Annotated in this window: 104 protein-coding genes, 1 pseudogene and 1 riboswitch (1 of these 106 running past the window's edge); of the genes and pseudogenes, 57 read left to right on the top strand and 48 right to left on the bottom strand. The window is 76.4% G+C overall.

The window, feature by feature from the left end:
* From ACI798_RS08700 to ACI798_RS08685, 4 genes are all read left to right on the top strand, one after another.
* On the top strand, positions 1–288 hold the 3' portion of the coding sequence (locus ACI798_RS08700) for a hypothetical protein (protein ID WP_456939265.1). It extends 543 nt beyond the left edge of the window; 288 of the gene's 831 nt are visible here — the last part of the coding sequence; the start codon falls outside the window, past its left edge; it ends in the stop codon at positions 286–288.
* Entirely contained in the window at positions 288–2,084 is a 1,797-nt protein-coding gene (locus ACI798_RS08695; protein WP_457047710.1) for a fumarate reductase/succinate dehydrogenase flavoprotein subunit, read from the top strand. Before ACI798_RS08700 ends, ACI798_RS08695 begins: the two co-directional genes overlap by 1 nt.
* Positions 2,081–2,911, top strand: coding sequence for a succinate dehydrogenase/fumarate reductase iron-sulfur subunit (locus ACI798_RS08690; RefSeq protein ID WP_456939267.1), 831 nt, complete (start codon positions 2,081–2,083; stop codon positions 2,909–2,911). The genes ACI798_RS08695 and ACI798_RS08690 overlap by 4 nt, the downstream gene beginning before the upstream one ends.
* A 109-nt stretch (positions 2,912–3,020) precedes the next feature.
* On the top strand, positions 3,021–3,641 hold the full coding sequence (locus tag ACI798_RS08685; protein ID WP_456939268.1) for a hypothetical protein: 621 nt from the start codon (positions 3,021–3,023) through the stop codon (positions 3,639–3,641).
* Positions 3,642–3,689: 48 nt separating this feature from the next.
* Here the strand turns inward: ACI798_RS08685 and ACI798_RS08680 are convergent, their stop codons facing one another.
* From ACI798_RS08680 to ACI798_RS08660, 5 genes are all read right to left on the bottom strand, one after another.
* Complete coding sequence (locus ACI798_RS08680) at positions 3,690–5,198, bottom strand: peptide ligase PGM1-related protein (RefSeq protein ID WP_456939269.1); 1,509 nt, start codon at positions 5,196–5,198, stop codon at positions 3,690–3,692.
* A 46-nt stretch (positions 5,199–5,244) separates the two neighbouring features.
* On the bottom strand, positions 5,245–5,712 hold the full coding sequence (locus ACI798_RS08675) for a hypothetical protein (RefSeq protein ID WP_456939270.1): 468 nt from the start codon (positions 5,710–5,712) through the stop codon (positions 5,245–5,247).
* A gap of 111 nt (positions 5,713–5,823) precedes the next feature.
* On the bottom strand, positions 5,824–7,092 hold the full coding sequence (locus ACI798_RS08670; protein ID WP_457047709.1) for an epoxide hydrolase family protein: 1,269 nt from the start codon (positions 7,090–7,092) through the stop codon (positions 5,824–5,826).
* A 29-nt stretch (positions 7,093–7,121) separates the two neighbouring features.
* A complete protein-coding gene (locus tag ACI798_RS08665) occupies positions 7,122–8,108 on the bottom strand; it encodes a thioredoxin (protein WP_457047708.1) in 987 nt (328 codons plus the stop codon).
* Positions 8,109–8,126: 18 nt separating this feature from the next.
* Positions 8,127–8,471: a DUF6510 family protein gene (locus ACI798_RS08660; RefSeq protein ID WP_456939273.1), complete on the bottom strand. Its 345-nt coding sequence runs from the start codon at positions 8,469–8,471 to the stop codon at positions 8,127–8,129.
* Positions 8,472–8,711: 240 nt separating this feature from the next.
* Between ACI798_RS08660 and ACI798_RS08655 the strand changes: the two genes are divergently transcribed.
* From ACI798_RS08655 to ACI798_RS08640, 4 genes are all read left to right on the top strand, one after another.
* Positions 8,712–11,537, top strand: a complete 2,826-nt coding sequence (locus ACI798_RS08655) for an AAA family ATPase (RefSeq protein WP_457047707.1) — start codon at positions 8,712–8,714, stop codon at positions 11,535–11,537.
* A gap of 79 nt (positions 11,538–11,616) precedes the next feature.
* Positions 11,617–12,225 carry a molybdopterin-dependent oxidoreductase gene (locus tag ACI798_RS08650; protein ID WP_456939275.1) on the top strand — a complete coding sequence of 203 codons (609 nt, stop codon included), beginning with the start codon at positions 11,617–11,619 and terminating at the stop codon, positions 12,223–12,225.
* Entirely contained in the window at positions 12,195–12,947 is a 753-nt protein-coding gene (locus ACI798_RS08645) for a ferredoxin reductase (protein ID WP_457047706.1), read from the top strand. The genes ACI798_RS08650 and ACI798_RS08645 overlap by 31 nt, the downstream gene beginning before the upstream one ends.
* 32 nt (positions 12,948–12,979) lie before the next feature.
* The gene (locus ACI798_RS08640; protein WP_456939277.1) at positions 12,980–13,456 is read left to right on the top strand and encodes a CBS domain-containing protein; all 477 of its coding nucleotides are present in this window, start codon (positions 12,980–12,982) and stop codon (positions 13,454–13,456) included.
* 30 nt (positions 13,457–13,486) lie between these two features.
* Here ACI798_RS08640 and ACI798_RS08635 read toward each other — a convergent pair whose 3' ends face one another.
* Genes ACI798_RS08635 through ACI798_RS08625 form a run of 3 tightly spaced genes read right to left on the bottom strand, consistent with a single transcriptional unit; the run spans position 13,487 to position 16,481 of the window.
* On the bottom strand, positions 13,487–14,569 hold the full coding sequence (locus ACI798_RS08635) for a lysophospholipid acyltransferase family protein (protein ID WP_457047705.1): 1,083 nt from the start codon (positions 14,567–14,569) through the stop codon (positions 13,487–13,489).
* 1 nt (position 14,570) lies between these two features.
* Positions 14,571–15,422, bottom strand: coding sequence for a patatin-like phospholipase family protein (locus ACI798_RS08630; RefSeq protein WP_457047704.1), 852 nt, complete (start codon positions 15,420–15,422; stop codon positions 14,571–14,573).
* Positions 15,423–15,458: 36 nt separating this feature from the next.
* Positions 15,459–16,481, bottom strand: coding sequence for an LLM class F420-dependent oxidoreductase (locus tag ACI798_RS08625; protein ID WP_457047703.1), 1,023 nt, complete (start codon positions 16,479–16,481; stop codon positions 15,459–15,461).
* 119 nt (positions 16,482–16,600) lie between these two features.
* Between ACI798_RS08625 and ACI798_RS08620 the strand changes: the two genes are divergently transcribed.
* Genes ACI798_RS08620 through ACI798_RS08590 form a run of 7 tightly spaced genes read left to right on the top strand, consistent with a single transcriptional unit; the run spans position 16,601 to position 26,291 of the window.
* Positions 16,601–17,746, top strand: coding sequence for an acyl-CoA dehydrogenase family protein (locus ACI798_RS08620; RefSeq protein ID WP_457047702.1), 1,146 nt, complete (start codon positions 16,601–16,603; stop codon positions 17,744–17,746).
* Complete coding sequence (locus ACI798_RS08615) at positions 17,743–18,549, top strand: TIGR03084 family metal-binding protein (protein WP_457047701.1); 807 nt, start codon at positions 17,743–17,745, stop codon at positions 18,547–18,549. The genes ACI798_RS08620 and ACI798_RS08615 overlap by 4 nt, the downstream gene beginning before the upstream one ends.
* Complete coding sequence (locus ACI798_RS08610; protein WP_457047700.1) at positions 18,546–20,330, top strand: acyclic terpene utilization AtuA family protein; 1,785 nt, start codon at positions 18,546–18,548, stop codon at positions 20,328–20,330. Before ACI798_RS08615 ends, ACI798_RS08610 begins: the two co-directional genes overlap by 4 nt.
* A complete protein-coding gene (locus ACI798_RS08605; RefSeq protein WP_456939284.1) occupies positions 20,327–21,907 on the top strand; it encodes an acyl-CoA carboxylase subunit beta in 1,581 nt (526 codons plus the stop codon). Before ACI798_RS08610 ends, ACI798_RS08605 begins: the two co-directional genes overlap by 4 nt.
* The gene (locus ACI798_RS08600; RefSeq protein WP_457047699.1) at positions 21,904–23,943 is read left to right on the top strand and encodes an ATP-binding protein; all 2,040 of its coding nucleotides are present in this window, start codon (positions 21,904–21,906) and stop codon (positions 23,941–23,943) included. The genes ACI798_RS08605 and ACI798_RS08600 overlap by 4 nt, the downstream gene beginning before the upstream one ends.
* Entirely contained in the window at positions 23,933–25,531 is a 1,599-nt protein-coding gene (locus tag ACI798_RS08595; RefSeq protein ID WP_457047698.1) for an AMP-binding protein, read from the top strand. The genes ACI798_RS08600 and ACI798_RS08595 overlap by 11 nt, the downstream gene beginning before the upstream one ends.
* On the top strand, positions 25,524–26,291 hold the full coding sequence (locus ACI798_RS08590; protein ID WP_457047697.1) for an enoyl-CoA hydratase-related protein: 768 nt from the start codon (positions 25,524–25,526) through the stop codon (positions 26,289–26,291). Before ACI798_RS08595 ends, ACI798_RS08590 begins: the two co-directional genes overlap by 8 nt.
* Here ACI798_RS08590 and ACI798_RS08585 read toward each other — a convergent pair.
* Positions 26,281–26,952: a TetR/AcrR family transcriptional regulator gene (locus tag ACI798_RS08585; RefSeq protein ID WP_456939288.1), complete on the bottom strand. Its 672-nt coding sequence runs from the start codon at positions 26,950–26,952 to the stop codon at positions 26,281–26,283. The two genes, ACI798_RS08590 and ACI798_RS08585, sit on opposite strands and share 11 nt — an antisense overlap.
* 121 nt (positions 26,953–27,073) lie before the next feature.
* Here ACI798_RS08585 and ACI798_RS08580 point away from each other — a divergent pair, with 121 nt between their 5' ends.
* Together ACI798_RS08580 and ACI798_RS08575 are read left to right on the top strand one after the other, a co-directional pair.
* Positions 27,074–28,621 (top strand): acyl-CoA synthetase, encoded by a 1,548-nt coding sequence (locus ACI798_RS08580; protein ID WP_456939289.1) that lies wholly within the window; start codon positions 27,074–27,076, stop codon positions 28,619–28,621.
* On the top strand, positions 28,618–29,778 hold the full coding sequence (locus ACI798_RS08575) for an acyl-CoA dehydrogenase family protein (protein ID WP_457047696.1): 1,161 nt from the start codon (positions 28,618–28,620) through the stop codon (positions 29,776–29,778). The genes ACI798_RS08580 and ACI798_RS08575 overlap by 4 nt, the downstream gene beginning before the upstream one ends.
* A gap of 9 nt (positions 29,779–29,787) precedes the next feature.
* Here the strand turns inward: ACI798_RS08575 and ACI798_RS08570 are convergent, their stop codons facing one another.
* From ACI798_RS08570 to ACI798_RS08530, 9 genes and pseudogenes are all read right to left on the bottom strand, one after another.
* Positions 29,788–30,342, bottom strand: coding sequence for a hypothetical protein (locus ACI798_RS08570; protein ID WP_457047695.1), 555 nt, complete (start codon positions 30,340–30,342; stop codon positions 29,788–29,790).
* A pseudogene (locus ACI798_RS08565) lies at positions 30,343–30,429 on the bottom strand (alpha/beta fold hydrolase); the annotation flags it as partial.
* A gap of 417 nt (positions 30,430–30,846) precedes the next feature.
* Entirely contained in the window at positions 30,847–32,076 is a 1,230-nt protein-coding gene (locus tag ACI798_RS08560) for an ABC transporter substrate-binding protein (protein ID WP_456939292.1), read from the bottom strand.
* Between the two features lie 8 nt (positions 32,077–32,084).
* The gene (locus ACI798_RS08555) at positions 32,085–33,320 is read right to left on the bottom strand and encodes a branched-chain amino acid ABC transporter permease (protein WP_456939293.1); all 1,236 of its coding nucleotides are present in this window, start codon (positions 33,318–33,320) and stop codon (positions 32,085–32,087) included.
* Positions 33,313–34,203, bottom strand: a complete 891-nt coding sequence (locus tag ACI798_RS08550; RefSeq protein WP_456939294.1) for a branched-chain amino acid ABC transporter permease — start codon at positions 34,201–34,203, stop codon at positions 33,313–33,315. Before ACI798_RS08550 ends, ACI798_RS08555 begins: the two co-directional genes overlap by 8 nt.
* A complete protein-coding gene (locus tag ACI798_RS08545; RefSeq protein ID WP_456939295.1) occupies positions 34,200–35,093 on the bottom strand; it encodes an ABC transporter ATP-binding protein in 894 nt (297 codons plus the stop codon). Before ACI798_RS08545 ends, ACI798_RS08550 begins: the two co-directional genes overlap by 4 nt.
* The gene (locus tag ACI798_RS08540; protein WP_456939296.1) at positions 35,081–35,872 is read right to left on the bottom strand and encodes an ABC transporter ATP-binding protein; all 792 of its coding nucleotides are present in this window, start codon (positions 35,870–35,872) and stop codon (positions 35,081–35,083) included. Before ACI798_RS08540 ends, ACI798_RS08545 begins: the two co-directional genes overlap by 13 nt.
* 158 nt (positions 35,873–36,030) lie before the next feature.
* Positions 36,031–37,215: a YVTN family beta-propeller repeat protein gene (locus ACI798_RS08535; protein ID WP_457047694.1), complete on the bottom strand. Its 1,185-nt coding sequence runs from the start codon at positions 37,213–37,215 to the stop codon at positions 36,031–36,033.
* A gap of 160 nt (positions 37,216–37,375) precedes the next feature.
* Complete coding sequence (locus tag ACI798_RS08530) at positions 37,376–38,305, bottom strand: sugar phosphate isomerase/epimerase family protein (protein ID WP_457047693.1); 930 nt, start codon at positions 38,303–38,305, stop codon at positions 37,376–37,378.
* Between the two features lie 356 nt (positions 38,306–38,661).
* On the opposite strand from ACI798_RS08530, the gene ACI798_RS08525 reads away from it, so the two are divergent.
* Complete coding sequence (locus ACI798_RS08525; protein WP_457047692.1) at positions 38,662–40,932, top strand: immune inhibitor A domain-containing protein; 2,271 nt, start codon at positions 38,662–38,664, stop codon at positions 40,930–40,932.
* Positions 40,933–41,015: 83 nt separating this feature from the next.
* Here ACI798_RS08525 and serA read toward each other — a convergent pair whose 3' ends face one another.
* Both serA and ACI798_RS08515 read right to left on the bottom strand, forming a co-directional pair.
* Positions 41,016–42,224 (bottom strand): phosphoglycerate dehydrogenase, encoded by a 1,209-nt coding sequence (gene serA / locus ACI798_RS08520; protein WP_457047691.1) that lies wholly within the window; start codon positions 42,222–42,224, stop codon positions 41,016–41,018.
* Between the two features lie 79 nt (positions 42,225–42,303).
* Entirely contained in the window at positions 42,304–43,044 is a 741-nt protein-coding gene (locus ACI798_RS08515) for an HpcH/HpaI aldolase family protein (protein ID WP_457047690.1), read from the bottom strand.
* Positions 43,045–43,318: 274 nt separating this feature from the next.
* Between ACI798_RS08515 and ACI798_RS08510 the strand changes: the two genes are divergently transcribed.
* Positions 43,319–44,698: a diacylglycerol/lipid kinase family protein gene (locus ACI798_RS08510; protein WP_457047689.1), complete on the top strand. Its 1,380-nt coding sequence runs from the start codon at positions 43,319–43,321 to the stop codon at positions 44,696–44,698.
* Here ACI798_RS08510 and ACI798_RS08505 read toward each other — a convergent pair.
* From ACI798_RS08505 to ACI798_RS08490, 4 genes are all read right to left on the bottom strand, one after another.
* Entirely contained in the window at positions 44,674–46,539 is a 1,866-nt protein-coding gene (locus tag ACI798_RS08505; RefSeq protein ID WP_457047688.1) for a SulP family inorganic anion transporter, read from the bottom strand. The genes ACI798_RS08510 and ACI798_RS08505 overlap by 25 nt on opposite strands.
* Complete coding sequence (locus ACI798_RS08500) at positions 46,505–46,744, bottom strand: three-helix bundle dimerization domain-containing protein (RefSeq protein WP_456939304.1); 240 nt, start codon at positions 46,742–46,744, stop codon at positions 46,505–46,507. Before ACI798_RS08500 ends, ACI798_RS08505 begins: the two co-directional genes overlap by 35 nt.
* Before the next feature lie 73 nt (positions 46,745–46,817).
* A complete protein-coding gene (locus ACI798_RS08495; RefSeq protein ID WP_457047687.1) occupies positions 46,818–47,528 on the bottom strand; it encodes a CPBP family intramembrane glutamic endopeptidase in 711 nt (236 codons plus the stop codon).
* A gap of 18 nt (positions 47,529–47,546) precedes the next feature.
* Positions 47,547–49,277, bottom strand: a complete 1,731-nt coding sequence (locus ACI798_RS08490; protein ID WP_457047686.1) for an alpha/beta hydrolase — start codon at positions 49,275–49,277, stop codon at positions 47,547–47,549.
* Positions 49,278–49,388: 111 nt separating this feature from the next.
* On the opposite strand from ACI798_RS08490, the gene ACI798_RS08485 reads away from it, so the two are divergent.
* The gene (locus ACI798_RS08485; RefSeq protein ID WP_456939307.1) at positions 49,389–49,880 is read left to right on the top strand and encodes a hypothetical protein; all 492 of its coding nucleotides are present in this window, start codon (positions 49,389–49,391) and stop codon (positions 49,878–49,880) included.
* A 101-nt stretch (positions 49,881–49,981) separates the two neighbouring features.
* Here ACI798_RS08485 and ACI798_RS08480 read toward each other — a convergent pair whose 3' ends face one another.
* The 3 genes from ACI798_RS08480 to ACI798_RS08470 form a co-directional block, all read right to left on the bottom strand.
* Positions 49,982–50,497 (bottom strand): DUF1269 domain-containing protein, encoded by a 516-nt coding sequence (locus ACI798_RS08480; RefSeq protein ID WP_456939308.1) that lies wholly within the window; start codon positions 50,495–50,497, stop codon positions 49,982–49,984.
* 46 nt (positions 50,498–50,543) lie between these two features.
* A complete protein-coding gene (locus tag ACI798_RS08475) occupies positions 50,544–50,855 on the bottom strand; it encodes an SHOCT domain-containing protein (protein ID WP_456939309.1) in 312 nt (103 codons plus the stop codon).
* Between the two features lie 65 nt (positions 50,856–50,920).
* The gene (locus ACI798_RS08470) at positions 50,921–51,481 is read right to left on the bottom strand and encodes an HdeD family acid-resistance protein (RefSeq protein WP_457047685.1); all 561 of its coding nucleotides are present in this window, start codon (positions 51,479–51,481) and stop codon (positions 50,921–50,923) included.
* Between the two features lie 196 nt (positions 51,482–51,677).
* On the opposite strand from ACI798_RS08470, the gene ACI798_RS08465 reads away from it, so the two are divergent.
* Positions 51,678–53,144: a DUF2252 domain-containing protein gene (locus ACI798_RS08465; RefSeq protein WP_456939311.1), complete on the top strand. Its 1,467-nt coding sequence runs from the start codon at positions 51,678–51,680 to the stop codon at positions 53,142–53,144.
* Positions 53,145–53,202: 58 nt separating this feature from the next.
* Positions 53,203–53,799: a potassium channel family protein gene (locus ACI798_RS08460; RefSeq protein WP_457047684.1), complete on the top strand. Its 597-nt coding sequence runs from the start codon at positions 53,203–53,205 to the stop codon at positions 53,797–53,799.
* A 10-nt stretch (positions 53,800–53,809) separates the two neighbouring features.
* Here the strand turns inward: ACI798_RS08460 and ACI798_RS08455 are convergent, their stop codons facing one another.
* The gene (locus tag ACI798_RS08455) at positions 53,810–55,405 is read right to left on the bottom strand and encodes a hypothetical protein (protein ID WP_457047683.1); all 1,596 of its coding nucleotides are present in this window, start codon (positions 55,403–55,405) and stop codon (positions 53,810–53,812) included.
* 133 nt (positions 55,406–55,538) lie between these two features.
* On the opposite strand from ACI798_RS08455, the gene ACI798_RS08450 reads away from it, so the two are divergent.
* The 4 genes from ACI798_RS08450 to ACI798_RS08435 all read left to right on the top strand — a co-directional run bounded on the left by ACI798_RS08450 (position 55,539) and on the right by ACI798_RS08435 (position 59,961).
* Entirely contained in the window at positions 55,539–57,416 is a 1,878-nt protein-coding gene (locus ACI798_RS08450) for a glycoside hydrolase family 15 protein (protein WP_456939314.1), read from the top strand.
* Between the two features lie 107 nt (positions 57,417–57,523).
* Positions 57,524–57,886 carry a carboxymuconolactone decarboxylase family protein gene (locus ACI798_RS08445; RefSeq protein WP_456939315.1) on the top strand — a complete coding sequence of 121 codons (363 nt, stop codon included), beginning with the start codon at positions 57,524–57,526 and terminating at the stop codon, positions 57,884–57,886.
* A 45-nt stretch (positions 57,887–57,931) separates the two neighbouring features.
* On the top strand, positions 57,932–59,350 hold the full coding sequence (locus tag ACI798_RS08440) for an MFS transporter (protein WP_457047682.1): 1,419 nt from the start codon (positions 57,932–57,934) through the stop codon (positions 59,348–59,350).
* Positions 59,351–59,364: 14 nt separating this feature from the next.
* Complete coding sequence (locus tag ACI798_RS08435; RefSeq protein WP_457047681.1) at positions 59,365–59,961, top strand: Rv1733c family protein; 597 nt, start codon at positions 59,365–59,367, stop codon at positions 59,959–59,961.
* A 24-nt stretch (positions 59,962–59,985) separates the two neighbouring features.
* Here ACI798_RS08435 and ACI798_RS08430 read toward each other — a convergent pair whose 3' ends face one another.
* The 3 genes from ACI798_RS08430 to ACI798_RS08420 form a co-directional block, all read right to left on the bottom strand.
* Positions 59,986–60,483 carry a DUF6325 family protein gene (locus tag ACI798_RS08430; protein ID WP_456939318.1) on the bottom strand — a complete coding sequence of 166 codons (498 nt, stop codon included), beginning with the start codon at positions 60,481–60,483 and terminating at the stop codon, positions 59,986–59,988.
* A gap of 144 nt (positions 60,484–60,627) precedes the next feature.
* Positions 60,628–61,104 (bottom strand): DUF7144 family membrane protein, encoded by a 477-nt coding sequence (locus tag ACI798_RS08425; protein ID WP_456939319.1) that lies wholly within the window; start codon positions 61,102–61,104, stop codon positions 60,628–60,630.
* Between the two features lie 163 nt (positions 61,105–61,267).
* Positions 61,268–63,955 (bottom strand): LuxR C-terminal-related transcriptional regulator, encoded by a 2,688-nt coding sequence (locus tag ACI798_RS08420; protein ID WP_457047680.1) that lies wholly within the window; start codon positions 63,953–63,955, stop codon positions 61,268–61,270.
* Between the two features lie 315 nt (positions 63,956–64,270).
* Between ACI798_RS08420 and ACI798_RS08415 the strand changes: the two genes are divergently transcribed.
* The 6 genes from ACI798_RS08415 (at position 64,271) to ACI798_RS08390 (ending at position 69,143) form a co-directional block, all read left to right on the top strand.
* The gene (locus tag ACI798_RS08415; protein WP_456939321.1) at positions 64,271–65,344 is read left to right on the top strand and encodes a hypothetical protein; all 1,074 of its coding nucleotides are present in this window, start codon (positions 64,271–64,273) and stop codon (positions 65,342–65,344) included.
* Entirely contained in the window at positions 65,341–65,886 is a 546-nt protein-coding gene (locus ACI798_RS08410) for an RDD family protein (RefSeq protein ID WP_457047679.1), read from the top strand. The genes ACI798_RS08415 and ACI798_RS08410 overlap by 4 nt, the downstream gene beginning before the upstream one ends.
* Positions 65,887–65,989: 103 nt before the next feature.
* The gene (locus ACI798_RS08405) at positions 65,990–66,193 is read left to right on the top strand and encodes a hypothetical protein (RefSeq protein ID WP_456939323.1); all 204 of its coding nucleotides are present in this window, start codon (positions 65,990–65,992) and stop codon (positions 66,191–66,193) included.
* An 83-nt stretch (positions 66,194–66,276) separates the two neighbouring features.
* On the top strand, positions 66,277–66,996 hold the full coding sequence (locus tag ACI798_RS08400; RefSeq protein WP_456939324.1) for an HDIG domain-containing metalloprotein: 720 nt from the start codon (positions 66,277–66,279) through the stop codon (positions 66,994–66,996).
* Positions 66,993–67,589: a hypothetical protein gene (locus ACI798_RS08395; protein ID WP_456939325.1), complete on the top strand. Its 597-nt coding sequence runs from the start codon at positions 66,993–66,995 to the stop codon at positions 67,587–67,589. The genes ACI798_RS08400 and ACI798_RS08395 overlap by 4 nt, the downstream gene beginning before the upstream one ends.
* A gap of 147 nt (positions 67,590–67,736) precedes the next feature.
* The gene (locus ACI798_RS08390; protein WP_456939326.1) at positions 67,737–69,143 is read left to right on the top strand and encodes an ATP-binding protein; all 1,407 of its coding nucleotides are present in this window, start codon (positions 67,737–67,739) and stop codon (positions 69,141–69,143) included.
* A 9-nt stretch (positions 69,144–69,152) separates the two neighbouring features.
* Here the strand turns inward: ACI798_RS08390 and ACI798_RS08385 are convergent, their stop codons facing one another.
* Positions 69,153–70,355 carry a cation:proton antiporter gene (locus ACI798_RS08385; RefSeq protein WP_456939327.1) on the bottom strand — a complete coding sequence of 401 codons (1,203 nt, stop codon included), beginning with the start codon at positions 70,353–70,355 and terminating at the stop codon, positions 69,153–69,155.
* A 221-nt stretch (positions 70,356–70,576) separates the two neighbouring features.
* Here ACI798_RS08385 and ACI798_RS08380 point away from each other — a divergent pair, with 221 nt between their 5' ends.
* The 5 genes from ACI798_RS08380 (at position 70,577) to ACI798_RS08360 (ending at position 74,965) form a co-directional block, all read left to right on the top strand.
* On the top strand, positions 70,577–71,086 hold the full coding sequence (locus ACI798_RS08380) for a sigma-70 family RNA polymerase sigma factor (RefSeq protein WP_456939328.1): 510 nt from the start codon (positions 70,577–70,579) through the stop codon (positions 71,084–71,086).
* On the top strand, positions 71,070–72,152 hold the full coding sequence (locus ACI798_RS08375) for a hypothetical protein (RefSeq protein ID WP_456939329.1): 1,083 nt from the start codon (positions 71,070–71,072) through the stop codon (positions 72,150–72,152). Before ACI798_RS08380 ends, ACI798_RS08375 begins: the two co-directional genes overlap by 17 nt.
* Positions 72,149–73,105: an ABC transporter ATP-binding protein gene (locus ACI798_RS08370; protein WP_456939330.1), complete on the top strand. Its 957-nt coding sequence runs from the start codon at positions 72,149–72,151 to the stop codon at positions 73,103–73,105. Before ACI798_RS08375 ends, ACI798_RS08370 begins: the two co-directional genes overlap by 4 nt.
* Positions 73,102–73,950: an ABC transporter permease gene (locus tag ACI798_RS08365; RefSeq protein WP_456939331.1), complete on the top strand. Its 849-nt coding sequence runs from the start codon at positions 73,102–73,104 to the stop codon at positions 73,948–73,950. Before ACI798_RS08370 ends, ACI798_RS08365 begins: the two co-directional genes overlap by 4 nt.
* Before the next feature lie 79 nt (positions 73,951–74,029).
* Positions 74,030–74,965 (top strand): alpha/beta hydrolase, encoded by a 936-nt coding sequence (locus ACI798_RS08360; protein ID WP_456939332.1) that lies wholly within the window; start codon positions 74,030–74,032, stop codon positions 74,963–74,965.
* Between the two features lie 38 nt (positions 74,966–75,003).
* Here ACI798_RS08360 and ACI798_RS08355 read toward each other — a convergent pair whose 3' ends face one another.
* A complete protein-coding gene (locus ACI798_RS08355) occupies positions 75,004–75,489 on the bottom strand; it encodes a cupin domain-containing protein (RefSeq protein WP_456939333.1) in 486 nt (161 codons plus the stop codon).
* 61 nt (positions 75,490–75,550) lie between these two features.
* Here ACI798_RS08355 and ACI798_RS08350 point away from each other — a divergent pair, with 61 nt between their 5' ends.
* Positions 75,551–76,723: an MFS transporter gene (locus tag ACI798_RS08350; RefSeq protein ID WP_457047678.1), complete on the top strand. Its 1,173-nt coding sequence runs from the start codon at positions 75,551–75,553 to the stop codon at positions 76,721–76,723.
* A gap of 7 nt (positions 76,724–76,730) precedes the next feature.
* Here the strand turns inward: ACI798_RS08350 and ACI798_RS08345 are convergent, their stop codons facing one another.
* Positions 76,731–77,378 (bottom strand): formylglycine-generating enzyme family protein, encoded by a 648-nt coding sequence (locus ACI798_RS08345; RefSeq protein WP_457047677.1) that lies wholly within the window; start codon positions 77,376–77,378, stop codon positions 76,731–76,733.
* 151 nt (positions 77,379–77,529) lie between these two features.
* Between ACI798_RS08345 and ACI798_RS08340 the strand changes: the two genes are divergently transcribed.
* Positions 77,530–78,705, top strand: a complete 1,176-nt coding sequence (locus tag ACI798_RS08340) for a DUF222 domain-containing protein (RefSeq protein WP_457047676.1) — start codon at positions 77,530–77,532, stop codon at positions 78,703–78,705.
* Positions 78,706–78,723: 18 nt separating this feature from the next.
* Here ACI798_RS08340 and ACI798_RS08335 read toward each other — a convergent pair whose 3' ends face one another.
* A complete protein-coding gene (locus ACI798_RS08335) occupies positions 78,724–79,749 on the bottom strand; it encodes an aldo/keto reductase (protein ID WP_456939337.1) in 1,026 nt (341 codons plus the stop codon).
* A 37-nt stretch (positions 79,750–79,786) separates the two neighbouring features.
* Complete coding sequence (locus ACI798_RS08330) at positions 79,787–80,176, bottom strand: DUF4326 domain-containing protein (protein ID WP_456939338.1); 390 nt, start codon at positions 80,174–80,176, stop codon at positions 79,787–79,789.
* Between the two features lie 205 nt (positions 80,177–80,381).
* Here ACI798_RS08330 and ACI798_RS08325 point away from each other — a divergent pair, with 205 nt between their 5' ends.
* Positions 80,382–81,710 (top strand): cytochrome P450, encoded by a 1,329-nt coding sequence (locus ACI798_RS08325; RefSeq protein WP_457047675.1) that lies wholly within the window; start codon positions 80,382–80,384, stop codon positions 81,708–81,710.
* 1 nt (position 81,711) lies between these two features.
* Here ACI798_RS08325 and ACI798_RS08320 read toward each other — a convergent pair whose 3' ends face one another.
* The gene (locus tag ACI798_RS08320; RefSeq protein WP_456939340.1) at positions 81,712–82,323 is read right to left on the bottom strand and encodes a TetR family transcriptional regulator; all 612 of its coding nucleotides are present in this window, start codon (positions 82,321–82,323) and stop codon (positions 81,712–81,714) included.
* Between the two features lie 63 nt (positions 82,324–82,386).
* Between ACI798_RS08320 and ACI798_RS08315 the strand changes: the two genes are divergently transcribed.
* Positions 82,387–84,690, top strand: coding sequence for an MFS transporter (locus ACI798_RS08315; RefSeq protein WP_457047674.1), 2,304 nt, complete (start codon positions 82,387–82,389; stop codon positions 84,688–84,690).
* Between the two features lie 78 nt (positions 84,691–84,768).
* Complete coding sequence (locus tag ACI798_RS08310) at positions 84,769–84,972, top strand: hypothetical protein (RefSeq protein WP_457047673.1); 204 nt, start codon at positions 84,769–84,771, stop codon at positions 84,970–84,972.
* Between the two features lie 2 nt (positions 84,973–84,974).
* Here the strand turns inward: ACI798_RS08310 and ACI798_RS08305 are convergent, their stop codons facing one another.
* The gene (locus ACI798_RS08305) at positions 84,975–85,799 is read right to left on the bottom strand and encodes an alpha/beta hydrolase (RefSeq protein ID WP_457047672.1); all 825 of its coding nucleotides are present in this window, start codon (positions 85,797–85,799) and stop codon (positions 84,975–84,977) included.
* A gap of 544 nt (positions 85,800–86,343) precedes the next feature.
* Between ACI798_RS08305 and ACI798_RS08300 the strand changes: the two genes are divergently transcribed.
* The 5 genes from ACI798_RS08300 (at position 86,344) to ACI798_RS08280 (ending at position 90,179) form a co-directional block, all read left to right on the top strand.
* Positions 86,344–86,547 carry a cold-shock protein gene (locus ACI798_RS08300; protein ID WP_012948522.1) on the top strand — a complete coding sequence of 68 codons (204 nt, stop codon included), beginning with the start codon at positions 86,344–86,346 and terminating at the stop codon, positions 86,545–86,547.
* Between the two features lie 157 nt (positions 86,548–86,704).
* Positions 86,705–86,986 (top strand): YciI-like protein, encoded by a 282-nt coding sequence (locus tag ACI798_RS08295; protein WP_457047671.1) that lies wholly within the window; start codon positions 86,705–86,707, stop codon positions 86,984–86,986.
* Positions 86,983–87,450 (top strand): heme-degrading domain-containing protein, encoded by a 468-nt coding sequence (locus tag ACI798_RS08290; protein WP_456939345.1) that lies wholly within the window; start codon positions 86,983–86,985, stop codon positions 87,448–87,450. The genes ACI798_RS08295 and ACI798_RS08290 overlap by 4 nt, the downstream gene beginning before the upstream one ends.
* A gap of 96 nt (positions 87,451–87,546) precedes the next feature.
* Entirely contained in the window at positions 87,547–88,893 is a 1,347-nt protein-coding gene (locus ACI798_RS08285; protein ID WP_457047670.1) for a cytochrome P450, read from the top strand.
* Between the two features lie 23 nt (positions 88,894–88,916).
* Positions 88,917–90,179 (top strand): D-arabinono-1,4-lactone oxidase, encoded by a 1,263-nt coding sequence (locus tag ACI798_RS08280; RefSeq protein ID WP_456939347.1) that lies wholly within the window; start codon positions 88,917–88,919, stop codon positions 90,177–90,179.
* Between the two features lie 4 nt (positions 90,180–90,183).
* On the opposite strand, the gene ACI798_RS08275 is transcribed toward ACI798_RS08280, so the two are convergent.
* Positions 90,184–91,455, bottom strand: a complete 1,272-nt coding sequence (locus ACI798_RS08275) for an RNA polymerase sigma factor (RefSeq protein WP_456939348.1) — start codon at positions 91,453–91,455, stop codon at positions 90,184–90,186.
* A 3-nt stretch (positions 91,456–91,458) separates the two neighbouring features.
* Positions 91,459–91,800, bottom strand: coding sequence for a YciI family protein (locus ACI798_RS08270; RefSeq protein ID WP_456939349.1), 342 nt, complete (start codon positions 91,798–91,800; stop codon positions 91,459–91,461).
* 264 nt (positions 91,801–92,064) lie between these two features.
* On the opposite strand from ACI798_RS08270, the gene ACI798_RS08265 reads away from it, so the two are divergent.
* The 3 genes from ACI798_RS08265 to ACI798_RS08255 all read left to right on the top strand — a co-directional run bounded on the left by ACI798_RS08265 (position 92,065) and on the right by ACI798_RS08255 (position 93,460).
* Positions 92,065–92,391, top strand: a complete 327-nt coding sequence (locus tag ACI798_RS08265; protein ID WP_456939350.1) for a WhiB family transcriptional regulator — start codon at positions 92,065–92,067, stop codon at positions 92,389–92,391.
* 83 nt (positions 92,392–92,474) lie between these two features.
* The gene (locus tag ACI798_RS08260) at positions 92,475–93,047 is read left to right on the top strand and encodes a dienelactone hydrolase family protein (RefSeq protein WP_456939351.1); all 573 of its coding nucleotides are present in this window, start codon (positions 92,475–92,477) and stop codon (positions 93,045–93,047) included.
* Positions 93,044–93,460 (top strand): PaaI family thioesterase, encoded by a 417-nt coding sequence (locus tag ACI798_RS08255; RefSeq protein WP_456939352.1) that lies wholly within the window; start codon positions 93,044–93,046, stop codon positions 93,458–93,460. The genes ACI798_RS08260 and ACI798_RS08255 overlap by 4 nt, the downstream gene beginning before the upstream one ends.
* A 19-nt stretch (positions 93,461–93,479) precedes the next feature.
* Here the strand turns inward: ACI798_RS08255 and ACI798_RS08250 are convergent, their stop codons facing one another.
* Positions 93,480–94,751, bottom strand: coding sequence for a hydroxyacid-oxoacid transhydrogenase (locus ACI798_RS08250; protein WP_456939353.1), 1,272 nt, complete (start codon positions 94,749–94,751; stop codon positions 93,480–93,482).
* Between the two features lie 118 nt (positions 94,752–94,869).
* Here ACI798_RS08250 and ACI798_RS08245 point away from each other — a divergent pair, with 118 nt between their 5' ends.
* The gene (locus tag ACI798_RS08245) at positions 94,870–95,841 is read left to right on the top strand and encodes a cyclase family protein (protein ID WP_456939354.1); all 972 of its coding nucleotides are present in this window, start codon (positions 94,870–94,872) and stop codon (positions 95,839–95,841) included.
* 7 nt (positions 95,842–95,848) lie between these two features.
* Positions 95,849–97,498 (top strand): AMP-binding protein, encoded by a 1,650-nt coding sequence (locus ACI798_RS08240; protein WP_457047669.1) that lies wholly within the window; start codon positions 95,849–95,851, stop codon positions 97,496–97,498.
* 40 nt (positions 97,499–97,538) lie between these two features.
* Here ACI798_RS08240 and ACI798_RS08235 read toward each other — a convergent pair whose 3' ends face one another.
* Entirely contained in the window at positions 97,539–98,450 is a 912-nt protein-coding gene (locus tag ACI798_RS08235; RefSeq protein WP_456939356.1) for a hypothetical protein, read from the bottom strand.
* A gap of 133 nt (positions 98,451–98,583) precedes the next feature.
* Positions 98,584–99,393, bottom strand: coding sequence for a sulfite exporter TauE/SafE family protein (locus ACI798_RS08230; RefSeq protein WP_457047668.1), 810 nt, complete (start codon positions 99,391–99,393; stop codon positions 98,584–98,586).
* Positions 99,394–99,507: 114 nt separating this feature from the next.
* Here ACI798_RS08230 and ACI798_RS08225 point away from each other — a divergent pair, with 114 nt between their 5' ends.
* Positions 99,508–100,494, top strand: a complete 987-nt coding sequence (locus tag ACI798_RS08225) for a YihY/virulence factor BrkB family protein (RefSeq protein WP_456939358.1) — start codon at positions 99,508–99,510, stop codon at positions 100,492–100,494.
* A 6-nt stretch (positions 100,495–100,500) separates the two neighbouring features.
* Here the strand turns inward: ACI798_RS08225 and ACI798_RS08220 are convergent, their stop codons facing one another.
* From ACI798_RS08220 to ACI798_RS08210, 3 genes are all read right to left on the bottom strand, one after another.
* The gene (locus ACI798_RS08220; protein ID WP_457047667.1) at positions 100,501–101,409 is read right to left on the bottom strand and encodes a hypothetical protein; all 909 of its coding nucleotides are present in this window, start codon (positions 101,407–101,409) and stop codon (positions 100,501–100,503) included.
* Between the two features lie 6 nt (positions 101,410–101,415).
* Positions 101,416–101,566, bottom strand: a riboswitch (cyclic di-AMP (ydaO/yuaA leader).
* 105 nt (positions 101,567–101,671) lie between these two features.
* A complete protein-coding gene (locus ACI798_RS08215; protein ID WP_456939360.1) occupies positions 101,672–102,256 on the bottom strand; it encodes a DNA-directed RNA polymerase subunit alpha C-terminal domain-containing protein in 585 nt (194 codons plus the stop codon).
* 23 nt (positions 102,257–102,279) lie between these two features.
* The gene (locus tag ACI798_RS08210) at positions 102,280–104,094 is read right to left on the bottom strand and encodes a protein kinase domain-containing protein (protein WP_457047666.1); all 1,815 of its coding nucleotides are present in this window, start codon (positions 104,092–104,094) and stop codon (positions 102,280–102,282) included.
* Between the two features lie 248 nt (positions 104,095–104,342).
* On the opposite strand from ACI798_RS08210, the gene ACI798_RS08205 reads away from it, so the two are divergent.
* On the top strand, positions 104,343–105,227 hold the full coding sequence (locus ACI798_RS08205) for a bile acid:sodium symporter family protein (RefSeq protein ID WP_456939362.1): 885 nt from the start codon (positions 104,343–104,345) through the stop codon (positions 105,225–105,227).
* On the opposite strand, the gene ACI798_RS08200 is transcribed toward ACI798_RS08205, so the two are convergent.
* Positions 105,134–109,750, bottom strand: a complete 4,617-nt coding sequence (locus ACI798_RS08200) for an HAD-IC family P-type ATPase (RefSeq protein WP_457047665.1) — start codon at positions 109,748–109,750, stop codon at positions 105,134–105,136. The two genes, ACI798_RS08205 and ACI798_RS08200, sit on opposite strands and share 94 nt — an antisense overlap.
* A gap of 111 nt (positions 109,751–109,861) precedes the next feature.
* A complete protein-coding gene (locus ACI798_RS08195; RefSeq protein WP_457047664.1) occupies positions 109,862–111,109 on the bottom strand; it encodes a PucR family transcriptional regulator in 1,248 nt (415 codons plus the stop codon).
* Between the two features lie 102 nt (positions 111,110–111,211).
* On the opposite strand from ACI798_RS08195, the gene ACI798_RS08190 reads away from it, so the two are divergent.
* From ACI798_RS08190 to ACI798_RS08180, 3 genes are read left to right on the top strand one after another with little or no spacing between them, the layout of a single operon-like run.
* Positions 111,212–112,723, top strand: a complete 1,512-nt coding sequence (locus ACI798_RS08190; protein ID WP_456939365.1) for a flavin-containing monooxygenase — start codon at positions 111,212–111,214, stop codon at positions 112,721–112,723.
* Positions 112,720–113,679 carry an alpha/beta fold hydrolase gene (locus ACI798_RS08185; protein ID WP_456939366.1) on the top strand — a complete coding sequence of 320 codons (960 nt, stop codon included), beginning with the start codon at positions 112,720–112,722 and terminating at the stop codon, positions 113,677–113,679. Before ACI798_RS08190 ends, ACI798_RS08185 begins: the two co-directional genes overlap by 4 nt.
* Positions 113,676–114,530, top strand: coding sequence for an SDR family NAD(P)-dependent oxidoreductase (locus tag ACI798_RS08180; protein WP_456939367.1), 855 nt, complete (start codon positions 113,676–113,678; stop codon positions 114,528–114,530). Before ACI798_RS08185 ends, ACI798_RS08180 begins: the two co-directional genes overlap by 4 nt.
* The last annotated feature ends 33 nt before the right edge of the window (positions 114,531–114,563 follow it).

Here is a 114,563-nt window from a genome sequence, read left to right as displayed (position 1 = left end):
GAGACCGGCGAGTGGGGCCACATGGGGCTGGGCACGCTGGTGCTGCTGGTCAACGCGACGCTGCTGGCCCTCTACTCGCTGTCCTGCCACTCGTGCCGGCACGTCGTCGGCGGGCGGCTGAACCACTTCTCCCGGCACCCGATCCGCTACCGCGCCTGGACGCTGGTGTCCCGGCTCAACGCCCGCCACATGCAGTGGGCGTGGGCGTCGATGGTCAGCGTGGCGCTGGCCGACCTCTACGTCCTCCTGCTCGCCACCGACACGATCCGGGACGTGAGGTTCTTCTGATGGAGCTCGAGCGGCACGCCTACGACGTCGTGGTGGTGGGGGCCGGCGGCGCCGGGCTGCGGGCGGCGATCGCGGCGCACGAGGCCGGCGCGCGCACCGCCGTCGTCTGCAAGTCCCTGCTCGGCAAGGCGCACACGGTCATGGCCGAGGGCGGCATCGCCGCGGCGATGGGTAACGCCTGGCCGGAGGACGGCTGGCGGGTGCACTTCCGGGACACCATGCGCGGCGGGAAGATGCTCAACCACTGGCGCATGGCGCAGATCCACGCGCAGGAGGCGCCCGACCGGGTGCGCGAGCTCGAGGACTGGGGCGCGCTGTTCGACCGCACCCCCGACGGGCTGATCAGCCAGCGCGACTTCGGCGGCCACCGCTACGCCCGGCTCGCGCACGTCGGCGACCGCACCGGCCTGGAGCTCATCCGCACCCTGCAGCAGCGCACCGTCGCCCTCGGCGTCGACGTGTTCATGGAGTGCACGGTCACCCGGCTGGTCACCGACGACGAGGGCGTCACCGGGGCGTTCGGCTACTGGCGGGAGTCGGGCCGGTTCGTCGCCTGGGAGGCCCCCTCGGTGGTGCTGGCCACCGGAGGCATCGGCAAGGCCTACAAGGTCACCTCGAACTCGTGGGAGTACACCGGCGACGGGCACTCGCTGGCGCTGCAGGCCGGCGCCGGGCTGGTGAACATGGAGTTCGTCCAGTTCCACCCGACCGGCATGGTCTGGCCGCCGTCGGTGCGCGGGATCCTGGTCACGGAGAGCGTCCGCGGCGACGGCGGCGTGCTGCGCAACTCGGCCGGCAACCGGTTCATGTTCGACTACATCCCGGACTACTTCCGCAAGGAGACGGCGGAGACCGAGGACGAGGCCGACCGCTGGTACGAGGACAAGAAGAACAACCGCCGCCCGCCCGAGCTGCTCCCCCGCGACGAGGTCGCCCGCGCCATCAACAGCGAGGTCAAGGCCGGCCGCGGCTCCCCGCACGGCGGCGTGTTCCTCGACATCGCCACCCGCCGCCCGGCCGAGTACGTCCGCCGCCGGCTGCCGTCGATGTACCACCAGTTCAAGGAGCTGGCCGACGTCGACATCACCGCCGAGGCGATGGAGGTCGGCCCCACCTGCCACTACGTGATGGGCGGCGTCGAGGTCGACCCGGACACCGCCGCGGCGTCCGTGCCGGGGCTGTTCGCCGCGGGCGAGGTCGCCGGCGGCATGCACGGGTCCAACCGGCTCGGCGGCAACTCGCTGTCGGACCTGCTGGTGTTCGGCCGCCGCGCCGGCGCGGCCGCCGCGGAGCACGCGGCCAAGCGGGCCGGCGTGGTGGCGCTCGCCGAGGAGGCGCTGGCCGACGCCGCGCGGGCGGCGCTGGCGCCGTTCGAGCGGGAGGGCGGCGAGAACCCCTACACCGTGCAGCAGGAGCTGCAGCAGACGATGCACGACCTGGTCGGGATCATCCGCACCGCGCCGGAGGTGGAACAGGCGCTGGACCGGATCGCCGGCCTGCGGGAGCGGGTCGCGGCGCTGTCGGTCGAGGGGCACCGGCAGTACAACCCCGGCTGGCACCTGGCGCTGGACCTGCCGCACCTGCTGCTGGTCAGCGAGTGCATCGCCCGCGCCGCGCTGGCCCGCGAGGAGAGCCGCGGCGGGCACACCCGCGACGACTTCCCCGCGACCGACCCGGAGTGGGGCCGCACCAACCTGGTCTGCACGCGGACGGCGGACGGCGGGGTGACCGTGGCCCGGCAGCCGCTGCCACAGATGCCGCCGGAGCTCGCCGAGGTCTTCGAGGAGGGGACGTGACCGAGCCGGGGGAACCGAGCATCGGCGGGACGGACGACGGCGCCGGGCGCGGCGCCGGCGATGGCGGGGACGGCGGCTACGACGCCACCTTCCGGGTCTGGCGGGGCGACGCGTCCGGCGGGGAGCTGCAGACCTTCACCGTCCCGGTGCACGAGGGCGAGGTCGTCCTCGACGTCATCCACCGCATCCAGGCGACCCAGGCCGGCGACCTCGCCGTCCGGTGGAACTGCAAGGCCGGCAAGTGCGGCTCGTGCAGCGCGGAGGTCAACGGCCGGCCGCGGCTGATGTGCCTGACCCGCATGAGCACCTTCGCCGAGGACGAGCCGGTCACCGTCACCCCGCTGCGCACGTTCCCGGTGATCCGCGACCTGGTCACCGACGTCTCCTACAACTACGAGAAGGCCGCGCAGGTCCCGGCGTTCACCCCGCGCCCGCGTGATCCCGACGGCAACCACCGGATGCAGCAGGTCGACGTCGAGCGGCCGCAGGAGTTCCGCAAGTGCATCGAGTGCTGGCTGTGCCAGGACACCTGCCACGTCATCCGCGACCACGAGGAGAACAAGGCCGCCTTCGCCGGACCGCGCTTCCTCATCCGGCTGGCCGAGCTGGACATGCACCCGCTCGACGTCGCCGACCGGCGGGACGCCGCCCGCGAGGAGTTCGGCGTCGGCTACTGCAACATCACCAAGTGCTGCTCCGAGGTCTGCCCCGAGGGCATCCACCTCACCGACAACGGCATCATCCCGCTCAAGGAGCGGGTGGTGGACCGCCGGTACGACCCGCTGACCTGGCTGGGGTCGAGGATCGGGCGGCGCCCGCGGCGGTGACGCCCGGGGACGTGCACGGGCCCGTTGCCACGCGCGGGGACCGCGAGAACGCTCCCTCGTGCGGCGGTGCCGCACCGGGCGTCGCCGCGCGCACGAGAGGAGCGGTGACGTGTACGCACGGACGACCACCATCCACGGCACGACCCAGGCGATCGACGACGCGGTCACCTACATGCGCGACGAGGTGATGCCGGTGGTCCAGGAGATGGACGGCTTCGTCGGCCTGTCCTTCCTCGCCGACCGCGGGAGCGGACGCTGCATCGTCGCGACCGCCTGGCAGACCGAGGAGGCGATGAACGCCACGGCGGACCGGGTGCGGCCGATGCGCGACCGGGTCGCGGAGGTCCTCGGCGGTGGAGCGGAGGTGCGGACCTGGGAGATCGCCTCACTGCACCGGCTGCACGAGGCCCCGGCCGGGGCCTGTGCCCGGGTCACCTGGCTGCGCGCGGACCCCGACCGGGTCGAGCAGCTCCTGGACACCTTCCGGATGGGCGTGCTGCCGAGCCTCGAGGAACTGGACGGCTTCTGCAGCGCCAGCCTGCTGGTCGACCGCCGGGAGGGGGCGGCCGCCGCCACCGTGACGTACGCGGACCGCGCGACCCTGGAGCGCACCCGGGAGGCCGGCACGGCCATCCGGGAGCGGGCGAGCCGGGAGAGCGGCGCCGACATCGTCGACGTCGCCGAGTTCGAGCTGGTCCTGGCCCACCTCCGGGTGCCCGAGACCGTCTGAGCGCCACCCCGCGGTGGGGCGGTCCGCGCCCCACCGCGGGCCCGTCGGTCAGGACCCGGCGGCCACCGGCCGGCGGGCCAGCCGGTCGACGCACGCGTGGGTGCGCTCGAGCAGCTCGTGCGCCGCGGCGGGGGTCGGCGCGATCGCGGTCAGCCCGAACCGGCCGTCGACCGCCAGCCCCGACAGCATGTGCAGGACGACGCCGCTGCGGGTGCGCCGGTCGAAGCGCAGCCCCTCGCGGTCGACCGCGTCGACGACCTCCCGCGGCGGCAGCCCGGTCCAGGCGGGGTCGACGAGGTTGTCGGTGGCGCAGTAGCAGTGGACGGTGCCGTCGTCGGCGGTCCACCGGCCGAGGTCGGGGTCGTAGCGGCCGGGCACGAGGTTGCGCAGCACCGTGTAGGGGTGCGTCGTGCCGCCCTTGCGGAGGTTGATCTCCAGCCCCTGCAGCGTCTCCCCGCCCGGGCCGGACGTGGCGACGAAGTCGACGCCGTACCGGCCGCGGGCGCCGCACCGGGACAGCGCCTCCCCCGCCGCCCGCCCGTACCGGCCGAGCTCCGCGGCGTAGCGCGGCTCGGCCGGGAAGCGGCACCCGAGGTACACCTGGCCGCTGTCGCCCCCGAGCACCTGCTCGTGGGTGGACAGCACGGTCACGCGCCCGTCCGGGGTGATCTCGCCCTGCACGCTGGGGCTGGCGAACCGCTCCCCGGTCACGAACTCCTCGACCACCCCGCCCAGGGTCAGCGCGGTGAGGTACCAGTCGGGCAGCCGGCGGACGGCGTCACGCAGGTGGCCCGCCGAGCCGGGCAGGCCCTGGCGGCGCAGCACCACGTTGCCGTCGCCGGCGCCGCTGTCGTCGAGCTTGAGCACCACGCCCGCCGCGTCCGGCCGGCGCCGCAGCACGTCGTCGACGGCGCGGTCGACGTCCTCGACGGTGTGCACGTCCTCGCACCCGGCCGGCACCGGGACCCCGGCGCCGGCGAGCAGCCGCCGGCCCGCGCTCTTGAACCCCAGCGGCCACAGCTCCGGCGCGGTGCCGTCGACCGGCACGTCGAGCCGCCGGGCGATCTCGACCTCGTCGGCGGTGACGTTCCACGGCTCGAGGAACGCCGGCCGGCCGCCGATGTGCCGGCGCAGGTCCTCGACCAGGTCCGGCCGGTCGCGCAGCTTCGCGGCGACCGGGCGGTAGGAGGTGTCGGGGACGACGAGCACCCGCAGCCGCCGGCGCACCGAGGCCCGGGCGGCGGGCGGCACCAGGGAGAGGTAGTGGTCGACCAGCGCCTGCGGCGGCGGGGCGCTGCTGACGAAGACCATCTCGCAGCCGGGGACGCGGGGCAGCAGGAGGACGGTCACCAGGTACCGGTGCTCCAGGGCCGGCAGGCGGTCGGCGTAGTGCGACAGCAGCGACTCGCCGATGCTGAACGAGGGCAGGGTGACCAGCACGTGCGGGGTCGAGGAGCCCGGCGCGTTCGCCGCGCAGGCCGGTGCCAGGTCCCGCTGCAGATCGGTGAACTCCCGCACGGCGCCCCCCGGCGCGCTCGTCCCCCGCGCGGGGAGCATCCTCCCGCAGGATCGGCGGCCGGAGGAGCCCGTCGGGCGCGCGGCGTCAGGAGCGGCCGGTCAGCCAGAGCAGGAGGCCGATGACCAGCCCGACCGTCGCGTGGCCGACCACGCCGCGCGCGTGGCTGACCAGCGGGTAGGCGGTCATCGTCGGCAGCGCCGTGCCCTCGTCGACCAGCAGGAAGGCGGCGGCGCCGACGGCCGGCCCGGCGGCCAGCGGGGGCACGCCGCGGCGGACCAGCGTCGCGGCGAGCACCCCGTAGGTCACGCCGAAGGTCCGGTGCACGGCGAGCCCGACCCGGCCCGCCGCCGCGTCGTCGAGGTCGCGGCCCGCGACGGCGCCGAGCTGCTTACCCAGCTGCACGAGCGCGCCGCCCGGCGCGATCTCCTCCTCCCGCCGCCGGGACTCCGCGCTCTGCCGGCCGTGGAACCAGCCGGTGGCGGCGTCCATGGTGCGGCTGGCCGCGTACCCGGCCAGCGCCCCGGTCCAGAGCGAGCTGCGGCTACCCGTCATGGCGCCACCGTGGCGGTCCGGCGGCGCGCCGGGCAGGGGGTGCGGGCCGCCGCGGGGCCGCCGCCGTCCGGAGCGGGCGCGTCCGGACGGTCGGTGCCCGCGGACCCACGGTCAGGCGGGGGTCCGCGGCGCCGCGGCGTCGGCGGCCGAGGCGCGCGGGCCGGGCACCGGGGGCCGGCGCAGCGGCCGGAACGCGGTCCGCAGCTCGTCGACGAGCAGGTGCGGCTCCTCCCACGCGGCGAAGTGACCGCCCCGCGGCAGCCGGTTGTAGTGGAGGAGGCGGGGATAGGCGCGCTCGGTCCAGCTGCGCGGCGCCTCGTACTGCTCGCCGGGGAACACGCTGACGGCGACCGGGACCTGCACGCCCTTGGCGTCGAAGAAGCCGCCGCGGTACTCCCAGTACAGCCGGGAGGCGGAGACGCCGGTGCCGGTGAGCCAGTAGAGCGTGACGTTGTCGAGGACCTCGTCGCGCGTGAGCTCCCCCGTGCTGCTCGCCGTCCGGTCGAGGGCGGCCATGACGGCGGCGGCGGGCTGGCCGTCGGCGTCGTTGTGGTCCAGCAGCCAGGCGGCCAGGCCGACGGGCGAGTCGGCGATGCCGTAGAGGGTCTGCGGCCGGGCGGCCATGTAGCGGGCGTATTCCACCTGCCCGAACGTCCGGATCAGCTGCCCGTAGGCGCGGCGCTCCTCGTCGGAGAGGCCGGGGGGCGGCGGCTCGCCGGCCAGGGCGGCCGCGTTGACGTCGGCCGGGACGGTGGCCGGCATGTTGGTGTGGAGCGCGAGCAGCCCCGGCGGCGCCTGCAGGCCCATCTGGTCGACGACGAACGCGCCCCAGTCGCCGCCCTGCGCGACGTAGCGCTCGTAGCCCAGGCGCTCCATGAGCGTGGCCCAGGCGCGGGCCATGCGCTCGGGCCCCCAGCCGGTGCCCGTCGGCTTGCCGGAGAAGCCGTAGCCGGGCATCGAGGGGACCACCACGTCGAAGGCGTCGGCGGCGTCCCCGCCGTGCGCCGTCGGGTCCACCAGCGGGCCGATGATCTTCAGCTGCTCGACCACGGAGCCGGGCCAGCCGTGGTTGACCACCAGCGGCAGGGCGTCCTCGTGCCGGGAGCGGACGTGCAGGAAGTGGATCTCCAGCCCGTCGATCTCGGTGAGGAACTGCGGCAGGGCGTTGAGCCGGGCCTCGCAGGCGCGCCAGTCGTACGCGGTGGCCCAGTGGTCCGCGAGGGCCTGCATCGTCGCGAGCGGCACGCCCTGGGAGGTGTCCGGGACCGTCTCCCGCTCGGGCCATACCGTCGCCGCGACGCGCCGGCGCAGCTCCGCGAGCGCCTCGTCCGGCACCTCCACCCGGAACGGGCGGACGGTCCCTGCTGTCGCGGTGGTCATGGCCCGCTCCCTCCTGGAGGTGCGTCGGTTCAGCCGAAGGTGAGGACGTACGCGGCCACGCCCGGGGCGGTGAACTCGACCTCGAACAGCCGGTCGCGGACCGGCCCCGGCTGCCGCACCAGCTGGTACAGCCGCCGGTCGGTCAGCACGCCGTGGCCCCGCTCGTCCACGTCGAGCCCGGCGGCGTCGCCCGGCGGCCGGCCGTCGAGGAGCACCCGGAACGGCACCGGGGCCCCGGGAGCGACCGGGCCCGTGACCAGGTGCAGGTCGCGGGCGGAGAAGCGACAGGCGAGGCGGCCGCCCGCCTCGTCGAGGACCGCGGCCTCGCCGCCGACGGTCCACCGGCCGGCCAGGGCCCACGAGCCGAGCCGGAGGCCGGACGGCAGCTCGTAGGTCCGGGACGCGTCCGGGGCGAGGCCGTGCGGGGAGGCGAAGGCGGCGGCCCGGACGTGGCCCAGGTACTCCTCCGGGGACCGCAGGTCGTCCCAGGCGGCCGGGGCCTCGACGCCCTCGCCGGTGACCACCACCGGGTCGAGGTCGGGGACGTCGGCACCGGCCTCGGCCAGCAGCTGCCGGACCACCGTCTCCGACCGCGTCTCGTCGCCCTCGCCGAACCAGTGGTGCCGGATGCGCCCGGTGCCGTCGACGAAGTACAGCGCCGGCCAGTAGCGGTTGGCGAACGCGTCCCAGATCGCGTACCCGCTGTCGAGCGCGACCGGGTGCGTGACCCGCAGCGCCTCCAGCGCCCGGCGTACGGCGCCGGCGTCCCGCTCGAACGAGAACTCCGGCGTGTGCACGCCCAGGACGACCAGCCCGTGCTCCCGGTACCGGTCGGCCCACGCCCGCACGTACGGCAGGGTGCGCAGCCAGTTGATGCACGTGAAGGTGCAGAAGTCGACGACGACGACGCGGCCGCGCAGCCCCTCGGTGGTCAGCGGCGCGGTGTTCAGCCAGCCGGTCGCCCCGTCGAGCGCGGGCATCCGGCCCTCGGTGGGCAGGAGCGCGGGAGTGGCCACGTGCAGCACCTCCGGGGCTCAGGCCCGGGCGTCGGTCCCCGTGGCCGGCTCCGGGGGCCACCACAGGAACCGGACGCCGGTCATCTCGAACCGGGTGCCGGAGGCGTCCGAGCCGCACCGGAGGACGACCTGCATGCACGTGGGGCACCGGAGCACGAGGGCGGGGGCGTCGGCGTAGACCAGGTGTTGCCCCAGCGGGGCGCGGCCCCCGCAGTACGTGCAGGTGGACACGGCCGCGGTCGCCTCGGCGGTGAGCACCTCCGCGAGGACGCCTGCCGCCGCGTTCCCGTCCAGCCGGCGCTCGTCGACCCCGGAGGGCGCCCCGCCGGTCCCGTCGTCGGACGCGTGCTCGGACAGCTGCATCGCCGTCCCCTCCCCCGGCCGCCGGCGCCGCCGTGCCGGCCACTGTCGCGCCGGGCGCGGCGCCGCGCATCGGTCATCCGACCGTCCCCGCGTCCCGCGTCCGCGGTCGTGAACCCCTGGCCGCCGCCGCATCCGCTGGGGGAGACTCGCACCTCCACGGGGGGCGAGGCCACGACGCCGGCACCGGGCGGTGCGGGAGCCGCGACGCGTCCGGACGGCGGGAGTCGAGGGAGGCCCCTCGTGGACGACGTCCCGGGAGCACGCGGCAGCGAGCTGGTCGGCCGGCGGGCCGAGTGCGAGGTGCTGCGGGCGTTCCTGGAGCGGGCCGCCGCCGGGGGCGACGTCCTCCTGGTGACCGGCGACCGCGGCGTCGGGAGGACGGCGCTGCTCGACGCGGCCGCGGCGTCGGCGGCAGCGGCCGGGGCCCTGGTGCTGCGGGCCGCGGGGGTCGAGTCCGAGGCCGACGTCGACCACGCGGGCCTCCACCAGCTCCTGCTGCCCCTGCCGGGCGGGCCGGTCGACCCGTCCGGACCCCGGGACGACGCGCTGGCCGCCGCCGTGTCCTCCGCGCCGGCCGCGGCGCCCGGCCCGCTGGCGGTGGCCGCGGCCACGTCCGCGCTGCTCGACCGCGCGGCGGGGGGCCGCCCGGTGCTCCTGGTCGTCGACGACCTGCCGGAGCTGGACCGGGCCAGCGCCCGCGTGCTGGGCCTCCTCGCCCGCCGCCTGGCGGGACGGCGCTGGGGCGTCCTCGCCGCCGCGGGGACCGCCGGTGACCCGGTCCTGCGCGACGCCGCGCCGGCGCTCCTGGAGCTGGGCCCGCTGGACGACCCCTCGTCGGCGGAGCTGCTCCGCGCCCGCCGGCCCGACCTGCCCGCCCCGGTGCGCCGGCGGGTCCTCGACGCGGCGCGGGGCAACCCGCTGGCCCTGCTCGAGCTGCCCGACCTCCTCGCCGGGCAGGAGCCGGGCGGGCCGCTCCCCCTCCCACCGGGCACGCGGCTCGACGCGGCCTTCGCCCGGCCGGTCGGCCGGCTGCCGGCGGCCACGCGCGCGCTGCTCCTGCTGGCCGCCCTCGAGGGCACCGGCGACCTGCGCACGGTGCGCGCGGCCGCGCTCGACGAGGACCGGCGCGGGGACCGGGAGCGCGGCGGCGACTGGCTGGACGACCTCGCCCCAGCCGAGCGTGCGGGGATGGTCGACGTCGACGTGGCCACCGGCCGCCTGGTGCTGCGGCACCCGCTGACCGGCGCGGCGGCGGTGGCGCTGGCGACCAGCGGCGAGCGGCGGCGCGCGCACGCCGCCCTGGCCTCGGCGCTGGTCGACGAGCCGGAGCGCTGCGCCCGGCACCTGGCGCAGGCCACCGTGGGACCGGACGCGCACGCGGCCGGCCTGCTCGAGCGGTCGGCCGCCCGGGCCGGGCAGCGGGGGGACGCCGCCCGGGCGGTCGCCGTCCAGCTGCAGGCCGCCCGCCTCACACCGCCCGGTCCCGACCGCGCCGGCCGGCTGGCCGGGGCCGCGGCCGCGGCCGTCGCGACGACCGGCGACCTGCGGGCCGTCCCGCAGCTGCTCGCGGAGGCGCGGGTCGCGGACCCGGGGGGCGGCGGGTCGCCGGCGGTCGCGGTGGCCACGGCGCTGCACCTGCTGCACGCCGAGGGCGACGTCGAGACCGCCCACCTCCTGCTCGCGCGTGCCGCCGCGGCCGCACCGGGGCCCGGCGGCGCCGTCGTCGACGACGCCCTGCACGGCCTGCTGCTCGCGTGCCACCTCGCCGGCCGGGAGGACCTGTGGCGCCTCCTGGAGGACGCGCTGGCGCGGCTGGGCCCGGACGCACCTCCCGCGGTGTCCGTCGCCGTCCGCACGTTCGCCGACCCGGCCCGGGCGACACCCGCCGACCTCGACCGCCTCGACGACCTCCTGACCGCAGCCCAGGCGGACGCCGACCCGGCGCGCGTCGTCCGGGCCGCCCGCGCGGCCTCCTCCACCGACCGGCTCGGCGGCTGCCGGCCGGCGCTGGAGCGGGTGGCGGCCGACGGGCGCCACGGCGGTGCGGCCGCCGCCGCGGTCGACGCGCTGGCGCTGCTGTGCTCCGACGCGTTCCGCCGGGGGCGCTGGGACGAGGCCGCGCGCACCGCCGGGGAGGCGGTCGCCCGGGGCGCGGACCTGGGGTACCGGCTCGCTCCCCTGCCCGCGGCGTACTGCCTGGCCCTGCTGGCCGCCGCGCGCGGCGACGGGGCGGCGGTCCGGGCGCGGGTGCAGGACCTGACCACGGAGGCCGTCGTCCACGGGGTGCGCCTGGCCGGGCATCTCGCCGCCCACGTGTGCGGGCTGGCCGCACTGGGCCGCGGCGAGTTCGACGACGCCCACCGGCACCTGTCGGCGGTCAGCGCGCCGGGCGGGTTCGCCCCCCACGTGCCGATCGCGCCGGTGGTGGCCATGGACCTGGTCGAGGCGGCGGTGCGGACCGGACGGCGGACCGAGGCCGAGGAGCACGTCGCCGCCATGCGACGGGCGCCGCTGTTCCGGTCCCGGCCGGGCTTCGCGCTGCTGCTGGCCGGGGCGGCCGCGCTCGTGGCGCCGGAGGAGGACGCCACGGCGCGCTTCGAGGCCGCGCTCGCCGTCCCGGGGGCGGAGCGGTTCCCGTTCGACCACGCGCGGGTCCGGCTGGCGCACGGGGAGCACCTGCGCCGGTCCCGGGCGACCAGCGCCTCGCGGGTGCAGCTGGCCGCGGCGCTGGAGACCTTCGAGCGGCTCGGCGCCGCACCGTGGGCGGCGCGGGCGTCGGCCGAGCTGCGGGCGACCGGGTCGGCCCCGCGCCGGCCCTCGGGCGGGCCCTCGCCGGCCTCGCTGACCGCCCAGGAGTACGAGATCGCCATGCTCGCCGCCACGGGGTTGTCCAACAAGCAGATCGGCCACCGCCTGTACCTCTCCCCGCGGACGGTGGGCGCGCACCTCTACCGCGCCTTCCCGAAGCTCGGCGTCACCGCCCGTGCCGCGCTGCGGGACGCGCTGGCCGCGGGCGCGACCGCCGGGGCCACCGCCGGCACGCCGCGCTCGTCGCCCGACGGGTGAGCACCGGCGGTGGGTCGATCGACTGATGCCGCCGGGGGTCCCGCTCGGGCAGGGTCGGGCGGCGTCGGGAGGAGCTGCCATGTCCCTGATCTCCCGGGGGTTCGGTCACCGCGCGTCGGCGGACACCCCCCGCGACCGCCTGCCACCGGGCCAGTACGACGTCGGCGCCGGCTTCCCCGTCCTGTCCGCCGGGCCGACCCCGCGGACGCCGCTCTCGGCGTGGGACCTCACCGTGCAGGGCGAGGTGGACGGCGTGCGCCGCTGGACGTGGGAGGAGTTCCGGCAGCTGCCCCGCGAGGCGGTCTCCGTCGACATCCACTGCGTCACCAAGTGGTCGAAGTTCGACACCCGGTGGGAGGGCGTCGCCGTCGACACGCTGCTCGGCGAGGTCCGGCCGGAGGTGGCCTACGTCGTGGCCTTCTGCGACGGCGGCTACACCACGAACCTGCCCCTGGCCGACGTGACCGGCGGCCGGGCCTGGGTGGTCGACACCTACGAGGGCGAGCCGCTGGCCCCCGAGCACGGCGGGCCGGCCCGGCTGCTGGTCCCGCACCTGTACTTCTGGAAGAGCGCCAAGTGGCTGCGCGGCTTCGCGCTGAGCCGCCTGGACGAGCCCGGTTTCTGGGAGACGTTCGGCTACCACGACCGCGGGGACCCATGGCTGGAACAGCGGTACAGCGGCGACTGACCTGGCTGCGGGCCACGGTCGTCGACAGCGTCCCCGAGACGGCCTGGGTGCGGCGGTTGCGCTTCGAGGTGCCCGGCTGGACGGGGCACCTCCCGGGCCAGCACGTCGACCTGCGCCTGACCGCGGAGGACGGCTACACGGTCCAGCGCAGCTACTCGATCGCCTCCGCGCCCGAGGACCCCCTGCTGTCCCTGATGGTCGAGCGGCTCGACGGCGGGGAGGTGTCGCCCTACCTCACCGGCGAGCTGCGCGCGGGCGACGTGCTGGAGCTGCGCGGCCCCATCGGCGGGTACTTCGTGTGGTCGGCGGGCGCGGACCTCGAGCGGGGCGAGACCCGGCCGGTGCAGCTGGTCGCCGGGGGCGTGGGCGTCGCGCCGTTCCTGGCGATGCTCGACCACCGGCGCCGCACCGGGGCCCCGTCGCCGGTCCGGCTGCTGTACTCCGCGCGCACGGCCGACCACGTCCTCGGCCGCGACCGGCTGGAGCCGGAGGCCACGATCACCCTCACCCGCGCGGCGCCGCCCGGGTGGCGGGGCCTGACCGGCCGCGTCGACCGCGCGGTGCTCGAGGAGCGGACGTTCGCGCCGACGGAGCGGCCGCGGACCTTCGTCTGCGGGCCCACGTACTTCGTGGAGGACGTCGCCACCGCCCTGGTCGACATCGGCCACGACCCGTCCTGGATCCGGCTCGAGCGCTTCGGCGGCCCGGGCGCCGGGACGTGACGGGCACCCGCCACCGCACCCGAGGAGCCGCCTTGTCCACGACCGACCCCGCCACCGCGCCCCCGGCCGCGCCGGTCGTCCGCCCGCTGGCGGTGGGCGACCTCGCGCGGCCCGCGGTCACCACCGTGGAGCCGCGGGCCCACCTCGCCGCGGCCGCGTACCTCCTGAGGCACGCCGGGGACGGCGCCCTCGTCGTCCTGCGCGACGCCGACGACCGCGTCCCGCTCGGGCTGGTCACCGACGCCGACGTCGCGCAGGCGGTCGCCGACGGCCGGGACCCGGAGCGGGTGCGGATCAGCGACGTCGTGTCCGGCCCCGCCGTCGTGGTGGAACGGGACACCACGGTCGCCGCGGCGCTGGACCTCGTGCTCGAGCGGGGGCTGATCCACCTCCCGGTGGTCGACGGCGGCCGGCTGGTCGGCATCGTCGGGATGGCGGACCTGTGCCGGGCCGTGCTCCGCGCCCCCGCGGACGCCGCGCAGGACGGGCCGGGGGTCCTCCCGGGTTAGACCCACGAGGTGGGCCGGCCCCCACGCTGGTCACCCCCGGGGCGGCGGGGCATGGGTCATCTGACCGTCCCGGGACCGCTCCCCCGTCCCCGACGCCGCCGAGGTCGTGCTGATCCAGTCGTCGATGGTCTCCCACCAGCGGTAGAGCCAGTCGGTCAGCCCGGCCTCGTCCCGCGGCACCTCCGCGGCCGGGATGAACCACCACCGCAGGTGCAGCGTCTTGTCGATGGGCAGCCCGCGCCAGACGTCCCGGACCGTGCTCAGGTGCTCCAGCCCGGTGTGCGCGACGAGGACGACGTCGGCGTGCGGCGCGGCCTGCAGCGCAGCGACCACGCCGCCGGGGCGCGGGGGCAGCAGGTTCCGCATCGCCTCGGCCCGCCGCACGGCCGCGTGGTGCCCGCGCTCGCGCAGCCGCTGGAGCGCCCGCACCTTGCGCCGCGGCGTGTAGTTGGCGCCCTCGGGGAAGATGAGCAGCGCGTCCTCCTCGCCGAGGTCGCGGGCGAGGTCGGCGATGGCCTCCTCCGGGCTCGGCCCGGCCGCCGGGTCGGCGGAGAGGAAGGAGTTGGGCAGCCGGTTGAGGTAGACGTCGACCAGCGGGTCCAGCTGCAGCACGTCCTTGAGCACGATCCGCGGCTGGCGCAGGTGGTCGCGGTCCATGAGCGTGTGCACCAACAGGAACGAGTCGCCGGGGCCGGCGTGCCGGGAGAGCACCACCATGGCGTTGGTCGAGCCGGGCACCCCGTCGTCCAGCGGCGACCAGGACTCGCCGTCGGTGACCAGCCGCAGCGCGAACAGCCGCTGCGCGGTCCGCATCAGGACGTCGAGCAGCACCCGCAGCACCGTGTAGTGCGCCGCCCGGGAGCGCGGGGAGTCCAGCCGGCGGCCGAAGCCACTCACCACCCACAGCACCGCCGCGGCGGCCAGCCCGGCCACCTCGAGGCCGAGGTAGACCAGCCCGAAGCACAGGAGCCGCAGCGCGCGCAGCCGCCCGGGCAGGAAGAACGACACGAGCACCGCTCCGACGACGAGCACCGGCAGCAGCAGGACGGCGACCGCGAGCACGCCGACCAGCAGCGGGCCGGCGACCCGGCGGACGCGGCGCGGGGGCAGCACCTCAGCCCATCCCGCCCCGGCCGGCGGCGACCCGGTCCAGGTACTCCCCCGCCGCGGCGCACGCCCGCTCGATCCGCGCCGGCACGCCGGAGAAGTCGCGGTAGCGCAGGTTGGCCGCCCCCGGCGGGTCCGGGTCTCCCGCGGGCAGCACGTGCACCGTGACCCCCTCCGGCAGCGTGGCGAGGTCGGCGGTGAACCGGTGCCGGCGGGCGATCTCGAAGGCGACGGTGGCCACCTCCCACGGCCGGGACGGCGGGGACAGGGGCCGGTCGATCCGCCCGACGTGCAGCACGTACACCGTCGCGGCGCCCAGCGTCACCGCGCGGCCGACCGGGATGCTGTGCACCAGGCCGCCGTCGAGGTAGTGCTCGCCGCCGATCTCCACCGGCGGCAGCAGCCCGGGCACGGCGCTGGAGGCGAGCACCGCGTCGACCAGGTCGCCGTCGGCGAACCAGTGCTCGGCGGCCCGCTCGATGCTCGCCGCGACGCACTGGAACGGGACGCGCAACTCCTCGAACGTCGGGACCGGCAGGGCGTCCTCGAGCATCTCCCGCAGCGGCTCGCGCGGGTGCAGGTGCGTGCGGGTCCGGACCAGCGTGCCGACCCGGCCCAGCACCGACCCGGCGAACACCCGCCGCGAGGCCAGCTCCCGCCACAGCGTGCGCAGCCGGTCCACCGCGTCCGGCGTCGGGTCGGCGGCGACGAACGCGCCGTTGATGGCGCCCACCGAGGTGCCCACCACCAGGTCGGGCCGGACGCCGCGCTCGAGCAGCGCCTGCAGCATGCCGACCTCGGCCGCGCCGAGCACTCCCCCGCCGCCGAGGACGAACGCGGTGCCGCCGGTCGCTGCCACACCCCGCATCGTGGCACCCGGGCGGCGCACCGCCACTCAGCCGGCCAGCTCGGCCATCGTCCGCAGCGTCTCCGGCGACCCGGAGACCAGCATCGTGGTCACCAGCGAGGCCTCCCACGCCGCGAGGTCGTCGGCGATCTTGGCGCGCGGCCCGACGAGGGCGACCTTCTCGACCATCGCGAGCGGCACGGCCGCGACGGCCTCGGCCTTCGCGCCGGAGAGGTAGAGCTCCTGGATGCGGGCGCACTCGGCCTCGAACCCCATCCGGGCGAAGACCTCGTAGTGGAAGTTCACCCCGCGCGCGCCCATCCCGCCGACGTAGAGGGCGAGCATCGGGCGCACCCGGTCGGCCGCGGCGTCGACGTCGTCGTCGACCTCCACCGGCACCGTGCAGGCCACCTCGAAGTCGTCCGCGGTCCGGTGGGCGCCCGGCCGGGCGAAGCCCTCGGCGAGCGCCGCGCGGTAGTGCGCGTCGTCGTGCGGTGAGTAGAACAGCGGGATCCAGCCGTCGGCGACCTCCGCGGCCAGCGCGACGTTCTTCGGGCCCTCCGCGGCGAGCAGCACCGGGAGGTCGGCCCGCAGCGGGTGGACGGTCGGCCGCAGCGCCTTGCCCAGCCCGGTGCCGCCGGGGAACGGGATGCGGTACTGCTCGCCGTCGAGGCGGACCACCTCGCGGGCGAAGGCCTGCCGGAGCACCGCCACGTACTCGCGGGTCCGGGCCAGCGGCCGCGGATAGGGCTGGCCGTACCAGCCCTCGACCACCTGCGGGCCGGAGACGCCGAGGCCGAGGACGAAGCGGCCGCCGGAGAGGTGGTCCAGCGTCAGCGCGGCCATGGCGGTGGCGGTCGGGGTGCGCGCGGACACCTGGACGACGCCGGTGCCCAGCCGCAGCCGCGTCGTCCGGCTGCCGAGCCACGCCAGCGGGGTGAGCGCGTCGGACCCGTAGGCCTCCGCCGTCCAGACCGAGTCGAAGCCGAGGTCCTCGGCGAGCGCGACCAGCTCGGCCTGGCCGGGCGGCGGGCCGGCGCCCCAGTAGCCCAGTGACAGCCCCAGCCTCATCGCCCGTCCTCCCGTCGACCCTGCCGATCGTTGTGCAGGTCACACCATCCTGATAGACCTGACGCTGTCGTCAAGTCCGGCCGCGGCCCGCGCCGCGCCGCCTCCGCCGGGGGTTCCCCATGCGCTTCACCAGCGAGCACGCCGCCTTCCGGAAGACGGTGCGCGACGTCGTCGAGCGGGAGATCGCCCCGCACGTCGACGAGTGGGAGCGGGCCGGCACCTTCCCGGCGCACGAGCTGTTCCCCAAGCTCGGCGAGCTCGGCCTGCTGGGCCTGGAGTACGACCCCGAGTACGGCGGGCAGGGCGCCGACCACCTGTTCAGCGTGATCCTCTGCGAGGAGCTGCACCGGTCCGGGTGCGCCGGCGTCCCGATGGCGATCGGCGTGCAGACGATGATGGCCACGCCGTCGCTGCACGAGTTCGGCAGTGACGAGCTCAAGCGCCGCTACCTGGAGCCGGCCATCCGCGGCACCGCGGTCTGCTCGATCGCCGTCACCGAGCCCGGCGCCGGCTCCGACGTCGCCGGGCTGCGCACCCGCGCGGTGCGGGACGGCGACGAGTGGGTCATCAACGGCAGCAAGCTGTACATCACCAACGGCACCCAGGCCGACTGGCTGTGCCTGCTGGCCCGCACCTCCGACGAGGGCGGCCACCGCGGGATGAGCCAGATCGTCGTCCCCACCGACACCCCCGGCTTCTCCGTCTCCCGGAAGCTGGACAAGCTCGGCAACCGCTCCTCCGACACCGCCGAGCTGTTCTTCGACGACGTCCGGGTGCCGGTGTCGAACACCATCGGCACGATCGGCCGCGGCTTCCAGCAGCAGATGGCGCAGTTCGTCGTCGAGCGGATGTTCGCCGCCTACGGCGCGGTCGGCAGCTGCCGGCACGCGCTGGAGCGCACCCGCCGGTACCTGCAGCAGCGGCAGGCGTTCGGCCGGCCGCTCGCGGCCAACCAGTACGTCGTCTTCCGGCTGACCGAGCTGTCGGCGCAGGTCGACCTGCTGCAGTCGCACAACTACGCGTGCGCGCAGGCGTACGTGGACGGCGAGGACACCACCCGGGCGGCCACGGTGGCCAAGCTGACCGCCGGCCGGCTGCTGCGCGAGGTGGCCGACGCGTGCCTGCAGTTCCACGGCGGCACGGGCTACATGGAGGAGACCTGGACCTCCCGGTTCTTCCGGGACAGCCGGCTGGCCTCGATCGGCGGCGGCGCCGACGAGGTGATGCTGCAGGTGCTGGCCCGGATGGACGGGTTCGACGCGTGAGCGGCGCCCCGCTGCTGCAGGCGCTGGTCGACGACCTCGAGGCCGAGTCCGCCGACCTCGACGCGCGCGTCGCTCCGCTCGACGACGACGCCTGGCTCACCTCCACCCCCGCGGCCGGCTGGGACGTCCGCGACACCGTCAACCACCTGCGGTTCTTCGACCGGGACGCGCTGCTCGCCGTCACCGACCCCGCCGGGTTCACCGCGCTGGTGGCCGGACTCGGCGACGGCGCGGGCGACTACGTGGAGCGGCTGACCCGCGAGGGCCGCGCCGATGCCCCGGCCGACGTGCTGGCCGCCTGGCGGTCCGGCCGGGCGGCGCTGGCCGCGGCCCTGCGCGCGGCCGACCCCGGCGTGCGGGTGCCGTGGTTCGGGCCGCCGATGAGCCCGGCGTCGTTCGTCACCGCCCGGCTGATGGAGACCTGGGCGCACGGGCAGGACGTCGTCGACGCGCTCGGCCAGACCCGGGAGCCGACCGCCCGGCTGCGGTCGGTCGCCGAGATCGGCGTCCGCGCCCGGCCGTTCGCCTACGCCGTCCGCGGCCTGCCGGCGCCCGACCGCCCGGTGCGGGTCGAGCTCACCGGCCCCGGCGGCGAGCGCTGGACCTGGGGGCCCGAGGACGCCGCCGACGTCGTCCGCGGGACCGCGCTGGACTTCTGCCTGCTGGTCACCCAGCGCCGGCACCGCGACGACCTCGACCTCGAGGTCACGGGCCCGGCCGCGCGGGAGTGGGCGGACATCGCGCAGGCCTTCGCCGGACCGCCCGGCGCCGGGCGGGAGCCACGGGGCGGGGCACCGCGGTGACGGCTCCCCTGCGGGTGGCCAACGTGTCCGGGTTCTACGGCGACCGGCACGCCGCCATGCGCGAGATGCTCGACGGCGGCGAGGTCGACGTCCTCACCGGCGACTACCTGGCCGAGCTGACCATGCTCATCCTCGGCCGGCAGAAGGCCGAGGACCCGGCGGCCGGCTGGGCGCGCAGCTTCCTGTCCCAGCTCGAGGAGTGCCTGGGCACCGCGCTGGAGCGCGGCGTCCGCATCGTGGCCAACGCCGGCGGGCTGAACCCGCAGGGCCTGGCCGCCGCCGTCAGCGGGCTCGGGGAGCGGCTCGGGCTGCCGGTGCGGGTGGCCACCGTGAGCGGCGACGATCTGCTCCCCCGCCTCGGCGAGCTGCGCGGCCGGCTGCGCGCCGGCGACCGCCCGCCGGGTGACCGCGACGTCGAGGACGCGCTCACCGCCAACGCCTACCTCGGTTGCCGCGGCATCGTGCGGGCGCTGCAGGCCGGCGCCGACGTCGTCGTCACCGGCCGGGTCACCGACGCGAGCCTCGTCGTCGGGCCGGCAGCGTGGCACCACGGCTGGGGCGGCGACGACCGGGGCGCGGCTGACCTCGACGCGCTGGCCGGCGCGACCGTGGCCGGGCACGTGCTCGAGTGCGGCGCGCAGGCCACCGGCGGCAACCACAGCTTCTTCGCCGAGCTGCTCGACGCCGACCCCGCGGCACTCGACCACGTCGGCTTCCCGCTCGCCGAGATCGCCGCCGACGGCACATCGGTGATCACCAAGCACCCCGGCACCGGCGGTGCGGTGACGGTCGGGACGGTCACCGAGCAGCTGCTCTACGAGCTCACCGGCAGCCGCTACGGCGGGCCGGACGTCGTCACCCGCTTCGACACGCTGCGGCTGCGGCAGGCCGGCCCGGACCGGGTGGAGGTGTCCGGCGCCCGCGGGCTGCCGCCCCAGGGGCTGCTCAAGGTCGCGGTCAACCGGCTCGGCGGCTTCCGCAACGCGATGACGCTGCCGCTGACCGGCCTGGAGGTCGAGCGCAAGGCGGAGCTGCTGCGCCGCCAGCTCGCCCCGGCGCTCGCGGGCATCGAGGACGTCACCGTCACCCTCGCCCGCACCGACTCCCCCGACGCCGGCGTGCAGGAGGAGGCCGCGGCGCTGCTGCACGTCACGGTCAAGGACCGCGACCGCCGCAAGGTGGGCAAGGCGTTCACCGTGCCGGTGGTCGAGCTCGGCCTGGCCAGCATCCCCGGCTTCCACGCCACCTCGGCGCCGCCGAGCCCGTCCCCCTACGGCGTCTACTCCGCCGCCTGGGTGCCCGCCGAGGAGGTGCCGCAGGTGGTCGGGCTGCCGGACGGGAGCACCGAGACCCTGCCCTCCGCCGTCCCCGCCGCGGCGGCCGCCGACGTCCCGGAGCCGGCCGGGCCGCCCGCGTGGGACGACGACGGGCCGACGCGCCGCGTCCCGCTCGGCCGGGTCGCCGGCGCGCGCAGCGGCGACAAGGGCGGCGCGGCGACCCTCGGCGTCTGGGCCCGTGACGACGACGGCTTCGCCTGGCTGGCCGCCTTCCTCACCCCCGACCGGCTGCGCGCGCTGCTCCCCGAGGCCGCCGCGCTGCCGGTCACCCGCGAGCTGCTGCCCGGGCTGCGGGCGCTGCTGTTCCAACTGCCCGGGCTGCTCGGCGACGGCGTCGCCGCGGGCACCCGGTTCGACCCGCAGGCCAAGGCCGTGGGCGAGTGGCTGCGCTCCCGCGTGGTCGACGTCCCCGAGCGCCTGCTGCCCCCGGAGGTGGATGCGTGACCGTCCTGGACGAGCGGGCCGCGGGCAACCGCGCGGCGATGCTGGAGCGGCTGGCCGAGCTGGAGGAGCAGCTCCGGCTGGCCACCGCCGGCGGCGGGGAGAAGGCGCTGGCGCGGCACCGGCAGCGCGGCAAGCTCACCGCGCGCGAGCGGATCGAGCTGCTGCTGGACCGGGACAGCCCGTTCCTGGAGCTGTCCCCCTACGCCGCGTGGGGCACCGACTTCCCGGTCGGGGCGAGCACGGTCACCGGCATCGGCGTCGTCGAGGGCGTCGAGGTCGTGGTGTCGGCCAACGACCCCACCGTCCGCGGCGGCACGTCCAACCCGTACACGCTGCGCAAGTCCGCCCGGGCGCACGACGTCGCGCGGGTCAACCGGCTGCCGTTCGTCAGCCTCGTGGAGTCCGGCGGCGCCGACCTGCCCACCCAGTCGGAGATCTTCATCCCCGGCGGCCGCGGCTTCCGCGACCTCACCCGGCTCTCGGCCGCGGGCATCCCGACCGTCGCGCTCGTGTTCGGCAACAGCACCGCCGGCGGCGCCTACGTGCCCGGGATGAGCGACCACGTCGTGATGATCGAGGACCGCAGCAAGGTGTTCCTCGCCGGGCCGCCGCTGGTGAAGATGGCCACCGGCGAGGAGGCCGACGAGGAGTCCCTCGGCGGCGCGGCGATGCACGCGCGGGTCTCCGGCAGCGCCGACCACCTCGCCGTCGACGAGGTCGACGCCATCCGGATCGGCCGGCGGATCGTGCGGAACCTCAACTGGCGCAAGCAGGGCCCCGGCCCCTCCCGGCCGGCCGACCCGCCGCTGCACGACCCGGAGGAGCTGCTCGACCTCGCCCCGGCCGACCTGCGGCAGCCGCTGGACCCGCGCGACGTCCTGGCCCGGGTCGTCGACGGCAGCCGGTTCGACGAGCACAAGCCGCTCTACGGCACCTCGCTGGTCACCGGCTGGGCGAGCATCCACGGCTACCCGGTCGGCGTGCTGGCCAACGCCCGCGGCGTGCTGTTCCGGCAGGACGCCGAGAAGGCCGCGCAGTTCATCCAGCTGGCCAACCAGACCGACACCCCGCTGCTGTTCCTGCAGAACACCACCGGCTACATGGTCGGCACCGAGTACGAGCAGGACGGGATCATCAAGGCCGGCTCGCAGATGATCAACGCGGTCTCCAACAGCACCGTCCCGCACCTGACCGTCAACATCGGCGCCTCCTACGGCGCCGGCAACTACGGCATGTGCGGCCGGGCCTACGAGCCCCGCTTCCTGTTCACCTGGCCCAACGCCAAGAGCGCGGTCATGGGCCCGGCGCAGCTGGCCGGCGTCCTCGACATCGTCGGCCGGGCCAGCGCCCGGGCCCGCGGCCGGGACTACGACGAGGAGGCCGCGGCCGCGATGCGCGCCGCGGTGGAGCAGCAGATCGAGACGGAGTCGCTGGCGCTGTTCCTCTCCGGCCGGCTCTACGACGACGGGATCATCGACCCCCGCGACACCCGCACCGTCCTCGGCCTCGCCCTGTCGGCGGTCCACAACGCCCCGGTGAGAGGACTGCACGACGGATGGGGGGTGTTCCGGCTGTGACCCGCGCGCTCACCTGCGTGCTGGTCGCCAACCGCGGCGAGATCGCCCGGCGGGTGTTCCGCACCGCCCGCGCCATGGGCCTGCGGACCGTCGCCGTGTACTCCGACGCCGACGCCGGGGCGCCGTTCGTGGCCGAGGCCGACGTCGCGGTGCGGCTGCCGGGCAGCACGCCCGCCGAGACCTACCTGCGCGCCGACCTCGTGGTGGCCGCCGCGCTGCGCGCCGGCGCCGACTGCGTGCACCCCGGCTACGGCTTCCTGTCCGAGAACGCCGACTTCGCCCGCGCCGTCGAGGACGCCGGGCTGGTGTTCGTCGGGCCCGGGCCCGACGCCGTGCGGGCGATGGGCAGCAAGCTCACCGCCAAGGAGCTCATGGGCCGGGCCGGGGTGCCCGTGCTGCCGAGCGTGGACGCCACGGGCCTGTCCGGCGACACCCTGGCCAAGGCCGCCGACGAGGTCGGCTACCCGCTGCTGGTGAAGGCGTCCTTCGGCGGCGGCGGGCGCGGCATGCGGACCGTCCGCGACGCCGGCGAGCTGGCCGAGGCGGTGGAGGGCGCCGGCCGGGAGGCGGCGTCGGCGTTCGGCGACGGCACGGTGTTCCTCGAGCGGCTGGTCGAGCGCCCGCGGCACGTCGAGGTGCAGGTGTTCGGCGACCGGCACGGGACGACGGTGGCGCTGTTCGAGCGGGAGTGCTCCATCCAGCGCCGGCACCAGAAGGTGGTCGAGGAGGCGCCCTCCCCCGCCGTCGGGCCGGAGCTCCGCCGGCGGCTGCAGGACGCCGCCGTGGCCGCCGCGCGGGCGATCGGCTACGTCGGCGCCGGCACCGTGGAGTTCCTGCTCGACGAGGGCGGGGACTTCTGGTTCCTCGAGATGAACACCCGGCTGCAGGTCGAGCACCCGGTCACCGAGGCGGTCACCGGCCTGGACCTGGTGCGCCTGCAGTTCGACGTCGCCGCCGGCCGCCCGCTGCCCCCGGAGGCGGTCTCCCCCACCCTGTCCGGCGCCGCGGTCGAGGTGCGCCTCTACGCCGAGGACCCGGCGCGCGACTGGCTGCCGCAGTCGGGCCGGCTGGCCGATTTCTCGGTGCCGGCCGACGCGGAGTTCCGCACGCCGCCCGGGCCGGGAGTCCGGCTGGACAGCGGCTTCCGCACGGGCGACGACGTCGGCGTGCACTACGACCCGATGCTCGCCAAGGTCGTCGCCTGGGCACCGGACCGCTCGTCGGCCGCGCTGGCGCTGGCCGGCGCGCTCGCCCGGGCCCGGCTGCACGGGCCGGTCACCAACCGCGACCTGCTCGTCCGCGTGCTGCGGCACCCGGCCTTCCTCGCCGGCGAGACCGACACCGGCTTCCTGGACCGGCACGGCCTCGACGTCCTCGCCGCCCCGCTGGTCGACGACGCCGGCCGCCGCGTGCACGCCGTCGCCGCCGCGCTGGCCGGGGCGGCGCTGCGGCGGGCGGCCGCGCCGGTGCTGGCCGGGCTGCCCTCGGGCTGGCGCAACAACCCCACGATGCCGCAGACCACCGCGTTCGACGCCGGCACCGTGCACTACCGCCTGCACCGCGACGGCGTGACCGCCGACGTCGACGGCGAGCCGGTGGACCTCCTCGTCCTCGGCACGGAGGTGACCGGCCCGGGCCGGGTCCGGCTCGACGTCGAGACCGGCGGGCTGCGCGGCGCCTACGAGGTGCACGTCGACGGCGACCGCAGCTTCGTCGACGGCCCCGACGGCGCGACGGCGTTCACCGAGCTGCCGCGCTTCCCCGAGTCGTCCGCCGCGGTGGCGCCCGGCTCGCTCACCGCGACCATGCCCGGCGCGGTCACGCGGGTGGCCGTGGCCGAGGGCGACGAGGTCCGCGCCGGGCAGCTGGTGCTGGTCCTCGAGGCCATGAAGATGGAGCACCCCGTGGTCGCGCCGGCCGACGGGGTGGTCACCTCCCTGCCCGCCGACGTGGGCGCGCAGGTGGAGACGGGCGCGGTGCTCGCGGTCGTCAGCCCGACAGCCCCCGAGAGCGGAGGAGACCGCGGTGCGTCCTGACCTGTCCGGCATCGACCCCCTGGAGCTCAACCTCGCCACCCGGTTCTCGGTGGGCGACGTGCTGACCCGCTCCGCGCAGCTGTTCCCCGGCCGCACCGCGATCGTCGACGGCGAGGAGGAGGTCACCTACGCCCGCCTCGACGCCGCCGCCGAGGCGTTCGGCCGCGGCCTGCTCGACGCCGGCGTGCGCCACCAGGAGCCGGTGGCCTTCCTGCTCGGCAACTCGTGGCGCTTCGCCGCGAGCTTCTTCGGCTGCGCCAAGGCCGGGCTGGTCGCGCTGCCGGTCAACCTGATGCTGGCGCCCGAGGACGTCGGGTGGATCCTCGCCGACTCCGGCACGGAGACCGTCGTCGCCGACCCGGTGTTCCTGCCGCTGCTCGAGGCCGTGCTGCCCGGGCTCCCCGCGGTCACCCGGGTGGTCGTCACCGGGGACGCCCCGGCGCAGGTCGCCGGGCGCGACGTGCTGCGGTGGGACGACGTCGCCGCCGACCCGACGCCGGTGCAGGTGATCGTCGACGACCGCGACACCGTGCACTGCCTGTACACCTCGGGCACCACCGCGCGGCCCAAGGGCGTGCTGACCAGCCACCTGGCGGTGCACGTCGGCGTGCTGAGCAACGCGCTGCAGGTCGGCCACCGGCGCGGCGACGAGTTCTCCGTCCTGCCGATCGTGCTGCCGCTGTTCCACACCACCGCGCTGGACACCCTGCTGCTGCCGGTCCTGCTCACCGGGGGCACCGCGGTCCTGCCCGGCGGCTTCGACCCCGAGGCCTTCCTCGAGGTGGTCGAGCGCCGCCGGGCGACCCACCTGATGCTGCTGCCGATGATGTACGCCGCGCTGCTCGCCGCCCCGGGCATCCGGACGCGGGATCTGTCCTCGGTGCAGCTGTGCATCTACGCGATGGCCCCGATGCCGCAGGAGCGGATCACCGCGATCGCCGCCGCGTTCCCGAACGCGAGGGTGCTGCTGGGCTCGGGGCAGACCGAGTGCGTGCCGGCGACGGTGTTCCAGTGGCCCTCGCACCAGGAGACGAAGGCGGCGTCGTGGGGGCCGTCGACGGTCACCGTCGACACCCGCGTCATGGACCCGGCGGGCCGGCTGCTGCCGCCGGGTGAGACCGGGGAGATCGTCTACCGCGGCCCGCACGTGATGAGCGGGTACTGGAACGACCCGGCGGCGAACACCGCCGCGTTCGCGCACGGCTGGTTCCACTCCGGCGACGTCGGCCACCTCGACGACGAGGGCGTCGTGTGGTTCACCGACCGGGTCAAGGACATGGTGAAGACCGGCGGGGAGAACGTCTCCTCCGTCGAGGTGGAGCGGGTACTGCTGGCGTCCCCGGAGATCGTCGAGGCCGCGGTGATCGGCGTCCCGGACGACCGCTGGGGCGAGGCGGTCACCGGCGTCGTCGTGCCGGCCGACCCGGACGCCGACCCCGCCGCGCTCGCGGAACGGCTGCTCGCCCACTGCCGGGCGCACCTGGCCGGCTTCCAGGTGCCCAAGCGGATCGAGGTCCGCACCGGGCTGCCGAAGACCGCCACCGGCAAGATCCAGAAGCACGAGCTGCGCGACGAGTTCCGTGGCTGACGCGCCCCTGGTCACCGTCGCCCGTCGCGGGCCGGCGGCGGTGGTGACGCTGGACTCCCCCACGAACCGCAACGCGCTGTCCCGCGCCCTGCTCGAGCAGCTGCACGCCGCGCTGCGGGAGGCGCTCGCCGACGACGCGGTGCGGGTGCTGGTGCTGACCGGCGCCGGGCCGGTGTTCTGCTCCGGCGCCGACCTCAAGGAGCAGCGCGCCGGCGGCGGTCCCGGGCCGGTCGGCCTGCCGGAGGTCCTCACCCTGCTGATGGAGGGGCCGAAGCCCGTGGTGGCGCGGGTCAACGGCGCCGCCCGCGCCGGGGGCCTCGGGCTGATCGCGGCCTGCGACCTCACCGTGGGCCTCGCCGGGGCGACGTTCGGCTTCAGCGAGGTCCGCATCGGGGTGGCGCCGGCGGTCATCGCCGTCCCCTGCCTGCGGCGCATGGACCCGCGGGCGGCGCGCGAGCTGTTCCTCACCGGCGAGCCCTTCGACGGCGCCCGCGCCCGGGAGGCCGGCCTGCTCGACCGCGCGGTGGCCGACGGCGACCTCGACGCCACGGTCGACGACCTCGTCGGTCAGCTCGCGCTGGGCGCACCGGAGGCGCTCGCCGTCACCAAGCGACTGCTGCGCGAGCTGCCCGGCGCCGACCTGCAGGAGGACCTCCGCCGGATGGCCGCGCTGTCGGCGGAGCGGTTCGGCTCAGCCGAGGCGCGCGAGGGCGTCGCCGCGCTGCTGGGGAAGCGCCGCCCCTCCTGGGTCACCGGCTAGGCCGGCCGGCGCCGCCGTCGGGCCAGGCCGAGGCCGGCAGGCCGATGGCGCCGGCCCACAGCCGGGTGAGCACCTCGACGGCGGCGTCCTCGTCGAGGTCCTCCACCGGGTCCTGCCACAGGTGCGCGAACGACTCGACCATCGCCCCGAGCGCGCTGGCCGCCGCGCGCGGCGGCAGGGAGGCGTCGGCCAGCCCCAGCTCCTGCAGCCGCTCCAGGCCCTCCATGCCGCGCCGCACGAACGCCTCCCGGACGTCGACCCGCAGCCGCCGGAACTCCTCGCGGGTGTCGGCCAGCGAGTCCAGGACGCGCAGGATCCGGGCGTGCCGGGTGACCGCCGTGAGGTACAGCCGGTTGGCCGCCTCGATCCGCTCGTAGGGTGCGTCGGCCGGTAGCCGCGGGCCCACCGCGGTGGCGGTGAACAGGTCCTCCACCACGACCGCGACGATCGCCCGCAGCAGCGACTCCTTGGAGTCGAACCAGGTGTAGAAGGTGCCGTGCGAGACGCCGGCCCGCTCGGACACCGCGTCGATCCGGACGTCGGCGAACCCGCGCTCCTCGAACAGCTCGCGGCCGGCCTGCAGCAGCGCGGCCCGGGTGCGCCGTCCCCGGTCGGTCACGGGGAGCTGGTCCTGCTGCGCGCCTGCCTGCGTGCCGGTCATCGCCCCACCTCCGCGTCCTCGGGCCCGGGCAGCCTGACACAGGCCGCAGGCAGTTGACGACCGCGTCAGGTCCTCGCCAGACTCCGTGACCCGGACCACAGCAGCGCGGGAGAGGGCAGACATGGACAGGGGCATCGGCAGCTGGCCGACGCGGCGGGCGTTCCTCTCCGGGGACCGCACCGCCCTGGTGTTCGGGGACCGGCGGCTCACCTACACCGACTTCGACCGGCGCACCGACTCCCTCGCCCGCGCGCTGCGCGACCTCGGCGTCCGCCAGGGCGACCGGGTCGCCGGGCTGCTGCTCAACAGCCCCGCCTTCCTCGAGACGATGTTCGCCACCGCCAAGCTCGGCGCGGTCTTCGTGCCGATGAACCTGCGCCTGGCGCCGCCGGAGGTCGCCTACCTGCTCGCCGACTCCGGCGCCGACGTCTTCGTCTGGTCCGGGCCGCTGGCGCCGGTCGCCCGTGCCGCGCTGGGCGGCGAGGGCGTCCGCGTGCGCCACCGGGTCGTCGCCGACGGCGAAGCCGGCGACGGCGAGCTCCCCTTCGAGCCGCTGCTGGCGTCCGGCGAGCCGCGGGCGCTCGGCACCGACGTCGCCGGCAGTGACCTGTCCTGCCTGATGTACACCTCCGGCACGACCGGCCGCCCCAAGGGCGCGATGCTCACCCACGACAACCACTTCTGGAACGTCGTCAACGTCCTGTCGTTCGGCCGCGGGCTCAAGGAGAGCGACGTGACCGTGACGGTCGCGCCGATGTTCCACATCGGCGGGCTCGGCGTGCACACGCTGCCGCTGCTCTACCTGGGCGGCACCAACGTGGTCCTGCCGTCGTTCGACCCGTCGCAGACCCTCGAGGCGATGGCGCGGTCGCGGGCGACGGTGCAGTTCCTCGTCCCGGCCATGTGGGCCGCGCTGACCGCGGTCCCCGACTTCGACCGGCACGACCTGTCGGCGCTGGAGCTGGCCGTCACCGGCGGCGCGCCGTGCCCGCTGCCGGTCATCGAGTTCTTCCAGGGCAAGGGCCTGCCCTTCCAGGAGGGCTTCGGCATGACCGAGACCGCACCGGCGGTGTCGATCCTCGACGCCGACCACGTCAAGGAGAAGGCCGGGTCGATCGGCCGGGCGCTCATGCACGTGGAGGCGCGGATCGTCGACGAGGACGACCGGGACGTCGCCACCGACGTCGTCGGCGAGCTGGTGGTGCGGGGGCCCAACGTGTTCGCCGGCTACTGGGGCCTGCCCGAGGCGACGGCGGAGGCCTTCCGCAACGGCTGGTTCCACACCGGCGACCTGGGCCGGATGGACGCCGAGGGCTTCGTCACCCTCGTCGACCGCAAGAAGGACATGATCATCTCGGGCGGCGAGAACGTGTACCCGATCGAGGTCGAGCAGGTGCTCTACCGGCACCCGGCGGTGCGCGAGGTCGCCGTCGTCGGGGTGCCCGACCCGCGCTGGGGCGAGACGCCGGTCGCCGTCGTGGCGCTGGCCGAGGGCGCCGGGGCCGACGCGGACGCGCTGCTCGGCTACGCGCGCGAGCGGCTGGCCCACTTCAAGTGTCCGACCCGGGTGGAGTTCGTGCCCGAACTGCCGCGCAACGCGACCGGCAAGGTGCTCAAGACGACGCTGCGCAAGGAGTACGGCGGCGCCGAGGAGGCCGTGCAGCGGTGACGACGGCCGCGCCCGCCGCCGACCCGTGGACCACCCCCGAGCGGGTCGCGCTGCGGCGGCTGGCCCGCGACTTCGTCGCCCGCGAGGTCGCGCCGCACGTCGAGGAGTGGGAGACCGCCGGCGAGCTGCCGCGGGAGCTGCACCGCCGGGCGGCCGCCGCCGGGCTGCTCGGCGTCGCGTTCCCGGAGGAGGTCGGCGGCGGGGGCGGCGACGCGATCGACTCGGCGATCGTCACCGAGGAGCTGCTGCTCGGCGGCGGGTCGACCGGGGTGGCGGCGAGCCTGTTCACGCACGGGATCGCGCTGCCGCACGTCGTGGCCGACGGTTCCCCCGTGCTGGTCGACCGCTACGTCCGCCCGACGCTGGCCGGCGAGCTCATCGGCTCCCTCGGCGTCACCGAGCCCGACGCCGGCTCCGACGTCGCGTCGCTGCGGACCCGGGCGGTGCGCGACGGCGACGAGTATGTGGTCGACGGCGCCAAGACCTACATCACCAGCGGCGTGCGGGCCGACTTCGTCACCACCGCCGTCCGCACCGGCGGCCCGGGCCACGCCGGCATCTCGCTGCTGGTGGTCGACACGGGGACGCCGGGGTTCACCGTCGGCCGGCGGCTGGACAAGATGGGCTGGCGCTGCTCGGACACCGCGGAGCTGTCCTTCACCGGCGTCCGGGTGCCGGCGGCCAACCTGGTCGGCGCCGAGGGCAGCGGCTTCGTGCAGATCATGCGGCAGTTCCAGTCCGAGCGGCTGAGCCTGGCGGTGCAGGCGTACGCCACCGCCGCCCGCTGCCTGGACCTCGCGCTGGACTGGGTGCGGCAGCGGTCCACGTTCGGCCGGCCGCTGTCCTCCCGGCAGGTCATCCGGCACAAGCTGGCCGAGATGGCCCGGGAGGTGGACGTCGCGCGCACCTACACCCGCGCGGTGATGCAGCGCTGGCTCGCCGGCGAGGACGTCGTGACCGAGGTGTCGATGGCCAAGAACACCGCGGTGGCCGCCTGCGACTCCGTGGTCGACGCGGCGGTGCAGGTCTTCGGCGGGCTGGGCTACATGCGGGAGTCGGAGGTGGAGCGGCACTACCGCGACGCCCGCATCCTCGGCATCGGCGGCGGGACCACCGAGATCATGAACGAGGTCATCGCCAAGCGGCTGGGCCTGTAGGCCGCTCCCTCACCGCCGCAGCTCGTCCAGCAGGTCGAGCACCGCGCGGACGACGACCTCCGGGGCGTCCACGTGGACGTCGTGCCCGGTGTCGGCGACGACGAGCCGGCCGCGGGTGGACAGTGCGGCGAGCGAGCGCTGGGAGTCCTGCGCCGGCCGCTCGATCTCCGCGGCCTCCGCCGCGGACACCCCGGGCGCCACGGGCCCGGGCCGGCCGTGCGCGAGGACGACGAGCGGCAGGTCGCCGAGACCGCCCACGTCGGCCATCTCCCGGGCGGCCGCCTCCATGCCGGCGAACTCCGCAGCGGCGGTGCGCAGGCTGCCGCGGCGGGCCCCCAGCCGGCGCGCCCGCGCGCGGTACGGCTGCGGCAGCCGGTCCACGCTCCCCAGCGGCACGAACGGCAGCCGGGCCAGCAGCTGCGGCACACCCACGGCTGAGGCCACGGCGAGGGCACCGAGGGAGCGGGCCGCGAGGGCACCGAGGGAGCGGGCCGCGAGGGCGAGGCCGCGGCGGTGCGCCTCCGGGTAGCGGTCGGTCCACTCCTCCTCGTGCGTGGCGTCCACCAGCACCAGGCCCGCGACCGCCTCCGGGTGCGCGGCCGCGAACGCGCGCGCGACGAAGCCGCCGAAGGAGTGCGACCAGCACCACGGGGGTCGGGGTCCCCGCCGCCGCGAGGACGTCGGAGAGCTCCGCGGCCATCCGCCGGGGCGAGGTGAGCGGACCGCCGCGGCGCCGCGGGCTCTCCCCGTAGCCCGGCCGGTCGAACGCCAGGGCCCGGGTCGTCCCGGCCACCCGCGCGCGGACCGGCTCCCAGGTCACCGCCGGGCCGCCCGCGCCGCCGACGAACACGACCGCGGGCGTCCCGCTCCCGCCGTCGGCGCAGCTGACCGGCCCCGCCCCGGTCCGCAGCAGTCGCAGGGTGTCGTCGGCCGGGGACACCGGCGCGGGAGGGGCGTCGTCGTGCTCCGCCGTCACGGACGCGTGCTCCCCCACGGCCGGCCGCCGACGAGGACGCGCCCGGCGCCCGCCCCCCGGAGGGGACGGGCGCCGGGCGCGGGTCCGGCGGTTCAGCCGGCCAGCTGGGCGGCGAGCTCGCCCTCGAACGCCTCCTGGACGACCTCGGCGCCGCCGGGGACGTCGGCCGGCCGCAGGATGAGGCTCTGCGTGCTCGGCGAGACGCCGGTCTCGAACCCGTTGATCGGCACCAGCAGGCCGCCGGTGTCGACGTCCTCCAGCTCGCCGAACGCCGCGACGAGGCCCTCGCGGGTCAGGTCGCCGCTCTCGCAGGCGGCGTCGAGCACCTGGTTCATCACGTCGCCCATCGCGTAGCCGAAGATCGCGCCGAGGCTCGGCGTGACGTTCGGGTAGGCCGCCTCGTACTGCTCGAGCAGCTCGGGCTGGGCGTCCCACGCGGTGACCGGCGAGGCCACGTAGAGGTGGTCCTTGAGCCACTGCGCCGACGCGCCCTGCAGCAGGCCCGGCGCGAACACCGGGTTGCTGCCCAGGATCGGGACGTCGAGGCCCTGGGCCTGCGCCACCGCGGCCACCGAGGCGGTCTGCGTGGGCGCGACGGTGAGCACGATCGCGTCGACGCCGGCCGAGGCGAACTGGGTGACCTGGGCGGACATGTCCTGGTCGGTGGACTTGATCTGCGCCGGGATCACCTCCAGGCCGCGGGCCTCCGCGACGGCCTCGGTGCCGGCCAGGCCGTTCTCCCCGTACTCGCCCTCGAAGTAGATGTGCCCGACGGTGGCGCCGTCCTGCAGCAGCCCCTGGTCGAACAGGTACTGGTAGCCGTTGGCGATCTCGACGTCGTAGGTGGCGCCGAGGACGCCGGTGCCGGGGATCTCGGTGAGCGTGCGCGCCCAGGCCGACGGGAAGTTGACGATCTGGTCGCTCTCGTAGTCCCCGGCCAGCGCGGTGTTGATCGGCGACCCGATCGTCTGCTGCATCGCCAGCACGTTGGGCTCCATCGCGCTGTAGAGCTGCACGCCGGTCTGCGGCACGTAGCCGGTGTCCTGGACGTCGAGCTCGACGTCGTAGGTGTCGCAGACCTGGTTGTCCTCCCAGTACAGGGTGTTGCCGTTGGTGATGTCCTGGCCGAGCGCGGCGAAGACGCCGGTCAGGTCGGTGAGCACCCCGAGTCGGATGGTGGTGTCCTCCACGCCGACGTCGGTGGCGACGTCGCCGCCGCCCTCGCCTCCCCCACCGCCGCCGCTGTCCTCGGCCCGGGTGCTGCAGCCGCTGACGACGACGACGGTGACGGCGGCCAGGACGGTGGCCCCCCGCAGACGCACTGCTGCTCTCATCTGGCGCTCCCTTGCGCTGGTGGATCGGACGGTTCGGGGACGGTGCTGGACGCACCCGAGCCCGGTGTGGCGCTCGGGGATCCGCGGCCGGGTCTGCGTCCCCGGCGGCGGAAGCGGTGGGCGATCCCGACCAGGCCGCCGGGCTCGAAGAGGACGACGAGCACGATCGCCAGGCCGAACAGGTAGCGGGCGGCGGTGCCGGCGGCGATGCCGCCCTCGCCGGGCGCGCTGACGAGCGGCAGCACGTCGGCGAACTGCTGGAACACCAGCGGCAGGGCGGTGACGAACGCCGCGCCCAGCGCCGCGCCGCCCACCGAGCCGAGCCCACCCAGCACGATCATCGCCAGGTACAGCACCGAGACCGTCAGGCCGAAGGACTCCGGCGCGATGCTGCCGATCGACAGCGCGTACATCACCCCGGACAGCCCGGCGTACATGGAGCTGACCATGAACACCCGCGCCTTGTAGGCCTGCACGTTGACGCCCATGACCGAGGCGGCGACCTCGCTGTCGCGCAGCGTCTCCAGCGCCCGGCCGGGCCGGCTGCGCAACAGGTTGCGGGCGAAGACGTAGGCCGCCAGCGCCAGGACGATGCCGAGGTACCAGAGCCGCTCGGCCTCCCGGTAGGGCACGCCGAGGACGAACAGCGTGGGGTCGCTGTTGCCGAAGCTGAAGCCGAACAGCGAGAACTCCGGCACCGAGCGGCCGTTGAACCCGCCGGTGACCGGGGTCCAGGTGTTGAGCACGTGGACGCCGATGAACACCAGCCCGAGCGAGGCGACGCCGAGGTAGATGCCGCGCAGACGGGCCGCGATGGGGCTGAACAGCAGGCCGGCGAGGCCGGCGAGCAGCACGCCGAGCACCATGCCGACGATCGGCGGCAGCTCCAGCCCGCGCAGCGCCGCCCGGGTTCCCAGGCCGCCGGACTCGCCGGAGACGTAGGTGTAGGTGGTCGCGCCGACGGCGAGGAAGAAGGCGTGCGCCAGCGACAGCTGGCCGCTGGTGCCGACCAGCAGGTTCAGCCCGATCGCACCGACGATCGCGCCGGCGACGGCGAAGCCGGTGCGCAGCCAGAACTCCTCGACGTACAGCGGGAGCACCAGCAGCACGACGAGGGCCGCCACGAGCAGCACCGGCCGGAGCCACCGCTGCAGCGGCGAGCGGCCGGCCCCGGACGTGCCCGCGGCCGCGGTCCGCCGGGCCCCGGCGGGGGCGGAGAGGGTGTCAGACACGTGTCAGCTCCTTGGTCCCGAACAGGCCGGAGGGGCGGACGAGCAGCACGATGATCATCACGACGTAGGGCGCGACCTCGCCGAACCCACGGCCGAGGAAGGACAGCTCCTCCTGGTAACCGGCCACCAGCGCCTCGGTGATCCCGATGAGCAGCCCGCCGACCAGCGCGCCGCCGGTGGAGTCCAGGCCACCGAGGATCGCCGCGGGGAACGCGCGCAGCGCGACCGTGTAGGCCGCGGCGCTCACACCCGGCGTCGGGGCGCCCACGAGGAACAGCGCCGCCACCGCGGCGAGCACCCCGGCGACGATCCAGGCCAGCGCCGACACCCGGCCCTGCCGGATGCCCATGAGCGCGGCCGCCTCACCGTCCTCGGCCGAGGCACGCATCGCCACGCCCCAGCTGGAGTACTTGAAGGCGACGAAGAACGCGACGATGAGGATCCCGGCCACGCCCATGGCGATCAGCCGGTTCTCGCTGATGCCCACGCTGCCGATGCGGACCGAGTCGCCGCCCCACGGGTGCGGGACGTTGAGGATGTCCGGGCCGATCTGCCGGATGAGCTCGGTCAGGATGATGATGTCGACGCCGATGGTGACGATCGCCAGGCTGATCACCGGGGCCCCGCGGAGCTGGTTGATGACCAGCCGCTCGACGAGGAACGCCGCCAGCGCCGTGAACCCGACGCCGACGAGCACCGCGGGCAGGAAGCCGATCGGGCCCGACAGCCGGGCGATCGTGTAGGCGCCGAGCAGCAGCAGCGACCCGTGGGTGAAGCTGACCACCTCGCTGGCCTTGAAGATGATCACGAAGCCGAGCGCGATCAGCGCGTAGATGGCGCCCAGCGAGATGCCGTTGAGCAGCAGGGACAGGAACTGGGTCACGGCCGGCTCCCCGGGGCGTCGGTGGCGGTGGCGCCCTCGGTGGGCTGCGGGGCGGCGGTGTGCTGGGCGGCGGCCTCGGCGGGGCCGACCTCGGTGCCCGAGCCGAGGTAGGCGCGGATGACCTCGGGGTCGGACTGGACCTGCGCCGGGGTGCCGTCGGCGATGCGGCGGCCGAAGTCGAGGACGGTCACCCGGTCGGCCAGCGACATGACCATCCCCATGTCGTGCTCGACGAGGATGACCGAGATCCCCAGCGCCGAGCGGATCTCCCGGATGGCGTCGGCCATCCGGTCGGTCTCCTGCGCGTTCATCCCGGCGACCGGCTCGTCGAGCAGCAGCAGCCGCGGCTCGATGCACAGCGCCCGGGCCACCTCGACCCGCTTCTGGTCGCCGTAGGACAGCACGCCGACGGGGGTGTGCAGCTTGGCGCCGAGGTCGAGGAACTCGGCGATCTCGCGGATGCGCTCGCCGTGGACGCGCCCCTCCCGGGTGGCCCGCGGCAACCGCAGCCCGGAGGACAGGAAGCCCGCCTTCGTGAGGTGGTGGCGGCCGAGCATGAGGTTCTCGGCCACCGTCTGCGTGCCCGACAGCGCGATGTTCTGGAACGCGCGGGCCACGCCGACGCCGGCGATCTGGAACGGCCGCATCGCGTTGAGGCGGGCCTCGCCGAAGCGCACCTCCCCGGCGCTGGCCCGGTAGACACCGGAGAGGACGTTGAACAGCGTCGACTTCCCGGCGCCGTTGGGCCCGATCACGGCGTGGATGGAGCCCGGGACGACGGTGAACGAGACGTCGTTGAGCGCCTTGATCGCGCCGAAGGCGACGCTCACGCCGTCCACCTCGACCGGCGGGACGTCGTCCCGGGTGGTCGCCGCGGTCACGCCGTCCACCGCGAGAGGGTGCGGCGGGGCGCCCGCTCGACGCGCTCGGCGGCGGGCTCGGCCCCGCTGTGGCCGAGGTAGAGCCGCTGCACCTCGTCGGTGGCGGCGAGCTCGCGGGCGTCGCCGGACAGGGACACCTCGCCGACGTCGAGGACGTAGGCGCGGTCGGCGACGCCGAGGGCCATCGTCGCGTTCTGCTCGACCAGCAGCACCGACGTCCCCTGGCGGTTGATCTCGGCGATCACCTCGCCGATCTGGCCGATGACGCGGGGGGCCAGGCCCAGGGACGGCTCGTCGAGCAGCAGCAGCCGCGGGCTGGCCATGAGCGCGCGGCCGATGGCCAGCATCTGCTGCTCCCCGCCGGACAGCAGCCCGGCGCGCTGCCCGGCGCGGTCGCGCAGCACCGGGAACAGGTCGTGCACGCGGGTCACCGCCCGGGCCTTCGCGGCGCGGTCGCGGTTGCCCATCCCGCCGGCGCGCAGGTTCTCCTCGACGGTGAGCCGGCCGAAGATCCGCCGCCCCTCCGGGACCTGGACCACGCCCCGGCGCACGATCTGTCCCGGGTCGCGGCGGGTGAGGTCGGTGTCCTCGAAGCGCACCGTACCGCCGTCGACCCGGCCGCTGTGCAACCGCAGCGTCCCGGAGACGGTGCGCAGCAGCGTGGTCTTGCCCGCGCCGTTGCTCCCGAGCACGGCCACGACCGAGCCGTCGGGGACCTCCATCGACACGCCCCGGACGGCCTGGACGGCGCCGCCGTAGCTCACCTGCAGCCGGTCGACGGTCAGCACGGCGCCCCCCGCCCCCGGAGCACCCCCTGTGAGATGTGCCACATGCGGACGGACGATAGGGGGCACGTCAAGATCGCGGTTCCGGACCGGGAGGAACCGTGACCTGCCGGTGATACGACACCGCCCGGTCCGGCCGACCGGTGCGGGGCCGGGTGCGGTCAGGTCCCGGCGGCGTCGAGGACGCGGACGGTGCCGTCGCCGGAGTTGGTGACGAGCAACCGGCGCCCGTCCGGGGTGACCGTGACGCTCGTCGGGTCGGTCCCGGTGGGGATCCGCGCCGTGACGGCGCCGGTGGCGGTGTCGACCACCGCCACGGTGCCGTCCTCCACGTTGGCGGTGTAGAGGTGGCGCCCGTCCGGGGCCCAGGTGACGTCCTGCGGCCCGGCGCCCACGCCGGACACGGTGGCCACCACGGCGTCCGTCGCCGGGTCGAGGATCGTGACGTCGTCGCTGATGAAGCCGACCACCGCGATCCGCGTCCCGTCCGGCGAGGTCTCCAGGGCGTGCGGCCCGTCGCTGACGGGGATCGTCCCCAGGACCCGGCGGTCGTCGAGGGACAGGACGGTCACCACGTCGGAGAAGTGGTTGGTGACGTAGACGGCCCGGCGGTCGGGCGCGAAGGCGACCCAGTGCGGGGACGGCGCGACGTCGACCCGGTCCACCAGCGCCCCGGTGGCGGCGTCGAGGACGTCGAGGTGGTCCTCGTCGTAGTAGGGCACGTAGAGCAGCCGGCCGCCGGGGTCGGTCGCCATCGCGTACGGGCCGCGGCCCACCGGCACGGCGCCGACCACGGTGTCGGTGGCGGTGTCGATGGTGACGACGACGTCGGTGGCGAACTCCTCGTCGTAGGCGGAGACGAAGACGCGGGTCCCGTCCGGGGAGGTGGTGACCATCTGCGGCGGCGCCTGCGGCACCGGGATGGTCGCCGTCACCGCGGCCGTGCCGGGATCGAGGCGGAGGACGGCGCCCTGGACGGGGTCGGCGACGTAGGCGGAGCGGCCGTCGGGGGTGAGCGCCAGGTGGTGCGGCGACGAGCCGACCGGGACCGCGGGGCCGACCCCCGGGGTGGCGGCGCTGGCGGCCGAAGGGGGTGCGGGGCCCGACGACGGGGTGGGGCTCGACGTCGTGTCGGCGTCCTCGCCGTGCGCGTGCCCCCCGGCGCCGGCCGGGGTCGCGCCCGCGTCCGCCTGCTGCTCGAGGGTCTCTGCGCCGCCGGGCCAGAGGAGCACGCCGACCACCACCGCCGCCGCGAGGAGCGCCAGGCCGAGGCCCAGCGCGACCCCGCGCCGGCGGGCCCGCCGCAGGCGGTGTCTCCCGTGCACGACCGCGTGGTCCTGCCCCATGACGGATCACCCCCGTCCACCGTCCGGGTGTGCGTGTCGCAGGGGATGCATCGTCGGGGCGCCCGCGGACCGGGACAAGGGGGGCGGACGCGCCGGCCCGCCGAGACGCGGGAGGGGCGGCCCCGGAGACCCGGGACCGCCCCTCGTCAGGTGCCGGGCGTCAGTCGTTCGTGCAGGTGAGGTACTCGAAGCCCTCCTGCGCGACCTCGAACGGCTTGAACGTCGGGTCACCGAAGCGCGGGTCGTGCTCGACGACGTAGTACTTCGTGCTGCCGCCGGCCGCGGCGAAGATCGACGGGAAGTCGATGGTGCCGCGACCCACGATCTCGATCCGGCGGTCCGTCCCCCGCAGGTCCTTGACGTGGAACAGCTGGATCCGGTTGCCGTACTCCTCGATCACCTCGACCGGGTCGAGGCCCGCGTAGGAGACCCAGTACAGGTCGAGCTGGGAGACGACGTTCTTCGCCTGGGTGTGCTGCATCAGGATGTCGAAGGCGGTGCGGTCGCCGAAGACCCGCGTGAACTCGAAGTCGTGGTTGTGGATCATCAGCGTCTGCCCGGCCTTGCGCGCCTGCTCGCCGACGGCGTCCAGGTACTCGGCGTAGGCGACCCAGTCGGCCTCGGTCGGCAGCGGCTGCGTCCACGGGGCGCCGGCGCTGCTGCCGGAGCCGAAGTACTTGATCCCGAGGACGCGGTTGTCCTCGAGGATCTGCGCGATGTCGGCCGGCTTCGTGTGCGTGCCGACGTCGACGTGCCGGGCCGACGCCTTGAGGCCGTACCGGTCGAGCAGGGCCCGATACTCCTCGGCGGACCAGCCGCTGAGGGTGTACGGCTCGACGTTGCGGTAGCCCATGTCGGCCAGCCGGCTCAGGACCTCCTCGTGGCGCTGCTGCTCGTCGCCAGAGCTGATGTAGTCCGCGAAGGTGTAGAGCTGGATCGAGATCTTGTTCAGCGGCACCCGGGCGCAGTCGGCGCCGGTGTGGCCGGCGGTGGAGGGGGCGGCGTTCGCGGGGCCGACGAGGCCCACGAACAGGAGTGCGGACAGGGCGGCCAACAGGACGGCTCGCGTCAGGTAACGCAGGTCTCTCACGGGGTCGATCGGTCCTCTCGGGAGTGACGGCGCACGTCCCACCCCGGAGCACCCAGGTGGAGCCGGTGATCCGCGGTGATCTGTGCCGTGCGCCACAACCTAGCGAGACTTGCGCTCTCGGCAAAGCGCAAGTGCGCGCAGTAGTGAGCGCAACGGGCGACACGCCGTAGCGCGCCCATCACCGCAGGTCAAGGGGACGGTCGTACGGACTTCCCCGTCTCGTTAGTCACCGTTTGGTCACGGATTGTCGACTTATTTACTCCCGCTACCTAACGTCTTGCCGGGCTGCCAGAGAGTGATCGCCGGTGGTTCCCCACCGGCGGTCGGCGGTCCTCGTCCGACATGGGAGACGGTCCTTGAAGAAGAGAGCTCTTCCCCTGGTCGTGGGCGCCGCGCTGGTCGCGGTGGCGATGCCCACGACCGCGAACGCGGCACCCCCGCAGGATGACCCCGGCGCGGTCCAGGACCGCGCGCACGACCTGCCCAACCCCCTCGGTGACAAGCAGCGCGAGCTGCGCCAGGAGGCCCTCGAGCAGGTCGTCTCCGGCGAGGCGACGCCGACCGGCGACAACAAGGTCGTCGAGGTCGCCCGAGGCCAGTACGTCGAGCTGGCCCAGGAGGACAGCGACGCCATCTGGACCGTCCTGGGCGAGTTCGGCGACCTGCCGCACAACGAGATCCCGGAGCCCGACCGGTCGGTGGACAACACCACGATCTGGGCCGAGGACTTCTCGCAGCCCTACTTCGACCGGCTGCTCTACAGCTCCGCGGACGGCGTCAACTCGGTCGCGAACTTCTACGAGGAGCTGTCCTCGGGCCGCTACACCGTCACCGGTGAGGTCGAGGACTGGGTGACCGTCACCCAGCACGAGGCGGCCTACTACGGCGAGGGCGACGACGGCCGGCGCCCGTGGGAGTTCGTCAACGACACCGTCAACACCTGGTACGCGAAGCAGCTGGCGTCGGGCAGGACGGCCGAGCAGATCGACCAGTACCTCGCGCAGTTCGACGTCTGGGACCGCTACGACCACGACGGTGACGGCGACTTCGACGAGGCCGACGGCTATATCGACCACTTCCAGGCCGTGCACTCCGGCATGGGCGAGGAGGTCGGCGGCGGCGCCCTCGGCGAGGACGCCATCTGGTCGCACCGCTGGTACAACCAGACCACCCGCATCGGCGCCGGCGGCCCGACCGTCGACGGCGCGGTGAACCCGCTCGGCGGCACCCGGGTCGGCCAGTCGAAGTACTGGATCGGTGACTACACCGTCGAGCCCGAGAACGGCGGCGTCGGCGTCTTCGCCCACGAGTTCGGCCACGACCTCGGCCTGCCGGACCTCTACGACACCTCCGGCAACAGCGGCGGCGCCGAGAACAGCACCGCCTTCTGGACGCTGATGTCCTCCGGCTCCTACGGCAACAGCGGCCGGCCGGCCGACGGCATCGGCACCAAGCCGATCCACATGGGCGCCTGGGAGAAGCTGCAGCTCGGCTGGCTGGACTACGAGGTGGTGGCGCCGGGCGCCCACGCCAGCGTCCGTCTCGGCCCCGCCAGCACCAACACCCGGCAGGCACAGGCGGTCATCGCCGTCCTCCCCGACCGCGAGGTCACCACGGACATCGGCGACCCGTACGAGGGCGAGGACTTCTGGTACTCGGGCCAGGGTGACGACCTCGACCACTCGATGCTGACCCCGCTGCCCGCCGGCGCGACCACGCTGACCGCCAAGGTCCGGTACGACATCGAGCAGGACTGGGACTACGCCTACGTCGTCTACTCGACCGACGGCGGCAAGACCTTCACCCCGCTGGCGACGAACCTGTCGACGACGACGGACCCCAACGGCCAGAACTTCGGCCACGGCATCACCGGCAGCACCGACGGCGAGTGGGTCGACCTGACCGCCTCGCTGGCCGGCGTCCCGGCGGGTGCGCAGGTGGGCTTCCGGTACTGGACCGACGGCGCCGCCACCGAGCCCGGCCTGCAGGTGGACGCCGTGCAGATCGGCGGCGCCCCGGCGACGGCCTGGACCCTGAACGGGTTCACCACCAGCACCGGGACGGCGACGGAGGAGTTCTTCAACGCCTACATCGCCGAGAACCGCGTCTACCGCGGCTACGACGCCGGCCTGCAGACCGGCCCGTACAACTTCGGCGACCCGTCGCGTCCGGACTGGGCCGAGCGGCTGCCGTACCAGGACGGCCTGCTGATCAGCTACTGGAACGCCCAGTACACCGACAACAGCGTCGGCGCCCACCCGGGTGCCGGTCTGGTCCTGCCGGTCGACGCCCACCCGGGCCTGCTCTACGAGCCGACGGACGACGAGCCCGACAACGGGGCCGACCGCGAGTCCTTCCGGCCGCGCATCCAGTCCTACGACTCCACCTTCGGGCTGCAGCCGACGGACCGGATCACCCTGCACGACCCGGACACCGGCGTGGCCGGCACCTACGGCGGGCTGCCCGCCGTGCCGACCTTCGACGACACGCAGGACTGGTACGTGGCGCCGGGTGAGCAGACCGACGCCAACGGCTGGACCGGCGTCGACGTGCCGGACACGGGCACCCGGATCACCGTGGTCAGCACCAGCGCGCACGACGGCTTCATGCAGGTGCACGTGAACTGACCCGACCGACGCAGACGGCCCCCCGGCATCAGCCGGGGGGCCGTTCTGCGTCCAGGGGCAGCGGGGCCGGCGCCCCACGGGGCTCAGCGGGGCCGGCGCCCCACGGTGGTGAGCCGCACGGTCTCCGGCAGCGCGCGGAGCGCGGCGAGCAGGTCCGCCGGCAGCTCGGCGCCCACGTCGGTGACCGCGTACCCGAGCTCGCCCCGGGTGGCGAGGACCTGGCCGTCGACGTTGAGGCCGTGCTCGCCGACCAGCGCGTCGACGCGGGCGAGCACGCCGGGCACGTTGCGGTGCAGCAGCGCGAACCGGGCCACCGACGACCCGTGCAGGGCCACGGTCGGCAGGTTGACGCTCAGCGTCGTCGTCCCGGTGGTGGTGTAGTCGACCAGCTTGCCCGCGACGAACCGGCCGATGTCGTGCTGCGCCTCCTGCGTCGACCCGCCGACGTGCGGGGTGAGGATGACGTTGGGCAGGCCGCGCAGCACCGAGTCGAACGGGTCGCCCTGCTCGCGCGGCTCCTCGGGAAACACGTCGACGGCGGCCCCGGCGACGTGGCCGGACAGGACGTGCTCGCGCAGCGCCTCGTGGTCGACGACGAACCCGCGCGAGAGGTTGAGGAACAGGCTGCGCCGGCGCATCCGGGCGAACTGCTCGGCGCCGAACAGCCCGGCGTTCCCGGCCCGCCCGTCGACGTGCAGCGTCACCGTCTCCGCCCGCTCGAGCAGCTCCTCGAGGGTGTCGCAGCGCTCCGCGTTGCCCAGCGCCAGCTTGTCCTCGAGGTCGTAGAACAGCACCCGCATGCCCAGCGCCTCGGCGAGCACCGACAGCTGGCTGCCGATGTTGCCGTAGCCGACGATCCCGAGCGTGCGCCCGCGGATCTCGTGGCTGCCGGCGGCCGACTTGTCCCAGCTGCCGGCGTGCAGCGCGCGGTCCCGGTCGACCAGCCGCCGCGCCAGGATGATGATCTCCGCGATCGCCATCTCCACCACGCTGCGGGTGTTGGAGTAGGGCGCGTTGAACACCGCGACGCCCGCGGCGGCCGCCGCGGCGAGGTCGATCTGGTTGGTGCCGATGCAGAAGGCGCCGACCGCCGCGAGGCCCGGCCGGGCGCGCACGACCTCGGCGGTCACCTGCGTCTTCGACCGGATCCCGAGCAGGTCAACACCCTCCAGCGCGTCGACCAGGTCGGCCTCGTCCAGCGCTCCCCGGAGGGACTCGACCCGGTAGCCGGCCTCCCCGAGGATGTCGGCCGCCACCGGGTCGATGTTCTCCAGCAGCAGGGCTCTGGGCACTCGGGGGACCTCCTCGACCGCGGGACCGCCGGCCGGACCCCGTCGGGACGAGTATCCCGTCGCGGCGGGGGCGGTCCGGTCAGCGGGGGTCCGGCCCCCGGCGGGCGGCGCCGAGGTGGCGCGCCCCGGCCTCCCCGAGGAGGGCGGCGTCGACGGCGACCGTGACGATCGTGGCGCCCTCGGCGGCGAACCCGGCCGCCTCCTCGCCGCTGTAGGCGTGCACGCCCACGGGCACCCCGGCGGCGACCGCGCGGGCGACGATCGAGGACAGCACGCCGCGCAGCTCCGCGCGGTGCTCCTCCCCCGTCAGCCCGAGCGAGAGGGACAGGTCGCCGGGGCCGACGTACACGCCGTCCAGCCCCTCGACGGCGAGCACGGCGTCGAGGTCCTCCAGCGCGGTCGCGGCCTCCACCATCACCACCACCAGCGGCTCGTCGGCACCCCCGGACAGCCGCCCGATCGAGCGGGTCCCGGCCGGCGCGTACCGGGTGGCGGCCACCACCTCGCGGGCGTGCGCGGCGTCGCGGACGTTGGGCACGACGACGCCGCGGGCGCCGAGGTCGAGCGGGCGGCCGACGTCGGCGAAGGCGGGGCTGCGGGTCCGGACCAGCGGCACCGCGCCGGCCGCGGTGATCGCCGCCGCGGTCCCCGGCAGGTCGGCCTCGGCGGTGGCGCCGTGCTGCAGGTCGACGACGACGTAGTCCGCGCCGGTGCGCGCCAGCACCTCCCCGGTGACCGCACCGGGCAGCAGGCTCCACAGCCCGTGCGCGGGCTCCCCCGCCGCCCAGCGGCGCCGCAGGTCCGCCGCGCTCGCCACCATGCCGCCCCGTTCCCCGCCGCCCCGTTCCCCGTCGCCCCGTTCCCCGTCGCCCCGTCGTCCACCCGCCCGCCGTGCGCCGTCGTCCCGGCGCGGGCACCCGCCAGGCCGGCGCGCCACGGGCCGGGGCCCTCCGTCGCGGCCTGGCGGGGCAGATCCAGTTTCGGTAAGCCCGGCCCGGCCCGCGACCCGACGAGAACGGAACCGTCCGCGGAGGGTGAGCCCGGACCCCGGACGCGCCCGGCAGCATCCCCGTGCCGGCCGGAGGAGGTGGGTCGTGGAGTCGACGCGTGCCCGACGGTGGGAGGCCCGCGGCGCGCTGGCGCTGGCCGCCGCCGCCCTGCTCGTACTGCTGGAGTCCGCCAACGGCCGCGGTCTGTGGCTGATGGCGCTGGTGGTGGTGACCGCCGTCGCCGTCGTCGCCGGGGTCTTCTGGTTCCTGCGCCACGGCCGGATCAAGCGCTGGTTCGCCCTCGCCCTGGTCGTGGTGGCCCCGCTCGCGCTCGTCGTGGTCTTCCTGGCCGAAGACCTGGTGCTGGCCGCCGTCCTGGCCGCGCTGCTCTGGGCCGCTGCGCTGGGCACCGCGCGGGCCGCGCTGCGGCCGGACCCGTCGGCGTGGGCGCTGCCGGTCACCGAGGTACCCCCGCCCCGGCACCCCTTCCTCGTGATGAACCCGCGGTCCGGCGGCGGCAAGGTCGGCCGGTTCGCGCTGCGGGAGAAGGCGGAGGAGCTCGGTGCGGAGGTGGCGCTGCTGGACCGGCCGGGGACCGACGTGCAGCAGCTCGCCCGCGACGCGCTCTCCCGCGGCGCGGACCTGCTGGGCGTGGCCGGTGGCGACGGCACGCAGGCGCTGGTGGCCGACGTCGCCGCCGAGCACGACGTCCCGTTCCTCGTCATCAGCGCCGGCACCCGCAACCACTTCGCGCTCGACCTCGGCCTGGACCGGGAGGACCCGTCCCGCTGCCTCGACGCGCTGCGCGACGGGGTGGAGGCGCGGATCGACCTGGGCGCGGTCAACGGGCGGCCGTTCGTCAACAACGCGTCCTTCGGCGCCTACGCCGAGATCGTCGAGGACCCCGGGTACCGGGAGGACAAGGCCGGGACCACCCTCGCGGCGCTGCCCGACCTGCTCAGCCGGCGGCGCGGCGCCCGCCTGCGGGCCGAGGCCGGGTCGCTGGTGGTCGACGGGCCGCAGGCGGTGCTGGTGAGCAACGGCTCCTACGACGAGTCCGACCTCGCCGGGATCGGCCGGCGGTCCCGGCTCGACCGCGGCGTGCTCGGCGTGATCGCGATCCGGGTCGACAGCGCGCGGCAGGCCGTCGAGCTGCTGCGCGGCGCCCACCAGCGGGGCATCCGGACGACGGAGGCGCGCGAGGTGCTCGTGACCGCCGACGTGCCCGAGGTCCCCGTCGGGATCGACGGCGAGACGGTGCGGCTGGCCACGCCGGTGCGGTGCACCGTCCGCCCCGGGGTGCTGCGGGTCCGGCTGCCGCGGGACCGCCCGGGCGTGCGGGCGCCGCGGGCCCGCGTGCAGTGGACGTCCCTGTGGTCCCTGGCCCTGGGCCGGCCGCCCCGGGTCGAGCCGGCCGCGCCCCCGGTCCCGCCGGCCCCCGTCGGCGCGGACCAGGCCGCTCAGGCGCCTGGCACGGACGGCTGAGCTCCGCTGCCCCGGCCCGCGTCCGGCGGGGCGTCCCGCGGGCCGGGGACGCCGGGCGGCGGAGCGGCGGGCGGCCCGGCGGCGTCCGGCCAGGCGGCGCCGGTCTCCCGCCGGAAGGCCTCGACCGCGGCCCCGATCGTGGGGAAGAAGTCCTGCGCGCCGATCTCGCCGGCGAGGCCGTAGCGCTCGATCTTGCGGCGGACCGGGTCCTTGAGCTCGGCGAAGACCAGGCTCTGCCCGCGGGCGGCGAGCGTCCGGTCCAGCTCGAACAGCACGTCGGCGGCGGTGGTGTCGACGTCGGTGACCGGCTCGGCCGCGACGACGATCCACCGCGGCGCGGGCTCGGTGCGGGCGAGGGCGGTGACCTCGTCCCGGAAGGTCTTGGCGTTGGCGAAGAACAGCGGCGCGTCGAACCGGTAGATGACCAGCCCGGGCAGCCGGCCGGCCGCCGGGTAGGAGTGCACGTCGTGGTAGCCGGGCAGGCCGTCGACCCGGCCCAGCTCGGTCTCGTACGGGTGCCAGGCCCGCCGGAACACGTTGAGGATGGACAGCCCGACGGCGAGCGCGATGCCCGGCAGCACCCCGAGCAGCGCGACGCCCGCGAAGGCGACCAGTGACAGGGTGAACTCGACGCGGCGCTGCCGCCACAGCCGGACGGTGCCCGGCAGGTCGGCCAACGACAGGGACGCCGTGATGACGACCGCCGCCAGCGCCGCCTGCGGCAGGTCGCGGAAGAGGCCGGGCAGGAACACGATCATCAGGAGCACCAGCGCGGCGCCGGTGACCCCGGTCAGCTGGGTGCGGGCGCCGGCCCGCTCGGCGACCGCGGTGCGGGAGGCGCTGGTGCTCACGGGGAAGCCCTGGAACAGCCCGGCGGCGAGGTTCGCCGTCCCGATGCCCACCATCTCTTGGCCGCCGTGCACCTCCTGGCCCGTGCGCGCGGCGAACGACGACGCCGTCGAGATCGTGTCGGCCAGGGACACCAGCGCGATCGCCAGGGCCCCGGCGACGATCACCCCGAGGTCGGACCAGCCGACCGAGGGGATCGTCAGCGGCGGGAAGCCCTGCGGCAGCTCCCCCACCAGGTCCGCCCCGCGCTCCCCCAGGTCGAAGGCCGCGCTGACGGCGATGGCCAGCACGACCATGACGAGCACCGCCGGCACCTTCGGCCACCACCGCTGGAGTGCGAGGACCAGCGCGACCCCGCCCAGCCCGACCGCCGCCGCGGCGGGCACCGCCTCGCCCTGCGCCACGCCCTCCACGAAGCCTGCCGCCTCGCCGACGACGCCGTCGGCGTCGACGGAGAACCCGAGCAGCTTGGGCAGCTGGCCGACCAGGATGGTCAGCGCCAGCCCGTTCATGTAGCCGATCATGGTCGGCTTGGAGAGCAGGTCGGCGACGAAGCCCAGGCCGGTCCAGCCGGCCACGACCATGACGACCCCGACCACGAGCGCGAGCACCGACGCCAGCGCCACCGCCCGCCCCGGGTCCCCGCCCGCGACCACCAGCGGCAGGATGGTCGCCGCGATCATCGGCCCGAGCGAGGAGTCGGGGCCGAGGACCAGGATGCGGGACGGGCCGAACACGGCGTACGCCAGCAGGCAGGTGATCGTCGTGTACAGCCCGGTGATCGCCGGCAGCCCCGCCAGCTCGGCGTAGGCCATGCCCTGCGGCACGAGCAGCGTGGCCAGCACCACGCCGGCGACGACGTCGCGGGGCAGCCACGCGCGGCGGTACCCGCGCAGGGCCAGGAGACCGGGCGGGACGGCCCTCCGGGTCCCCCGGGACCGGCGCGGGCCGCCCGGGTCAGCCGGCCGTCCGCCGGACGCGGTAGCGCTCACGGAGCCGCTTCTCCACCAGGATCGGGACGAACGCCTGCACCCGCGCGCCGGCGAACGCCGCGAACGCGGCCACCGCCCGCGCCCGGACCTCCCCGGGGTCCGCGCCGTACTCCTCCGCCAGCCGGGCCACGAGCGGACCGAGGAACGCGTCCGCGCCGGGGACGGCGCCGTCGTCCGCCGAGAGCGGCTCGGCGACCACGCTCATCTCGCTCCTCCTCGCCCCGGGGACGGACGGGCCGGGACCGTGCCACGGTCCCGGCCCGCGGTGGTCCCGGGCCTCACCCGCCGAGGACGATGCCCGGCGCCCCGCCCGCCCCGGCGTCCAGCCGGCGCACCAGCGCACCCGCGAGGACGCCGAGCGCGTTGGTGGCCCAGTGCGCGCCGGCCGAGGCGACGACGCTGCCGCTGCGCCGGCGCAGCTCGCCGAACACCAGGCCGCCCGCGGTGGTCACCACGACGGTGCCCCCGACCACGGCGGCGGGGAAGCCGCGGACGCCCTCCCCGGCGGCCAGCACGGTCGGGACGTGCCACAGGCCGAACAGCACCGCGGTGGTGACCAGCACCTGCCAGGGCCGGCAGTGCCGGGCCAGCACCGCCCACAGCACCGAGCGGAACGCCAGCTCCTCGAGCACCACCGTGCCGAGCGGGATGCTGAGCAGCACCTTCGACAGCACGCCGGCGGGCGGGAGGTCGTAGCGGTCGTCCAGGAAGACCGGCCGGGTCGGCGGCAGCGCGACACCCACGGCGTAGACGGCGACGACGACGCCCACCGCCCCCAGCGCCCACCGGCAGCCCGCCCCCAGCCGGTCGCGGCCCAGGCCCAGCTCGGACCAGCCGAACCCGGACAGGCGCGCCCCCGCGAGGAGGGCGGCGCCGGCGAGACCGCGCACCCACCACGGCGGGCGCACGAGCGGGCCGGCCACGGCGAGGACGGCGATCGCCGCGACGACGGTCCCGCTGCGCAGCCGGGCGCGGGTGGAGGAGGTCACGGAGCCGCGCCGGCCGTGTCAGTACCGGCCGAGCAGCGGGCGCAGCCGCGCGGTGTCGGCGTCGGTCCACCCCGGTGGCTGCGCCACCGCGGCCCAGGCGTCGGCGTAGTCGGCCGTGTACCGGTGGCCGTGCCCGTCCGGGGCTCCGGTGGAGAACGCCATGTCGGCGGTGACCTGCCAGAAGGTGACGAAGGGCAGCCACGTCATGGCCTCCGACACGTCCGGCGCCCGCGGCCCCTCGAGCCAGCTCGGCCGGGTCAGCAGCAGCTCCGGGGACCACCAGACGATGGGGTCCGAGGCGTTCTGCAGGTAGACGACCCGGGAGTCCCCCCACGGGGCGGGCGGCGCGGCGAGGTCGGCGGCCTCGTCGGCGAACCGCGCGGTCCGCCCGCCGTCGAGCACCGGGAGCCACTCCGGCGACCCCTCGTCCCGGTCGGCGACCAGGTCCCGCCACAGCGCGTTGAAGTTCGGCGGCCCGGCCCAGACCACGCCGCTGGCCCGGTTCTGGATGTCGGCCAGGCCGCTGAACGCGGCCTCCCCGCCGAAGCTGCCGAGGCTCTCGCCGAGCACCAGCAGGTCCGGCCGCTCGCCCACCGGCAGCCGGGACCACACGCCGTACACCGCGTCGAACAGCGCCCGCCCGGCGTCCCGCGCCTTGGCCTGGTCGACGAGGAAGGAGATCCAGCTGGGCAGGTAGGAGTACTGCATGGACACCATCGCGGTGTCCCCGTTGAACTCGTGCTCCAGCGCGGCGCCGGCCGCGGGGTCGACCCAGCCGGTCCCGGTCGTGGTGACCACGGCGAGCACCGCCCGGTCGAAGCCGCCGGCCCGCACGAGGTCCCGGACGGCGAGGTCCGCGCGCTCCTCGACGTCCTCGGCCGACTCCAGCCCGGCGTAGACCCGCACCGGCGGGAGCGCCGGCCGCCCCGAGAAGGCGGCGAGGTCCCACGGCGTCGGGCCGGTCCCCACGAAGATGCGCCCCTGCCGGCCGAGCTCCTCCCACCGCAGCAGCGAGCCCGGACCGCCGGACCGCTCGGCGCCGGTGGGGCGGACGGCGCCCTCCCCCGTCTCGTCGTCCTGCACGCTGAACGCGGAGTTCGCTGCCTCGATCAGCCCCTGGAACAGCACGCCGTTGACCAGGACCACCAGGAGCGTCCCGACCGCCACGACGCCGAGCGGCCGGGCGAGGCGCCGCGGGAGGACGCGGCCCAGCAGCCGGACGAGCCCGCGGCCCAGCCACCGGACGCCCCGGCCCAGGGCGACCAGGACCACGAACAGCAGCACCGCCACGACGACGATGCCGGCGGAGGAGTACCCGCGCGGCGGGTCGAGCCCCATGAGCAGGTGGACCTCGCGCTGCCAGCGCGCGCCGAGCCACAGCGAGACCACGACCAGCGCCGTGCCGGCCACGGCGAGCACCTGCCAGGCGCGACGCCGGAAGCGCGCGGACATCCGGCGGTCGGTCGCCTCGGCGACGAACCAGGCCAGCGCGGTCCCCAGCCCGTACCCGATCGCCGCGGTGATGCCCGCGACCAGGCCCTGGATCAGCCAGCCGCGCGGCAGCAGCGACGGCGTCAGGGACAGGCAGCCGAGCAGCACCGCCCCGGCCAGCCCGCTCCACCGGTACCGCGGCAACCACCGCCGCCACCGGCGGACGGGCCGGCGCGGGGGCCCCGCCTCCGTCGCCGCGCGCGGCGCGGGGACGGGAGGGGCCGCCGAGGCGTCCCGGACAGCCGGTTCGGTCGTCATGTCGGGCTCCGCGCGCACGTGGGGGCGTCGACGCTAGGGGTGTCCCGGGCGGCCGGGATCGCACCGGGCGGACGATGTGCGGCCGGGCGGGCGGCCCCCACGCTGCGGCGCATGCGAGCCGGACTCGAGGCGCACCTGGGCTCCCGGCAGGTCGGACGGGTCGTCTACGGCTCGATCATCGGCCTGGCGCTGGTGGTCGCGGTCGAGCAGCACCCGCCGGCCCCCGGGGTCGTGGCCGTGTGGCTGCTGGGGACGGCCGTGGCCGTGGGGCTGGCCGAGGTCTACAGCGGCATCGTGGGCACGGAGACCAGCGCGCGCCGGCGGGTCACGCGTCCCGAGGTCGTGCACATGGCCGAGGACGCCGGGGCGGTCGGGTTCGGCGTGGTGTTCCCCGCCGTCTTCTTCCTGCTCGCCGCGCTCGGCGTGCTCACGACCGGCACCGCGTTCACCGTCGCCAAGTGGTCGGGGGTGGGCCTGATCGGGTTCTACGGCTACTGGGCCGCCCGCTTCGCCGGCTCGCCACCCGGCTCCGCGGCGTTCCGGGGTGCGCTCGTGGCCCTCGTCGGCGCCGGGCTGATCGTGCTCAAGTCGCTCGTGCACTGACCTGCCCCCGCACCGACCTGCCCCTGCACCGGACCGCCCGGGCGGCACGCGACGGGGCCCGGCCGCACGCGGCTGCGGCCGGGCCCCGTCCCGGAGAGCACTCAGCCCGTCGTCGCGGGGGCGGGGTGCTCGGTGTCGGCGAAGACCTCGCGCAGCTTGGCCTCCTGCTCGTTGCTGAGGTTGCTCTCGACCAGGGTCATGTCCTGGCCCGCGAACGCCTCGCGGACCCGGTCCACGACGGCGTCCGAGGAGAGGACGAACAGCGCCGAGGTCCCCGGCCGGATCTCCTCGCGCATCCGGCGGATGAAGGCGTCGTCGATGCCGACGTCGGTCATGCTGCCGGTGAGCGCACCCATCGCCGCGCCGACCGCCATGCCGAGCAGCGGGACGAGGAAGATTAGGCCGAACAGCATCCCCCAGAACGCGCCCCCCAGGGCACCGGCCCCGGCGAGGTTGTTCAGCTGACGGGTCCGCGGCTTCCGCGCGCCCGCCGGGTAGCTGACGATCGCGGCGTCGTGGATCCTGATCAGCTCCCGGCGCTGCAGGTCCGCGAGCGTGGCCTGGGCGCGGTCCGCGCCGTCGGCGGTGGGGAACGTCCAGACGGTCATGGTGGCCATGTACTTCCTCCCTCGGGGATGGGTGGACCGGACCGGCGGCCCGGGGTCAGGAGTCGAGGATCCGGCTCTTCTGGAGCTGGAACTCGGCCTCGTCGAGGACGCCGGAGTCCCTCAGCCGGCCCAGCTCGCGCAGCTGGGCCAGCTTGGTGTCGGTGTCGGTGCGCGGCGGGGGCACCGGCGCGGCCGGCGGCGGCGCGGCGGCGTACGCCGGCGGCGGGGCGGCGTACGCCTGCGGCGCGGCCATCGCGTCCTGCTGGGCCCACCGGTGGGCCTGGCGCCGCCGGACGCGGTCGGACACGGCGGTGGCCGTGCCCGCGACGACGGCCGTGCGCGCGACGCCGCGGAGCAGTCCTGGCATGTCGGCTCCTGTCCTCTCGATCCGTCCTTCTCGTCCCGTGCCCCCGTGCCGGGTGCCCGGTCCGGTCAGCTGCTGCCGGCCGGGCGCAGGAAGCCGACGACCACCAGCGCCAGGCCGAGGAACAGCACCTGGATGCCGAACAGCACGCACAGCACCAGGACGGTGGCCTCCGGCCAGGCGAGGGCCAGCACGCCGACGACGACGTCGACGACACCGAGCGCGGCCAGCCAGCCCCGTCCCTCGACCCGGTCCCGCCCGACGGCGGCCAGGGCGATCCGGCCGGCGCCGTGGACCAGCAGCGACAGTGCGGTGACCAGCACCAGCGTCCAGAGCGTCACACCGGGCCAGACCATGGCCAGGACGCCGCCGACGACGAGGACGCCGCCGAGCAGCACCGCCGCACCGCGGGAGCGCCCGGAGTCCCACCCGACGGCGATCTCCAGCAGCCCGCCGACGACGAAGGAGATGCCGATCAGGACCGCGAGACTGCGCGCGGCGGCGACCGGGTTGGCCAGCAGCACGATCCCGAGGACCACGACGGCCAGGCCGAGCAGTCCGACCACCACGCGCGCACCGCTGCGCCGTGGCGGGACGGTCACGGAGGGACGGGACAGGTGGGTGGTCATCGCGGTTTCCTCCCGGCTGCGTTCCGGCGCCGAGGGTCGCCGTCCGGGGGCAGGACGTCCTCATCCCCGCCGGATGAGGCCACCGCGGTGCCCGCCCCGTCACCGTCGCACCATGAGGACAGGCGCAGCCGGACGCCGGACGCCCGGGAGCACGGCCACGACCCGCGACGCACGCCGTGGAGGCGGCGGCGGCACCGTGATCGACGGGAGCGGGGTGCTGACCGGGACGACCGTCACCGTCGAGGACCGGCCCCCGCACGGGGCCGGCCGGCCGGCGCGGCCCACGCCGCAGCAGCGGCGGGCCGCGGGGAAGGCGCTGCGCGCCACCGCCCCGCTCGACGCGCTCGCCCAGTCCCCGCGGGCCACGCGCACCCGCGACCCGCTCACCCTGCTCGAGGAGCAGGCCGACGGCCGGGTGCCCGAGCTGGTGCCGATCCGCTGGGGGCGGATGCTGCAGTCCCCCTTCGCCTACTACCGCGGCGCCGCCCGCGTCATGGCCGCCGACCAGGCCGGCGCGTCCCGCTCGGGCCTCACCGTGCAGATGTGCGGGGACGCGCACGCGGCCAACTTCGGGCTGTTCGGCTCCCCCGAGCGGCGGCTGCTGTTCGACACCAACGACTTCGACGAGACCCTCCCCGGCCCCTTCGAGCACGACGTCCGGCGGCTGGTCGCCAGCCTGGAGCTCGCCGGCCGGGAGAACGGCCTGTCGCACAAGCAGCGGCGGGCCGTCACCGTCGCCGCGGCCGCGCGCTACCGGACGGCGATGGCGGAGTTCGCGGGGCAGCGGGACATCGAGGTCTGGTACGCCGGCCTCGACGCCGAGGCGCTGCAGCGCGACCTGCCCCCCCTGCTCGGACCGGGCGCCCGCAAGCGGCTGACCCGTGCGCTGGAGCGGGCGCGGACCCGCGACAGCCTCCAGGCGTTCGGCAAGCTCACCGAGGTGGTCGGCGGCCGGCTGCGGATCAAGGCCGAGCCGCCGCTGCTGATGCCGCTGCGCGACCTGGTGCCCGGGGCGGAGGGCCCGGACCCGGCCGGCGCGTTCCACGGCCTGATCCGTCAGTACCGCGCCTCGCTCCAGGTCGACCGCCGCACCCTGCTGGAGCGGTACGCGTTCGTCGACATGGCCCGCAAGGTCGTCGGGGTGGGCAGCGTGGGCACCCGCTGCTGGGTGGTCCTGCTCGTCGGGCGCGACGACGACGACCCGCTGCTGCTGCAGGTCAAGGAGGCCGGCCCCTCGGTGCACGCGGAGTTCGTCGGGCCCAGCCGCTACACCCACCAGGGCGAGCGGGTGGTGGCCGGCCAGCGCCTCATGCAGCAGGCGAGCGACGTCTTCCTCGGCTGGGAGCAGACCGCCGGCGTCGACGGCGTGGAGCGGGACTTCTACCTCCGGCAGCTGCGGGACTGGAAGGGGTCGATCGAGCTCGCCGACCTGCGCCCCGAGGGGCTGCAGGTCCTCGGCACGGTGTGCGCCTGGTGCCTGGCCCGGGCGCACGCCCGCACCGGCGACCGCATCGCGATCGCCGGCTACCTGGGTTCCTCTCCGGCGTTCGAGCACGCGCTCGCCGACTACGCGGAGGCGTGCGCCGACGTCACCGAGGGCGACCACCGCCAGCTGGCCGAGGCGGCCGCGGCCGGCCGGGTGCAGGTGCAGCGCGACGTCTGAGCCGGCTCACCCGACTCGGGTGATCCGCGGCACGGGCGGGCACCGGGACGCTGCGGGCGTGGGGGGCCCCGGGAGCGCCGACCGGCCGTCCGGTACCGCCGCCGCGCCGGCGGAGGTGCCGCACGGCCTGCCCGGGCGCGGGGCGCTCCTGCGGGGCGCCGCGCGGACGCTGCTCACGACGGCAGGGCTGCTGGTCGTCTACGCCCTGCTCCCCCTCGACCGCGCGTTCACCGTGGGCACGGTCCTCGCGCTCGCCGCCGGCGTCCTCGCCGTCGGGCTGCTGGTCGTCGTGCAGGTGCGGGCGATCCTGCGGTCCCGGCACCCGGGGCTGCAGGCGGTCGAGGGGATCGCGCTGTCGCTGCCGCTGTTCCTGCTGCTGTTCGCGACCGCCTTCGTGCAGCTGTCCGGCAGCGACCCGGACGCGTTCAGCGAGCCGCTGGACCGCGTCGACGGCGTCTACTTCGTGGTGACCGTGTTCGCCACGGTGGGTTTCGGTGACATCAGCGCGGTCAGCCCCGTGGCGCGGGTCCTCACCACGCTGCTGATGGTCGGCGACCTCGTGCTCATCGGGCTGGTGCTCAAGCTGTTCCTCGGCGCGGTGGACCGCCGCCGGGCGGCCCAGTCCGGTGCGCAGGCACCCGGTGGGGACGCCTGACCCGGCCCGCTCAGGAGGCGAGCAGCCGGCCCTTCACCCGGAGGAACTCCTCCTCGGACAGGACGCCGGCGTCCCGGGCGGCGCCGAGGCGCAGGAGCAGGTCGAGCCGGTCCTCGAGGGTGGAGATCGCCTCCGCGGGCAGGGCCGGGACCAGTCGCTCCGTCTCGGGGACCGGCGCGGGCGCGGGCAGCGACCCGGTCCCGGCCGTCCCCGCCGCCGCGCCGGCCGCCGCCGCTGCCGTCCCGGCGGGCGCACCGACCAGCACGCCGCCCGCCTCGGGCCCCGGGCGCGGGGCCGGCACGCCGGTCGCGACCCCGTCCGCGGCGGGGACGCCCGGCACGGGCGGCGCCGGCGGGACCGCGGCCGGCGCGCGGCCGCTCAGCCACTCCAGGGCACCGATCCAGAGCGCGACCAGGGCGGCGACCCAGATCAGCACCGACAGGGTCGGCGACGGCCAGAGCAGCAGCACCACGGCACCGAGCGTGATGCCGGCCCACCGTGCCGGGCCGAGGTGGTCGCGCACCGCCGCGCCCCACCGGGCGGTCCGGCCCGGCAGGTCCAGGCCGTCGGCGAACCCGCGCGCCCAGGCGGCGGTCCGCCGCGTCCAGGGCTCCCGGGCGGCGACCGCGGTCGCGGGCGCGGCGCCGTCGGCCAGGCCCTCGGCGCCGGCCACCCGGGCTTCGTGCGCCCGCTCCCGCCGGCGCTGCAGCTCGTCCCGGGCCGACGCCGCTCCCCGCCGCACGCCGGCCACCAGGCCGAGCCGGCCCCACAGCACGGTCAGTAGACCGAGGACGACGGCTCCGGCGAGCAGCCACAGCGTCCAGGACCGCAGGTCGCCGGCGAACACGTCGTACACGGCGCCGACGGCGTCCCGGTTGTCGGGTCGGGCCGCCTGGACCACCAGGCCGCGGCCGATCCGCAGGGCGAGCAGGACGAGCAGGGTGAGGACCGCCGTGGTCACCGCCCACGCCCGCAGCGTGCCGCGCCGGTGCCGGGAGACGGCGAGCGCGCCCGCGAGCAGGCCGAGCGACAGCAGGCCCAGCCACCACCAGACCGATCGGAGCAGGTCGACGCCGTTGTAGACCTCGGGGTTGTCGGCCGGGGTCAGCAGGGTGACGCCGACGTCGTCGGGCACGAGGTCGAGGACCTGGCCGGCGAGGCCGTCCTGCACCGAGGCGGGGATGCGTTCCTTCGCCTGGCCGAGCGTGAACTGCACGGGCTCGCCGGCGACCAGCTGGTCGTGCGCGGAGGTGAGCGCCGACTGCGTCAGCGGGCGGAACGGGTCCGAGGCGAGCAGCCGGCTCACGCCGGCCGACACGAGCGAGCTGACGCCGCCCTCCACCGTCGACCGGTACTGCTGCAGCCGGTCAGGGAGCGCCGCGACGACGTCGTCGATGGCGGTCTGCACCTCGGGGTTGGTCATCACCGTCGCCGTGACCTGCTCGGTGACGCGGTCCTCCACCGCGGGCAGGTCCACGACCGTCTCCACGTTGGACACGAACGCCTGCGTGTCCACCACGTTCTGGCGGACCCACAGCGACGTGCTCGCCAGGACGAGGGCGAGGGCGCTGACGAGCAGCAGCAGCCCGGTGGCGAAGCGGCGCACGGGACCCACCTCCCTGCCGCGGCAGGGGCGGGGTGCCCGCCGGCGGCGCCCCAGCCTGGGGGGCGCCCGGCCGGGGGCTCATCACCCACGGGGGATGAGGCGACCGCCCGTCCCCGGCAGCACGGTCGCCGCCATGACCGACACCCTCCCGCCCGCGACCTCCCGGCCCGAGACGGCCATCGCCGACCACGGGATCATCGGCGACCTGCAGACCGCCGCGCTGGTCACCACCGACGGGTCGATCGACTGGTTCTGCTTCCCGCGGTTCGACTCGCCCAGCGTCTTCGGCGCGATCCTGGACGACGAGCGCGGCGGGCACTTCCGGATCCGCCCTGCCGGCACGGACTGGACGTCCTCGCAGATGTACCTGCCCGACACCGCCGTCCTCGTGACCCGCTTCTTCACGCCGGGCGGCATGGGGCAGGTCCTCGACTTCATGCCGGCCGCCGGCACCGCCGCCACCGACGACCACCGCATCGTGCGCGTGATCCAGTGCGTCCGCGGGCGGATGACCTTCGAGTGCGACGTCGCGCCCCGCTTCGACTACGGGCGGCACGCGCACCGGGTCGAGGTCTCCGCCGGGGGTGCCGTCTTCGCGGCCGACGGCGCGCAGCTCACCCTGCACCTGGTCCGCGAGCCCGACGACGAGCGGCTGGGGCAGGCCCGCATGGACGGCACCGACGTGCACGCCACGCTCGCCCTCGAGGCGGGCCAGCTGCGCGGCGTCGTGCTGCAGACCGGCGAGGGCGTCCGGCCCCGGGAAATCCGCCCCGCGGAGATCCGGGCGCTGCTCGCCGAGACCGTCGCCTTCTGGCGGGGGTGGGTGGAGCGGTCGACCTACACCGGTCGCTGGCGCGAGGACGTCCAGCGGTCGGCGATCACGCTGAAGCTGATGACCTACGCACCCAGCGGCGGCATCGTGGCCGCACCGACCGCGGCGCTGCCGGAGCAGGTCGGCGGGGAGCGCAACTGGGACTACCGCTTCACCTGGGTGCGGGACGCGTCGTTCTCCGTCCACGCGCTGCTGCGGCTGGGGATGCGCGAGGAGGCGGGGCACTTCGGCCGCTGGCTGGGCGACCGGATCCGCGAGCGGGCCGGCAGCGACAGCGGCCCGCTCAACATCATGTACCGGATCGACGGTTCGTCCGAGCTCAAGGAGGACGTGCTCGAGCACTGGCGCGGCTACCGCGGCTCGGCACCGGTGCGCATCGGCAACGGCGCGGCCGAGCAGCTGCAGCTCGACATCTACGGCGAGGCGCTGGACAGCCTGTACAGCGGGATCCGGGCCGGCCTGCCGCTGCCCGCGCAGGGCTGGGCGGCGGTCACCCGGGTGCTGGACTGGCTGGCGGACAACTGGGACCAGCCGGAGGAGGGCATCTGGGAGACCCGCGGCGGGCGCGAGCCGTTCACCTACGGGCGGGTCATGAGCTGGGTGGCCTTCGACCGCGGCATCCGGCTGGCGACCGAGCACGGCCGGCCCGCCTCGCTCGAGCGCTGGACCGCCGAGCGGGACGCCGTCTACCGCCAGGTGCTCGACCGCGGCTTCCACCGCAGCCGCAACGCGTTCGTCCAGCACTACGACACCGACGTCCTGGACTCCGCGCTGCTGCGGATGCCCACCGTCGGGTTCATCGACGGCCGCGACCCGATGTGGGAGTCGACGCTGCGGGCGATGGACCGCGAGCTGGTGACCGACAGCCTGGTGTACCGCTACGACCCCGAGGCCTCCCCCGACGGGTTGCGCGGGTCGGAGGGGACGTTCTCGCTGTGCACGTTCGCCTACGTCGACGCGCTCACCCGCGCCGGCCGGCTCGAGGACGCCCGCACCGCCTTCGAGAAGATGCTGACCTACGGCAACCACGTGGGCCTGTACTCCGAGGAGATCGCCCTGACCGGCGAGCAGATCGGCAACTTCCCGCAGGCGTTCACCCACCTGGCCCTCATCGACGCGGCCGTCACCCTCGACGCGGCCCTCGACGGGCGTCCGCCGCACGTCGTCGGCGCCCGCTGAGCCGGCCGGGTCGTCCGCGCAGGGGGAGGTCCGACGGTGCCCGCCCTCCCGAGGCTGGGCACCGCCGTTCCACCCCCCCCGGCCACCGGCCCACCCCAGGAGGAGCCATGACCCAGACCGCCCCCGACGACACCCTCGACGGCCTCGCCCGCGGAGACGCCCCGGTCATCGAGACCGTCCTCGCCATGAACCTCGACGCGCTCGAGCGCTCCGGCCTGGACCCCGACACGTACCTGCTCGTCCGCCTGGCCGTGCTCGTGGCCGTCGGGGCGCCGCCGGCGTCCTACGCGGTCACCCTCGGCATGGCCCAGGACTCGGGCGTCACGGTCGAGCAGGCGCAGTCCGTGCTCGTCGCCATCGCCCCGCTGGTGGGCACCCCGCGCATCACCGCCGCCGCCGGCAACATCCTGCGCGCCGTCCTGGGCGCGGAGGCCCTGGCCGACGTGATCCCCGAGCAGCGCACGTCCTGACACCGTCCGCCGCGGCGCCGATCCCCGACCGGAGGTGGTCCTCCCGTGACCAGGACCGGCGCCGCAGGCGCGGCGGCCACCGCGACGGCCGGGGCGGTCGTCCTGCCGCTCGCCCTCGCGCAGTTCATCGCCAGCTACGCGGCGTCGAACATGAACGTCGCGATCAGCACGATCGCCGACGACCTGGACACCGACGTCGCGGGGATCCAGACCACCATCACGCTGTTCACGCTGACGATGGCGGCGCTGATGATCCCCGGCAGCAAGCTCACCGACATCTGGGGCCGCAAGCGCTGCTTCGTCCTCGGCCTGGTGGTCTACGGGGCCGGCGCCCTGCTCGCCGCGCTCGCGCCGGGGCTGCTCCTGCTGACCGTCGGCTACTCGCTCCTCGAGGGCATCGGGTCGGCGCTGCTCATCCCGCCGATCTACATCCTCATCACCGTCGTGTTCGACGACGTGAAGACCCGCGCCAAGTGGTTCGGCGTCGTCAGCGGCGCCGCAGGTCTGGGCGCGGCCGCCGGGCCGCTGATCGGCGGCCTGATCACCAGCTACGTCAGCTGGCGGGCGTCGTTCGTGCTGCAGGCCGTGGTCGTGGCCGCGATCGTGCTGCTCGCCCGCCGGATCGACGACCCGCCGCTGGCGGCGCAGCGCCCGCGCTTCGACCTGCTGGGCGCCGTCCTGTCGGCCGCCGGCCTGTTCCTCGTCGTCTTCGGGATCCTGCAGACCGGGACCCAGGGCTGGACCTCGTCCCGGGTGTGGGTCCTGGTCGCCCTGGGCGGCGTGTTCCTGGCGGTCTTCCTCCTCCACGCGCAGAACCGCGAGCGGCACGGCCGCACGCCCCTGGTCTCGCCCTCGCTGTTCCGCAACCGCACGTCGAACCTGGGGCTGACCACCCAGACCGTGCAGTGGCTGGTCATGCAGGGCTCGTTCTTCGTGATCTCGGTGTTCCTGCAGCAGGAGCGGGGCTACTCGGCCGTGCAGACCGGGCTGATGCTCGTGCCGGCCACCATCGGCATCCTGCTGTCCTCCGGCGCGGCGCAGCGGATGGCCAGCCGGCACCCGCAGCGCCTGCTGATCCGGGCCGGCTTCACCCTCACCGTCGCGGGGCTCGCCCTGCTGCTGGCCCTGGCCCGCCAGGACTCCGCGATCTGGACGTTCTGGCCCGGGCTCTTCCTCATGGGCTTCGGCGTCGGGGCGATGCTGACCGCGTCGGTCAACGTGGTGCAGTCGGCGTGGCCGGAGCACGTCCAGGGCGACATCTCCGGGGTCTCCCGCAGCGTCTCCAACCTCGGGTCCTCGCTCGGCGTGGCGATCGCCGGGTCGGTGCTCGTGGGCGCGGCCGCGGCGGGCAACCCCCCGTTCCTCACCGCGATCGTGGTGGTGGGCGGGTTCGCCGTCGTGGGGTGGGTGGCCGCCCTCCTCCTCCCCCACGAGCCGCGCCGGACGGCCGCGCCGTCCGCGTGAGCCGGGGACCCGCCGTGGACGGCCCGCTGCTGCACCCCGTCCGGTGGTTCACCCTGGGCTCGGGGCCGCTCAAGCGCGGCACCGACCGGCTCGAGGTGCTCGGCCGGCTCGCCGTCGTCCTCGCCCTGCTGGCCGCCGCACCGCTGGCGGTGGCCGTCACGGCCGCCACCCAGCACTCCCTCGAGGCGCAGGCCGACGCGCAGGCGGCCGAGCGGCACCTGGTGCGCGCCGTGCTGCTCGAGGACGCCCCGGGCACGCTCGACGCCGACGGGTTCGGCGACCGCGTGGCCGGGGCGGTGCCGGCGCGGGCCACCTGGGCGGCGCCGGACGGGCCGCCGCGCGAGGGGTCGCTCAACGTCCGCCCGCAGACCCCGGCCGGGACGGCGGTGTCCGTGTGGGTGGACGACGGCGGCCGGGTCACCCGGGAACCGATGGACCCCGGCAGCATCCCGGCGGCGGCGACCGCGGTGGGGGTCCTGGCCCTCGTGGGCGTGCCGCTGGCGGCGTGGACGCTGCACACCGTCCTGTGCTGCTGCCTGGACGCCCGCCGGGACCGCCAGTGGACGGAGGGCTGGGCCGCCGTCGAGCGGGAGTGGAGCGCGCGGCCCTGAGCGGCCGGGCGCGCCCGGGTCTGCTCAGGTCTGCTCGGCGGGGGCCGGCTGCTCGGCCTCGAGGGCGTCGAGCGCCGCGAGGATGGCCTGGACCGGGACGTGCCCGGAGGCGACCAGCTGGCCGCCGGAACGCCGCAGCGCCCGGGCGAACGGCGCCGCCCAGACGTTCTCGTAGACGAGGATGCCGGCCGCGGTGCCCGGGTCCAGCGCCGCGGCGGCCTCGGCGAGGTCGTCGTCGCCGAGGAGGCCGGAGCGCGCGCCGTCGAACAGCGCCGCCTCGAGGACCTGCATCCGCCGCAGGTCGCTCTGCTCCAGGGCCGTGACGGTCCCGTCGGCGTCCTTGCGCAGGAAGACCAGGTCCAGGATGCGGATGACGCCGCGGTCGACGAGGTCGACCAGCAGCGGGAGGGCCTCACCGGTCATGCGCTCGGCCGGGAAGGCGACGACGAGGTAGTCGACCGGTCCCATCTGGTCGAGGTCGGCCCGGTCGGCGTCGGTCGGCTGCTGGAGGTCCGTGGTCATCTCTGCCCCTGGGAGTGCGGGTGGACGGCGGTCGACCCAGCGTCGGCGCGGGGGCCGCCGGTCCACGTCCCCCCGCACGGACGATCCGCACGACGGCGCGGGGGCACCCGCCTCCGGGACGGGCACCCCCGCGCGCGACGGCGGTCAGCGGTAGTCGGACTTCAGCTCCCGCCCGTGGACGATGATCGCGTAGATCACGATGACGTCGATCGTGATCATGAGGACCGACCACACCGGGTACGCGGCGATGAACGCGAGGTTCACCAGCGCGCTCAGGAACGCGACGCAGACGCCGACCACGCGGGCGGCCATGTTGCCCGCCAGCAGGCCGAGCCCCGCCGCGATCCCAATGGCGCCGATGATCATGTGCGTCCAGCCCCAGACGTCGTAGTCGACGTTCACGGCCAGGCCGGAGTCCGCGACCAGGTAGAAGCCGTCGTCGAAGACGGCGATGAGCCCCTGGATGATCTGGAACGTGCCGAGCATGACGAGCATGACGCCGGCGAAGACGACCCAGCCCGCCCAGCCGCTCGGACGCTCCTCGAGGGGTTGCTGCTCGTAGCGCGGTCGCGGCACCGACGTGCTCGTCGACGTCGCGTCCGCGCGCGAGGTGTCTGTCACGTGCCTCTCCTCCTCGGTCCGGCCCCGGGTCCCGGTGGCCCGTGCGGCGGGCGGGACCGGGGCGTGTGCGGCAGCAGCGTGGGGCCGCGGCGAGCGGGCGGGCATCGTCCGCTCCGCATGACCCCGGCCGTCCGCGGCGCGCCGCGACGCGGCCGCCGGGAGGTCAGACCAGGCCGAGCTCCCGGGCCCGCCGGACCGCCTGGTTGCGCCGGCTCACGGCGAGCTTGCGCAGGATGCTGCGGATGTGCGTGCGGACGGTGTTCACCGAGATGAACATCGTCGCCGCGATCTCCGCCGTGGAGAGCATCCCCGCCAGGTGCCGCAGCACCTCGGTCTCCCGGTCGCTGAGCTCCTGGACCACGTCGGGCACCTCCCGGGGAGCCGCCGGGCGGGTCCCGCCCCGGCGCGGCGGGGCGACCGCCGACGGGTTCAGCCAGGCGGCGGGCCCCTGCAACCGGGTCTGCGTGCGCAGCAACCGCCGGGCCTGGGGCAGGGTGTCGACGAACGGCCAGCGCAGCAGCTCGGGCCGGGCGATCTCCAGGGCCTCGGCGAGCTCGTCCACCGCGGCCGGTGCGTGGCCGGCCTCCAGCAGCTGGCAGGCGCGGATGACCCGGGCCTCCACGACGGCGGCCGGTGCCCGGGTCCCCGTCGGCTCGGTCGACGTCACCGCGGTCGGGTCCCCGGACAGGAGGTCCACCGTCGCCCGCAGCCGGCGGCTCCACGGCTCGTCGGCACGGGTCTCCCGGAGGAGCGACAGCCCCTCCGTCACGTGCCCGCGGGCGACGGCGAGTCGGACCACCTCGCTGATCACCGGCTCGGCCACCCAGCGGGGCAGGCGCGGTCCCCGCAGGTGGGGCCCCAGGCACCGCTCCGCCGCGTCGTACTCGTGCCGCAGCCGCAGCAGCTGGCTCTGCAGCACCGCGAGGAGCGGCTCCACCAGGGCGGCGCCGGCCGCGCCGTCGGCCCGGGCCCGCGTGCGGGCGTGTGCCCGGCCCAGCCACTCGCGGGCCGTGGGGAGGTCGTAGCGGCGCAGGTGGGCCCACGCGAGGGCGGTCGCCGACGCCGGCTCGCGGGCGGCGTCGTCCCGGCCCTCCTCGGCCGCGAGCGTCTCCGCCTCGCCGGCCAGCTCGACGGCCCGGTTGAGCCGGCCCTCGAGGGCCTCGAGCAGGCCCAGGGAGGCGACGGTGCCGCTGCGCAGGTGCCGCGCGCCCGCCGCCTGGGCCGCGGCCGCCGCGGTGCGCAGCCCGGCGATCAGGTGCGCCGTCGGCTCGTCCGTGCCGAGGGCCGCGGCCGCGCGCAGCGCGCCCAGCACCGCCGCGCTCTCCCGCCGGTCCTCGTCCGCGAGCGGGGCCAGCAGCGGGGCCGCGGCGTCGGCGCCGGCGAGCCGGGCGCCGGCGGGGCCCGCGGCAGCGGCGTCGGCCGCCAGGGAGTCGAGCGCGGCCGAGACCCGCAGCGTCGGCCGGTTGCCCTCCCCGCGGGCGGCCGCGACGCCGGCGAGGTCCGCGTCGGTGGGCGCCGTCCCGTCGGCCAGGGCGACGGCGGTCCGGAGCACGGCGGCGTCGGGGCCGGAGACCCGGGTGGGGAGCGCGCGGACTCTGGGCAGGGCGGGGTCCGTGCCGTTCGCGAGCAGGCGCGGGACGAGCAGGTCGTCGACCAGCAGCCGCGTGACCACTGACCAGTCCTCCGCGGCGGCGGCGTGACCGACCGCCTCGGGCACCCGGCCGGAGGCGGCGTACCAGGCGGCGCAGGTCCGGTGCAGGGTCGCGACGTCGCCGGGGTGGTCGAAGGCCAGCTGGGCCTGCAGCATCTCCCGGAACAGCGGGTGCATGCGGTACCCGCCGGGTGCGCCGGGCGCGGCCTCGACGAAGGCGTTGGCCCGCGCGAGGCCGGCGAGGACCCGCCGGCCGATCGGCCGCCCGACCAACCGGTCCACCAGGTCCGGCCACAGCTCCGCGGTCACGCTGACCCGCAGCAGGAACCGCCGCACCGGGGCCGGCTGCCGCTGCAGCACCTCCGCGAACAGGTACTGCGCCACGCTGCCGTCGTCCTGCGCGAGCGAGGTCACCAGGTGCTCGGGGGACGCTCCCTGCGCGAGGGCGGCGCCCGCCAGCCGCAGGCCGACCGCCCACCCCTGCGCCTCCGCGTGGAGGCTCCGGGCGACCTCCGGCGACACCGGCACGCCCATGGCGGCGAACAGGTCCCCGGCCTCGTCCGGGGTGAAGGCCAGCTCCTCCGCGCGGATCTCCGAGACGGTCCCGGCCAGCCGGTACTGGTGCAGCGGCAGCGGTGGGTCGGCCCGGGCGCACAGCACCAGCCGCAGCCGGTCCCCGGCGTTCCGGACGAGCAGGTCCAGGCCCGCACCGATCGAGCGGTCCCGCACGTGGTCGGCGTCGTCGACCACCAGCGTCACCGGCCGGGGCAGCGCCGCCACCCGGGCGGCGAGGGACGGGACGAACCCCGGCGGCTCCGGCTCCCCCGGCTCGAGCGACGGCAGGCCGGTGCCCGCGAGCCCCACCGACGCCAGCGCACCGACGACGTAGGCCCAGAACGTCGCGGCGTCGTCGTAGTCGTCGACGGTGAGCCAGGCGACCGGGCCGTCGTCCGGCCGGGTGCGCGCCCACGAGGCCGCCAGCACCGTCTTGCCCGAGCCCGCCGGGCCGCTGACCAGGGTCAGCGGCGCCCGCTGCACCGCCCGGGACAGCGCGGTGGTCAGCCGCGGCCGGGGGACGGTCGCGGCTCCCGGCTCGGGCGGGGTGAGCTTGGACGCCAGCAGGGACGGGCCGGACCGCGCGGCAGCGGTCGTCGGCGCCGTCCCTGACCCCGTCGCGTGGATCGGCGACAGACTCGCCATGGCGCGTCCTCCCGCGTGCGGTACAGGCCGTCCCCCGTCCCGGAGCCTCCTCCTGGGCACCCTCGGGCCGGACGTGTGACCGGTCCTGCACCCAGCCTCGCCGCGTCCTCCGCGGGACCTCAGAGGCGGAGGTCCCCGGCACTTCCGGCCGAAGTGACCCGGGGCGGAGGCGCAGGAAGCGACCGGAGCCTCCCGCGCCCCAGAGGCGGACGGGTTCATCCATTCCGGATGAGGGAGGGGCCGCGGCCCCTGCCCGACGCTGGCGGCTCCGAGGGCGGGAGGGCGCATGGTCCTGACAGCGGGCGGCGTCCCCCGGTGGCCGTGACCCCCGGCGGTCCACCGGTCGAGGGGCTGCGCCCGGCCGGTGCACCGCCGGCCCGGTCGCCGGAGCGGTTCGACGCCGACGGCGCGGTCCGGGACGTGGTGCAGGCGGCGGTCGCCGTCCTCGAGGTGACGGCGGCGCTGGCCCGCCTCCTCGGTGAGAGCGCCGCCGTCCGCCGCCGGGCCGTCGCCGCGCGCCTGCCGCGGCCCGGCCGCGCGCCGGAGGCGCTCGCCCACCCGGTGGTGGCGGCGGCGCGCGCGCTGGCCGGGGCGGCCGACCGCGTGGTCCCGGCCGTGGCCCGGGGCCTGCTCGCCCGGCTCGACGTCCCGGCGCTGGTCCGCGAGTTCGTGGACCTCGACCGGCTGGCGGCCCAGCTCGACGTCGACGCCGTGGCCGACCGCCTCGACGTCGGCCGGGTGCTGGACCGGGTCGACCTCGACGCCGTCGTCGCGCGGGTGGACCTCGACCGCGCGGTGGCGCGCGTCGACGTCGGTGCCGTGGTCGACCGGGTCGACGTCGACGCCGTGGTCGACCGGGTGGACCTCGACCGGGCCGTGGCGCGCGTCGATCTCGACGCCGTGGTCGACCGGGTGGACCTCGACCGCGCGGTGGCACGGGTCGACGTCGGTGCCGTGGTGGACCGCGTGGACGTCGACGAGGTGGCGGAGCGGCTGGACGTCGCGCGGGTGCTGGAGCGGGTCGACGTCGACGCCGTGGTGGACCGGGTGGACCTCGACCGGGCCGTGGCGCGCGTCGACGTCGACGCCGTCGTCGACCGGGCGGACCTCGACCGCGCGGCCGCCCGCATCGACCTCGACGCCGCGGCGCTCCGCATGGACCTCGCCGGACTGGCCCGGTACGTCGTCGACGTCATCGACCTGCCCGGCCTGCTGCGCGCCTCGACCGGCTCCGTGACCTCCGAGGTGGTGCGCTCCGTGCGCGACCAGGGCGCCGACGCCGACCGGGCGGTGGAGCGGGTCGTCGACCGGCTGCTGCGCCGGACCGCCCGCCGGACCGCCGCGGGCGACGGCGTCCGCGGCTCCGCCGGTCCGGAGCTCCCGCCGTGACCCGGGCCGAGGAGCGACGCGGCACGCACGCCGGCATCCCGGCACCGAGGCCCGCGCCCGCCGCCGAGGGAGCCGGCCCCGCCGAGGGAGCCGGCCGGGGGTCGCGCGCGGGTCTGGTCACGCGCGCGCTGGCCAACGTGGTGGACCTCCTGCTGGTCGCGCTGCTCGTGGTCGGGGGCTACGCGGCGGTCGCGGCCGCCCGGTTCCTCCCGGGCCCGGCGAGCTTCTCCTTCCCCGCGCCGTCGTCCTCGACGCTGCTGGCCTGGGCGCTCGGGGTGCAGGCGGTCTACTTCGCCGTCACCTGGGCCGACGCTGGGCGCACCTACGGCGACCGGCTGCTCGGGCTGCGCGTGGGCGACGACCGCGGGGACCGGCTGGGCTGGGGACGGTCCGCGGTGCGGGCGGTGCTGTGCGTGGCGTTCCCCGTCGGCCTGCTGTGGGTGCTGGTCAGCCGGGGCAACCGGTCGGTGCAGGACCTGGTGCTGCGGACCTCGGTCGTCTACGACCGGCCGCCGCCCGTGGTCGTCCCTGGCGGACGATGACGGTCGCCGGGCCGCGGGGCAGGCTCGGGGTGTCCGGGGCGCCGTGCCGCGTGCGGCCCGGACCCGGCAGCACCCGGCCACGACGACCGGCGGGAGGTCCGCCATGCCCACCCTGGCGACCCCGGACCGCTTCACCGTCCTCGACTCCCTCATCGTGCGGGCGCTGGCCGAGCTCCGGACCGCACGGCGCGCCTGCGGGCGGCCGGGCGACCCGAGGGCCCTCGAGAAGGCCCTCGATCTGCGGACGCAGGCGGAGGCCAACCTCAACGCCCTCCTCGAGTACCGGCACGCCGCGCAGCAGCGGTGACCCGGCCACCCCGCGCGGACGACGCGCCGGTGCGGGACGCCGGAGGAGGGTCGGCCCGCGCGACCCTCGACCGGGGAGGACCCGTGCCACGCCGTGAGGAGACGTCCGGGACGGTCCACGCCGGGACCGCCCCGGCGCACCTCCCGTCGTGGCTGCTCGTCGAGGCCGCGCAGCGGCTGGCCGCCCGCCTGCTCGGCGCCAGCGGCCCGCGCTGGCGGCACGAGCAGGCGGTGGCGCGGCGCGCGGAGGAGGCGGCGGTCACCGTCGCCGCCGACGACCGGCCGCTGCTGCTGGCCGCGGCCTGGCTGCACGACATCGGCTACGCCCCGGAGGTGCGGCGGACGGGCTTCCACCCGCTCGACGGCGCCCTCTACCTGCGCGAGCGGGGCTGGCACCCGGTGGTCGTCGGGCTGGTGGCCCACCACTCCGGTGCCCGGTTCGTCGCCGCCGAGCGCGGCCTCGGGGAGGTCCTGCGGGACCTCGGCACCGGCCGCTACGCCTCCGGTCCGCTGGCCGACGCGCTGACTTTCGCCGACCAGACCACGGCCGCCGACGGCCGCACCGTCGACGTCGACCACCGCTTCGCCGACGTGCTGCGGCGGCACGGCCCCGACAGCGCCACCGCCCGCGCCCACCCCCGGCGCGCGCCGGCCGTGCGGGCCGCCGTCGCGCGCACCGAACGGCGCCTCGAGCGGCTGCGCGGCCTGCCGCCGGGCCGGCGTCCCCTCCCGTCCCACGACAGGGGGACGGGCGTCGCCGGGGACTCCAGCTCCCCGGTCCGGGCGGCCGATGGGACGGCGTGACGCCGCACCGCCCCGCCTCCCGCTGGTACCCCGCCGAGGACCCGTGGGAGTGGGCCGGCCGGCACGGCCTCTGGCGCGGGGACGACGTCGCCGCCACCGCCCTGGTGCTCGCGGTCGCCGAGCGCGCCGAGGACGCCTCGCCCTGGGCGGGCGGCCAGGTGGTGCGGCTGGTCCGGTCCGTCCTCGACGACGCCTCGCCCGCCGCGGGCCTGCTGGCCGCCGCGCTCGCCGGTCCCGCCGCGGGGCTCGCCGGGGTCGCGGCGACGCCGCTGGTGCACGTGCGGGCGGCGGTCGCCGCCCGGCGCGACCTGCCCCGCGACGTCGCGGCCGTGCTCGGCCGGGACGAGGCCCTGCGGCGGGCCCGCGCGCGGGTCGCGGCCGCACCCCCGGAGGACGCGCGGGGCCTGGTCGGGGAGTTCCGGGCGTGGTCGCTGGGCCGGGCGCTCCTGCGGCAGCGGGGCACGTGGACCGGCCGCGCCCGGCTGGCCGTCCGGCTCGGCGACGCGGGCGGGGACCTGCTCGCCGAGCTCGGCCGGACGCCGGCTCCTGACCTGCTCGCCCGCGCCACGGGCGGGCGCGCGGCCCGCGGCTGAGGCGGCGCTCCTCGCGGACGTGCCCGCGCACGGCTGGGCCGCCGTCACCGGCCGAGGTCGCCGCGCCCGGGGGCCTGTCGGCGCCCCCGCGCGCCCGGCATGCTCCGGGCACGCCCCGGGTGCACCGGGGGTCAGGAGGTCGCCCGGATGACCGAGACCACCGACCCCGCCGTCCCGGGCCTGCGCGGGATCGGGCTGTTCGACGGCACCGACGACGACCAGCTGCGCACCCTGGCCGCCGTCGGCACCGAGGTGTCCTTCGCCGAGGGCGACGTCCTGTTCGTGGAGAACGCCCCCGCGGAGTCCTGGTGGGTGCTGCTCGAGGGCAGCATCGACCTGGTCCGCCACCTGGGGTCGGAGGAGACCCGGCTCGGCGTCATGGACGTGCCCGGCCGCTGGGCCGGCGGCTTCCGGGCCTGGGACGAGCACGGCGCCTACCTCGCCACCGGGCGGGCGGCCACCGGCGGGAAGGTGCTGCGGGTGCCGGCCGGCGCGCTGCGGGAGCTGTGGACCAGCCGCTTCCCGCTGGGGCTGTACCTGACCGAGGGCGTGTCCCGGTCGGCGCGCAACTACGAGACGATGGCCCGGCAGCGGGAGGCCCTGGCCGCGCTCGGGACGCTGGCCGCCGGGCTCGCGCACGAGCTCAACAACCCGGCCGCCGCCGCGACCCGGGCGGTCGACGCCCTCGCCGAGGCCCACGAGGCCATGCTGTCCTCGCTGCGCCGGCTGGCCGCCGCCCCCGTCACCGCCGGCGAGTTCACCCGGCTGGACACCCTCCGCCAGGAGCTGGCGGGCCGGCCCGGCGGGGACCCGCTGGAGGTCGCCGACCGGGAGGACGCCCTCGCCGACTGGCTGTCCCGGCACGGCGTGGCACGGGACTGGGCGCTGGCCCCCGCGCTCAGCGGAGCGGGCGCCGACGTCGAGTGGGCCGAGCGCGTGGCCGGGGTGCTCGGGCGGGACCGGCTCGAGCCCGCGCTGGAGTGGGTGGCGAGCACGCTGGAGGCGACCGGGCTGCTGACGGAGGTCAAGGAGTCCACCCGGCGCATCTCCGACCTGGTGGCGGCGGTGCGGTCCTACTCCCAGCTCGACCGCGCCGCCGTGCGGGAGACCGACCTGACCGAGGGCCTGGAGAGCACCCTGGCGATGCTCGCCCCGCGGGTGCCGCCGGGCGTGACCGTCGTACGGGACCACGCGACCGGTGTGCCGCGCATCGAGGCGCGCGCCGCCGAGCTCAACCAGGTGTGGACCCACCTGGTCGACAACGCCCTGCACGCGATGGGCGACCACGGCACGCTGCGGGTGTCCACGCGGGTGGACCGGGACGCGGTGGTCGTGGAGGTCGGCGACACCGGCGCCGGGATGACCCCCGAGGTGCGGGCGCACGCCTTCGACCCCTTCTTCACGACGCGGGGCGTGGGCGAGGGCACCGGGCTGGGCCTGGACATCTCCCGGCGGATCGTCGACCGGCACGGCGGCGACATCGACATCGACCTGCGGCCCGGCGAGACGGTGCTCCGGGTGCGCCTGCCCGTCCGGCGTCCCGGACGCCACTGATCGACCGCGTCAGGCGGGGGCGGCCGGCCCCCCGGCGGCCGGGACGGGCGCGGGGGTGGCCGGCCGCCGGTCCAGGGCGACCGCCAGGGCCGGGAACACCAGCACGGTGACCACGCCGGCGCCGACCAGCGCGGCGGCGTTCTCCGGCAGCATGTGGCCGCTGCGCAGACCGATCTCGGTGAGCGCCACCAGCACCGGCAGCGCGGTGGCGCTGACCAGGGCGGTCTGCGCGCGCTGCCGCAGCGGCAGCACCCGGCGGTAGACCAGCAGCGCCGGGCCGCCGCGGACGGCGAGCATCAGCGCGAAGAACAGCACCAGCCGCAGCGGCGCGTCGGCGATCGAGCCCAGGTCCAGCGCCATGCCCGACGCCACGAAGAACACCGGCACGAAGAAGCCGTAGCCGACCGCGTCGAGCTTGGCCTCCAGCTGGGGCGCCGCCCCGCCGACCCAGCGCCGCAGCACCATCCCGGCGAGGAAGGCCCCGAGCACCGCGTCCAGGTGGAACTGCTCGGTGACCGCGATCAGCGTGATCAGCAGCAGCACGGTGGCCCGCAGGGTGATCTGCGCGGTCGCGTCCTGCCCCGCGGCGACGACCCGGGCGAGCCGGCCGCCCTCGCGGATGCCGCGGCGCAGCACGGCGAGGACGACGGCGAGCGCGCCGACCGCGGCGAGCGACACCAGCGCGGCGATGCGGCCCTGGGTGCCGAGGAACACCGCGATCGCGAGGACGGGCAGCAGCTCCCCGACGCCGCCCGCGGCCAGCAGGTACCGCCCGAGCCGGCCGCCGAGCAGCCCCTTCTCCCGCAGCACCGGCAGCAGCGTCCCCAGGGCGGTGGTGGTCAGCCCGAGCGCCACCGGGAGGAACGCCTCCACGACGTCGCCGGCGTACAGCAGGCCCACGACCCCGAGCGCCAGCAGCAGGGACACCGTCCAGCCGAGCAGCGCGCGGCGGCCGGCGTCCTCCCGGAACAGCCGCGGGTCGAGCTCGTAGCCGGCCAGCAGGAAGACGAAGCCGAGGCCGACGTCGGCGAGCACCCGCACGTCCCCCGCCGTGCCGACGTCGAGGACGTGGGGGCCGAGCAGCATCCCGCCGACGAGCAGCAGCACCACCTGCGGCACGAGCAGCCGCGGGAACAGCCCGACGACGACGGCGGCGACCAGCGACACGGCCGTGACGGCGGCCAGGGTGTCGATCACCACGACGTCGTCCACCCGGTACTCCCCTCGCCGGGGTGCCGGCCGATCCTCCCGCGCACCCCCCGCCGGGGGAACCCGGGCCGGCGCTGTCACATCCGCGGGCGCGGCGGTGCTACCTGGACGTGAGCGCGATCAGGCACGGTGTCAGCGCACCGGCGGCCGCCGTGCCGGCCGTCCTGTCCCGGGCCGGCCGGAGCCGGCGCGTGGGCCGGGCGGATCGGGAGGACGGCGGGGCCGTGTCGGGACGAGGAGCGGTCCGCACCGACCTCGAGCAGGTGTTCCGCGCCGCCTACCCGCGCGTGGTCGGCGTCGCCGCCCGGGTGCTGGGCTCGCGGGACGGCGCCGAGGACGTCGCCCAGGAGGTGTTCCTCTCCTTCGCCCGCACCACGGTGCCGGCCGGCGAGGCGCCGGGCTGGCTCTCGGTCGCCGCGGCCCACACCGCCCTCAACCACCTCCGCTCCGGCCGCCGCCGCGCCACCCGCGAGGAGGCGGCCGGCGGGCCCGGCCCCGCGGTCCCCGACGTCGCCGACGACGTCGTCACCCTCGACGAGCGCCGCCGCGTGCGGGCGGCCCTGGCCCGGCTCCCCCGGCGCCAGGCCGTCGCGCTCGTCCTGCGGCACAGCGGCCTCAGCTACGCCGAGGTCGCGGCCGCCCTCGACCTGTCCCCCGGCAGCGTCGGCACGACCGTGCGACGCGCCGAGTCCGCCCTGCGCGAGGAGTTGACCCGCCATGCGTCATCCGACTGAGGGCACGCTGCGCCGGCTCGTGGACGAGCCGGCCGGTGTCCCCGACGCCGACCGCGAGCACGTCGCCGGCTGCGCGACGTGCCTGACCGGCCTGGCCGCCGCCCAGCGCGACGCCACCGCCGTCTCCGCGGCGCTGACCCCGGGCACCGCGCCCGACACCGGGGCCGCCTGGCACCGGCTGTCGTCCGCGGTCGCCCTGGACGAGCGCCGCAGCACCGCCGCCCCCGCCCCGGCCCGCCGCCGGCGCGGCCGGCTGCGCAGCCCGCTGGTGGCCGCCGTCGGCGTGGTCGCGCTGCTGGCCGGCGGCGGCGTCGCCGCCGCGACGGACTGGCTGCAGGTCTTCCGCACCGAGGAGATCGCGCCGGTCACCGTCACCCAGGCCGACCTGGTCGCGCTGCCCGACCTGTCCGCCTACGGCACCGCGCAGGTGCTCGAGGAGCCCGACGTCCGCGCGGTGGCCGACGCCGCGGCCGCGGAGGACGTCTCGGGGCTGGCCGTCCCACAGGTCGGGCAGCTCCCCGGCGGGGTGGGCGGCGACCCGGCCTACCAGGTCGGCGACCGGGCCGTCGTGGAGTTCACCTTCTCCGCCGAGCGGGCGGCCGAGGCCGCCGCGGCGTCCGGCGAGACGTTGCCGCCCCCGCCGGCCGGGCTCGACGGCGGCCGGTTCCGGCTGAGCGCCGGCCCCGGCGTCGCCGCGGTCTGGTCCAGCGGCAGCGGCGCGCCGGGCCTGGTCGTCGCCCGGGTCGTGGCCCCGACCGCGGAGTCCTCGGGCATCCCGTTCGCCACCGCCCGCGACTACCTGCTGTCGCTGCCCGGCCTGCCCGAGGACCTCGCCGCCCAGCTGCGGTCGTTCTCCGGCGACGGCACGACGCTGCCGCTGCCGGTGCCGGCGGGCCTGGCGACCAGCTCGACCGCCGACGTCGGCGGCGAGGAGGCCACGGTGCTCACCTCGCGGGACGGCTCGGTCGCCGGCGTGGTGTGGGTGACCGACGGCGTCGTCACCGCGGTGGCCGGGTCGCTGGGTGCCGACGAGGTGCTCGCCGTCGCCCGGGGTCTGTCGGAGTGACCTCCCCGACCGCCGCCGCCGAGCGGCTGCTGGCCGACCTGCCGCCGTCGTCGGCGGTGTGGTGCCAGGGGCTGCGCAAGCGGTACGGACGGCGGACCGCGGTCGACGGGGTCTCCTTCACCGTCGGCCGCGGCGAGGTGCTCGGGCTGCTCGGGCCCAACGGCGCGGGCAAGACCAGCGTCATCAAGATGCTGCTCGGCCTCGTCCGGCCCGACGCCGGGGAGGTGCTGCTGCTCGGGCGGGCGGCGCGCGACCCGCAGGCCCGGGCCCGCGTCGGCTACCTGCCCGAGCTGTTCCGCTACCAGCCGTGGCTCAGCGCGGCGGAGGTGCTGACCCTGCACGTGCGCCTGTCCGGCGCGGCGGTGCCGGCGGCCGAGCAGCGCGACGTCCTGGCGCTGGTCGGCCTGGCCGACCGCGCCGGCGACCGGGTGGGCGGCTTCTCCAAGGGCATGCAGCAGCGGCTGGGGCTGGCCGTGGCACTGGTGGCCCGCCCGGAGCTGGTGGTGCTCGACGAGCCGACCAGCGCGCTGGACCCCCTCGGCCGCGTCGACGTCCGCGACGTCGTGCTGTCCCTGCGGGAGCGCGGCGTCGCGGTGCTGCTCAACTCGCACCTGATCGGCGAGGTGGAGCGGGTCTGCGACCGCGTGGTCATCCTCGACCGGGGGCGGGTGGCGGCGGCCGGGACGCTGGCCGAGCTGCTCGGGCAGCGGGAGGTGCGGCTGCGGCTCGACGGCGTCGACGCCCGCGCCGAGGCGCGGCTGGCCGCCACCGGCCGGCTCACCCGCAGCGGCGACCGGTTCACCGTCACGCTGCCCGAGGACGCCGACGCCGCGGTGCCGGCGCTGGTCGCCGACCTGGTCGCGCTCGGCGTCCGGGTGCACGCGGTGGAGCCGGGGCGGATCAGCCTGGAGGAGCGGCTGCTCGACGTCCTCCGCTCGGGGGGTCAGCGGTGAGCACCGCCCGCGTCGTGCTGACCGTCGCCGGCCTGACCCTGCGCGAGGCGGCGCGGCGCAAGGTGCTGCGCTCGCTCGCCGTGCTCACGGTGGCGCTGCTGGGCCTGTCCGCGTGGGGCTTCGCCCGGCTCGACGCCGAGTTCGGCGGGCTGACCAGCGGCGAGGCCCGGATCGCGGCGTCGACCGTGCTCAACCTGGTGATGTTCGGGTTCAGCCTCATCGCCGCGCTGGGGACGGCGTTCCTCGCCGGCCCCACCGTCTCCGGGGAGGTCGAGTCCGGGGCGGCGCTGGCGGTGCTGGCGCGGCCGGTCCGCCGCTCGGCGGTGCTGGTCGGCAAGTGGCTGGGCCTGGTGGCGTTCGGCAGCGCCTTCGTCGCGCTGGCGGGGCTCGCGCAGTTCGTCGTCGTCCAGGTGACCGTCGGCTACTGGCCGCCGCGGCCGGTGGCCGGGCTCGCGCTGCTCGCCGCGCAGACGGCGGTGCTGCTGACCCTGGCGCTGCTGCTGTCCACGGTCATCTCGCCCATGGCCTCGGGCGTGGTGGCGGTCGGCCTGTTCGGCGCCACCTGGATCGCCGGCGTCGTCGGCGGCATCGGCGACGCGCTGGGCAACGAGGGCGTCGCGCGGGTGGGCGCGGTGTCGCGGATGCTGCTGCCCACCGACGGGCTGTGGCGCGGGGCGATGAACGCCTTCCAGGACCCGACGCTGGTCGGCCAGTTCACCGAGCTCGGCGGGTCGCCGTTCTTCGGCGAGGCCCCGCTCACCGCCACCTACCTGGCGTGGGCGGCGCTGTGGGTCGCCGTCGTCCTGGGGCTCGCGGGGATGGCGTTCTCCCGCCGGGACCTGTAGCCGTCCCGGCTCGGTACCGTCCGGAGCCGGGGTCACCCGACCCCGGCTCCCGCCCGACGACGCCGTCTGGAGACGCCCCGTGCCGGTCGACCCGCACATCGCCGCCCTGCTGTCCCTGCTCGCCCAGTCCGGCGCGCCGCCCATGTGGGAGGGCACGCCCGAGGCCGGCCGCGCCCAGTACCTGGCGCTCACCCACGGCGCCCGCTCGCCCGAGCAGGTGGTGCCGGTGGCCGGCATCGAGGACCGCACCGTCCCCGGCGCCGAGGGCGACCTGCGGGCGCGCGTCTACCGGCCCGAGGGCGAGGGGCCGTTCCCCACGGTCGTGTTCTTCCACGGCGGCGGCTGGGTGATCGGCGACCTCGACACCCACGACAACATGGCCCGCAACGTCTGCCGCGGCGCCCGGGCCGTCGTCGTCGCCGTCGACTACCGGCTCGCGCCCGAGCACCCGTTCCCCGCCGCCGCCGAGGACGCCGTCGCCGCGGCGCGCTGGGTGGCGCAGCACCTCGGCGAGCTCGGCGGCGACTCCCGGCTGGGGCTGGCCGGTGACAGCGCCGGGGGCAACCTGGCCGCCGTCGTGGCCCAGGTCCTGCGCGACGACGGCACGAAGGTCGCCGCCCAGTTCCTGGTCTACCCGTCGGTCGACGTCGCCGGCGAGTACCCGTCCCGGGTGGAGAACGGGAAGGGCTACTTCCTCGAGCAGGACACGATGGACTGGTTCCACGGCCACTACGCCGGGACCTGGGAGGACGCCCGCGACCCGCGGCTGTCCCCGCTGCACGCCGCCGACCTGGCCGGCCTGTCGCCGGCGCTCGTGGTCACCGCCGAGTACGACCCGCTGCGCGACGAGGGCGAGGCCTACGGGCGGGCGCTCGAGGCCGCGGGCGTGCAGGCCGACGTGCGCCGCTACGACGGGATGATCCACGGCTTCTTCGACATGGGCGCCTGGTCCCCGGCCGCGCAGGCCGCGATCGACGAGAGCTGCGCGCGCTTCGGCGAGCTGCTCCGGGGCTGAGCGGCGACGGGCCGGCCGTCGCGGCGGCGGCCGGCCCGTCAGACCCAGTACGTGTCGTGGCGGAGCATGAACTCCGCCCGCTCCTCCGGCGTCATCCGCTCACCCCGCGCGAGCGTGCGGAAGTAGTCCTCGCGCGGCCCGCCCGGCGCGAACATCAGCAGCATCGAGGCGTGCTCGCCGCCGCGGAACCCGTGGACCCCGCCCTCGGGGACGTAGAGGAAGTCGCCCGCGCCCGCGGTCACCCAGCTCCGCCCGTCGTAGAGCTCCACCTCGCCGCGCAGGACGTAGAACTGCTCGGAGATCGAGCGGTGGAAGTGCGGGCCCGGGCCGGAGGCCTCGGCGCCGAAGGTCCACCGGTAGAGGCCGAACCGGCCGGTCGTCTGCTCCCCGGTGGCCAGGAACTCGCAGGTGACGCCGGCGGCCGAGACGGTGTCCGGGGGCCGGTCGCTGCGGCGCAGCCAGGCGGTGGCCTCGCCGGTGGTGCCGCGGTAGAGGTCGGGCGGGTAGTGGCGGTGCAGGGACACGGCTCCGGGCTCCTCTCGTCGCCGGCGCCCATCCTCGCAGCGGGGCGGTAGCGTCCGCCGGGTGCCGGACGCTGCGACGGAGCAGGTCGGGCGGCGGCTGGACGCCCTCACGTTCGGGCTCTTCACCGTCGCCCTGGGCACGAACGTCCCGACGCCACTGCTGCTGGTCTACCGCCGCACCCTCGGGCTCTCCGACGCCGACCTCACCGCCGTCTTCGGCTGCTATGCCATCGGCCTGATCGCCGCGCTGACCGTGTCCGGCGCCGCCTCGGACCGGTTCGGCCGGCGCACCGTCGTCGTCCCGTTCGCGGTGCTGGCGGGTCTGGTCTCGCTGCTGTTCGTGCCCGCGGCCGAGCACCTGCCGCTGCTGTACGCGGGGCGGCTGCTGCAGGGCGCGGTGTCCGGCGTCGTGTTCTCGGTGGCCAACGCGTGGCTGCAGGACCTCGCCGGTCCCGGCGGGCAGCAGTCGGCGGCCACCCGCGGCGCGGTGTCGACGTCGCTGGGCTTCGCGATCGCGCCGGCGATGAGCGGGGTGCTCGCCGAGTACGGCCCGGCGCCGACGACGCTGCCCTACCTCGTGCACGTCGCCGTCCTGCTGGTGGGCCTGGCCGCGCTGCTGACCGTGCCGGAGACGGTGCGGGAGCGCCGGCCGGGCCGGCTGATGGCCCTCGGCCTGCCGCCGGAGGCGCGGCGGCCGTTCCGCGCGGTGCTCGCGCCGACCGCGACGGGCGTGTTCGCCTTCCCGGCGGTCGCGGCGACCGTGCTGCCACTGCTGGTCGTCCCCGACGGCGTCGGCGTCGCCTACGCCGGGCTGGTCGGCGGGCTGGCGCTGGCGGCGAGCGCGGTCGCCGCCCGGCTCGGGCGGCGGGCCGGGGGCGGCGGCGGGCCGCTCGGGATGACGCTCGGCGCCCTCGGCCTCGCCCTCGGCGTGGTGGCGGTGGCGACGACGTTCGAGCCGCTGCTGCTTCCGGCCGCGGCGCTGATGGGCGCCGGGGGCGGCCTGTGCCTGACCGCGGGGCTGACGCTGACCGCGCAGCTGGCGCCCCCGCACACCCGGGGGGCGATGAACAGCGCCTTCTACGCCTTCGCCTACGTCGGCTTCGGCACCCCGCTGCTGCTCGCCTGGCTGGGCTCGGCCCTGGGCACCGTCCCGGCGCTGGCGGCGTTCGTGGCGGTGCCGCTCGCGCTCGCCGCGTGGCTGTGGTGGGAGCTGCGCTCCACTTCCCAGGGCTGAACCGTCCTCAGCCGGCCACGGACCGCGCGACCCGGAAGCCGACGTCGTCGATCCGGAGACGGGGATGGCTCCGGCGCCGCACCGAGGCGCGGCAGCTCCAGTGCTCGTCGAACCACCCGCCGCCGCGCAGCACCCGGTAGGGGCCGTAGACCTCGGCGTCGTAGACGTCCCAGCACCACGCCCAGACGTTGCCCAGCACGTCGTGGAGACCCCAGGCGTTGGGCTGCCTCTCGCCGACGGGATGCGGCCGCTCCCCCGAGTTGCCGCGGTACCAGGCGACGTCGCCGAGCGGCCCGTATCGGGCAGTCGTGGTGCCGGCGCGGCAGGCGTGCTCCCACTCGGCCTCGGTGGGCAGCCGGTAGCCGTCCGCCGCCGGGTCCCACACCACCCCGCCGTCGGGGGCCGCGCGGTAAGCGGGCGCGCGCCCCTCCTGCCGGGACAGAGTGTTGCAGAACCGCACCGCGTCCTCCCAGCTGACGGTCTCCACCGGCAGCCCGTCGCCCCGCGCCGCGCTGGGCCGCTGTCCGGTGATCCGGGCGTAGCGCTCCTGGGTCACCGGGGTGGCAGCCAGCTCCAAGGCGTCGACGGCGACCGTCCACCGGCGCTGCGTGCGCCGGTCCGAGAGGGTCACCCGGCCCGCGGGGACGGGCAGCATCGCGTCACGGGCGGCCGGGTCCACGGTCGGCAGGCGCTACCGGACGGACTGTCCCCGCAGCTCACGTCACGCTCTCCTCCGGATCTGTGGACGGACCCCTGACCTGCGGATTCACCTCGCAGGAGGGTGCGTGATCGGTTAGACTTCGATCATGTGTTCGGATGGGCCGGGCAGCGGAGACGTCCTCGACGACGTCGCTGCGCTGGTCGCCGAGCGCAACCGGATCGACGCCCGGTTGGCCCGCGCGGTGCGGGCCGCGGAGCTGTCCCAGGCTCCCGAACGCGACGGGCTGAGGTCGATGGCCTCGTGGCTGCGCGGGCACTGCCGGCTGTCGACCGCGGAGGCCGCTCGGCTGGTGCGCAACGGCCGCGCACTGGAGCACCTGCCGGCGCTGGCCGAGGCGCACGAGACGGGTCTGGTGTCCGCCGAGCAGGTCGCGGTCGCGGCGAAGGCGGTGACCCCCGAACGCCTGGCCGTCGCTGCGGCCGCCGGGGTGGACCTGGCGGTCATCGACGCGGTGCTCACCGGCGTCGCCGTCGAGCGCGAGCACTCCGACCTGGTGCAGGTGGTGCAGCACTACTGCAACGACCTCGACCCCGACGGTCCCGAGCCGGAACCCACCGAGGGCCGGTCGCTGACGCTGGCCAGGCACGCCGACGGCTCGCTCACCATCCGCGGCCACCTCGATCCCGTCGGCGGGGAGAAGCTGCAGACCGCCCTCGAAGCCCACGTGCAGGCCGACCGCCCCGCCGGGGACGAGCGCAGCCGCGCCCAGCGGCTGGGGGACGCGCTGGTGCAACTGTGCGACAACGTGCTGGCCGCCGGGCGCCTGCCGCTGCTGCGCGGGCACAAGCCGCACGTGGTGGCGCGGATCGACCTCGACGACCTCGCCGACCCACATGGCGGCCCGAACGCCGGGCGGATGGGGTTCGGCGCCACCATCTCCGCCGCCCGCGCCCGCTGGCTGGCCTGCGACGGCACGATTTCCCGGGTCGTGTTCGGGGCCGACGGGGTGCCGCTGGACCTGGGCCGGGAGCAGCGGCTGGCCAGCCGGCACATCCGCCGCGCCGCCGAACTCCGCGACGGCGGGTGCGTGTTCGCCGGCTGCGGGGCCCCGACCTGGTGGTGCGACGTGCACCACCTGGTGCACTGGATCGACGGCGGCGACACCAGCCTGGAGAACTCGGCACTGCTCTGCGAGCGCCACCACACGAAGGTCCACCACGGCTTCCGGGTCGAACGACAACCGACCGGTCGATGGCGCACCTGGCGCCCCGACGGCACCGAGATCACCACCCCGGCGCCGCTGCTCGCCCCCACCGCCTGACGGACACGCGCGCCTGCGTCAGCCCACCGAGCGGCTGCGCTGCTCCGCGCCGATCTCGCCGTAGGGGTAGTCCGCCCAGCCCGGGTCGCTGACGGCGTCGAGCCGCGCGGTCTCCTCGTCGGTGAGCACGAGGCCGGCGGCGCCGAGGTTGCCGCGCAGCTGGTCGGTGGTGCGCGCCCCGAGGATCACCGAGCTGACGCCCGGCCGGGCCAGCAGCCAGGCCAGCGCCACCTGCGGCATCGTCGCGCCGCGCGCCTCCGCGACGTCCTGCACCGCGGACAGCACGTCCCACGTCCGCTCCCGCGTGGCGACCCGGTCGTAGGCCTCCATCCCGCGCGCCGGGTCCTCGCCGAGCCGCGTCGCCCCGGCGGGCCGCTGGTCCCGGGTGTACTTCCCCGACAGCCACCCGCCGCCCAGCGGCCCCCACGGGAGCAGCCCCAGGCCGTTGACCAGGCAGGCGGGCACGATCTCGGCCTCGACGTCACGCACGAGCAGGCTGTACGACGGCTGCAGGGTGACCGGCACGGCGAGGTGCGCGCGCTCGGCGACGTCCACGGCCCGCTGCACCTGCCAGCCGGTGAAGTTCGACAGCCCCGGGTAGCCGATCTCGCCCGCGGACACGGCGTCGTCGAGGAAGCGCAGCGTCTCCTCCAGCGGCGTCAGCGGGTCCCACGCGTGCAGCTGGTAGAGGTCGACGTGGTCCACGCCGAGCCTGCGCAGCGAGTCGTGCAGCGCCCGGCGCAGGTGCCGGCGCGAGGTGCCGAGCGTGTTGGCGTCCTCGCCCGTGGGGAAGCGGCCCTTGGTGGCGAGGACGACGCGGTCGCGGACGTCGACCGGGCGCGCGGCCAGCCAGCGCCCGATCATCTCCTCGGACGCGCCGGCGGAGTAGACGTCGGCGGTGTCGACCAGCGTGCCGCCCGCCTCGACGAACACGTCGAGCTGCTCGTGCGCCCCCGCCTCGTCGGTCTCCGCGCCGAAGGTCATCGTGCCGAGCGCGAGCGAGGAGACGGCACAGCCGCTGCGGCCGAGGGTGCGCAGGTCCATGCGCCCAGCAAGCCACAGGACGCGGGACCGCGCGAGGTCAGCGCAGGGCCGGCACCCCGTTGGCCAGCTCCAGCAGCACGTCGGCGTGGCAGGGCTCGCCGGCCGGGCACCAGCAGGCGAGGTTGCGCCCGCGCAGCTGCCGGCGGGCCTGGGCGGCGAGGTCGCCGGAGGCGGCCCAGCGGCGGAACCACGCGATCGCGGTGGCGCGGTCGGGGCAGCGGACGACGCGGCTGCCGTCCTCCTGCTCCCCCGGCTCGCGCGCGGTCGGCAGCGGCCACGCGGTCTCGTCGTCGCCGGGCAGCCACAGGTAGGTCTCCCCCACCCGGAACGGGTTGCCCCAGCGCGAGGGGCGGGCGACGACGACGGTGTTCGGCGGCTTCCGCCAGCCGCGCGCCCGCGAGAGCTGCACACGCACCGGACCGGTCATGGACCGATGCTGCCGCGCGGGTGTGACAGGACCGCACCACGGCTCCCGGGGCTGCCCCGTCCGGGGACACCCCCAGTCCGACCAGCGCTTTCGGGGGCGTCACCCGATGGTCCGCACGCGGCGCCGTCGGGAGGCTCGAGCTGCCCGGCGGGGCCGAGGTCACGTCCCGCCGGGCTCCACCCCCGTGGCCCGACGACGAGGCGCCGTGTCCGCTCCCGAGTGCACCCTCGACCCCCCGCAGCCGCCGACCTCCTCTCCCACCCGCCGCGGCCCGGCGGCGCTCGTCCGCGGCTGGCTGGGCCGCCTGGCGCTGCGCCGCGTCCGCCGCCGCGGGCTGGACCTCTCCCGCCTCACCTTCCTGCCGGCCGCCGCGACGGTGCCGCTGCGGCGGGTCGACGTCGACCCGGTGCCCGAGCTGCGCGACGGCGGGCCGGTGCGGCGCCTGGACCTGCCCTTCGACCTCTCCGTGCTCCTGGTGACCGGCGCCGCGGAGGCCCGCGCGGTGCTCGCCGACCGCGACGGGTTCAGCACCGACGTCCGCCACCTGTTCAGCGGCACCGGCCCGGCCACGGCCGACGACGTCGGCGGCCTGGGGTTCACCGATCCGCCCGACCACACCCGGCTGCGCGGCCTGGTCGCCCCGGAGTTCACGCGCGCCCGCCTGCAGCGCCTCGAGCCGGCGATCGAGGCCACCGTCGCCCGGCAGCTCGACGAGCTCGCCGCGGCCGGGCCGCCGGCCGACCTGGCGCGGCACGTCTCCGGCCCCGTCCCGATGCGGACCGTCTGCGCCCTGCTGGGCCTCGACCGTCCCGACGAGCAGCTGGTCACCCGGCTGGCGACCCGGCGCTTCGACGCCGCCCGCGGCACGGCCGGCGCGTTCGGCGCGGTGTCCGTGCAGCGCCGGCTGCTGTTCGACGCGGTCGCGCGGCAGCGCCGGGACCCCGGCGACGGGCTGCTCGGGCGGATCGTCCGCGAGCACGGCGACGCCGTCTCCGACGCCGACCTGGCCGGGCTGGCCGACGGCATCGTCACCGGCGGGTTCGAGACGACGGCGTCGACGATCTCGCTCGGCACGCTGGTCCTGCTGCGCGACCCGGCCGCCGCGGCCCTGGTGCGGGAGGGCTCGCGCCGGGACGTCGAGACGGTGGTGGACGAGCTGCTCCGGCTGCTCTCGGTGGTGCAGGTGGCCTTCCCCCGCTTCGCCCGGCGGGACACCGAGGTCGCCGGGCACCGGCTGCGGGCCGGCGACGCCGTCCTCGTCTCGCTGAGCGCCGCGAACCGCGACCCCGCCTGGGCCGGCGCGCACCCCGACGCGCCCGACCCCTCCCGCTCGACCCGCGGCGGCCACCTCGCCTTCGGCCACGGCATCCACCGCTGCGTCGGCGCCGAGCTGGCCCGGCTGGAGCTGCGGGTCGTGCTGCCGGCCCTGTTCCGGCGCTTCCCCGACCTCGCCCTCGCCGTCCCGCCCGAGCGGCTGGCCTTCCGCCGGCTGTCGTTCGTGTACGGGGTCGACGCGCTGCCGGTGACGTTCTGACTCAGCCGGCCGGGTCGGCCCGGAGCAGCGCGGCGCCCGGGACGACGAGGCGGTGCACGTGCGCGTCGACGTCGTCCGGCCCGGGCGCCGGCTCGCCGAAGTCGAGGGCGCCGATGGCGTAGAAGTCCGTCGTCGCGGTGACGCACTGCCAGCGCCAGGTGAGCTCGCGGGCCTCCAGGTGCGGGAGCAGCGGCGCGAGCGCGGCGCAGTACCGCCCGGCCGACGCGCGCACGGCCGCCGCGCCGTTGGCCTCCCAGCGGTCCGGCGGCTGGTCGAAGATCCGGGTGAACACCCGGGCGGCGTACCGGCCGCGGCCGGCGCAGCGCAGGGCCACGATCGGCCGCACCCAGCCGTCGACGAACGCCTCGACGCCGGCGTCGTCGCCCAGGCCCGCCAGCACCCGCTCCCGGTCGGCGACCACGCCGTCCACGACCCGGCGCTCGACCGCGGCGACCAGCCCGTCCTTGCCGCCGAAGTAGTAGCCCACCGCAGCGGCGTTGGCGACGCCGGCCCGGCGCAGCACGTCACGCACCGAGGTGCCCGCGGCACCGCCGGTCGCGAGCAGCTCCTCGGCCGCGTCCAGCAGCCGCACGGGGGTTGCGGTCTCCGTCACGGCCCCTCCATCCTGGGCCACCGCCCTGAGACGGGCGTGTCAGGCGATCGTCTGGAGCACAGCATGCCCGACGCCCGTGGAGTCCGGGGCCGGCGCGGCAGCCTGCTCGCCGTCACGTGCGTCGCCTCGGCCCTGGTGGTCGGAGCCGCCTTCTCGCTGTCGCTGGCCCTGCCCGAGCTCGGCCGCGCCACCGGGGCGACGCAGACCGAGCTGACCTGGGCGGTCCACGCGTACGGGCTGACCTTCGCCGCGCTGCTGCTGCCGCTGGGCGCCGCCGCCGACCGCTTCGGCCGGCGCGGCGCGCTGCTGCTGGGCCTGGCGGTGTTCGCCGCGTGCAGCACGGCGTCGGGGCTGGTCACCGACCCGGCCACCCTCGTCGCGCTGCGCGGGCTGGCCGGCGTCGGCGCGGCGGCGGTCGTGCCGGCCACGCTGGCGGTGCTCGTCGACGCGCATCCCGCCGAGCGCCACGGCTCCGCGGTCCGGGTGTGGGCCGCGGTCTCCGGCGCGGGCGTGCTGCTGGGGCTGCTCCTGTCCGGTGCGCTGCTCGAGGTCGCCTGGTGGGGCAGCGTGCCGGTCGCCTCCGGTGTGCTGGCCGGGCTGGTCCTGCTGCCGTGCCTCGCGGTCGTCCCGGCCTCGCGGGACCCGCACCTGCCGCTGGACCCGCTCGGCGGCGTGCTCGCCCTCGCCGGTCTCGGGGGCGTCGTGTGGGGCGTCGTCGAGGGGCCCGGGCGCGGGTGGACCGACGCGACGACGCTCACCGCCCTCGCCGTCGGCGCGGTGTCCCTGGCCGCGTTCACCCGCCACGAGCTGCGCAGCCGGCACCCGGTGGTCGACGTCCGGCTGTTCCGCGACCGCCGCCTGGCCCTGGGCCGTGCCGTCGTCTTCCTGCAGTTCGCCGCCGCCTGCGGTCTGCTCTTCCTCGCACCGCAGTGGCTCCAGTACCTGCGCGGCCTCTCGCCCGTGCAGGCCGCGCTGTGGCTGCTGCCGATGGCGGTCGGCACCACCGTGGCCGTGCGGATCGCGCCGGTGCTGCGCCGGCAGGGCCCCCGCGCCGTCACGATGCGGGCGCTGGTCCAGATGGGCATCGGGGCGTTCCTGCTGTCCCGGCAGGCCGACGGCGACGCCCCGCTGTGGCAGTTCCCCGCGGCGGCGTTCCTCTTCGGGATCGGCTTCGGCCAGGCCCTCGTCTCGGGGACGGCGCTGATCACCGAGGGCCTGCCCGCCGACCGGCGCACGCCCGCCGCGGCGGTCGCGGACGCGACCCGCTGGGTCGGCGGCGCGATCGGCGGCGCGGTCGCCGCCGGCGTCCTGCTCGCCGTCTACGGGGATGACCCGTCCCCCGCCGGCGCGGCGGTGGCCGACGGCGCCCGGGAGGCGTTCGCCGCCGGCTACACCGTCGCGTTGCGCGTCGGAGCGGCGGCCCTGCTGGGCGGCGCGCTGCTGGCCGCCGTGCTCGCACCCCGGCGGGCGCAGGCCCGGCACCGCGGCATCATCGGGCGGGCGCTGCGTCCGGTCGTGCCGCTGACGGCACGGCGGCAGCCGGTCGTGGACGTGGCACCGGTGCCACGGGTGGTCCCGGCCCGGCGCGTGCCGCGCGGGGTGCAGGCGGTCCTGGTGGCCGCGGTGGTGCTGGGCCTCCTCGCCGGAGTCGGTCTGGTGGCCCGCACCCTCACGAGGTCGACCGACCTGCCGGACACCGTCCCCGCCGCGCTGACCGAGGCGCCGCGGACCGCACCGCCGCAGCAGTCCGCCACCGCCGCCGCGGTCGCGCCACCGCCCGTGACCGACCCGGCCGCGCTGCTCGAGACACCCGAGCCGCCCGCCGAAACGACGGCGGCCGCGCCGACCACCCGGGCCGCGGCGGCACCGGCCCCGGCCACGCCGGCCGAGACCACCACCCCACCGGCCGAGACCACCACCCCGCCCGAGGCCACCAACCCGCCGGCCGAGATCGCGACGCCCACCCCGACCACGACACCACCGGCCGAGACCACCACCCCACCGGCCGAGACCACGACACCCACCCCGACCACGACACCACCGGCCGAGACCACCACCCCACCGGCCGAGACCACGACACCCACCCCGACCACGACACCGCCGGCCGAGACCACCACCCCACCGGCCGAGACCACGACACCCACCCCGACCACGACACCGCCGGCCGAGACCCCCACCCCACCGGCCGAGACCACGACACCCACCCCGACCACGACACCGCCGGCCGAGACCCCCACGACCACCGAGACCCCCACGACCACCGAGACCCCCACGACCACCGAGACCCCCACGACCACCGAGACCCCGACGACCACCGAAGGGACCTCCGCCGGGGAGACGGGCACCTCCGCGCCGGCGAGCCCCTGAGGCCGATCCGGCAGGACCGCTGCGGTACGCGGCGGGGATGACCCTGTCGCGGTCCGGCGTGGCGACCGATCCTGGGGCATGGACATCCTGACCGGGGGCACGGCGGGCCGGGTCCGGGAGGCGGTGGCCCGGTACTGGCAGGCCCAGGTGCACCTCTGGGAGACGTACCTCTCCCCGGCCGGCTGGGGCCCGGTGCCCGAGGCCCCGGCGCTCGGGGACGAGCCCCTGCACTGGGTGGGGCGGCGGCTAGTGGGCAGCGTGCTACCGGACGAGCCGCGCTGACCTCACTCCCCCGCGGTCAGCGCGGCCAGCTCGACGACGGCGCCCACCAGCGCCGCGCCGTCGAGCAGGACGAGGTCGTTGTGGTCGGCGCCGGGGACCTCGACCAGCCGGTGCAGCGCCGCGGCGGCGTCGGCGACCCGCCGGCTCTGCGCCGGCGGCACGATCGTGTCCGCGGTGCCAAGGACGACCGTCGTCGGCACCCGCACCCGGGCGATCCCCTCGGCCACCGGGTACCGGTCGCGCAGCAGCAGCCGGACCGGCAGGAACGGGTAGTGCTCGGCACCGACGGCGGCCAGGTCGGTGAACGGCGACCGCAGCACCAGCCCGGCCGGCGGGTGCTCCACGGCCAGCTCGGTCACCACCGCGGCCCCCAGGCTCTCGCCGTAGTAGAGGAGCCGGCCCGCGGGCACGCCGGCCTCCTCGAGCAGCCAGGTCCGCGCCGCCCGGACGTCGAGCGCCAGGCCCTCCTCGCTCGGGCTGCCCGGGTTGCCGCCGTAGCCGCGGTAGTCGAACAGCAGCACCGCCAGCCCGGCGTCCGCCAGCGCCCGGGCCAGCGGCGCGCGCAGTCCCCGGTGCCCGCCGTTGCCGTTCGCCACCAGGACGGCGGGTGCGCCGGCGTCCGGGCCGGGGACGAACCAGGCGCCCAGGGCCAGGCCGTCGGCGGTGGTGAGCACGACGTCCCGCGCGCCGGGGACCGCGACCGCCGCGGCGGGCAGCGGGCCGTCGTCGGGGAGGTAGACGAGGCGCCGCTGGAACGTCCACAGCAGGCCCACGACCACAGCCAACAGGAGGACGACGACCAGCGCCGCCCGCGGTCCGGAGCGCACGACCCGATGGTCGCGGACGGCCCGCTCCGCGACCCTCCCGGACCGGGCGGCGACTGTGGGAGCACCCGGGGAGGGCCCGCGACCGGTAGCGTCGGGGCGGACCGGAGGAGGTCCCGTTCCCACACACCGCGGACGCTGCGCCGAAACCCACCTCGGATGTCCCTGCCGGGGCGACGAGACCGTCCACGAGCGACGCTCGAGTGAGATGCGCGACGCCCGGGACCGGTCCCACGAACCGGTGGACTGCCCCGAGTGTGGCTCGCCGACCACACCGCTGTCCCTGCTCGCCTGGGGGAACTGCCGGGTCTGCCGCACGGCGCAGTCCCGGCTGACCGACCCGCTCCGCTGGTGACGACAGCGGGACGGCCGCCGCCCCCGCGCCGGGAGCCGGTACAGTCGCCTCCGGTCGCTGTCGTGCCTCTGCTTCGTTCTCGGACGTCCGCAGTCGTCTCTGCCTGACGTTCCTCTCGGTCCTGCCGGTCGGTGCGGCGACCCGGCTCCGGCGCCTGCCGGACCGACACCCCAGCACGGAAGAGAGAACGACATGACCCAGGGCACCGTGAAGTGGTTCAACGCGGAGAAGGGCTTCGGCTTCATCGAGCAGGACGGCGGCGGCCCCGACGTCTTCTGCCACTTCTCGGCGATCAGCGGCTCCGGCTACCGGTCGCTGGACGAGGCGCAGCGCGTCGAGTTCGACGTCACCCAGGGCCAGAAGGGCCCCCAGGCGGAGAACGTCCGCGCGATCTGAGCACCACCGGGGGCACGCGGCGCGACCGCGCCGCGTCCTCCCGCCGCACCACCCCGGACCCCCACGGCCCCCCGGCCGCGGGGGTCCCGTCGTCCCCGGACCCGGGACCGGACCGCGGGACGCCCGGCGGGCACGCCTCCGTGTGAGAGTGGCGGCCATGTACCTGCTGCTCGAGTACTCCCTCGCCGACGACTACCTGGAGCGGCGGGCGGCGCTGCGGGCGGACCACCTCGCCCTCGCCCGCGCGGCGCGCGAGCGGGGTGAGCTGCTGCTCGCCGGCGCGCTGCCCGACCCCTTCGACCGGGCGCTGCTGATCTGGACGGCCGACCGCGACGTCGTGGAGCGCTTCGCCGAGGCCGACCCGTACGTCGTCCACGGCCTGGTGACGAGCTGGACGGTCCGGCCGTGGAACGTCGTGGTCGGGGGGCAGGGGTCGTGAGCGGCTTCCCGACCGTCGCCGAGCTCGCCGCCGAGGAGGACGAGCTGCGGTTCACGAGCTTCACCAACGACGACGCCTGGGACCTCGGCTCGGCGCTCGTGGCCACCGCCCGCAGGGCCGACGCGCCGGTGGCCATCGAGATCCGGCGCAACGGGCACCGGCTGTTCTCCGCCGCCCTGACCGGCGCCACCCCGGACAACGCGGACTGGATCGCGCGCAAGGCCCGGACCGTGCAGCGCTTCGGGCACGGCTCGCTGTACGTCCGGCAGACCTGGATCGAGCGGGGCACCACCTTCGAGGAGTCCTCGGGCCTGGACCTCCGGCGGTACGCGGCACACGGCGGCGCCGTGCCGGTGTTCGTGCGCGACGTCGGCCCGGTCGGCGTCGTCGTGGTGTCCGGGCTGCCGCAGCTGGAGGACCACCGGATGGTCGTCGCGGCGATCCGGGCGCACCTCGGCCGCTGAGTACGGGTCGGTACTGGTACCTGTGGGCTCCGTGTCACAGGATGTGCACCGTCGACGGCGACGGGGCCGGCGACGGGACTCCGGAGGCGCGGGGACGTGACGGTGCGCAGTGCGGTCCGCTGGGCCGCGACCCACGGCGCGATGCGGCTGGCGATCCGGGCGCGGGCCCGGGCGGGCAACCCCGACGCCGAGGTGCTCCGCGACCCGGTCGTCCGCGAGGACCCCTACGCCCACTACGAGCGGCTGCGCACGCCCGCGCCGTTCGCCGGGGGCGCGTTCGCGCGGGTCAGCGTGCACCACGACGTCTGCACCGACGTCCTGCGCAGCGACGACTTCGGCCAGATCGGCGGCAACCGCACCGAGGGCCTGCCGCCGGTGCTGCGGCTGGCGCTGCGGCTGGCCGGCCCGCGGCCCAGCGTCGGGCCGATCGACCCGCCGTCGATGCTCGCCGTCGACCCGCCCGACCACACCCGCTACCGCCGGCTGGTCAGCCGCGCCTTCACCGCCCGGGCGGTGGCCCGGCTGCGCGAGCGCACCGGCGAGATCGCGCACGGCCTGCTCGACGACCTCGAGCGCGAGGCCGCGGCCACCGGCGGGCAGGTGGACCTCGTCGCCCGCTACGCCGGCCTGCTGCCGGTCACGGTCATCTCCGAGGTGCTCGGCGTCCCGCTGGCCATGCGCGAGCAGTTCCTCGCCTGGGCCGACGGCGCCACCCCGAGCCTGGACATGGGCCTGTCCTGGCGCACCCACCGCGAGGTCGAGCGCAACCTCGGCGAGCTCGACGCCTGGTTCCGCGGCCACCTGCACCGGCTGCGCCGTGCGCCCGGCGACGACCTGCTGTCCGGCCTGGTCACCGCGGCCGACGACGACGGCGCCGCGCTCACCGAGCAGGAGCTCATGGCCACCGCCGCGCTGGTGTTCGGCGCCGGCTTCGAGACGACCGTCAACCTGGTCAGCAACGGCGCCGCGCTGCTGTTCGCCCACCCGGACCAGCGCCGGCTGCTCGTCGAGGACCCGTCGCTGTGGCCGAACGCCGTCGACGAGGTGCTGCGCCTGGAGTCGCCGGTGCAGCGGACCGGCCGGCGGGCCAGGCGCGCCACCGAGGTGCACGGGGTGCCGATCGCCGAGGGCGACCTGGTGCTGCTCGTCCTCGCCGCGGCCAACCGCGACCCGCGGGTGTTCGACGACCCGCACGCCTTCGACGTCACCCGCCGCAACGCCCGCGACCACGTCGCCTTCTCCAGCGGCATCCACTTCTGCCTGGGCGCCGCCCTGGCGCGGATGGAGGGCGAGGTCGCCCTGCGGGCGCTGTTCGAGCGGTTCCCCGGCCTCACCGCCGCCGGCGCCGGGCACCGCCGGGGCACGGTCATCCTGCGCGGCTGGGAGACGCTGCCGGTCGCGCTCGCCCCGGCGCTGTCCCCCGCCGCCGACGCCGCCCGCTGAGGCCGCCCCGTAGCGTTCCGCCCGTGGAGACCCCGCTGCGCACCTGGGCCGGCAACCTCACCTACCGCGCCACGCGGGTGCACCGGCCGCGGACGGTGGCCGAGGTGCAGGAGGTCGTGGCCGGCAGCGAGCGGGTGAAGGCCCTCGGCTCGCGGCACTGCTTCAACGACATCGCGGACACGACCGCCGACCTGGTGGTCCTCGACGACCTGGACACCGGGGTGGAGGTCGCGCGGGCCGACGACGACGGCAGCGGCGTCCTGTGGGTGCCGGCCGGGATGCGCTACAGCGAGCTGGTCCGGGAGCTGGCCCCGTCCGGGCGGGCGCTGCACAACCTGGCGTCCCTGCCGCACATCACCGTCGCCGGCGCCACCGCCACCGGCACCCACGGCTCGGGGAACCGCAACGGCTCGCTCGCCACGTCGGTCGCCGGGCTGGAGCTGGTGCGCTCCGACGGCGGGGTCGCCGTCCTCGGCGAGGGCGACGCCGACCTGCCCGGCGCGGTCGTGCACCTCGGCGCGCTCGGCGTCGTCACCCGGGTGGCGTTGCGGTTCCAGCCGACGTTCGACGTCGCCAACACCGTGTACGTCGACATGACCTGGGACCGGCTGTTCGCCGACCTCGACGCCGTCGCCGACGCCGCCTACAGCGTCAGCGTCTTCACCGACTGGCACCGGGTCACCTCGGTGTGGGTCAAGTCCCGGCCGGAGGACCCCGCCGCCCCCGAGGACTTCTTCGGCGCCCGCGCGGCCACCGAGCCGACGCACATGCTCCCCGACACCCCGGTCGAGAACCTCACCGAGCAGCTCGGCGTGCCCGGCGAGTGGCACGAGCGGCTGCCGCACTTCCGCGCCGAGTTCACCCCGAGCAAGGGCGACGAGCTGCAGAGCGAGTGGTTCGTCCCCCGCCGGCACGGCCGCGCCGCCGTGGAGGCACTGCGCGGCCTCGCCGACCGGGTCGCGCCGCTGCTGCAGGTCAGTGAGATCCGCACCGTCGCCGCCGACGGGCTGTGGCTGAGCCCGGCGTCGGGCGGCGACGTCATGGCGCTGCACTTCACCTGGGTGCCCGACCAGCCCGCCGTCACCGCGGTGCTGCCGGCGATCGAGGCCGCGCTGCGCCCGTTCGGCGCCCGCCCGCACTGGGGCAAGCTGTTCACCACGGAGGCCGACGAGCTGGCCGGGCTGTACCCGCGGATGGCCGACTTCCGGGCGCTGGTGCGCCGGTACGACCCGCGCGGCGCGTTCCGCAACGACTACCTGGACCGGACGGTCGCCGCGTTCGCCTGACCGCTCAGCCCAGCTCGCGCAGCCGGCCGGCGAGGAACTCCCGCTCGACGGCGTTCTCGGTCAGCAGCAGCGCCTCGGCGTAGGCGTCGCGGGCCTCGGCGACCCGGCCGAGCCGCCGCAGCAGGTCTGCGCGGGCGGCGGGCAGGTAGCCGTAGCCGGCCAGCTGCGGCTCGGCGGCGAGCTCGTCGAGGGCGGCCAGCCCCGCCGCGGGCCCGGAGGCGAACCCGACGGCGACCGCGCGGTTGAGCGCCACCACCGGCGAGGGCCACACCGCGGTGAGGACGCCGTAGAGCGCGACGATCTCCGCCCAGTCGGTGTCGGCCCACGACGGCGACTCGGCGTGCACCGCGGCGATCGCCGCCTGCAGCGCGTACCGCGACGGCGGCCGGGCGCGCAGCGCCTCGCGGGCCAGCGCGACGCCCTCGGCGATGGCGGCCCGGTCCCAGCGTGTGCGGTCCTGCTCCTCGAGCAGCAGCAGCCGGCCGTCGGCGCCGGTGCGCGTCTCGCGGCGGGCGTCGGTGAGCAACAGCAGCGCGAGCAGCCCGGCGACCGCCGGGTCGCCCGGCAGCAGCCGGCGCAGCATCCGGGCCAGCCCGACCGCGCGCTCCACCAGGTCGCGGCGCACCAGGTCCTCCCCGGCCGGGGTGGTGTGGCCGGTGGTGAACAGCAGGTGCACCACCGACAGGACGGCGTCGATCCGCTCGGGCAGCTCCGCGGCCGGCGGCACCCGGTACGGGATGCGGGCGACGGCGATCTTCTTCTTGGCGCGGGTCATCCGCGCGGCCATGGTCGCCGTCGGGACGAGGAAGGCGCGCGCGACCTCGGCGGTGCTCAGCCCGCACACCAGGCGCAGGGTGAGCGCCACCTGCGCCGGGCGGTCCAGCGCGGGGTGGCAGCAGGTGACCACCAGCCGCAGCCGGTCGTCGGGATAGCCGTGCGCCTCGTCGACCAGCGCGGGCGCGATCCCGCCGTCGACACGGTCGTCCTCGACCAGCAGCGGCAGGTGCCGGCGCTCGACGCCGCGGTGCCGGAGCACGTTGAGCGCCCGCCGCCGGGCCGCGGTGGTCAGCCAGGCGCCGGGGCGCGCGGGGACGCCGTGCGCGGCCCAGTCGGTCAGCGCCGCGGCGAAGGCGTCCTGGACGCACTCCTCGGCGACGTCGAGGTCGCGGGTGACGCGCACCGTCGCGGCGAGCACGAAGGCCCACTCGCGACGGTGCGCGTCGGCGACCGCGGCCGCGACGGCGGGGCCGAGGGGACCGGCGGTCGTGGAGGACACCGGTCAGTCGAAGGTCATCACCGGGCGGACCTCGACGCCGCCGAAGCGGGCCGGCACGGTGCGCGCGACGGCCAGCGCGGTGTCGAGGTCGGGCGCGTCGATCAGGTAGTAGCCGCCGAGGGCCTCCTTCGTCTCGGCGAACGGGCCGTCGGTGACCTCGCCACCGCGCACGCTGGTCGCCGTCGTCGTCGGCTCCAGCGCCTCGCCGCCGAGCAGCTTGGCGCCGTGCCGCTCCACGCCCGCGGAGAAGGTCTCGTGCTCGGCGGTGATCTCGCCGTAGACGTCGGGGGTCGCGGTGGCGTACTGCGTCTCGTCCTCGTAGATCAGGACCAGGTACTTCGTCATGCCGTCCTCCGGGCTCCGGGGGCCCGCCTGCCGGGCCCTCCACCTCTACGACACGCAGCACCGCACCAGATCGACAGCTCCCGCGGAAGACCTCCCACGCGCCGTCGTCTCCGGCATGATCTGACAACCGGACGGCCGGGTTCCGCAGATGTTCTGACGGTGCGCGCCGAGGCAGGCACTGATTAGCGTCACTGTCAGCAGTCAGGGCGTACCCGTCCGTCACGTCGCGGTACGCCACCTCCTAGACCCCCCGAGGAGCCCCCCGTGCCGCTCTCCCGCCTCAGCCTGATCACCGAGTCCTCCGCGCAGCCCGACGCCGTCGCCGGCTCGGTCTGGAGCGTGCTGTCCGGTGGCGACGCCGCGTGGCGGCTGGACGCGCTGTGCGCCGAGACCGACCCCGAGGCCTTCTTCCCGGAGAAGGGCGGCTCGACCCGCGAGGCCAAGCGCGTGTGCGCGGGCTGCGACGTCCGCACCGAGTGCCTGGAGTACGCGCTGGCCAACGACGAGCGCTTCGGCATCTGGGGCGGGCTGTCCGAGCGCGAGCGGCGGCGGGTGCGCCTGGCCCGCCGCAGCATGCCGCTCAGCGCCTGACCGCCCGGGCGGGGCGCCGGTCCCGCGGGTTACGGTCCGGCCCAGGTCCCGCCGCCGGACCGTCGCCTGCCGAAGGAGCCGCCGTGGCCGAGGTCGTGCTGTTCCACCACGCGCTGGGGCTGACGCCCGGCGTCACCGCGTTCGCCGACGACCTGCGCGCGGCCGGGCACACGGTGCACACCCCCGACCTGTTCGGGGGCCGCACCTTCGGCTCGGTCGAGGACGGCGTCGCCCACGCGCGGGAGATCGGCTCCGGCGAGGTGGTGGACCGCGGCGCCCGCGCCGTGGCGGACCTCCCCGAGGGTCTGGTCTACGCGGGCATGTCGCTGGGCGTGCTCCCGGCGCAGCACCTGGCGCAGACCCGGCCCGGCGCCCGCGGCGCGGTGCTCCTCTACTCGTGCCTCCCGGCGGAGGAGTTCGGCCGCTGGCCGGCCGGCGTCCCGGTGCAGGTGCACGGCATGGACGCCGACCCGCTCTTCGTCGACGAGGGCGACCTCGCGGCCGCCCGCGCGCTCGCGGAGGAGGCCGACGACGCCGAGGTGTTCACCTACCCCGGCGACCGGCACTACTTCGCCGACCGCACGCTGCCCTCCCACGACCCGGACGCCGCGGCGCTGCTCACCCGCCGGGTGCTCGACCTGCTGGCGCGCGCGTGAGCTCGCCGGAGGTGGCCGCCGCCCGGGTGCAGGCGGTCCTCGACATCCCGCTGCACCGGCACCTGGGCATGCAGCTGCGCGACCCCGCCGACCCGACCGCCGGCATCTGGTTCCCCGTCGCCGCGGCCGCGCAGAACCAGGCGGCGCTGCTGCACGGCGGCGTCGTCTACACCTTCCTCGACGTGGCGGCCTTCCTGTCGCTGCTGCCCTCCCTGGGCGACGGCGAGCACGCGGTCACCCACGACCTCACCGCCTCCCTGCTGCGCCCGGTGCGCGCCGGCGCGCGGGTCGACGTCACCGGCTCGGTGCTGCGCCGCGGCCGCGCGGTGGCGTTCCTGCGGTCCGAGGCGACGGTGGACGGCGCCCTCGTCGCCTCGGCGCAGGTCACCAAGACGATCGTCCCGGCGGGCTGAGGGGCTCACCCCGGCGGCGTCACCAGAGCGTCATCGAGCGGCGGAAGATCCCGGCGACGTCCTCGGCGGTCACCTCGCGCGGGCAGGTGGCCAGCAGCCGCTGCTGCTTCATGGTGCCCTCGACCAGGTCGTCGACGTCGCCCTCGTCGAAGCCGACCGCGGCGATCCCGTTGGGGATGTCGATGTCGCGCATCAGGTCGGTGAGGACGGTGGGCAGGAACTCGGCCGGGTCGTCGGGCTCGCCGGCGTTGGGAGCCAGCAGCTGCGCCGCCCGGACGTGCCGCTCGGGCGCCGCCTCGAAGGTGAACCGGAAGGCCTCCGGCGCGGTCAGCGCCACCGACATCCCGTGCGGCACCATCGGCTCGCCGGCCGGGTAGTCCTTCGGGTGGAAGTCCTTCACCTGCCCGGCGATCGGGTAGGCGTTGGCGTGCGGGACGTGCACGCCGGCGTTGCCGAAGCCCATCCCGGCGAAGGTCGCGGCCATCGCCATGTCGCCCCGGGCGGCCGTGTCGTCGCCGTGCCGCACCGCCCGCCGGAACGAGCCGGCCAGCAGCGACAGCGCCTTCTCCGACCACATGTCCGAGATCGGGTTGGACCCGCAGTAGGGCACCCGCTGCTCGGGCGCCTTGCGGTCGTAGGTCGTGTACCAGCGCGCGGTGTAGCTCTCCAGCGCGTGGCACAGGATGTCCATCCCGGCCGCGGCGGTGACCCCGGGCGGCTGGGTGACGGTGAGGTCGGGGTCGATGACGGCGAGGGTGGGCCGCAGCCGCGCGTGGCTGATGCCGGTCTTCACCCGCTGCGCCAGCACGTCCATCACGCAGATCGTCGTGCTCTCCGACCCGGTGCCGGTCGTCGTCGGGACGGCGACCAGCGGCTTGAGCGGCTCGGACGGCGCCTGCCCCTTCCCCACCGGCACGTTGACGTAGTCCAGCAGCTCGCCGGGGTTGGTGGTCAGCAGGTCGATCGCCTTGGCGGTGTCGATGCTCGACCCGCCGCCGACCGCGACGAACGCGTCCCACGGCCCGGACGCGCGGGCCGCCTCGATCGCCTCGGTCAGGCTGACGTCGGTCGGCTCGACGTGCACGCCGTCGTAGACCCGCGCCTCGATGCCGAAGCGGCCCATCTGGTCGGCGACCCGCTGCGGCAGGCCGGTGGCCGACACCCCGGCGTCGGTGACCACCAGGACCCGCCGCACGCCGAAGCGGCTGAGGTCGTAGCCGATCTCCTCCGACGCCCCGCTGCCGAACTTCAGCTGCGGTGCCCCGTAGGTGAACACGGACTCGGCGGTCATGTCGGCCTCCTCGGCTCGGGCGGATCCGGTTGCACGGATCGTTGCACCCTCCTTGTGGCGGGGACCACAGCGCGGCAGGGTCGGGTGCGCCCACCAACCTTCCCCCTGGAGGTCAGCCGTGACCGCAGAACCCGAGACCACCGCCGTCCCCGCCCTCGACGACCTGCTCGCCGACTCCCCCACCAACTGGGGCAAGTGGGGCGACGACGACGAGGTCGGCGCCCTGAACTACCTCGGCCCCGAGCAGGTGCTGGCCGCCGTCGGGCTGGTCCGGCAGGGCAAGGTGTTCACGCTGCAGCGGCTGATCGGCGACCCGAAGGGCGACCCGGTGTGGCCCGGCCGCTCCCCCGCCGAGCGCACCCAGATCCTCGACGAGTCCACCTGGGACTCCGACGACGCGCCGCAGTACCCCGGCGGCCTGCACTACGCCGACGACAAGATCAACGCCTTCCTGCAGGGCTCCACGCAGTACGACGGCCTCGGCCACGTCTGGTACGGCGGGAAGATCTGGAACGGCTACGACGCCCGCACCACCGTCGGCGGGCTGGACAAGGCCAGCGTCGAGCCGATCGCCCAGCGCGGCGTCGTCGGCCGCGGCGTGCTGCTGGACATGGCCCGCTTCCGGGGCAGGCCCACCCTGGACAAGGGCGAGACGTTCACCCACGAGGACCTGCTGGCCTGCGCGGAGGAGCAGGGGGTGGAGATCCGCAAGCGGGACATCCTGATCATCCGGACGAACTTCCTGCAGCTGTTCTTCGAGCAGGGCGACGCCTTCTACGACGGCTTCAACGAGCCCGGCCTGGTCTACAGCCCGGAGCTGGTGCAGTGGTTCCAGGACATGGAGATCCCCAACCTGGTCACCGACACCATCGCCAACGAGGTCACCACCGACCCGAACACCGGCGTCGCGCTCGTGCTGCACAACGCACTCATGCGCAACCTCGGGGTCACCCTCACCGAGATCGCCGACCTCGAGGCGCTGGCCGCCGACTCCGCCGAGGACGGCCAGTACGAGGGCCTCTACGTCGCCGCACCGCTCAAGGTGCACAAGGGCAGCGGCTCGCCGGTCAACCCCGTCGTCCTCAAGTGAGCCCGTCGTGAGCGTCTACGACGACCGCCCCTGGCTGGCGCTCTACGGCGACCAGCGGCCGGACTACGACATCGAGTTCGGCGACGCCCTGTCGATGTTCCGCGCCGGCGTGCAGCGCGACCCCGACGGCGACGCGCTGCGCTACTTCGACGGCACCGTCGTCCGCCGGGACCTCGACGCGATGACCGACGCGATGGCCGCCGGGCTGCTCGAGTCCGGCTTCCGGCCGGGCGACCGGCTGGCGGTCTACCTGCAGAACGTGCCGCAGTTCGTCATGGCCATGGTCGCCACCTGGAAGGCCGGCGGCGTGATGGTGTCGATCAACCCGATGAGCCGGGCGCGGGAACTGTCCTACCTGCTGGCCGACTCCGGCGCGACGGTGCTGCTGTGCCTGGACACCCTCTACGACGAGGTCGCCCGCGACGTCGTCCCGGGCACCGACGTCCGCCTGGTGCTCACCACCAGCGGGCTGGACCTGCAGACCCGCGACGACGAGCGGCTGTTCGCCGGCGTCACCCGGCAGCGGCACGAGGGCACCACCGACCTGCTCGAGTTCGTCGAGCGGTACCGCGGGCAGGCCCCGCCGCCGGTGGAGCTGGGCCCCGACGACGTCGCGTTCCTGACCTACACGTCGGGGACGACGGGCGTGCCCAAGGGCGCGATGAACACCCACCGCAACGTCGTGTTCACCGCGCAGGTCTACCGGGACTGGGTGCACGCCGGGCGGGACGGCGCGATCTTCGGCATCGCCCCGCTGTTCCACATCACCGGCCTGATCGGCCACGTGGCGGTGAGCATGCTGGTGCCGGCGCCGCTGGTGCTGGCCTACCGGTTCGAGCCGCAGGTGGTGCTCGACGCGTTCCTCGAGCACCGGCCGGCGTTCACCATCGGCGCGATCACGGCCTTCAGCGCGCTGCTCAACGCCCCGGGGTTCCGCAAGGAGCACTTCGACTCGTTCACGTCGCTCTACTCCGGCGGGGCGGCGATCTCCCCGGCCGCCGAGCGCGGGTTCTTCGAGGCCACCGGCAAGCAGGTGCACAACGCCTACGGCCTCACCGAGACGACGTCGCCGATGACGGTGACGCCGTTCGGGTCGCCGTCGCCGGTGGACCCGAACTCGGGGGCACTGTCGGTGGGCGTGCCGGCGCCGAACACCGTCGTCCGCATCCAGGGCGACGACGGGCAGGACCTGCCGCTCGGCGAGGTCGGCGAGATCGTGGCCGAGGGCCCGCAGGTGGTCGCCGGCTACTGGGGCAAGCCCGAGGAGACGGCGGCCAACCTGCCCGGCGGGGCGCTGAAGAGCGGCGACGTCGGGTTCATGGACCCGCAGGGCTGGGTGTTCATCGTCGACCGCAAGAAGGACATGATCAACGCGTCGGGCTACAAGGTGTGGCCCCGCGAGGTCGAGGACGTCCTGGCCGAGCACCCCGCCGTCCGCGAGTCCGCGGTCGTCGGCGTGCTCGACGAGAAGCGCGGCGAGACGGTCAGGGCGTTCGTCAGCCTCAGGCCGGGGACCAGCACCACCCCGGAGGAGCTCATCGCGCACTGCCGGGAGCGGATGGCCGCCTACAAGTACCCGCGCAGCGTGGTCGTGGTCGACGAGCTGCCGAAGACGGTCACCGGCAAGATCCTCCGCCGCGAGCTGCGGGGGACGTGAGACCGGCCGGGTCCCCGCTCTCCCCGGGGCGGGGACCCGGTCACCGCACCGGCGCGCCCGGCCGGTGCGACCGTGCGGGGCGGGCGGCCCGGATCCCGGCCGCGCCGGTGCCCACGACCGCGACCAGCAGGGCCACCCAGACCCACAGCCACGGGTCGTCGGCCTCCACGTCGCGGCGGTACCAGAGCACCACCACGAACTCGAGCGCGCCGAACACGGTGTAGGTGACCGCCGCGACGCCCAGCCGGTCCAGGTCCCGCTCCCGCACCGACAGCGCCGCGGCGAACCCGAGGGCGAGCAGCCAGGCGCCGATCACCTGCGAGCTCAGCGGCGTGATCTCCCACGGCCAGAAGGACGTGACCGCCTCCACGTGGTGGTGCACGGCGAGCCCCCCGGCGAACAGGACCGCGCCGGCCGCCGCCAGCAGCACGCCCTCGACGAGCAGCAGCCCGGTCAGCCCGGCCGGCATCGGCAGCCGCACGGGCGGGCGCCGGCCCCGGCGGACCTCCTGCCCGAGGACCACCGCCAGGCACAGGGCGGGGACGACGAGGTAGACGGCCAGCCAGATCCAGGCCGCCGCCCGGGCGACCGGCCCGCCGGTGAGCAGGTGCAGGCGGTGGGTGTGGATCAGCGTCGCCGCGCAGGTGAGGACCGTGAACAGGGTGACCGTGAGCACCGGCACCCGGATCCGGCTCCACCGGTGCTGCCGGAGGGAGAGGACCGACAGCACCGCGCCGGCGGTGTAGGCGGCGCCGAGGAACGCGGCGGTCGCCTCGGTGCGGATCGACCACGCCCAGAAGCGGTCGGCGACGTCGGCGAGCAGGAGCAGCTGGGAGACGGCGAGCAGGGTGAGCAACAGGAAGGCCGTCAGCAGCCACCGCGTGCCGGGCCGGACCTCGTCGGCGGGGTCCGGCGTCCGCGGTGCGACGGGTTCCAGTGCGACGGGTTCCATCGGCTGCCGCCTGTCGGTCGTGCCCGGCCCACGGTGGGGTCGGCTCGGCGCGCACCCGGCGCCACGACCCGGACCGGCCTCCCAGGCTGGCACGCGCTCCGCCCCGGGTCGAGGGCCGATCGGCTCCCGCCGCTCAGCCGTCGGCGCGGACGTCCTCCGTCCACACGTCCCACCCGAGCCGCAGGACCAGCGCGGTGACCACGACGAGGAACACGACCCGGATGAAGCCGGTGCCGCGGGAGGTCGCCGTCCGGGAGCCGACGTAGCCGCCGAGGGTGTTGGCCGCGCCCAGGCACAGGCCCAGGCCCCAGACGACCGACCCGTGCGGCACGAAGAACGCCAGCGCGCCGAGGTTGGTCGCGACGTTGACGATCTTGGCCTTGGCGCTGGCGTTGAGGAAGTCGTAGCCCAGCAGGGAGACCAGGGCGAACACGAGGAACGAGCCGGTGCCCGGGCCGAGGACGCCGTCGTAGAACCCGATGACCGCTCCGACGGCGAGCGCGGTGCCGTGGTGGCGACGGCCGGTGTGCCGCAGCGCCGTCACCTCCCCGAGGGCCGGGCGGAACGCGGTGAACAGCGCGATGCCGACCAGCGCCACGACGATCACCGGCTTGAACACCGCGGCCGGCAGCAGGGCCGCCACCGACGCCCCGCAGAACGAGCCGACCAGGGCGACCGCGGCCATGGGCAGCGCCGTCCGCAGGTCCGGGTGCACCCGCCGCTGGTAGGTGACCGCGCTGGTGGTGGTGCCGAACACCGACGCCAGCTTGTTGGTGGCCAGCGCCTGCACCGGGGCCAGCCCCGGCACCAGCAGCAGCGCGGGCAGCTGGATCAGCCCGCCGCCGCCGACGACGGCGTCCACCCAGCCGGCGGCCAGCGCCGCGACGAGCACGAGGGCGAGCAGGGAGGGCGTCAGGCCCTCCGGGAGGAGCAGGTCAGTCACGCGCGCGCCGGAGTCGGTCACGGACAGCCAGCCTCCCCGACGCCGCAGTGGACGCGAGCGCCGGGTCCGGCGAGCCGCGTTGCGGCCGGTCGCGTCCGGCGGTGCGATGGTGCGGTGACAGGGGGCGGGGCGCGCACCCGGGACGAGCGGCCACCCGGCCGTGCAGCGACCGACGCCCACTCGCCGCACCGGCTCACCGCGCGTGACTGGCGCCGGGTCCTGCGCCGCGCCGCGCGCCACGTGCTCAGCGACCGGCTCATGGTGCAGGCGTCGGCGGTGGCGTTCTTCGCGCTGCTGTCGGTCGCGCCGGTGCTGGTGACGGCGGTGTCGGTGTACGGCGTCGTCAACACCCCCGAGGACGCGCTGCACCAACTGTCCGGGGTGGCGGGGATGCTCCCGGACGACCTGCGGTCGCTGGTGGTCGACCAACTGACGACGATCACCACCGCCTCCACGCACGTGAACACCTGGCGCGGGCTCGGCGGCCTCGTCGCGGCGCTGTGGACGGCGACGACCGCGATGACCTACCTCGTCGACGGGCTGACCCTCGCCTACCACGAGACCGAGACCCGCGGCTTCCTCCGCCGCAGCGCGCTGGCCCTCGTCCTCGTCCTGGGCGGCGCGGTCCTGCTCGGCGGGATCATCGCCGGCGCCGGCGAGGTCTCGAGCGTGCTCGCGGGGGCGCCGGGCGCGGTCCGCGGCGTCGTCCCGGTGCTCACGTGGGTCGCCGCGGCGGTGCTGATGAGCGCCGTGCTCGCCGTCCTCTACCGGCTCGGCCCCGACCGGAAGCAGGCCCGGTGGCGGTGGATCACCCCCGGGGCGGCGCTGACCACCGTGCTGTGGCTGGCGACGACGATCGGCTTCTTCGCCTACGTCCGCAGCCTGGGCGACTACTCCGCGACGTACGGGTCGCTCGCCGGCGTGGCCATCAGCATGTTCTGGCTGTGGACGACGGTCTTCCTCGTGCTCGTCGGCGCGGTCGTGAACGCCGAGACCGAGCGGCAGACCGCCCGGGACTCCACCGTGGGTCCCGAGCGGCCGCTCGGCGAGCGCGGCGCGGTGGTCGCCGACAGCGCGCCGCCCTACCCGGGCGAGCGCTGAGGGCGGCTAGAGGTAGTTGACGTGCACGTGGTCGTAGTGGTTGGCCGTCGTGCCGCCGCGGTCCTCCATCGTCTGCCACGACCCGTTCGGCGAGGACAGCATCCGCTGCTCCCAGATCAGGTAGTCGACGCCGAGCTCGTCCCAGTGCGCGCGGTGGTAGGCGACGATCGCGTCGCCGAGGGCGGCGTCGCTCATGACCATGTAGTCCAGCGCCTTGCCGGAGGGGTGGCCGCCCGGGTCGGCGGCGCTGGCCCGCGTGCCGCCGAGGGTGATCGAGTCCGCCCCCGGCACGTTGCTGACGACGGCGTCCGCGGCGGCCTGCACCTGGGGCTCCACCGGACCGGCGCTGTTGGTGATGCGGGCGACGACCGAGACGGCGGTGGAGCCCGCGGTCTCCGCCGCGCCGGCCTCCTCGTCCGCGGCCGCAGCCTCGGCAGCCTCGGCAGCCTCCGCGGCTTCCGCGGCGGCGGCGGCTTCCGCTGCGGCGGCGGCCTCGGCGGCGGCCTCGGCCTCCGCCGCGGCGCGGGCGGCGGCCTCGGCCTCGGCCCGCTGCCGGTCGACGGTGGCCTGGTCGGCGGCGGCCTGCGACTGCTGCGCCGCGGCCTCGGCGGCCTCCCGCGAGCTGCGGGTGGCCGCGAGGTCCTCGAGCGGCGCGAGGTCGGGCGCGGTGGGCGCGGTGACCGGGCCGGACTGCGCCGACAGCCCCAGTGCCTCGGCGACGGCGACCGACTCGCTCGTCGTCCCGGCCTCGGCGGTGGCGGCCGGCGGCGGGCCGACCAGGACGTTGACCAGGACCGCGCCGGCGGCGGCGACGCCCAGGTACAGGCCCGGACGGCGGTGCGCGGCCAGCGGGCGGCGGCGGGTGGAACGGTTCAGGGGCGCGCCGGGGCGGCCGGGGGTGGTGCTCGAGGGCATGGATCGATGTCTCCCGTCAGCCGCCTACCGAGTTAGCTGACGGGTTCGGGCGGGAAGCAGCCCTACCCGCCCGGACGCGAGGGTCCGGAGCGGGATTCACCCCAGTACTGCGGTGGGTCCCCGGCTCGCCCAGGGGGCGACTCGGCGGCGACCGCCCGGGTCCCCTGGCGGGGACGGGGCCGGACGGCCTCGGCCACGGTAGCGGCCGTGACCTGTCCGTGACAAACCGCGGCCGTGTTCCGTGGCGGGGACCACGTCCTGGTCAGGCGCGGGCGCGCAGCCGCTCCGCGACGCGGAGCGGGAGCTGCAGGCACCACGCGGTCACCCGCCACGGCAGGACCGCGGCGGCCCGGACGCCGCGGGCGCCGAGGGCGGCGAGGTCGGCCCACTCGGCCGGCCGCGGCGCCGCAGCGGCCGGCGCGGCGGCGGGGTGCGGACCGGCCGGGAGCGGTCCCCCGTCCTCCTCCGGCGTCCCGCCGGCCACCTCGCCCGGCACCCCGTCCGACGGCACGGGCTCCCCCGGGCCCTCCGGCACGAGGACGTCGAGGGCGGTGCGGCGGCGCGGGGCGCGCAGCGAGTCGAACGACGGGATCGCCGGGGACGGCGGCGCGTCGTCCTCGTCGGGCAGCGGCCACAGGCCCACCGCCACGGGCTCGGGGACGACGGCGCGGACGGCGGCGACCATCGCCGGTCCCAGCCCGGGGACGGCCGCCAGCTCGCGGCGGGTCAGCGCGGACAGCTGCTCCACGGTGGTGATGCCGGCGCGGGCCAGCGCGCCCACCGCCCGAGCGGGCAGGCCCAGCTCCCGGACGCTCCCCGTCGGCACGACCCGCGACCTCGTCGACATGGCGTCGGACCCTAGCCCCGGGTTCACCAGGAGGCGTCCGCGGCGCCGTCCGGCGCCGGCTCCGCGGGAGCGGTCCCGGTGGGGCCGCCGTCGGGTGAGGTCGCCGGCGCCTCGTCGGTGGACGTCGTCCCCGCGTCCGGGACCGGGGGCTCCTCCGCCGTCGGCGGGGCGGTGTCCCCGGGCGTCCCGGTCGCGGGCGCCGGGGTCTCCGGCGTCGTGCCGCCGGACGGCTCGGTCTCCGTCGCCTCCGGCGTGCTCCCCGGCGTCGCGCCCGCGGACCCCGTGCCCTCCGCCGGTGTGGTCTCGGGGGTCGTCGCCTCGGGGGTCGTCGCCTCGGGGGTCGTGGCCTCGGGGGTCGTGGCCTCCGCGGCGGGCGCCTCCGGGCTCGGCGCCTCCGGGCTCGGGGTCCCCGGCGCCGGGGCGTCGGGGGTGCTGTCCGCGGCGGGCGCCTCGGACGTCGCGGCCGGGGACTCCGGCGCGGCCTCGTCCGGCGAGCCGGGTCCCGCGCCGGCGGGCGCCTCGGGGGCGGGCACCGCGGTGTCGGGGGCGACCGCGACGAACACCTGCACCCGGTCGCCGGCCGAGAGCTCGACGTCCACCGGGTCCAGCCGCACGACGGTGCCCGGCGCCGCGTCCGGGGTCTGCTCGCTGCGCTGGCCGACGGTGAGGCCGAGGGCGGTCAGGTCGCCGGCCACCTCGGCCACCGGGCGGCCCACGAAGTCCGCGGCCCGCAGCACGATCCCGGCCCGCGGCGTCTCCGCGGCGTCGGCCACCGGCACGTCCCCGGCGCGGGTCGTGGTGAACAGCACGCCCCCGACGACGAGCGCGACGAGCAGCAGCGGCAGCAGGACCAGCGCGCGCCGGCGCCGGCGCGGCTCCGCCTCGGACACGGGCGCGGGGGCCGGCCCGGGCACGGGGGCGGCGGCCGCCACCGGGCGGGTGGGCGGCACCGGGGCGGCCTGGTGGTCTGCGGCGGCCTGGTGGTCTGGGGCGGCCTGGTGGTCCAGCGTCTCCTCGACCGCGGACAGGAAGGCCGCGCCGTCGGGCAGGCGGTCGCCGGGGTCCTTGGTGAGCGCGGACCCGATGAGGTCCTTGACGTCGGGCGGCAGGTCGTCGGGCAGGGGCTCGGGCTGCTCGCGGACCTGCTTGAGCGCGACGGTGACCGGGTTGGTGCCGGTGAAGGCGGCGTGGCCGGTCAGCGACTCGTAGCCGACCAGGCCGAGGGCGTAGACGTCGCTGGCCGGGCTGACCCGCTCGCCGGCGGCCTGCTCCGGGGACATGTACTGCGCGGTGCCGATGACCTGGCCGGTCTGGGTGAGCGGCACGCACTCGGCCGACCAGGCGATGCCGAAGTCGGTGAGCTTCACCCGCCCGTCGGGCCGGACGAGGATGTTCGAGGGCTTGACGTCGCGGTGGACGACGCCGCTGCGGTGCGCCTCCGCGAGGGCGGCCGCGGCCTGGCGCAGCACCGAGAGGGCCGCCCCGGGGTCCAGCGGGCCCTCGGTCTGGATGAGGGTGGACAGCGGCGCCCCCTCGACCAGCTCCATCACCAGGTAGGCCAGGTGCTCGCCGGTGGCGTCGTCGGCGCCCTCGCCGTAGTCCAGGACCGTGGCGATGTTGGGGTGGGTGAGCGCCGCCGCGTGCCGGGCCTCGTTGCGGAAGCGGGCGAGGAAGGTCGGGTCGTCGGCGTACTCGCTGCGCAGCACCTTGACCGCGACCGGCCGGGCCAGCAGCGTGTCCCGGCCCCGCCACACCTGGCCCATGCCCCCGGTGGCGATGAGTTCCTGCAGCTCGTAGCGGTCCCCCAGGGTCCGGCTCCCCTGCTCCACCGTGGTCACTGCCCGACTCCGTCCCGTCCACGCGGCGGGTGCGCCCCGCCTCCTCCGGCCCCCACCGGGAGCTGCGCGGCCGCTCCTCCGCAGGGCGGCCGACCAGTCATCGGTTCCCGGCCGGAGCGCCGGTCAACCACCGGAGCGCCCGCGGCGGCTCCCCCGGTCGCGTGCCGGTGCTTCCCCGGCCGGCTCCCGGTCGGCCAGGATCCGGGCGATCCGCGGCAACGGAGCCGCGGCCGTTCCGGAGGTCGCCCATGGACTCGGCCCTCAGCGCCGTCGCCCTGCCCGCCGCCCTGGCCGTGATCATGTTCGGGCTCGGGCTGTCGCTCACCGTCGACGACTTCGTCCGGGTCACCCGCCGGCCGCGCGCCGCCGTCGTCGCCCTCGGTCTGCAGCTGCTGGTGCTGCCGGCCCTGTGCTTCGGCCTCGTGGTGGCCGCCGGCCTGGAGCCCGTGCTCGCCGTGGGGATGGTGCTGCTGGCCGCCTCGCCCGGCGGGACGACGGCGAACCTGTTCAGCCACCTGTTCCGCGGCGACGTCGCTCTCAACGTCTCGCTGACGGCGGTCAACTCGCTGCTCGCGGTCGTCACGCTGCCGCTGGTGACCAACCTGGCGGTGACCGTCTTCGACCCGCCCGGCGCCGGGTCGATCGGCCTGCAGTTCGGCAAGACGGTGCAGGTGTTCGCGATCGTGCTGGTGCCGGTGGCGCTGGGCATGCTGGTGCGGCGCGCGGCGCCGGCGTTCGCCCGCCGGATGGACCGGCCGGTGCGGGTGCTGTCCGCGGTCGTGCTCGCGCTGGTGATCGCCGGGACCGTCGTCGCCGAGCGGGAGGACGTGGCCGGGTACCTGCGCGAGGTCGGGCTGGTCGCGCTCGCCTTCTGCGCGCTGAGCCTGCTGACCGGGTTCGCCGTGCCGCGCGCGCTCGGCGTCGGCCACCGGCAGGCGGTCGCGTGCGCCTTCGAGATCGGCGTGCACAACAGCACGCTGGCCATCGCGGTCGCGATCAGCGTCCTCGGCAGCGTGGAGCTCGCCGTCCCCGCGGCGGTCTACGGCGTGCTGATGTTCCCGGTGGCCGCGCTCGCCGGCTGGGCGATCACCCGGGCGTCCCGGTCGGGGGCGCCGGAGCGCGTCGCGTCCTGACCCGCCCGCCGACGCACCAGGGCGGGGACCACCTCCGCGCCGGCGGTACCGGCCGCAGCCCAGCCGAGGACGACCAGCCAGGCCAGCGGGTCCAGCGGCGTGCAGCCGAAGAACCGGCTGAGCCCGGGGGTCTGCACGACCACGGCCAGGGCGGCCAGCGACCCGGCCGCGGTCGCCAGCACCAGCGGGCTGCGCCGCCCGGCCCAGGCGGTCTGCCCGAGCTGGGTGGCGATCAGCGCGGCGAGCCCCATCGTGCTGGCCCGCCGGCGCAGCCCGGTGACGCGGCCGGTGGCCCACGCGCCGGTCGCGCCGGCGGTGGTGGCCACCCCGCGGACGGCGACCAGGCGGCGCACCGCGTCGGCGAAGCCGCGGTACGGGCCGGCGAGCAGCACCGGCGCGAGCGGGTGGCCGGCCAGCGGCCCGCCGTCCGCCGCCGGGGCGGCCGCCCGCGGCCGGGCCACCGCGACCGCCAGCGCGGGGAACATGTCGGTCAGCAGGTTGACCAGCAGCAGCTGCCGGGTGCCCAGCGGCGCCCGGCCGCCCAGCGCGGAGCCGAGCACGGTGAACGTGACCTCGCCGGCGTTGCCCCCGACGAGGATGGCGACGGCGTCCCGGACGCGGGACCACAGCGCGCGGCCCTCGGCGACGGCGTCGACCAGCCGGGTCAGGTCCCGGTCGGTGATCACCAGGTCCGCGGCGCTGCGCGCGGCGGGGGACTCGGCGCCGGCCACCCCGACCCCGACGTCGGCCAGCCGGATCGCGGCGGCGTCGTTGATGCCGTCGCCGGTCATGGCCAGCGTGGCGCCGGCGCGGCGCAGCGCCCCGACGAGCAGCACCTTGTGCTCGGGCGTCAGCCGGGCGAACACCGCCGCCTCGCGCACCAGCGCCGTCCGCTCCGACTCCGAGGCCCGCGCCAGCTGCGCGCCGGTGACCACCCGGCCGGCGTCGGGGACCCCGGCCTCGGCGGCGATCGCCGCGGCGGTCTCCGGGTGGTCGCCGGTGGCCACCAGCACCCGGACGCCCGCCGCGGCCAGCTGCTCGACCGCCGCGGCCGACGAGCCGCGCACCGTGTCGGCCAGGCCCACCAGGCCGCGCAGGGTCAGCCCGGTCGCCGCCGCCTCGAGGTCGCCGGGCCGGCCGTCCACCGCGCGGTCGGCGACGGCGAGTACCCGCAGCCCGTCGCAGGCCAGCTCCCGCACCCGGTCCGCGGCGTCGCCCGGGTCGGTGCACAGCCGCAGCACGACCTCCGGCGCGCCCTTGACCACCAGCCGGCCCGAGCGCAGCGCCGCCGAGAACCCGCGCCCGGTGGCGAAGGGCACCGAGGCCTCCGGCTCGCCGTCGCCGGCCACGCCGCGGTCGGTGGCGGCGGCGGCGACGGCGCGGTCGGTCTCGTGCGCGTCGGCGTCGCCGGCGCCGATCCCCGCCGCGGCCAGCCGCAGCAGGCCGTCCTCGCCGCCGACCGGCTCGTCCCCGACGGGCAGCAGCCGGGCCACCCGCAGCCGGTTCTCGGTCAGCGTGCCGGTCTTGTCGAAGCAGACGGTGTCCACCCGGCCGAGCGCCTCCAGGACCCGCGCGCTGCGCACCACCGTCCCGTCCCGTGACAGCCGCCGGGCCGCCGCCTGCTGGGCGACGGTCGCGACCAGCGGCAGGCCCTCGGGGACGGCCGCGACGGCGACCGCGACCCCGGAGCCGACCGCCTCGCGCAGCGGCCGCCGCCACAGCACGCCGAGCGCGGCCACGGTCCCGCCGCCGGCCAGCGTCAGCGGCAGCACCGAGCGGGTGAGCTCGGCCAGCCGGGCCTGGACGCCGGCCGGCGGCGCCCCGCGCCCGGCCGCCCGCGCCGCCCGGCCCGCCTGGGTGGCCGGCCCGACGGCGACGACGACCGCGCGGCCGGTGCCGGCGACGACAGTCGTCCCGTCGAAGAGCATGCAGCGCCGATCGGGCACCTCGGCGCCCGGCGTCGCCGCCACCGACTTGGCCACCGCGAGCGACTCGCCGGTCAGGCTGGACTCGTCGGCCTCGAGGTCCTCGGCGGCCAGCAGCCGCGCGTCGGCGGCCACCACGTCGCCGGACCCGACGAGGACCACGTCGCCCACCCGCAGCGCGCTCGACGGCAGCTCCTCCGCACCGCCGCCGGTCTCCCGGCGGACGCGGGCGTCCTGCTGCAGCAGCAGCGAGGCCAGCGCCGACTCCGCGCGCATCCGCTGCGCCGCGCCGAGCAGCGCGTTGCCGACCGTGACCCCGCCGACGAGGAACGCGTCCGCGGTCTCGCCCAGCACGGCGGTGGCGCCGGCGCCCGCGCCCAGGACGGGGGTGAGCGGGTCGGCGAGCTCCGCGGCGACGGTGCGGCCGAACCGGACCGGTACCCGCACCGCGGGCACGGCAGTCCCCCGCCGCCACGCCCGGGTGAGCGGGCCGGGCGGGGCGTCGTCGTCCCGGGGCAGCTCCGCCAGCCGGCGCAGGACGTCGTCGGGGTCGAGGGCGTGCCAGGGCGTGTGCACCGACGGGGGCGGCGGGGGCCGCCGGGCGGCGCGGACCGCCGTGGCGGTGCCGTCGAACATCGTCCACAGCGCCGCGGTCTTGCCCGGGGCGGTCGCCCGCCGCTGCCCGGCGCGGGCCGAGCCGACGGCGGCGAGCAGACCGCCCAGCACGTTGCCGGTGACCGCGCTCTGCACCGACCGGCGGGCCAGCCGGCGCGCGTCGGGCACGGCCCGGACCACCCGGCAGGCGTCGGCCAGGCCGGTCCCGGTCACCAGGTCCGCCGCCCAGGCCGGCGCCCGGTCCGGCCGCACGGGGGCCACCGCGACGTCGGCGGCCAGCAGCGCGGCCGGGTCGGCGGAGGAGACCAGCAGCACGCCGTGCCCGTCGGCCTGCAGCCGGCGGACGACGCCGGCGAGCGGTTCGTCCGCGGGCGCGACCTCCCCGGCGACGCCGGCGATCTCGCGGGTGCCGGCGTGCGCGGTGAGCACCAGCCGCGCGCCGGTGCCGGCGGCGGTGGTCAGCAGCGCCTCGGCGTGCGGGTCGAGCTCCGGGGCGACCAGGACGGTGCCCACCCGCCGGCGCCCGGCGTACAGCGTGCGCAGCGCGGCCCCGGGCGCGTCCGGGGCTGCCCGGGGCGGGCCCAGCCGGGTGCCGTCCGCGGCCCCGTCGGCGGCCAGCAGCCGCGCCGCGGCCGTCCACACGGCGGCCGTGTCCCACCCGTCGGCCTCGGCGGTGGCCTCGAGGACGACCGGCGGGCCGGTGCACAGGGTGGCCCCGTCGACCACCACGCAGTCGACGCGGTCGAGCCGGCGGTAGGCGGTGGCGTCCAGGGGCAGCACCCCGGCGCGGCACAGCAGCAGGTCGAGGGTCGCCGCGAAGGACTCGCGGCCCTGCAGCGCGGCCTTCGGCGAGAGCGCCTTGACCAGGTCGGCGGCGCGACCGGGGCGGCCGGTCAGGGCGAGGACGGCCAGCACGGCGCCCGTCGTCGTCGGGCCCGTCCGCGCCTGGTAGCGGTCGACGGCGCCGAGCGGGAGCGGCACCGGCCGTTCCCCGGCGCGGGCCGCCGGGGCGGGGTCCTCGGGCTCGGTGGCGTCCGGCTCGGGCCGGCACAGCTGCTCGTGGCGGCGCCGCCACACCTGGCGCCGGGCGCGGGCCTCGAGGACCTGCTGGGCGGAGGCGGCCGCGTTGAGCGCGGGGATCACCGGGCTCTGGGTCGCGGAGTGGAGCACGGCGGAGAGCCCCTCGAGGACCAGGCGGGTGCCGTGCCGGCCGATCCGCCGGCTGAGCGCGTCGGCGATCCAGTCCTGGGTGTCGACCAGGGTGATCGCGAGCGTGGCGTGCCGCGACAGCGCGGGGACCGGCAGCGCCCGGGCGGTGAGCGCGGCGACGACGCCGAGGGCGTCCACCGCCAGCGCCGTCGCGGTGGCCAGCAGCGGTTCGAGGTCGGCGGGGTGGTCGGCCGGCTCGCGCAGGACGTCGCGGCGGTCGTCGGCGTCCTGCAGCGCGCGCACCGTGCCGACGACGTCCTCCACGCCCACCCGCCGCGTGTCGACGGCGACCAGCGCCCGGCCGAGGACCTCGTTCACCGTGGCCCACTGCACGCCCTCGAGCCGCTCGAGGCGCGTGCGCAGCGTGCGGCCGGCGTCGGGCGGCGCGCCGGGGGTGCACTCGGGCAGCTCGACCTGCACCAGGCCGGCGTCGGCCCACACCCGCGGGGTGTGCCGCCGGCCGTCGGGCTCGAACATCCCGGTGGCGACCTGGGCGAGCTCCCGCAGCCGGCCGGTGGGCAGCGGGTCGGCGCCGGTGAGCAGCGTGCCGGCGGCCCGGACGCCGGAGACGGCGGCCTGTGTGAGGTCGACCGGCCGGCCGGCGATCCGGCTGGTCAGGTCCTCCGCCGTCCGCACCGCGGCGCGGGAGGAGGCGCCGAGCAGGCCGGCGGTGAGCACGGCCGGTGCGGCGGCGACCTGCGCGCCGGCGACCGCGAGGCGCGCCGTGGACGCCAGGGCGCGCCGGGCCGTGGCGGCGCGGTGGAGGACGCGCATCGGCAGCTCCCCCCTGCGGGACACCTGCTGCCCACCCATCGTCCACCTCCAGGTGACGGAGGTCACGGGCCTGGACCGGTACGCCGCAGTCCGCACCGACGTCCGGGAGGATCAGTCCGCCGCGCCGCGCCAGCGCAGCACCTCCAGCGCCGCGGCCACGCCGAGGACGTTCTCGGCGAGCGGCCGGGGCAGCAGCTCGTCGGCGCGGGCCAGCCGGCGCAACACGGTGTTGCGGTGGGTGAAGAGCCGCTCGGCGGTGCGGGAGGCGTTGCCCAGCTCCCGCACGTAGGTGAGCACCGCCTCGCGGGTGTCGGGGTCGGCGGTCGCCAGCCGGCCGAGGGTGCCGGCCAGGAACTCCTCGAGCTGGGTCGGCTCGGTGGTCAGCAGCGCGACCAGCTGCACGTCCTCGTAGCGGGCCACCTGCTGCGGGGAGGTCAGCCGCGCCAGCATCCGCTGCGCCGTGGCGGCGTCGAGGTGGCTGCGGCGGAAGCCGTCGACGTCGCGGCCCGGCCGGCCCACCGCGACCCGGACGTCGGGGTGCGCGGCCAGCGGCCCGGCCAGCTCCGCGGCCCGCGGCGCGGTGCCCACCGGCAGCCACACCCACAGCGCGGCCGCGCTGGCGACGACGGTCAGCCGCCGGGTCGCGCCCGCCGCCCGGGTCACCGCCTCCGCGGCGGCCTCCAGCTGCCCGGGCGCGGCGCTGCCGGACCCGGACCAGACGACGGCGGCGGTGTGCGGGCCGGTCAGCCCGTAGCCCAGCTGCGCCTCCGCGCGGGCCCGGCCGATCGGCGCGCCCTCCAGCAACAGGGTGACCGTGGCGCGGCGCTCGGCGTGCGCGCCGCGGGTGAGCTCGGCCCGCTCGGCGGCCATCCGCCCGGACAGCGCCGCGACCGTGTCGTCGATGAACGTGGTGATCGACAGCGCGGAGACGTCGAGCAGCTCGCGCAGCTCGGCCGGGTCGGCGGTCAGCTCGAAGCAGATCTCCATCCACCGCCGCCAGGCCACGCCCTGCGCGGTCCGGTAGGCGTCCAGCCCGCTCTGGTCCAGGCCGCGGCGGACCAGGTCGCGGGCGACGTCGAGCACCTCGCCGCCGGTGTTGGCCGGCACCCGCCGGCCGGGGTGCTGCACGTTGGCCGCCGCCCAGTGCAGCAGGTTGGCCAGGTTGGCCCGGCGGGTGGCGGCGGCGAGGACGGGGTCCTCGGCGACCGGGCGCATCCGCTCGGTGCCCAGCGACGCCCGGTGCAGCTCCTCGATCCAGTCGGCGCGGGGGTCGAGGGCCACCTCCGCGCCCCGGCGGAACAGCTCCCGGGTGCGGGCCGAGACGGCCGGCCAGTCGGCGCTCCCTGCAGCACTCTGCACCGTCCCAGTATCGGGATGGTGCAGTTCGTCGTTGCACCGGGTGAGCGGGACCACGCAGTCTCGTAGGCCGCTGCACCCGTGTCCCGAGGACGGAGCACCGCATTGACCACCACGCAGACGCCGGTCGAGCACCTCGACGTGCTGATCGTCGGCGCCGGGATCTCCGGCATCGGCGCCGGCCGGTACCTGACCACCGAGCTGCCCGCGAAGAGCTTCGCGATCCTCGAGGCGCGCGGCGCCTCCGGCGGCACGTGGGACCTGTTCCGCTACCCCGGCATCCGCTCGGACTCCGACCTGTCGACCTTCGGCTACGAGTTCAAGCCGTGGCGGGACCGCCAGGCGATCGCCGACGCCCCGAAGATCCTCGCCTACCTCCGCGAGACGGCCACCGAGAACGGCCTCGACGAGAAGATCCGCTACCACCACCGGGTGCTGGCGGTGTCGTGGTCCAGCGAGGACGCCCGCTGGACCGTCGACGTCGAGCGCACCGACACCGGCGAGCGGCTGCAGCTGACCGCGGGCTGGGTGTTCTGCGCCGGCGGCTACTACCGCTACGACGAGGGCTTCACCCCGGTCTTCGAGGGCCGCGACCGCTTCCGCGGCGAGATCGTGCACCCGCAGGCCTGGCCCGAGGACCTCGACCTCACCGGCAAGCGGGTCGTGGTCGTCGGCTCGGGCGCCACCGCCGTGACGATCGTGCCCGCCATCGCCGGGACCGCCGCGTCGGTGACGATGCTGCAGCGCACCCCCACCTACGTGCTGCCGGTCCCGCGCGAGGACAAGGTCGCCGCGCTGCTGCGGAAGTGGTTCGGGGACGAGCGCGGCTACGCGCTGACCCGCCGCAAGAACATCGCCCAGCAGCGGGCCATCTGGAGCTTCTGCCAGAAGCACCCGAAGGCCGCCCGCACGGTGATCCGCTGGGTCAACACCAAGCAGCTGCCCGAGGGCTTCGACGTCGACACGCACTTCAACCCGCCGTACGACCCGTGGGACCAGCGGCTGTGCGCCGTCCCGAACGGCGACCTGTTCCGCGCCATCCGCGAGGGGGAGGCCGACGTCGTCACCGACCGGATCGTCACCTTCGACGAGACCGGCATCGAGCTCGCCTCCGGGCGGCACCTGGACGCCGACGTGATCGTGACCGCGACCGGGCTGAACGTGCAGGCCTTCGGCGGCGTCGCGGTCACCGTCGACGGCGCGCCCGTGACGCTGTCGGAGACGGTCTCGTACAAGGGCATGATGCTGTCCGGCGTGCCGAACCTCGCCTACGCGATCGGCTACACCAACTCGTCCTGGACGCTGAAGGTCGGCCTGCTCTGCGAGCACTTCGTCCGGCTGCTCAGGCACATGGACGAGCGCGGCCTGGACACTGCGCGGCCGGTGCCCGCCGACCCGGACATGCCCACCCGGCCCTTCCTCGACTTCGCCGCCGGCTACATCCAGCGCGCCGTCGACCGGCTGCCGCGGCAGGGCGACCGGATGCCGTGGCTGACCTCCATGGACTACCACTCCGACGTCAAGCTGCTCCGGGCCGACAGCGTCGTCGACCCCGAGCTCCGGCTCACCCGGGCGGCCGACCGCGTCGCCCCGCCCGCCGCGGCCGTGCCCGCGTGACCGCCGCCGAGGCACCGGCCCGCGCGGCGGTCACCGCGGACGACACCGCGGAGGACCGCTTCGCCGACCTGCCGGCCGGCCCGCGCATCTGCCACCGCGTCGACGGCCCGGACGACGGCGAGCCGCTGCTGCTGGTCGCGGGCCTCGGGCTGGACCTGACCTCGTGGCCGCAGCGGATGGTCGACGGGTTCACCGGCCGCGGCTTCCGGGTGGTCCGGATGGACAACCGCGACGCCGGCCGGTCGGGCCGGATCGCCACCCCGCCGCCGGGCCGCGCGCGCCAGCTGCTGGCCCGGCCGCGGCCGGACGCCTACGACCTCACCGACATGGCCGCCGACGCCGTCGGCCTGCTCGACGCCCTCGGCATCGGCCGGGTGCACCTGGTCGGCATGTCGATGGGCGGGATGATCGCCCAGGTGGTGGCGGCCCGGCACCCGCACCGGGTGGCGAGCCTGACCTCGATCTTCTCCACCACCGGGTCGCGCCGGGTCGGGCAGCCGACCCGATCGACGATCCTGCGGCTGGCGAAGGCCGCGCCGCGCACCGTCGAGGAGTCGGTCGAGCGGCACCTGGCGATGCTCGGCCACATCGGCGGCCCTGGCTTCCCGCCCGACGACGACCTCGAGCGCGCCTGGGCAGCCGCGGTGTGGGAGCGCGGCGGCGGCGACCGCTCGCAGGAGGTGGCCCGCCAGATCGGCGCCATCCAGGCCTCCGGCGACCGCACCGCCGACCTCGCGCGGATCACCGCGCCGACGCTGGTCGTACACGGCGACGTCGACCGGATGGTCCACCCCAGCGGCGGGCGGGCCACCGCGGACGCGATCGCGGGCGCCCGGCACGTCGAGATCCCCGGCATGGGCCACCACCTGGCGCCGGGCGTCGTCGACCGGCTCGTGGAGCTCACCACCGACCTCGCCCGCGGTGCGGGCGCCCACCTGACGGGAGAGAACCGATGAGCAGCGTGCACGGCAAGGTCGCCGTCGTCACCGGCGCCGGGTCCGGCATCGGCCGGCAGCTGGCCTTCGAGCTGGCGAAGCGGGGCGCGCGGCTGGCGCTGTCCGACGTCGACGAGCTGGGCCTGGGCCAGACCGCCGACCGGGCGAAGGCGCTGGGCGCCGAGGTGCACACCGCGCGGCTCGACGTCAGCGACCGGGACGCCGTCGTCGCCTACGCCGACGCGGTGGCCACGCACTTCGGCGTGGTGCACCAGGTCTACAACAACGCCGGCATCTCCGGCGGCGGCCGCTCGGTGCTCGACACCGACTGGGAGACCTACGACCGCACGCTCGGGGTCAACCTGCACGGCGTCATCAACGGCACCAAGGCGTTCCTGCCGCACCTGGTCGCCTCGGGCGACGGGCACGTGGTCAACGTGTCCAGCCTCAACGGGTTCATGGCCCAGCCGACGCTGTCCGCCTACTGCGCGAGCAAGTTCGCCGTCCGCGGGTTCACCGAGGTGGTGCGCACCGAGATGATCGCCGGCGGCCACCCGGTGCAGGTCACCGTCGTCCACCCGGGCGGGGTCAAGACGAACATCGCCTCGGCCACCGTCAGGGAGGCCGAGGAGCGGGGTCTCGAGCTCACCCCCGCCGAGCTCGCCCGCAACCGCGTCTACAACGAGAAGCTCCTGACGATGCCCGCCGAGCAGGCGGCGCGGATCGTCGTCGACGGCGTCGAGGCCGGGAAGCCGCGGGTGCGGGTCGGGAAGGACGCCGTCCTGGTCGACCGGCTGGTCCGGCTGCTGCCGGCCCGCTACCCGGTGCTGTCGGCCTGGTACGACCGCCGGCTGTTCGGCCGCCGCGCCTGAGGCCCGGTGCGCCCCGGCCGCCGCCCGGCGGCC

The organism is Geodermatophilus sp. SYSU D01045 (genome assembly GCF_054050295.1).
Note: the sequence above shows the minus strand (reverse complement) of the source record. Positions and strands in the feature narration are given on the sequence as shown.

What these genes read in the sequence shown, in the direction of transcription:
- ACI798_RS08695 (WP_457047710.1), top strand. Translation starts at nt 288, where the DNA reads ATGGAGCTCGAGCGGCACGCCTACGACGTCGTGGTGGTGGGGGCCGGC.
- ACI798_RS08680 (WP_456939269.1), bottom strand. Translation starts at nt 5,198, where the DNA reads ATGCTCCCCGCGCGGGGGACGAGCGCGCCGGGGGGCGCCGTGCGGGAG.
- ACI798_RS08675 (WP_456939270.1), bottom strand. Translation starts at nt 5,712, where the DNA reads ATGACGGGTAGCCGCAGCTCGCTCTGGACCGGGGCGCTGGCCGGGTAC.
- ACI798_RS08670 (WP_457047709.1), bottom strand. Translation starts at nt 7,092, where the DNA reads ATGACCACCGCGACAGCAGGGACCGTCCGCCCGTTCCGGGTGGAGGTG.
- ACI798_RS08660 (WP_456939273.1), bottom strand. Translation starts at nt 8,471, where the DNA reads ATGCAGCTGTCCGAGCACGCGTCCGACGACGGGACCGGCGGGGCGCCC.
- ACI798_RS08650 (WP_456939275.1), top strand. Translation starts at nt 11,617, where the DNA reads ATGTCCCTGATCTCCCGGGGGTTCGGTCACCGCGCGTCGGCGGACACC.
- ACI798_RS08645 (WP_457047706.1), top strand. Translation starts at nt 12,195, where the DNA reads ATGGCTGGAACAGCGGTACAGCGGCGACTGACCTGGCTGCGGGCCACG.
- ACI798_RS08625 (WP_457047703.1), bottom strand. Translation starts at nt 16,481, where the DNA reads ATGAGGCTGGGGCTGTCACTGGGCTACTGGGGCGCCGGCCCGCCGCCC.
- ACI798_RS08620 (WP_457047702.1), top strand. Translation starts at nt 16,601, where the DNA reads ATGCGCTTCACCAGCGAGCACGCCGCCTTCCGGAAGACGGTGCGCGAC.
- ACI798_RS08585 (WP_456939288.1), bottom strand. Translation starts at nt 26,952, where the DNA reads ATGACCGGCACGCAGGCAGGCGCGCAGCAGGACCAGCTCCCCGTGACC.
- ACI798_RS08580 (WP_456939289.1), top strand. Translation starts at nt 27,074, where the DNA reads ATGGACAGGGGCATCGGCAGCTGGCCGACGCGGCGGGCGTTCCTCTCC.
- ACI798_RS08535 (WP_457047694.1), bottom strand. Translation starts at nt 37,215, where the DNA reads ATGGGGCAGGACCACGCGGTCGTGCACGGGAGACACCGCCTGCGGCGG.
- ACI798_RS08515 (WP_457047690.1), bottom strand. Translation starts at nt 43,044, where the DNA reads ATGGTGGCGAGCGCGGCGGACCTGCGGCGCCGCTGGGCGGCGGGGGAG.
- ACI798_RS08500 (WP_456939304.1), bottom strand. Translation starts at nt 46,744, where the DNA reads ATGAGCGTGGTCGCCGAGCCGCTCTCGGCGGACGACGGCGCCGTCCCC.
- ACI798_RS08490 (WP_457047686.1), bottom strand. Translation starts at nt 49,277, where the DNA reads ATGACGACCGAACCGGCTGTCCGGGACGCCTCGGCGGCCCCTCCCGTC.
- ACI798_RS08485 (WP_456939307.1), top strand. Translation starts at nt 49,389, where the DNA reads ATGCGAGCCGGACTCGAGGCGCACCTGGGCTCCCGGCAGGTCGGACGG.
- ACI798_RS08480 (WP_456939308.1), bottom strand. Translation starts at nt 50,497, where the DNA reads ATGGCCACCATGACCGTCTGGACGTTCCCCACCGCCGACGGCGCGGAC.
- ACI798_RS08475 (WP_456939309.1), bottom strand. Translation starts at nt 50,855, where the DNA reads ATGCCAGGACTGCTCCGCGGCGTCGCGCGCACGGCCGTCGTCGCGGGC.
- ACI798_RS08470 (WP_457047685.1), bottom strand. Translation starts at nt 51,481, where the DNA reads ATGACCACCCACCTGTCCCGTCCCTCCGTGACCGTCCCGCCACGGCGC.
- ACI798_RS08450 (WP_456939314.1), top strand. Translation starts at nt 55,539, where the DNA reads ATGACCGACACCCTCCCGCCCGCGACCTCCCGGCCCGAGACGGCCATC.
- ACI798_RS08445 (WP_456939315.1), top strand. Translation starts at nt 57,524, where the DNA reads ATGACCCAGACCGCCCCCGACGACACCCTCGACGGCCTCGCCCGCGGA.
- ACI798_RS08430 (WP_456939318.1), bottom strand. Translation starts at nt 60,483, where the DNA reads ATGACCACGGACCTCCAGCAGCCGACCGACGCCGACCGGGCCGACCTC.
- ACI798_RS08420 (WP_457047680.1), bottom strand. Translation starts at nt 63,955, where the DNA reads ATGGCGAGTCTGTCGCCGATCCACGCGACGGGGTCAGGGACGGCGCCG.
- ACI798_RS08405 (WP_456939323.1), top strand. Translation starts at nt 65,990, where the DNA reads ATGCCCACCCTGGCGACCCCGGACCGCTTCACCGTCCTCGACTCCCTC.
- ACI798_RS08390 (WP_456939326.1), top strand. Translation starts at nt 67,737, where the DNA reads ATGACCGAGACCACCGACCCCGCCGTCCCGGGCCTGCGCGGGATCGGG.
- ACI798_RS08375 (WP_456939329.1), top strand. Translation starts at nt 71,070, where the DNA reads ATGCGTCATCCGACTGAGGGCACGCTGCGCCGGCTCGTGGACGAGCCG.
- ACI798_RS08345 (WP_457047677.1), bottom strand. Translation starts at nt 77,378, where the DNA reads ATGCTGCCCGTCCCCGCGGGCCGGGTGACCCTCTCGGACCGGCGCACG.
- ACI798_RS08340 (WP_457047676.1), top strand. Translation starts at nt 77,530, where the DNA reads ATGTGTTCGGATGGGCCGGGCAGCGGAGACGTCCTCGACGACGTCGCT.
- ACI798_RS08335 (WP_456939337.1), bottom strand. Translation starts at nt 79,749, where the DNA reads ATGGACCTGCGCACCCTCGGCCGCAGCGGCTGTGCCGTCTCCTCGCTC.
- ACI798_RS08330 (WP_456939338.1), bottom strand. Translation starts at nt 80,176, where the DNA reads ATGACCGGTCCGGTGCGTGTGCAGCTCTCGCGGGCGCGCGGCTGGCGG.
- ACI798_RS08315 (WP_457047674.1), top strand. Translation starts at nt 82,387, where the DNA reads ATGCCCGACGCCCGTGGAGTCCGGGGCCGGCGCGGCAGCCTGCTCGCC.
- ACI798_RS08310 (WP_457047673.1), top strand. Translation starts at nt 84,769, where the DNA reads ATGGACATCCTGACCGGGGGCACGGCGGGCCGGGTCCGGGAGGCGGTG.
- ACI798_RS08300 (WP_012948522.1), top strand. Translation starts at nt 86,344, where the DNA reads ATGACCCAGGGCACCGTGAAGTGGTTCAACGCGGAGAAGGGCTTCGGC.
- ACI798_RS08295 (WP_457047671.1), top strand. Translation starts at nt 86,705, where the DNA reads ATGTACCTGCTGCTCGAGTACTCCCTCGCCGACGACTACCTGGAGCGG.
- ACI798_RS08270 (WP_456939349.1), bottom strand. Translation starts at nt 91,800, where the DNA reads ATGACGAAGTACCTGGTCCTGATCTACGAGGACGAGACGCAGTACGCC.
- ACI798_RS08250 (WP_456939353.1), bottom strand. Translation starts at nt 94,751, where the DNA reads ATGACCGCCGAGTCCGTGTTCACCTACGGGGCACCGCAGCTGAAGTTC.
- ACI798_RS08235 (WP_456939356.1), bottom strand. Translation starts at nt 98,450, where the DNA reads ATGGAACCCGTCGCACTGGAACCCGTCGCACCGCGGACGCCGGACCCC.
- ACI798_RS08220 (WP_457047667.1), bottom strand. Translation starts at nt 101,409, where the DNA reads ATGCCCTCGAGCACCACCCCCGGCCGCCCCGGCGCGCCCCTGAACCGT.
- ACI798_RS08215 (WP_456939360.1), bottom strand. Translation starts at nt 102,256, where the DNA reads ATGTCGACGAGGTCGCGGGTCGTGCCGACGGGGAGCGTCCGGGAGCTG.
- ACI798_RS08205 (WP_456939362.1), top strand. Translation starts at nt 104,343, where the DNA reads ATGGACTCGGCCCTCAGCGCCGTCGCCCTGCCCGCCGCCCTGGCCGTG.
- ACI798_RS08200 (WP_457047665.1), bottom strand. Translation starts at nt 109,750, where the DNA reads ATGCGCGTCCTCCACCGCGCCGCCACGGCCCGGCGCGCCCTGGCGTCC.
- ACI798_RS08180 (WP_456939367.1), top strand. Translation starts at nt 113,676, where the DNA reads ATGAGCAGCGTGCACGGCAAGGTCGCCGTCGTCACCGGCGCCGGGTCC.